Annotated in this window: 100 protein-coding genes (2 of these 100 running past the window's edge); 40 read left to right on the forward strand and 60 right to left on the reverse strand. The window is 70.3% G+C overall.

Translation table 11 applies throughout. The annotated features are described in order from the left end of the window. The 16 genes from ftsA to mraZ form a co-directional block, all read right to left on the reverse strand. Positions 1-157: the beginning of a cell division protein FtsA gene (gene ftsA, locus ACVTJA_RS39425; protein ID WP_163995185.1), read on the reverse strand. The gene continues 1,076 nt to the left of window position 1, outside the view; 157 of the gene's 1,233 nt are visible here — the first part of the coding sequence; the start codon lies at positions 155-157; its stop codon lies beyond the left edge, outside the window. Between the two features lie 44 nt (positions 158-201). Further along, positions 202-1,056, reverse strand: coding sequence for a cell division protein FtsQ/DivIB (locus ACVTJA_RS39430; protein ID WP_465828122.1), 855 nt, complete (start codon positions 1,054-1,056; stop codon positions 202-204). A gap of 170 nt (positions 1,057-1,226) precedes the next feature. Further along, the gene (locus tag ACVTJA_RS39435; protein WP_465828124.1) at positions 1,227-2,183 is read right to left on the reverse strand and encodes a D-alanine--D-alanine ligase; all 957 of its coding nucleotides are present in this window, start codon (positions 2,181-2,183) and stop codon (positions 1,227-1,229) included. Further along, positions 2,180-3,115, reverse strand: coding sequence for a UDP-N-acetylmuramate dehydrogenase (gene murB, locus ACVTJA_RS39440; protein WP_465828126.1), 936 nt, complete (start codon positions 3,113-3,115; stop codon positions 2,180-2,182). Before murB ends, ACVTJA_RS39435 begins: the two co-directional genes overlap by 4 nt. Before the next feature lie 7 nt (positions 3,116-3,122). Then, positions 3,123-4,541 (reverse strand): UDP-N-acetylmuramate--L-alanine ligase, encoded by a 1,419-nt coding sequence (gene murC, locus ACVTJA_RS39445; protein ID WP_465828128.1) that lies wholly within the window; start codon positions 4,539-4,541, stop codon positions 3,123-3,125. Next, complete coding sequence (gene murG / locus ACVTJA_RS39450; RefSeq protein ID WP_465828130.1) at positions 4,538-5,683, reverse strand: undecaprenyldiphospho-muramoylpentapeptide beta-N-acetylglucosaminyltransferase; 1,146 nt, start codon at positions 5,681-5,683, stop codon at positions 4,538-4,540. The genes murC and murG overlap by 4 nt, the downstream gene beginning before the upstream one ends. Further along, on the reverse strand, positions 5,680-6,840 hold the full coding sequence (gene ftsW / locus ACVTJA_RS39455) for a putative lipid II flippase FtsW (RefSeq protein ID WP_465828133.1): 1,161 nt from the start codon (positions 6,838-6,840) through the stop codon (positions 5,680-5,682). Before ftsW ends, murG begins: the two co-directional genes overlap by 4 nt. A gap of 5 nt (positions 6,841-6,845) precedes the next feature. Continuing rightward, positions 6,846-8,213 (reverse strand): UDP-N-acetylmuramoyl-L-alanine--D-glutamate ligase, encoded by a 1,368-nt coding sequence (murD, locus tag ACVTJA_RS39460; RefSeq protein WP_465828135.1) that lies wholly within the window; start codon positions 8,211-8,213, stop codon positions 6,846-6,848. Between the two features lie 24 nt (positions 8,214-8,237). Next, the gene (gene mraY, locus ACVTJA_RS39465; protein ID WP_465828138.1) at positions 8,238-9,419 is read right to left on the reverse strand and encodes a phospho-N-acetylmuramoyl-pentapeptide-transferase; all 1,182 of its coding nucleotides are present in this window, start codon (positions 9,417-9,419) and stop codon (positions 8,238-8,240) included. Next, a complete protein-coding gene (locus tag ACVTJA_RS39470; RefSeq protein ID WP_465828139.1) occupies positions 9,419-10,819 on the reverse strand; it encodes a UDP-N-acetylmuramoyl-tripeptide--D-alanyl-D-alanine ligase in 1,401 nt (466 codons plus the stop codon). Before ACVTJA_RS39470 ends, mraY begins: the two co-directional genes overlap by 1 nt. A gap of 54 nt (positions 10,820-10,873) precedes the next feature. Further along, positions 10,874-12,394, reverse strand: coding sequence for a UDP-N-acetylmuramoyl-L-alanyl-D-glutamate--2,6-diaminopimelate ligase (locus ACVTJA_RS39475; RefSeq protein ID WP_465828143.1), 1,521 nt, complete (start codon positions 12,392-12,394; stop codon positions 10,874-10,876). Between the two features lie 51 nt (positions 12,395-12,445). Further along, complete coding sequence (locus ACVTJA_RS39480) at positions 12,446-14,467, reverse strand: penicillin-binding protein (RefSeq protein WP_465828146.1); 2,022 nt, start codon at positions 14,465-14,467, stop codon at positions 12,446-12,448. Further along, a complete protein-coding gene (ftsL, locus tag ACVTJA_RS39485; RefSeq protein WP_465828149.1) occupies positions 14,464-14,886 on the reverse strand; it encodes a cell division protein FtsL in 423 nt (140 codons plus the stop codon). Before ftsL ends, ACVTJA_RS39480 begins: the two co-directional genes overlap by 4 nt. After that, entirely contained in the window at positions 14,883-15,797 is a 915-nt protein-coding gene (gene rsmH, locus ACVTJA_RS39490; protein ID WP_465828153.1) for a 16S rRNA (cytosine(1402)-N(4))-methyltransferase RsmH, read from the reverse strand. Before rsmH ends, ftsL begins: the two co-directional genes overlap by 4 nt. Before the next feature lie 6 nt (positions 15,798-15,803). Continuing rightward, positions 15,804-16,187: an STAS domain-containing protein gene (locus ACVTJA_RS39495; RefSeq protein WP_465828157.1), complete on the reverse strand. Its 384-nt coding sequence runs from the start codon at positions 16,185-16,187 to the stop codon at positions 15,804-15,806. 46 nt (positions 16,188-16,233) lie between these two features. After that, complete coding sequence (mraZ, locus tag ACVTJA_RS39500) at positions 16,234-16,686, reverse strand: division/cell wall cluster transcriptional repressor MraZ (protein WP_465828159.1); 453 nt, start codon at positions 16,684-16,686, stop codon at positions 16,234-16,236. A 430-nt stretch (positions 16,687-17,116) separates the two neighbouring features. Here mraZ and ACVTJA_RS39505 point away from each other — a divergent pair, with 430 nt between their 5' ends. Further along, positions 17,117-17,824 (forward strand): PilZ domain-containing protein, encoded by a 708-nt coding sequence (locus ACVTJA_RS39505; RefSeq protein ID WP_465828162.1) that lies wholly within the window; start codon positions 17,117-17,119, stop codon positions 17,822-17,824. Between the two features lie 18 nt (positions 17,825-17,842). Here the strand turns inward: ACVTJA_RS39505 and ACVTJA_RS39510 are convergent, their stop codons facing one another. The 3 genes from ACVTJA_RS39510 to ACVTJA_RS39520 form a co-directional block, all read right to left on the reverse strand. Continuing rightward, positions 17,843-19,648 carry an acyl-CoA dehydrogenase family protein gene (locus tag ACVTJA_RS39510; RefSeq protein WP_465828165.1) on the reverse strand — a complete coding sequence of 602 codons (1,806 nt, stop codon included), beginning with the start codon at positions 19,646-19,648 and terminating at the stop codon, positions 17,843-17,845. Between the two features lie 143 nt (positions 19,649-19,791). Beyond that, positions 19,792-20,772 carry a type VI immunity family protein gene (locus ACVTJA_RS39515; RefSeq protein ID WP_465828167.1) on the reverse strand — a complete coding sequence of 327 codons (981 nt, stop codon included), beginning with the start codon at positions 20,770-20,772 and terminating at the stop codon, positions 19,792-19,794. Then, positions 20,702-21,517, reverse strand: a complete 816-nt coding sequence (locus ACVTJA_RS39520; protein WP_465828169.1) for a hypothetical protein — start codon at positions 21,515-21,517, stop codon at positions 20,702-20,704. The genes ACVTJA_RS39515 and ACVTJA_RS39520 overlap by 71 nt, the downstream gene beginning before the upstream one ends. Positions 21,518-21,640: 123 nt before the next feature. Here ACVTJA_RS39520 and ACVTJA_RS39525 point away from each other — a divergent pair, with 123 nt between their 5' ends. Beyond that, positions 21,641-22,951 (forward strand): hypothetical protein, encoded by a 1,311-nt coding sequence (locus ACVTJA_RS39525; protein ID WP_465828171.1) that lies wholly within the window; start codon positions 21,641-21,643, stop codon positions 22,949-22,951. Positions 22,952-22,959: 8 nt separating this feature from the next. On the opposite strand, the gene ACVTJA_RS39530 is transcribed toward ACVTJA_RS39525, so the two are convergent. Both ACVTJA_RS39530 and ACVTJA_RS39535 read right to left on the reverse strand, forming a co-directional pair. Beyond that, positions 22,960-23,685: a hypothetical protein gene (locus tag ACVTJA_RS39530; protein WP_465828174.1), complete on the reverse strand. Its 726-nt coding sequence runs from the start codon at positions 23,683-23,685 to the stop codon at positions 22,960-22,962. A 155-nt stretch (positions 23,686-23,840) separates the two neighbouring features. After that, the gene (locus tag ACVTJA_RS39535) at positions 23,841-24,638 is read right to left on the reverse strand and encodes a phosphatidate phosphatase App1 family protein (protein ID WP_465828177.1); all 798 of its coding nucleotides are present in this window, start codon (positions 24,636-24,638) and stop codon (positions 23,841-23,843) included. Positions 24,639-24,970: 332 nt separating this feature from the next. Between ACVTJA_RS39535 and ACVTJA_RS39540 the strand changes: the two genes are divergently transcribed. The 6 genes from ACVTJA_RS39540 to ACVTJA_RS39565 all read left to right on the forward strand — a co-directional run bounded on the left by ACVTJA_RS39540 (position 24,971) and on the right by ACVTJA_RS39565 (position 32,161). Beyond that, positions 24,971-27,481 carry a serine/threonine-protein kinase gene (locus tag ACVTJA_RS39540; RefSeq protein ID WP_465828179.1) on the forward strand — a complete coding sequence of 837 codons (2,511 nt, stop codon included), beginning with the start codon at positions 24,971-24,973 and terminating at the stop codon, positions 27,479-27,481. 103 nt (positions 27,482-27,584) lie between these two features. Next, positions 27,585-27,797, forward strand: a complete 213-nt coding sequence (locus tag ACVTJA_RS39545; protein WP_465828180.1) for a hypothetical protein — start codon at positions 27,585-27,587, stop codon at positions 27,795-27,797. A gap of 73 nt (positions 27,798-27,870) precedes the next feature. After that, positions 27,871-28,830 (forward strand): CarD family transcriptional regulator, encoded by a 960-nt coding sequence (locus ACVTJA_RS39550; RefSeq protein ID WP_465828182.1) that lies wholly within the window; start codon positions 27,871-27,873, stop codon positions 28,828-28,830. Between the two features lie 37 nt (positions 28,831-28,867). After that, positions 28,868-29,380, forward strand: a complete 513-nt coding sequence (locus tag ACVTJA_RS39555; RefSeq protein ID WP_465828184.1) for a hypothetical protein — start codon at positions 28,868-28,870, stop codon at positions 29,378-29,380. Further along, positions 29,367-30,317, forward strand: a complete 951-nt coding sequence (locus ACVTJA_RS39560) for a hypothetical protein (RefSeq protein ID WP_465828185.1) — start codon at positions 29,367-29,369, stop codon at positions 30,315-30,317. Before ACVTJA_RS39555 ends, ACVTJA_RS39560 begins: the two co-directional genes overlap by 14 nt. After that, positions 30,314-32,161 carry an ArnT family glycosyltransferase gene (locus tag ACVTJA_RS39565; protein ID WP_465828186.1) on the forward strand — a complete coding sequence of 616 codons (1,848 nt, stop codon included), beginning with the start codon at positions 30,314-30,316 and terminating at the stop codon, positions 32,159-32,161. Before ACVTJA_RS39560 ends, ACVTJA_RS39565 begins: the two co-directional genes overlap by 4 nt. A gap of 3 nt (positions 32,162-32,164) precedes the next feature. Here ACVTJA_RS39565 and ACVTJA_RS39570 read toward each other — a convergent pair whose 3' ends face one another. Further along, a complete protein-coding gene (locus ACVTJA_RS39570; RefSeq protein WP_465828188.1) occupies positions 32,165-33,058 on the reverse strand; it encodes a lysostaphin resistance A-like protein in 894 nt (297 codons plus the stop codon). A 311-nt stretch (positions 33,059-33,369) separates the two neighbouring features. On the opposite strand from ACVTJA_RS39570, the gene ACVTJA_RS39575 reads away from it, so the two are divergent. After that, positions 33,370-34,482, forward strand: a complete 1,113-nt coding sequence (locus ACVTJA_RS39575) for a GFA family protein (RefSeq protein WP_465828190.1) — start codon at positions 33,370-33,372, stop codon at positions 34,480-34,482. A gap of 274 nt (positions 34,483-34,756) precedes the next feature. Here ACVTJA_RS39575 and ACVTJA_RS39580 read toward each other — a convergent pair whose 3' ends face one another. Next, on the reverse strand, positions 34,757-35,401 hold the full coding sequence (locus tag ACVTJA_RS39580) for a DUF2239 family protein (protein ID WP_465828192.1): 645 nt from the start codon (positions 35,399-35,401) through the stop codon (positions 34,757-34,759). A gap of 337 nt (positions 35,402-35,738) precedes the next feature. Here ACVTJA_RS39580 and ACVTJA_RS39585 point away from each other — a divergent pair, with 337 nt between their 5' ends. Further along, on the forward strand, positions 35,739-36,905 hold the full coding sequence (locus ACVTJA_RS39585) for a winged helix DNA-binding domain-containing protein (protein WP_465828193.1): 1,167 nt from the start codon (positions 35,739-35,741) through the stop codon (positions 36,903-36,905). Positions 36,906-36,919: 14 nt separating this feature from the next. Here ACVTJA_RS39585 and ACVTJA_RS39590 read toward each other — a convergent pair whose 3' ends face one another. Further along, positions 36,920-37,096: a hypothetical protein gene (locus ACVTJA_RS39590; protein ID WP_465828195.1), complete on the reverse strand. Its 177-nt coding sequence runs from the start codon at positions 37,094-37,096 to the stop codon at positions 36,920-36,922. Positions 37,097-37,215: 119 nt separating this feature from the next. Between ACVTJA_RS39590 and ACVTJA_RS39595 the strand changes: the two genes are divergently transcribed. The 3 genes from ACVTJA_RS39595 to ACVTJA_RS39605 all read left to right on the forward strand — a co-directional run bounded on the left by ACVTJA_RS39595 (position 37,216) and on the right by ACVTJA_RS39605 (position 39,935). Beyond that, complete coding sequence (locus ACVTJA_RS39595; protein WP_465828197.1) at positions 37,216-37,737, forward strand: ankyrin repeat domain-containing protein; 522 nt, start codon at positions 37,216-37,218, stop codon at positions 37,735-37,737. A gap of 87 nt (positions 37,738-37,824) precedes the next feature. Further along, entirely contained in the window at positions 37,825-38,703 is an 879-nt protein-coding gene (locus tag ACVTJA_RS39600; protein WP_465828198.1) for a hypothetical protein, read from the forward strand. Between the two features lie 629 nt (positions 38,704-39,332). Continuing rightward, complete coding sequence (locus tag ACVTJA_RS39605) at positions 39,333-39,935, forward strand: hypothetical protein (protein WP_465828200.1); 603 nt, start codon at positions 39,333-39,335, stop codon at positions 39,933-39,935. Between the two features lie 117 nt (positions 39,936-40,052). Here ACVTJA_RS39605 and ACVTJA_RS39610 read toward each other — a convergent pair whose 3' ends face one another. Both ACVTJA_RS39610 and ACVTJA_RS39615 read right to left on the reverse strand, forming a co-directional pair. Continuing rightward, positions 40,053-41,237 (reverse strand): iron-containing alcohol dehydrogenase, encoded by a 1,185-nt coding sequence (locus tag ACVTJA_RS39610; RefSeq protein ID WP_465840630.1) that lies wholly within the window; start codon positions 41,235-41,237, stop codon positions 40,053-40,055. A gap of 23 nt (positions 41,238-41,260) precedes the next feature. Beyond that, on the reverse strand, positions 41,261-42,721 hold the full coding sequence (locus ACVTJA_RS39615) for a glutamine synthetase family protein (protein WP_465828201.1): 1,461 nt from the start codon (positions 42,719-42,721) through the stop codon (positions 41,261-41,263). A 191-nt stretch (positions 42,722-42,912) separates the two neighbouring features. Here ACVTJA_RS39615 and ACVTJA_RS39620 point away from each other — a divergent pair, with 191 nt between their 5' ends. The 5 genes from ACVTJA_RS39620 (at position 42,913) to ACVTJA_RS39640 (ending at position 46,847) form a co-directional block, all read left to right on the forward strand. Next, on the forward strand, positions 42,913-43,668 hold the full coding sequence (locus ACVTJA_RS39620; RefSeq protein WP_465828203.1) for a glutamine amidotransferase: 756 nt from the start codon (positions 42,913-42,915) through the stop codon (positions 43,666-43,668). Between the two features lie 17 nt (positions 43,669-43,685). Continuing rightward, positions 43,686-44,189 (forward strand): hypothetical protein, encoded by a 504-nt coding sequence (locus tag ACVTJA_RS39625; protein WP_465828204.1) that lies wholly within the window; start codon positions 43,686-43,688, stop codon positions 44,187-44,189. Positions 44,190-44,292: 103 nt separating this feature from the next. Continuing rightward, positions 44,293-45,096: an esterase/lipase family protein gene (locus tag ACVTJA_RS39630; RefSeq protein WP_465828206.1), complete on the forward strand. Its 804-nt coding sequence runs from the start codon at positions 44,293-44,295 to the stop codon at positions 45,094-45,096. Positions 45,097-45,110: 14 nt separating this feature from the next. Then, the gene (locus ACVTJA_RS39635; RefSeq protein ID WP_465828208.1) at positions 45,111-45,569 is read left to right on the forward strand and encodes a hypothetical protein; all 459 of its coding nucleotides are present in this window, start codon (positions 45,111-45,113) and stop codon (positions 45,567-45,569) included. A gap of 48 nt (positions 45,570-45,617) precedes the next feature. Next, positions 45,618-46,847: an AI-2E family transporter gene (locus tag ACVTJA_RS39640; protein WP_465828210.1), complete on the forward strand. Its 1,230-nt coding sequence runs from the start codon at positions 45,618-45,620 to the stop codon at positions 46,845-46,847. A gap of 9 nt (positions 46,848-46,856) precedes the next feature. Here ACVTJA_RS39640 and ACVTJA_RS39645 read toward each other — a convergent pair whose 3' ends face one another. Together ACVTJA_RS39645 and rho are read right to left on the reverse strand one after the other, a co-directional pair. Continuing rightward, a complete protein-coding gene (locus tag ACVTJA_RS39645) occupies positions 46,857-47,183 on the reverse strand; it encodes a hypothetical protein (protein ID WP_465828212.1) in 327 nt (108 codons plus the stop codon). Between the two features lie 20 nt (positions 47,184-47,203). After that, positions 47,204-48,814: a transcription termination factor Rho gene (rho, locus tag ACVTJA_RS39650; RefSeq protein WP_465828214.1), complete on the reverse strand. Its 1,611-nt coding sequence runs from the start codon at positions 48,812-48,814 to the stop codon at positions 47,204-47,206. A 677-nt stretch (positions 48,815-49,491) separates the two neighbouring features. Here rho and ligA point away from each other — a divergent pair. The 6 genes from ligA (at position 49,492) to ACVTJA_RS39680 (ending at position 58,017) form a co-directional block, all read left to right on the forward strand. Further along, positions 49,492-51,510: an NAD-dependent DNA ligase LigA gene (ligA, locus tag ACVTJA_RS39655; RefSeq protein WP_465828215.1), complete on the forward strand. Its 2,019-nt coding sequence runs from the start codon at positions 49,492-49,494 to the stop codon at positions 51,508-51,510. An 18-nt stretch (positions 51,511-51,528) separates the two neighbouring features. Next, entirely contained in the window at positions 51,529-51,816 is a 288-nt protein-coding gene (locus ACVTJA_RS39660; RefSeq protein ID WP_465828216.1) for an acylphosphatase, read from the forward strand. Beyond that, positions 51,813-52,256: a DUF3052 family protein gene (locus ACVTJA_RS39665; protein WP_206725572.1), complete on the forward strand. Its 444-nt coding sequence runs from the start codon at positions 51,813-51,815 to the stop codon at positions 52,254-52,256. Before ACVTJA_RS39660 ends, ACVTJA_RS39665 begins: the two co-directional genes overlap by 4 nt. Positions 52,257-52,806: 550 nt before the next feature. After that, a complete protein-coding gene (locus ACVTJA_RS39670) occupies positions 52,807-55,509 on the forward strand; it encodes an Rne/Rng family ribonuclease (RefSeq protein WP_465828217.1) in 2,703 nt (900 codons plus the stop codon). Between the two features lie 649 nt (positions 55,510-56,158). Beyond that, a complete protein-coding gene (locus tag ACVTJA_RS39675; RefSeq protein WP_465828218.1) occupies positions 56,159-57,541 on the forward strand; it encodes a YhjD/YihY/BrkB family envelope integrity protein in 1,383 nt (460 codons plus the stop codon). 125 nt (positions 57,542-57,666) lie between these two features. Continuing rightward, positions 57,667-58,017: an HU family DNA-binding protein gene (locus ACVTJA_RS39680; protein ID WP_465828220.1), complete on the forward strand. Its 351-nt coding sequence runs from the start codon at positions 57,667-57,669 to the stop codon at positions 58,015-58,017. 15 nt (positions 58,018-58,032) lie between these two features. Here the strand turns inward: ACVTJA_RS39680 and ACVTJA_RS39685 are convergent, their stop codons facing one another. From ACVTJA_RS39685 to ACVTJA_RS39735, 11 genes are all read right to left on the reverse strand, one after another. Further along, entirely contained in the window at positions 58,033-60,099 is a 2,067-nt protein-coding gene (locus ACVTJA_RS39685; RefSeq protein WP_465828222.1) for a flagellar biosynthesis protein FlhA, read from the reverse strand. Then, positions 60,096-61,145, reverse strand: coding sequence for an EscU/YscU/HrcU family type III secretion system export apparatus switch protein (locus ACVTJA_RS39690; protein WP_465828224.1), 1,050 nt, complete (start codon positions 61,143-61,145; stop codon positions 60,096-60,098). The genes ACVTJA_RS39685 and ACVTJA_RS39690 overlap by 4 nt, the downstream gene beginning before the upstream one ends. Further along, positions 61,142-61,936, reverse strand: coding sequence for an EscT/YscT/HrcT family type III secretion system export apparatus protein (locus tag ACVTJA_RS39695; protein WP_465828225.1), 795 nt, complete (start codon positions 61,934-61,936; stop codon positions 61,142-61,144). Before ACVTJA_RS39695 ends, ACVTJA_RS39690 begins: the two co-directional genes overlap by 4 nt. Further along, positions 61,933-62,202: a flagellar biosynthetic protein FliQ gene (locus ACVTJA_RS39700; protein ID WP_465828227.1), complete on the reverse strand. Its 270-nt coding sequence runs from the start codon at positions 62,200-62,202 to the stop codon at positions 61,933-61,935. The genes ACVTJA_RS39695 and ACVTJA_RS39700 overlap by 4 nt, the downstream gene beginning before the upstream one ends. A 4-nt stretch (positions 62,203-62,206) precedes the next feature. After that, positions 62,207-62,938, reverse strand: coding sequence for a type III secretion system export apparatus subunit SctR (sctR, locus tag ACVTJA_RS39705; protein WP_465828230.1), 732 nt, complete (start codon positions 62,936-62,938; stop codon positions 62,207-62,209). Next, positions 62,935-63,261, reverse strand: coding sequence for a flagellar biosynthetic protein FliO (locus ACVTJA_RS39710; RefSeq protein ID WP_465828232.1), 327 nt, complete (start codon positions 63,259-63,261; stop codon positions 62,935-62,937). The genes sctR and ACVTJA_RS39710 overlap by 4 nt, the downstream gene beginning before the upstream one ends. A gap of 110 nt (positions 63,262-63,371) precedes the next feature. Beyond that, positions 63,372-64,517: a type III secretion system cytoplasmic ring protein SctQ gene (sctQ, locus tag ACVTJA_RS39715; RefSeq protein WP_465828233.1), complete on the reverse strand. Its 1,146-nt coding sequence runs from the start codon at positions 64,515-64,517 to the stop codon at positions 63,372-63,374. Positions 64,518-64,660: 143 nt separating this feature from the next. Continuing rightward, on the reverse strand, positions 64,661-65,146 hold the full coding sequence (locus ACVTJA_RS39720; RefSeq protein ID WP_465828235.1) for a hypothetical protein: 486 nt from the start codon (positions 65,144-65,146) through the stop codon (positions 64,661-64,663). Between the two features lie 22 nt (positions 65,147-65,168). Next, positions 65,169-65,969 carry a flagellar M-ring protein FliF gene (locus ACVTJA_RS39725; RefSeq protein WP_465828237.1) on the reverse strand — a complete coding sequence of 267 codons (801 nt, stop codon included), beginning with the start codon at positions 65,967-65,969 and terminating at the stop codon, positions 65,169-65,171. A 12-nt stretch (positions 65,970-65,981) separates the two neighbouring features. Further along, positions 65,982-66,470: an ATP-dependent helicase HrpB gene (locus ACVTJA_RS39730; protein ID WP_465828238.1), complete on the reverse strand. Its 489-nt coding sequence runs from the start codon at positions 66,468-66,470 to the stop codon at positions 65,982-65,984. Between the two features lie 15 nt (positions 66,471-66,485). Next, on the reverse strand, positions 66,486-66,962 hold the full coding sequence (locus tag ACVTJA_RS39735; protein ID WP_465828239.1) for a hypothetical protein: 477 nt from the start codon (positions 66,960-66,962) through the stop codon (positions 66,486-66,488). A 228-nt stretch (positions 66,963-67,190) separates the two neighbouring features. On the opposite strand from ACVTJA_RS39735, the gene ACVTJA_RS39740 reads away from it, so the two are divergent. Then, positions 67,191-67,514: a PilZ domain-containing protein gene (locus ACVTJA_RS39740; protein WP_465840632.1), complete on the forward strand. Its 324-nt coding sequence runs from the start codon at positions 67,191-67,193 to the stop codon at positions 67,512-67,514. Positions 67,515-67,529: 15 nt separating this feature from the next. Here ACVTJA_RS39740 and ACVTJA_RS39745 read toward each other — a convergent pair whose 3' ends face one another. Then, positions 67,530-67,937: a response regulator gene (locus ACVTJA_RS39745; protein ID WP_465828242.1), complete on the reverse strand. Its 408-nt coding sequence runs from the start codon at positions 67,935-67,937 to the stop codon at positions 67,530-67,532. Positions 67,938-68,245: 308 nt separating this feature from the next. Here ACVTJA_RS39745 and ACVTJA_RS39750 point away from each other — a divergent pair, with 308 nt between their 5' ends. Further along, complete coding sequence (locus tag ACVTJA_RS39750) at positions 68,246-69,268, forward strand: tetratricopeptide repeat protein (RefSeq protein ID WP_465828245.1); 1,023 nt, start codon at positions 68,246-68,248, stop codon at positions 69,266-69,268. Between the two features lie 19 nt (positions 69,269-69,287). Here ACVTJA_RS39750 and ACVTJA_RS39755 read toward each other — a convergent pair whose 3' ends face one another. The 9 genes from ACVTJA_RS39755 to ACVTJA_RS39795 form a co-directional block, all read right to left on the reverse strand. Next, a complete protein-coding gene (locus ACVTJA_RS39755; protein WP_465828246.1) occupies positions 69,288-69,659 on the reverse strand; it encodes an STAS domain-containing protein in 372 nt (123 codons plus the stop codon). Between the two features lie 109 nt (positions 69,660-69,768). Then, a complete protein-coding gene (locus ACVTJA_RS39760; RefSeq protein ID WP_465828249.1) occupies positions 69,769-70,479 on the reverse strand; it encodes an SH3 domain-containing protein in 711 nt (236 codons plus the stop codon). After that, positions 70,476-72,335, reverse strand: a complete 1,860-nt coding sequence (locus tag ACVTJA_RS39765) for a BatD family protein (RefSeq protein ID WP_465828252.1) — start codon at positions 72,333-72,335, stop codon at positions 70,476-70,478. Before ACVTJA_RS39765 ends, ACVTJA_RS39760 begins: the two co-directional genes overlap by 4 nt. Then, positions 72,319-73,320, reverse strand: a complete 1,002-nt coding sequence (locus ACVTJA_RS39770) for a tetratricopeptide repeat protein (protein ID WP_465840634.1) — start codon at positions 73,318-73,320, stop codon at positions 72,319-72,321. The genes ACVTJA_RS39765 and ACVTJA_RS39770 overlap by 17 nt, the downstream gene beginning before the upstream one ends. Before the next feature lie 8 nt (positions 73,321-73,328). Further along, positions 73,329-74,360, reverse strand: coding sequence for a VWA domain-containing protein (locus ACVTJA_RS39775; protein ID WP_465840635.1), 1,032 nt, complete (start codon positions 74,358-74,360; stop codon positions 73,329-73,331). Between the two features lie 29 nt (positions 74,361-74,389). After that, a complete protein-coding gene (locus ACVTJA_RS39780) occupies positions 74,390-75,400 on the reverse strand; it encodes a vWA domain-containing protein (protein ID WP_465828255.1) in 1,011 nt (336 codons plus the stop codon). Further along, positions 75,375-76,361 carry a hypothetical protein gene (locus ACVTJA_RS39785; RefSeq protein WP_465828259.1) on the reverse strand — a complete coding sequence of 329 codons (987 nt, stop codon included), beginning with the start codon at positions 76,359-76,361 and terminating at the stop codon, positions 75,375-75,377. Before ACVTJA_RS39785 ends, ACVTJA_RS39780 begins: the two co-directional genes overlap by 26 nt. Continuing rightward, on the reverse strand, positions 76,358-77,239 hold the full coding sequence (locus tag ACVTJA_RS39790; protein ID WP_465828261.1) for a DUF58 domain-containing protein: 882 nt from the start codon (positions 77,237-77,239) through the stop codon (positions 76,358-76,360). Before ACVTJA_RS39790 ends, ACVTJA_RS39785 begins: the two co-directional genes overlap by 4 nt. Before the next feature lie 30 nt (positions 77,240-77,269). Continuing rightward, positions 77,270-78,259 (reverse strand): AAA family ATPase, encoded by a 990-nt coding sequence (locus ACVTJA_RS39795; protein ID WP_241759126.1) that lies wholly within the window; start codon positions 78,257-78,259, stop codon positions 77,270-77,272. A gap of 206 nt (positions 78,260-78,465) precedes the next feature. Between ACVTJA_RS39795 and ACVTJA_RS39800 the strand changes: the two genes are divergently transcribed. Next, complete coding sequence (locus ACVTJA_RS39800; RefSeq protein WP_465828263.1) at positions 78,466-79,380, forward strand: alpha/beta fold hydrolase; 915 nt, start codon at positions 78,466-78,468, stop codon at positions 79,378-79,380. Here the strand turns inward: ACVTJA_RS39800 and ACVTJA_RS39805 are convergent. The 5 genes from ACVTJA_RS39805 to ACVTJA_RS39825 all read right to left on the reverse strand — a co-directional run bounded on the left by ACVTJA_RS39805 (position 79,377) and on the right by ACVTJA_RS39825 (position 87,083). Beyond that, positions 79,377-81,440, reverse strand: coding sequence for a LamG domain-containing protein (locus ACVTJA_RS39805; protein WP_465828264.1), 2,064 nt, complete (start codon positions 81,438-81,440; stop codon positions 79,377-79,379). The two genes, ACVTJA_RS39800 and ACVTJA_RS39805, sit on opposite strands and share 4 nt — an antisense overlap. A 305-nt stretch (positions 81,441-81,745) precedes the next feature. After that, entirely contained in the window at positions 81,746-82,849 is a 1,104-nt protein-coding gene (locus tag ACVTJA_RS39810) for an ankyrin repeat domain-containing protein (RefSeq protein ID WP_465828266.1), read from the reverse strand. 28 nt (positions 82,850-82,877) lie between these two features. Beyond that, positions 82,878-82,988: a DUF5953 family protein gene (locus tag ACVTJA_RS39815; RefSeq protein ID WP_465828268.1), complete on the reverse strand. Its 111-nt coding sequence runs from the start codon at positions 82,986-82,988 to the stop codon at positions 82,878-82,880. Next, positions 82,985-86,152: a DUF6310 domain-containing protein gene (locus tag ACVTJA_RS39820; protein WP_465828270.1), complete on the reverse strand. Its 3,168-nt coding sequence runs from the start codon at positions 86,150-86,152 to the stop codon at positions 82,985-82,987. The genes ACVTJA_RS39815 and ACVTJA_RS39820 overlap by 4 nt, the downstream gene beginning before the upstream one ends. A gap of 193 nt (positions 86,153-86,345) precedes the next feature. After that, positions 86,346-87,083: an SDR family oxidoreductase gene (locus ACVTJA_RS39825; protein WP_465828272.1), complete on the reverse strand. Its 738-nt coding sequence runs from the start codon at positions 87,081-87,083 to the stop codon at positions 86,346-86,348. A gap of 184 nt (positions 87,084-87,267) precedes the next feature. Between ACVTJA_RS39825 and ACVTJA_RS39830 the strand changes: the two genes are divergently transcribed. Then, the gene (locus ACVTJA_RS39830; RefSeq protein WP_465828275.1) at positions 87,268-88,194 is read left to right on the forward strand and encodes an AraC family transcriptional regulator; all 927 of its coding nucleotides are present in this window, start codon (positions 87,268-87,270) and stop codon (positions 88,192-88,194) included. A gap of 23 nt (positions 88,195-88,217) precedes the next feature. On the opposite strand, the gene ACVTJA_RS39835 is transcribed toward ACVTJA_RS39830, so the two are convergent. Beyond that, positions 88,218-88,418 (reverse strand): hypothetical protein, encoded by a 201-nt coding sequence (locus ACVTJA_RS39835; protein ID WP_465828277.1) that lies wholly within the window; start codon positions 88,416-88,418, stop codon positions 88,218-88,220. Positions 88,419-88,534: 116 nt separating this feature from the next. Here ACVTJA_RS39835 and ACVTJA_RS39840 point away from each other — a divergent pair, with 116 nt between their 5' ends. Continuing rightward, complete coding sequence (locus ACVTJA_RS39840) at positions 88,535-89,506, forward strand: LysR substrate-binding domain-containing protein (RefSeq protein ID WP_465828281.1); 972 nt, start codon at positions 88,535-88,537, stop codon at positions 89,504-89,506. 125 nt (positions 89,507-89,631) lie between these two features. Continuing rightward, positions 89,632-93,018: a peptidoglycan-binding protein gene (locus ACVTJA_RS39845; RefSeq protein ID WP_465828282.1), complete on the forward strand. Its 3,387-nt coding sequence runs from the start codon at positions 89,632-89,634 to the stop codon at positions 93,016-93,018. A gap of 50 nt (positions 93,019-93,068) precedes the next feature. Here ACVTJA_RS39845 and ACVTJA_RS39850 read toward each other — a convergent pair whose 3' ends face one another. Continuing rightward, positions 93,069-94,601, reverse strand: a complete 1,533-nt coding sequence (locus ACVTJA_RS39850; protein WP_465828284.1) for a ricin-type beta-trefoil lectin domain protein — start codon at positions 94,599-94,601, stop codon at positions 93,069-93,071. A gap of 329 nt (positions 94,602-94,930) precedes the next feature. Here ACVTJA_RS39850 and ACVTJA_RS39855 point away from each other — a divergent pair, with 329 nt between their 5' ends. The 3 genes from ACVTJA_RS39855 to ACVTJA_RS39865 all read left to right on the forward strand — a co-directional run bounded on the left by ACVTJA_RS39855 (position 94,931) and on the right by ACVTJA_RS39865 (position 100,018). Beyond that, on the forward strand, positions 94,931-96,163 hold the full coding sequence (locus ACVTJA_RS39855) for a hypothetical protein (protein ID WP_465828286.1): 1,233 nt from the start codon (positions 94,931-94,933) through the stop codon (positions 96,161-96,163). A 133-nt stretch (positions 96,164-96,296) separates the two neighbouring features. After that, entirely contained in the window at positions 96,297-97,157 is an 861-nt protein-coding gene (locus tag ACVTJA_RS39860; RefSeq protein ID WP_465828288.1) for a hypothetical protein, read from the forward strand. After that, entirely contained in the window at positions 97,154-100,018 is a 2,865-nt protein-coding gene (locus tag ACVTJA_RS39865) for a protein kinase domain-containing protein (protein ID WP_465828290.1), read from the forward strand. The genes ACVTJA_RS39860 and ACVTJA_RS39865 overlap by 4 nt, the downstream gene beginning before the upstream one ends. Positions 100,019-100,022: 4 nt before the next feature. Here ACVTJA_RS39865 and ACVTJA_RS39870 read toward each other — a convergent pair whose 3' ends face one another. Further along, positions 100,023-101,423 (reverse strand): M14 family metallopeptidase, encoded by a 1,401-nt coding sequence (locus ACVTJA_RS39870; protein WP_465828292.1) that lies wholly within the window; start codon positions 101,421-101,423, stop codon positions 100,023-100,025. A 63-nt stretch (positions 101,424-101,486) separates the two neighbouring features. Between ACVTJA_RS39870 and ACVTJA_RS39875 the strand changes: the two genes are divergently transcribed. Next, entirely contained in the window at positions 101,487-101,993 is a 507-nt protein-coding gene (locus tag ACVTJA_RS39875) for an ureidoglycolate lyase (protein WP_465828293.1), read from the forward strand. On the opposite strand, the gene ACVTJA_RS39880 is transcribed toward ACVTJA_RS39875, so the two are convergent. Continuing rightward, complete coding sequence (locus ACVTJA_RS39880) at positions 101,972-102,652, reverse strand: Type 1 glutamine amidotransferase-like domain-containing protein (protein WP_465828295.1); 681 nt, start codon at positions 102,650-102,652, stop codon at positions 101,972-101,974. The two genes, ACVTJA_RS39875 and ACVTJA_RS39880, sit on opposite strands and share 22 nt — an antisense overlap. 22 nt (positions 102,653-102,674) lie before the next feature. Beyond that, on the reverse strand, positions 102,675-103,361 hold the full coding sequence (locus ACVTJA_RS39885) for a fimbrial protein (RefSeq protein ID WP_465828297.1): 687 nt from the start codon (positions 103,359-103,361) through the stop codon (positions 102,675-102,677). 185 nt (positions 103,362-103,546) lie between these two features. Between ACVTJA_RS39885 and ACVTJA_RS39890 the strand changes: the two genes are divergently transcribed. The 5 genes from ACVTJA_RS39890 (at position 103,547) to ACVTJA_RS39910 (ending at position 107,321) form a co-directional block, all read left to right on the forward strand. Continuing rightward, on the forward strand, positions 103,547-104,557 hold the full coding sequence (locus ACVTJA_RS39890; protein WP_465828298.1) for a DUF2157 domain-containing protein: 1,011 nt from the start codon (positions 103,547-103,549) through the stop codon (positions 104,555-104,557). Position 104,558: 1 nt separating this feature from the next. Next, positions 104,559-105,656: a DUF4401 domain-containing protein gene (locus tag ACVTJA_RS39895; RefSeq protein WP_465828300.1), complete on the forward strand. Its 1,098-nt coding sequence runs from the start codon at positions 104,559-104,561 to the stop codon at positions 105,654-105,656. Then, complete coding sequence (locus tag ACVTJA_RS39900) at positions 105,653-106,150, forward strand: GDYXXLXY domain-containing protein (RefSeq protein WP_465828302.1); 498 nt, start codon at positions 105,653-105,655, stop codon at positions 106,148-106,150. Before ACVTJA_RS39895 ends, ACVTJA_RS39900 begins: the two co-directional genes overlap by 4 nt. 128 nt (positions 106,151-106,278) lie before the next feature. Next, complete coding sequence (locus tag ACVTJA_RS39905) at positions 106,279-106,518, forward strand: hypothetical protein (RefSeq protein ID WP_465828304.1); 240 nt, start codon at positions 106,279-106,281, stop codon at positions 106,516-106,518. Further along, a complete protein-coding gene (locus tag ACVTJA_RS39910; RefSeq protein WP_465828306.1) occupies positions 106,515-107,321 on the forward strand; it encodes a biliverdin-producing heme oxygenase in 807 nt (268 codons plus the stop codon). Before ACVTJA_RS39905 ends, ACVTJA_RS39910 begins: the two co-directional genes overlap by 4 nt. Before the next feature lie 45 nt (positions 107,322-107,366). On the opposite strand, the gene ACVTJA_RS39915 is transcribed toward ACVTJA_RS39910, so the two are convergent. Further along, positions 107,367-109,118, reverse strand: coding sequence for a sigma-54-dependent transcriptional regulator (locus ACVTJA_RS39915; protein ID WP_465828308.1), 1,752 nt, complete (start codon positions 109,116-109,118; stop codon positions 107,367-107,369). A gap of 360 nt (positions 109,119-109,478) precedes the next feature. On the opposite strand from ACVTJA_RS39915, the gene ACVTJA_RS39920 reads away from it, so the two are divergent. Further along, positions 109,479-112,064: the 5' portion of a serine/threonine-protein kinase gene (locus ACVTJA_RS39920; RefSeq protein ID WP_465840636.1), read on the forward strand. It continues 828 nt past the right edge of the window; the window shows 2,586 of its 3,414 coding nt (coding positions 1-2,586); the start codon lies at positions 109,479-109,481; its stop codon lies beyond the right edge, outside the window.

The following is a 112,064-nucleotide window of genomic DNA, read 5'->3' on the forward strand; positions in this document are numbered from 1 at the left end:
TGTTGACCACCACGCCCTTGCGCAGACCCTTCGACGGGTGCGTACCGATGCCGATGATGTCGATGCCGCTGTCGGTCAGCTCGCCGACGATGGCGCAGATCTTCGTCGTGCCGATGTCGAGGCCGACGATGATCTCCCCCGACTTCTGCTTCGCCATGACAACCCTCCCAGGCCCCCCACTCTCGTGAAAGGGGCATCCTCTTACCGCGTCGAGGTCCCGTTCCTCTCGGAGACAGGACTCGAAAGCTTCACCGCCACCCAACCGGGTCGGGCACGGTTATCCAGGTGAATGATCTCCGCTGCAAGTCCCCTCTGACCCAACTCCTTCCGGACGCGGGCGAGACGCTCCAGCTTGACCTCGGAATCCCCTTCTCCCAGGCGCACTTCCTGAGCGGACGCCGTCACCAGCGCCAGGCCCTGCGCCTCCAGGCGGACCTCGGACAGACGCTCGGACTTGTCGGGTGACAGCCGCGCATAGGCGCTCGCCACCTCCAGCGCCTTGCGCAGGCGCTCGCGCGCCGCCACCGGGTCCGACACGTAGCCCTCGCGGTCCAACCCCGTGACGAGCGGCAAATCCAGCCCGTCCCCCGGCGTCACCCGCTTGAAGGGCTCACCGTCCTCATCCAGGACGTACAATTCGCTCAGCACCGCCAGCGCCACCGGCACGTGCTCGGTCACCTCCACCGACACGCGGTTGGGGAAGCGCCGCGTCACCTCCACCGTGCGCACCCAGGGGTGCTGCAACATGGCGCGCTCCAGGGCGCCCGTGTCCAGCGTCCACAGGTTCTGCCCCTTGGTCAGCGCCGCCAGTCTCAACAATTCCACGCGCGAGGCGCGCTGCAGGCCGGAGAAGGACACCGCGGCCAAATCGAAGCGGGGCGACGTCAGCGCCCAGTTGCGCAGCGCCACCCCACCCCACACCAGCAGGCCCGTGGCGAGCGTCAGCGTCAGCGCCTTCAGGACGCCGGGGCCGTGCGTGCGCACGGCGCCCTTGACCGCCTCCTTCTGCTGGGCGGCATCCTGACGGCGGCGATTTCGCGTTCTGCCAAAGGCCATGGGTCTCGGGACGTTCGCACGCATGCTGCGCGCGGATGGATCTCCACGCCAGTTTTTGGCTACAGGCACGTCGCTGTAGCGCTGGCGACTGGTGAGGGGCGTAGACCGGGGGCGTCGGAAATTGTCGACAATGCCCGGCGCGAAGTTGCGTCGGGCGTGCCGAAAAAAGCTCAGGCCTTCAACGACGCGCCGAGGAGGAGACGCTCACACAAGGCCGGGAAGTCGATTCCGCGGCCGGCGGCAATCTTCGGCAGGAGGCTGGTGGCCGTCATGCCGGGCAGCGTGTTGATCTCCAGAAGGAACACATCCCCTCCCTCGGTGATGATGACGTCCGAGCGCGAGCCCCCGCTGCAGCCGAGGGACTTGTGCGCGGCCAGACTCACCTCGTTCACCCGGGCATACTGATCTGGCGGGAGGGGCGCGGGGAAGAGGTACTGCGTGCCGGAGCCCGCCTTGTACTTGGCGTCGTAGTCGTAGAACTCGCGCGCGGCGCGCACCTCGATGACGCCGAGGGCCTCATCGTCCAGGACGCCACCCTGCACTTCGCGTCCCTTGACGAACTGCTCCACCAGCAACGTGCCCGCGTACTTCGCCGCGTCGCGCACCGCGGCCTCGTAGTCCTCGCGCTGCTTGCAGATATGAACGCCCACGCTGCTGCCCTCGCGGCTGGGCTTCACCACCACCGGGAAGGGGAACGGCAGCGAGTCCGCCGCGGCCAGCGCGGACTCCGCGTCCCTGAACGCCCGGTACGCCGGCGTGGGGATGCCGTGCGCGACGAAGACCTGCTTGGCGTAGACCTTGTCCATGCCCAGCGCCGAGGCCAGCACGCCGCTGCCCGTATAAGGGATGAACATCGACTCCAGCAGGCCCTGCAGACACCCGTCCTCGCCGTAGCGGCCGTGCACGGCGAGCCACGCGACGTCCACCTTCTCCGCGGTGAGGCGCGCGGGCAAGTCACGGCCCACGTCCACCTCCACCACGTCGTAGCCCAGCGAGCGCAGCGCCCCGGCCACGGCGGCGCCGGTGCGCAGGGAGACCTCGCGCTCCGACGACAGGCCGCCATACAGCACGCCCACGCGCTTCGTCTTGAGCTCGTCCTTCGTGAAGGCGCCGCGATTCGGGGTCATGGCAGGAACTCTCCCACGCGCTTGACTTCGGGTTTCATGACGACACCGGTCTCCTCGCGCACCCGCTGCTGCATGAGGTTGACGAGGCCCAGGACGTCGCGGGCGGAGGCACCGCCCAGATTCACAATCCAGTTGGCGTGCAGGGTGGAGACCTGCGCGCTGCCCAGCGTATGCCCCTTGAGGCCGACGAGTTCAATCAGTCTGCCGGCGTGGTCGCCTGGCGGGTTGGTGAAGACGCTGCCGAAGTTGGGCTGGCTCAGCGGTTGCGTGCGCTTGCGGTAGCCGAGGTCCGCGTCCATGGCCGCCTTGGATGTCCGCACGTCCCCCTTGTGGAGGACGAAGCGCACCCGCGTCACCACGCCGCCCGGGGGCAGCTCCGAGTGGCGGTAGGCGTGCGGAATCTCCGCCTTCGTCAGCCACCCCACCCCGTCCGCGGTGGCGACCTCCACGGCTTCAATCGCGCGGAAGGCCTCGCCATTCTTGGTGCCGGCATTCATCGCCACCGCGCCGCCGAGCGTGCCGGGAATACCCGCGAGGAACTCCGCGCCCACCAACCCGTTGCCACGCATGAGGTTGATGAGCCGGACAATCGCCGCGCCCGCGCCCAGCGTGAGGCGGCCCTCCTCGGGGCCCACGTCCGCCACCTCGGGGAAGAGGTCCGACGGCAGCTTCACGGTGAAGCCAGGAACCCCGCCATCGCCCACCAGCGTGTTGGCGCCGCCACCGAGGATGGAGACCGGCACGCCCTCGTCACGCGCGAGCTTCAGGAGCGCCACCAGCGCCTCCGGAGTCCGCGGGCGCACCAGCGCCTCCGCCGCACCTCCAACACGCACGCTGGTGAGCGGAGCCAGGGGCTCGCCCGGCTTCACCTCGCAGCCGGACAGCCGCTCCACGCGCTCCGCCAGCGCCGTCCTCACGCCCGCTTCCACCATGGCCGCTTCAGCCCTTCGACAGCGGAGTGGTGCCCATCAGCGTGAGCAAATCAGGCCCCACCTGGGTGATGTCGCCCGCGCCCAGCGTGAGGACGATGTCGCCCTCGCGCAGCCGGGGCAGCAGCGCCGCCGGCAAATCCATGCGCCTCTCCACGAAGGTGACGTCGCGGTGGCCGTGCGCGCGGATGGCGTCCGCCAGCGCGTCGCCGGTGGCGCCCGGAATCTTGTCCTCACCCGCCGCGTAGACGCTGGTGACGAAGAGCACGTCCGCATCGTTGAAGGAGGTGGAGAACTCCTTCATCAAATCGTGCGTGCGCGTGTAGCGGTGCGGCTGAAAGGCCACCACCACGCGCCGGCCGAAGGCCTTGCGCGCACCGGCCAGCGTGGCCATGACCTCGGTGGGGTGGTGCCCGTAGTCGTCCACCACGGTGACGCCCTGCGCCTCGCCGCGCACGGTGAAGCGCCGCTGCACGCCGCCGAACTCGGCGAGCGCGCCGCGCACCGTCTCCAGCGGGATGTCCATCTCCTCCGCCACGGCGATGACGGCCAGGGCGTTGAAGGCGTTGTGCGCGCCCACCATGCGCACGCGGAACTCGCCCAGCGACTCGTCGCGGCGGAAGGCCTGGAAGGTGGTGGTGAAGCCGTCGAGCTGCACGTTCTCCAGCCGGTAGTCCGCCATGTGCGAGCTGCCGTACGTGACGAACCGCTTTTCAATCCGCGGCAGCAGCGCCTGCACGTTGGGGTTGTCCAGGCAGAGGACGTTGAGGCCGTAGAACGGAACCCGGTTGCAGAACTCCACGAAGGCGGACTGGAGCGCGTCCAGCGTGCCGTAGTGGTCCATGTGCTCCGGGTCGATGTTGGTGACGATGGAGATGGACGGGTGCAGCTTGAGGAAGCTGCCGTCGCTCTCGTCGGCCTCCACCACCATCAGCTCGCTCTTGCCCAGCTTGGCGTTGGAGTCGAGCACGTTCACCTTGCCGCCCACCACCGCCGTCGGGTCCAGCCCCGCCGCGCTCAGCACGGTGGCCACCATGGACGTCGTCGTCGTCTTGCCGTGGCTGCCCGCCACCGCGACGGAGTACTTCAGGCGCATCAGCTCCGCGAGCATCTCCGCGCGGGGGATGACGGGAATCTTCCGCTGCCGCGCCGTGACGACCTCGGGGTTGTCCTTGCGCACCGCGGAGGAGATGACCACCACGTCCGCCTGCACGAGGTTCTGCGCCTTGTGGCCCTCGAAGATGGTGGCGCCCATGCGCGCGAGGCGCCGGGTGATGTCACTCTCCTTCAAGTCGCTGCCGGAGACGCGGTAGCCCAGGTTGAGCAGCACCTCGGCGATGCCGCTCATTCCGATGCCGCCGATGCCCACGAAGTGCACCTGCGCGGCGTGCCGCGTCTTGAAGAGGCTGGGCGGCTTGTTCTTCGTCACGACTCACTCCTCGGCGTCTTCTTCGGCTCGGTGGGGGTGCGCTCGCGGCCGTTGGGGCCCCACGCCTGCACCATCAGGTCCACGCACACGTCGGCCAGCTCCTTCGCGGCCTCCGGGCGGCCCAGGAGGCCCGCCTTCTTCTCCATGCTCTTGAGCTTCGCGGGGTCGCTCTTCAGGGCGCGGATGGTGTCCGCCAGCTTCTGCCCGGTGAGCTCCGACTCGCGGAACATCAGCGCCGCGCCCGCGTCCACGAGCGCCTTCGCATTCACGGCTTGATGGTCATCGGTGGCGTGCGGGAAGGGAATCAGGATGCTGGCCTTCTTACACACCGTCAGCTCCGCCAACGTGGTCGCGCCGGCGCGACATACGACCAGGTCGGCCTTGGCATATGCGCCGGACATGTCGTCGATGAACTCCACCACGTCCGCCTGGAAGCCCTTCTCCGCGTAGCCCTTGCGCACCTGCTCCAGGTCGTTCTTCCCCGTCTGGTGGACGAAGTGCAACCCGTCTTTCAAATCCCCCAGGGAATCGAGCGCCTCAATCATCCGCTGGTTGATACCTCGCGCGCCGAGGCTGCCGCCGAACACCAGCAGTGAGAAGCGCTCATGCGCCACGTGGCTGCGCAGGTAGTTGTCCATCAGCTTGCGGCGGATGGGGTTGCCGATGAGCTGCACCTTCTTCTCCGGGAAGAAGCGGTGCGCGCCCTCGAAGGCGGTGAAGACGACGCGCACCACCTTGCCCAGGAGCTTGTTGGTGATGCCCGGCAGCGCGTTCTGCTCCTGGATGGCGGTGGGGATGCCCATCAGCCACGCGGCCAGCACCACCGGCCCGCTGGCGTAGCCGCCCACGCCCACCACCACGTCCGGCTTCTGCCGGGCGAGGATGCGGAAGGACTCGATGAAGGCCAGCGGCAGCGCGATGAGCGCCTTGAGGAAGGCGACGAGGTTCTTCCCCTTGAGGCCCTGCACCTTCACCAACTCCAGCGGGTAGCCCTCCTTCGGCACCACGCGCGCCTCGAGGCCGCGCTCCGTGCCCACGAAGACCACCTCGTTGCCGGGATGACGCGTCGTCACCTCCTCCGCCAGGGCGATGCCCGGGAAGAGGTGGCCACCGGTGCCGCCGCCCGCGATGAGGACCTTCACGCCGTCACCTCCCGCATGTCCGTGCCCGTCCGTGCGACGCGCGCGGGCTCGGCGCTCGCGCTCAGGGAGAGCAGCACGCCCGCCGCGCCCATCAGCACCACCAACGACGTACCGCCGTAGGAAACGAATGGCAGGGTGAGCCCCTTGGTGGGCAGCAGCCCCATGGCCACGCACATATTCACGGTGGCCTGGAAGGCGATGATGGAGGTGATGCCCAGCCCCAGGTACGTGCCGAACGTCTCCCCCGCCGCCAGGCTGGCGCGCACGCCGCGCCACAGCACCACCGCGTAGAGCGTCACCAGCAGCCCCACGCCGATGAGCCCCGTCTCCTCGCCGATGATGGAGAAGATGAAGTCGGTGTGCGCCTCCGGCAGGAAGAAGAGCTTCTGCCGCCCGTCCCCCAGCCCCAGCCCCAGCACACCGCCCGAGCCGATGGACATGAGCGACTCGGCCACCTGGTAGCCCACGTCGTGCCGGTGCGCCCACGGGTCCAGGAAGGCGAGGATGCGCTTCATGCGGTACGGGCTCGTGGCGATGGCCACGTACGCCATGGGCAGCGCCAGCAGCACCGAGCCCACGAGGTAGCTCAGCTTCGCCCCGGCCGCGAAGAGCAGCACGAAGAGCATGAACACCAGCAGCACGCTGCTGCCGAAGTCAGGCTGGAGCATGCACAAGAGGACGAGCACGCCGCACAGCGCGAGGTGCGGCAGGAAGCCCACGGAGAAGGTGGCCACCTTCTCGCGCTTCTTCGCCAGCGAGTAGGACAGGTAGACGACCCAGGCGAACTTCGCCACCTCCGCGGGCTGGAGGCCGAAGCCCGGCAGGCGAATCCACCGGCGCGCGCCGCCCGCCGTGGTGCCGATGCCCGGAATGGCCACCGCAATCAGCAGGACAACGGCGATGAGCAGCAGCGGGTAGGCCCAGCGCGCCAGCTTGCGCCAGCCCACCTTCATGGCGACGGCCATGGCCACCACGCCCATGCCGGCCGCGGTGAGCTGGCGCCTGAAGAAGTAGAGGCTGTCACCCAGCTTGTCCTGCGCCAGCACCGCGCTGGCCGAGTACACCATCACCAACCCGAAGGCGACGAGGGCGAGCACGGCGCACAGGAGAATCGGGTCGAACCGCACGGGGGCGGACGCGGGAGGAGTGGTCTTCATGGCCGTCACAGCGCCCCGACGAGGCGCTTGAACGTGTCGCCCCGGTCCTCGAAGTTCTTGAACTGGTCATACGACGCGCACGCGGGCGACAGGAGCACCGTGTCCCCCGCCTTCGCGACTTCGCGCGCCTTCTTCACCGCCGCGTCCAGCGTGCCGCACGCGTGCACCGGCGCCTGGCCCGCGTAGGCCTTCGCAAGCGTGTCCGCGTCCTGGCCGATGGTGAGCACGCCCTTCACCTTGCCGCGCCCCGCGTCCACCATGGGCGCGTACGGCGCGCCCTTGCCCTTGCCGCCGGCAATCAGCCACAGGTCGCCCTTGAAGGCGCGCAGCGCCACCAGCACCGAGTCCACGTTGGTGGCCTTGGAGTCGTTCACCCACTCCACGCCGTCCAGCACGCGCACGCTCTCCATGCGGTGCGGCAGCCCCGGGTAGCTGTCCAGCCCCGCCTGCACCGCGTCCGCCGCCACGCCGCCCAGCCGCGCCAGCAGCGCCGCCGCCATGGCGTTCTGCGCGTTGTGCGCGCCGCGCAGCGCGCGGTTGGTGAGCCGGTAGCGCTCGTCGAGGAAGTCCAGCCGGAAGCCACCCTCCTCCGCGATGGCCAGGCCCGCGAGCTTCGGCGCGTCCGCCACCGGGCGGCCCGTCATGCTGAAGCCGTACACCGGCACCTTCGCCGTGCGCGCGAGCCCCATCACGTCCGCGTCGTCGGCGTTGACCACGCCGAAGTCACCGGCCTGCTGGCTCTGAAAGATTCTGGCCTTCGCCGCGCCGTAGTCGGCGTGCGTGGCGTAGCGGTCCAGGTGGTCCGGAGTGAGGTTAAGGATGGCCGCGCCGCGCGGGCGCAGGGTGCGGATGCCTTCGAGCTGGAAGCTGGACAGCTCCACCACCAGCGCGTCCCAGTCCTTCGGGGCCATGGCGGCCTCGGAGAAGGGCCGGCCCAGGTTGCCACCCACGAAGGTGCGGCGGCCGCCGCGAATGAAGAGCTCACCGGTGAGCGCCGTGGTGGTGCTCTTGCCGTTGGTGCCGGTGATGCCGAAAAGCGGCACGTCGGTGAGGAGGCGCGAGGCCAGCTCCACCTCGCCCCAGATGGCGACGCCCGCCTTGCGGGCCGCCTCGAACTCCGGCAGCGACAGCGGCACGCCGGGGCTCACCACCACGAGGTCCTGCGACGCGAGCAGGCCCGGCGGCGTGGGTCCGGTGACGAGCGAAGCGCCGAGGGCCTTCACCTCGCGGCCCACCTCACCAAGCGCCTCCTCGGTGCGCGCGTCGAGCGCCGTCACCTGCGCGCCGTGGTGGCACAGCAGGCGCAGCGCCGCCACGCCACTCTTCGCGAGGCCGAATACGAGCACCTTCTGACCGGACAGCGACAACGTCATGGCAGTGCCCCCTATGCCGCGGCTTCAGCGCAGCTTGAGCGACAGGAGCGCCACGCCACCACAGAGGATGGAGACGATCCAGAAACGGACGATGATCTTCGGCTCGGCCAGCCCCTTCAGCTCGAAGTGGTGGTGCACCGGGGCCATCTTGAAGACGCGCTTGCCCGTCATCTTGAAGGAGGCCACCTGAATCATCACGCTCAGCGCCTCCGCGAAGAAGATGCCGTGGATGATGGCGGACACCACCTCGTTCTTGGACAGGACGGCCAGCCCGCCCAGCGCGCCACCCAGCGCCAGCGAGCCGATGTCTCCCATGAAGACCGAGGCCGGATACGTGTTGAACCAGAGGAAGGAGATGCCCGCGCCGACAATGGCCGCGCAGAACACGGCGAGTTCCGCGCCGCCCGGCACCTGGAGGATGCCCAGGTACTGGTACAACGGCGTGGCCACCAACTGCCTCTGCACTCCGCCCATCGTCTCGTAGTCCGCGATGCTCAGCGTGGTGCCCGCCACGTAGCAAAGCACCGCGAAGGTAATCGCGGAGACGATGGTGGGGACAATCGCCAGGCCGTCCAGGCCGTCCGTGAGATTCACGGCGTTGGACGTGCCGACGATGACAATCCACGCGAAGGGCACGTAGAACCAGCCCAGGTCCGGGTTGAACCAGCGCGTGGGGATGAACGGCAGCGTCAGCTTGGTGTTGATGAGCAGCGTGGGCCCGAAGGAACCATCCGGGTGCGTCCACGTGGTGAGCAGGCCGAACACCGCAACGAGGAAGAAGAGCGTCTGCAGCGCCATCTTCTTGCGGCCGGCCAGGCCCTTCGAGTTGCGCTTGGACAGCTTCAGCCAGTCATCCAGGAAGCCGATGAAGCCGTAGCCGAAGGTGAGCAGCAGCATCACCCACACGACGCGGCTGCCCAGGTCCGCGAACAGCAGCGTGCCGGCGCCGATGCAGATGAGGATGAGCGAGCCGCCCATGGTGGGCGTGCCCTTCTTCTTCTGGTGCGTGTCCGGCGTGTCCTCGCGCACGTTGCTCTGCCCGTGCTGCTTCAGGCGCAGGCGGGCGATGATGCGCGGACCAATGAGCATGCCGAGCAGCAGGGCGAAGACGCCCGCCGCGATGATGCGGAAGGTGGGGTAGCGCAGGAAGTTGAGGACGCGACCCGCTTCCGAGTTCTGGATGAGCTCGTAGAGGAGAAACAGCACTAGTGGTTTCCTCCGGGGGCTGGCGCGCCCGTCAGCGCCGCCACCACCCGCTCCAGCCGCATGCCGCGGCTGGCCTTCACCAACACCACGTCACCGGGCCGCAGCTGGGGCGACAGCCAGGCCACCAGCGGCTCCACCTCGGTGAAGTGGGCAGCGGAATTGCCCATGGATGCGGCCTCCCATCCCTTGACAGAGCGGGGACCGAAGAAGGCCGCCAGCTTCGCGTGCCCGGGAACGCGCCCGCCCAGGCGCGCGTGCTCCTCCAGCTCGCCCGGGCCCAGCTCCAGCATGTCCCCCAGCACCACCACCGGACGGCCGCCGGCCGGCACCAGCGTGCCCAGCGTCTCCAGCGCCGCGTCCATGGACGCGGGGTTGGCGTTGTAACAGTCGTCAATCACCGTCACGCCGCCCTTGCCGTCCACCACATTGAGGCGGCGCGCGTACGGCCGCGCCGTCTCCAGGCCACGCACGCACTCCTCCGGCGAGTAGCCCAGCGCCAGCGCCAGCGCGAAGGCCGCCGTGGCGTTCTGCGCGTTGTGCGGGCCGATGAAGTGCAGCCGCACCGGCCAGTCCCGGCCGGAGTAGCGCACCGTAGCCACCATGCCCTCGCGGCCGCGCGTCTCCACGCCGACGAGGCGCACGTCCGCGCCCTCGGCCCGGCCGAAGGTCAGCTTCTTCGCCTTGCTGCGCGCGGCCTGCTTCGGAATCAGCGGGTCGTCGATGTTCACCACGACGGTGGACGCGGGGCCCAGCTCGCGGAACATCTCCCCTTCCGCCTCGGCCACGCCCTCGATGCTGCCCAGGCCTTCGAGGTGCTCGGGCTGCACCACGGTGATGACACCGGCGTCGGGCTGCACCACGCGGGTGAGCCGCTCAATCTCACCGGGGCGGTTCATGCCCACCTCGATGACGGCGGCCACGTGCTGGGGCTCCAGGCGGAAGAGCGTCAGCGGAACGCCCACCTCGTTGTTGAGGTTGCCCTCCGTCTTCAGCGCGGGGCCGCGCGTGGCGAGGATGGCGCCCACCATCTCCTTGGTGGTCGTCTTCCCGTTGGAGCCGCCCACCGCGCAGAGGGGAATCTTGAAGCGCTGCCGGTGGTGACGGCCCAGGGCGCCCAGCGCCCTCAGCGTGTCGTCCACCTCGTAGAGGGGGAAGCCCTCCGGCAGCGCGGGCACCGTGCGGCCGCGAGCGACGACGGCCGCGGCCGCCCCACCCTTCGCCGCCTGGTCCACGAAGGCGTGCGCGTCGAAGCGCTCGCCGACGAGCGCCACGAAGAGACAGCCCGGGGTGAGCGCACGCGTGTCGGTACAGACGGCGGAGAACGCGGCCGGGGCCGGACCTCCGCGCCGGGAGGCCCCGGTCGCCTGCACCACCTCATCGTCGTTGAATCGGGCTGACATAGGGGTGTGGGGGGTGCGAGCGCGGCCGGGCCGGGCCGCGCTCACGGGTACTGACTACGGGGTGCGGTTGGCCAGCGCCTTCGCCGCCACCTGGCGGTCGTCGAAGTTGTGCTTCTCCGTGCCCACCTGCTGGTACGTCTCGTGGCCCTTGCCGGCGATGAGGACGACGTCGTCCCCGCTGGCGAGGCCGATGGCGAGCTCGATGGCGGCGCGGCGGTCCGCGTCCACGAGGTAGCCCTTCTCACCGGACTTCGCCTTGCCCGCGGAGATGCGGCGCAGGCCGCCCTTCTCCAGGCCCGGCGTCACCTCGCCGATGATGTCGTCCGGGTCCTCGGTGCGCGGGTTGTCGCTGGTGACGATGGCCAGGTCCGCGGCCTCGGCCGCCACCGCGCCCATCAGCGGACGCTTGCCCTTGTCGCGGTCCCCACCGCAGCCGAAGACGGTGATGACGCGGCCCTTGGCCAGCGCGCGAGCCGCCTCGAGCGCGCGCTTCAGCGCGTCGTCGGTGTGCGCGTAGTCCACCAGGACGGCCGGAGCGCCACCGGGGCCGTAGTTCTCCACGCGCTCCATGCGGCCGGCCACCGGCATCATGCGCTCGATGCCCTCCTGCACCTCGCGGCGCGAGTAGCCCGCCCCCAGGCCAATGCCCGCCGCCAGGAGGATGTTCTCCAGGTTGTGGGGCCCGAGCAGCTTGCTCTTGATGGGGATGTCACCAGCCGGCGTCTTCAGCGTGCCCTTGATGCCCTGGAGCGTGAAGGTGACGTCCGAGGCGGAAATCTCCCCGGCCCCCGCGCGGCTGAACTTCCACGCCATGCGCTTCTGGCCGCGCAGCTCGTTGTAGATGCGGCTGGCGTAGGTGTCGTCGCCATTCACCACGGCCACGCCGGTGGCGGACAGGCTCTCGGCGAAGAGCTTCCGCTTCGCCTGGAAGTAGTCCTCCATGTCCTTGTGGTAGTCGAGGTGGTCGCGGGTCAGGTTGGAGAACCCCGCCGCCTTGAAGGTGAGCCCGTGCACGCGCTCCTGCGCGAGCGCGTGGCTGGACACCTCCATCACCACCGTCTCCACGCCCGCGTCCACCATCTCCCGGAAGATGCGGTGCAGCTCCAACGCATCCGGGGTGGTGTTGCTGCTCTCCACCGTCTTGCCCGCGAACTTGTACCCCAGCGTGCCGATGACACCGGTGGACGAATAGGCCGCGGTGCTCATGGCCTCCAGCAGATACGTCGTCGTCGTCTTCCCGTTCGTCCCGGTGACACCCAGCAGCGTGAGCTGGTCCGCGGGACGGCCGTAGAAGTTGGCGGCGATGATGGCCAGGGCCTTGCGCGCGTTGCCCACCTTGAAGAAGGGCACTTGCGAGGAAGGCACCGGCTTCTCGGACACCACCGCCACTGCGCCACGGGACACGGCCTCGCCGATGAACTGGGCCCCATCCTCCTTCGTGCCAGGAATGGCGACGAAGAGGTCCCCCGCCTTCACGCGCCGCGAGTCCTGCGTCACACCGGTGACGTCAACCGCGGAACGGCCGCCCGAGGTCTGCTCGGCACCACATCCTGCGAGGACATCCGTCAGCTTCATCTCTTCCCCTTCACACGTCTTGCAAGCGCGGGGCCTGGAGCGAGCGCGGCCTCATTGCCGCGTCGCGAGCTCCAGCGTCACCCGGGCCCCCTTCTCCACCAGCGAGCCGGCGGCGGGGGTTTGAGACACCACACGTCCACTGCCCATTACCTGTGGCTCGAGGGCCGCGGCGAGCAGCTTCACCACGGCCTCACGTCCTACCTGTCCCTGGACGTCCGGCACACGCACCGTGCCGGGCTCCGGGGTCTCCGTCACCGCGTCCCCCATCTCCGGCCGCGCGGGCACGGAGGCCTTGACGGCCACCGGCTTCGCCTGCGCGGGCGCGGGGGACACGGCGGCCACGGCCACCTCGGGTGCCACCGTCTTGGACGGGGGCACGGCCAGGTGGGCCATGGCGGCGGTCGCAATCTCCTTGAAAGCAGGGGCAGCCACGAGCCCCCCGTATACGTCCGTCTTCGGTTCGTCCACTACGACGAGAATCACTGCACGCGGCGACTCGGCCGGCACCATGCCGGCGAAGGAAGCGATGCGCTTGTCGGAGTACCCCCGTGCCACCGGGTCCGCCTTCTGGGCGGTGCCCGTCTTGCCCGCCACGCGGTACTCCTCCATGGCGGCCCGGGGCGCGGTTCCTCCCTTGTCCACCACGCTTTCGAGCATGCCCACCACCTGACGAGCCACCTTGGAAGAAACCACCCGGCGCATTTCCGTGGGGCGGTTTTCCAGCAGGACTACCCCATCCGGGTCCACAACCTTTGAAACAAGGTAGGGCCGCATCAGCACGCCATCGTTCGCCAGCGCACCATAGGCGGACGCAATCTGCACCGCGGTGGCCGTCATGCCCTGGCCAAAGGACTGGGTGGCCAGGGCCACCTCCGCCTTGGGGAAGGGAATCACGCCGCGCCCCTCGCCCGGCAGCGCGAGGCCCGTGCGCTCGGCGAAGCCGAAGGCGTGGTAGCCGGAGACGAGCTTCTCGCGCCCCAGCGTCTGGGCAATCTTCGCCATGCAGATGTTGGAGGACACCTGGAGGATGCCGCGCGGGGCCAGCCACCCGTACGAGTGGGTGTCGTTGATGGTGTGGCGGCCGATGGGCCACGCGCCGTTCTCACAGAAGAAGACGCTGTCGGGGGTAATCGCCCCCTGGTCCAGCGCGGCGGCCACCACGAAGGGCTTCATCGTGGAGCCGGGCTCGAAGGTGTCCAGCGCGGCGCGGTTGCGCATCTCCCCGCGCGAGCCCGCGCCGGGGTTGTTGGGGTTGAAGCGCGGGTGGTTGGCGATGGCCAGCAGCTCACCGGTGCGCGGGTCCAGCACCACCGCCATGCCGGCCACGCCCTTGGCCTCCTCCACCGCCTTGGCCAGCGCCTTCTCCGTCACGTACTGGAGGTGCCGGTCGATGGTGAGGGTGACGGCGGCGCCCTGGCGCTCCAGCGGGTCCAACGCGCCCTGCACCAGCAGCTTGCGGCCCTTGGCGTCGCGGAAGCCGGACATGCGCGAGTTCTGCCCGGACAGCTCGTCCTCGAAGGCCAGCTCCAGGCCCTCCAGGCCGTGGCCGTCCATGCCCACCATGCCCACCACGTGCGCGCCCAGCTCGCGCTGCGGGTAGAAGCGCTTGGGCTCCTTGGTGAAGCCGAAGCCCGGCAGGCCGAGCGCCTTCACGGCCTCCACCTCCTGCGGCTTCGCCTGGCGCTTCACCCACGCGAAACGCTTCGCGCGGCCCAGGCGGGCGGCCATTTCGTCCGCGTCCACCTTGAGCGCCTTGGCCAGCGCGCGCGAGGCGGAGCGGATGTCCGGCAGCATGGAGGGGTCCACCCAGATGGAGTCCACCTCCACGCTCTGTGCGAGCGGGGTGCCGCGCCGGTCGAAGATGTCGCCGCGGCGCGCGGGAATCTCAATCTGGCGGACGTACTGGTCCTGGGCGAGCCCGCGCAGCTTCTCCTGCTCGAAGACCTGGAGGTACACCGCGCGACCGAAGGCGACGCCCAGCAGGCCGAGGAAGAGGCCGAACAGCAGCCGCACCCGCAGCTTCAGCCACTTCGCGTTGGGCTCCGGAGCCCGCGCCGCCTTGAAGTCCCTCACCGCGCGTCCCCCGTCGCGCCGCGCCCGGCCACCCGCACGTTGGACGGCTCGGTGCCACGCGCGTCCGCCCGGGCGTCGCCGCGCGCGGGCTTGTCCGCGGCCACCGACACCACCGCTCCGCCGGAGGGCATGGCCATGCCGAGCTGCTCGCGCGCCACGCGCTCCAGCCGCGCCGGGGCCTTGAGCGTGGCCAGCTCCAGCTTCAGCCGGTCATTCTCCCGGGTGAGCGTGCGGCTCTCCGCCTCCGCGCGAGACAGGCGGTAGCCCATGTCCACCACCAGCACGCGGCTGGTGACGTGGAGCATGCCCACGCCCGCGAAGAGGGCGAAGAGGAGGACGGCGGGCAGCAGGTGCATCAGCACGCCCGTCACGGAGACGGAGCCACGCGAAGAACCCAACCTGGAAGTCGCCTTGCTCATCGGAGTTTCTCCACCACGCGAAGGTGCGCGCTGCGAGCGCGGGGGTTGGCCTCCACCTCTTCCTCCGAGGCGGCCACGGCCTTCTTCGTCACCAGGGCGAACGCGCCCGACCAGCCACAGGCGCACACCGGCAGCCCCGGCGGACAGGTGCAACGGCCCACCATGTCCCTGAACGCCTCCTTCACCTTCCGGTCCTCCAGGGAGTGGAAGGAGATGACGGCCGCGCGGCCGCCCACCTTGAGGAGGTTGGGGATGGCGGCGAGCAGCGCGTCCAGCGCCTCCAGCTCACCGTTGACGGCCATGCGCAGGGCCTGGAAGGTGCGCGTGGCCACGTGGATGCGCTGCGGCCACGCCTTGCGCGGCACCGCGCGCTTCACCACTTCGGCGGCCTCCAGCGTGCGCGTGGGCAGCGCCTTCTTCAGCTCGCGGGCGATGGGCCGCGCGAAGGGCTCCTCGCCGTACTCCTTGAGGAGGTGGGCCAGGTCGCGCTCGTCCGTGGAGGCGATGAGCTCCGCGGCCGTGGGGCCCGTGTCGCCCATGCGCATGTCCAGCGGGCCGTCCTTCATGAAGGAGAAGCCGCGCTCGGCGACGTCGAGCTGGGGCGAGGAGACGCCCAGGTCCACCAGCACGCCGTCCACCGGGAGCATGTCCGCGGCCACGCGGGGCAGGTCCGCGAAGTTGCCCTGACGGGCCTGGAAGAGGGGGTTGCCGCCGAGGCGCGAGGTGGTGGCGGCGAGCGCCACCGGGTCGCGGTCCACGCCCACCACGGTGGCGCCCCGGGCGAGGAGCGCCTCCGTGTGGCCGCCGCCACCCAGTGTGCCGTCGATGATCACCTTCCCCACTCCCGGTTGGAGCAAGTCCACTGCTTCCCGCAGGAGGACGGTCTGGTGCTGGAAGTCCAGGGCCGCCACGGGCCGTCAGACGAAGGGCGCCCGCGCGAGCGCGAAGGCGGCCCGGGCGTCGTTCATGTGCGGGTAGATTTCGAAGGCGTCGTGCGCGCCCGCCGCGCGGAAGATGGCGGCGAGGTACGGCGACAGGCCGGACAGCTTCACGTCACCGCCGGCACGGCGGAAGGCGTCGGCGCGGGCCATGAGCGGCTTGACGCCCCGGTAGTTCAGGTGGCCCACGTCCGCGAAGTCCACCACCACCTGCCGCACGCCGCGCTGCAGCTTGCGGCCGAGGTCATCACAGAGCTCGAGCAGGTCCTGCTCGCTCAGCTCGCCCTCGAGCATGAGCGTCTCCACGCGCCCGGTGGCCACCGCCGCGCCCGTCCCCCTCCGCACCTCCAGAACCTGGTTCATACGCTTGCCACCCTCTCGGGACTTCTGAGTCCTGTCGACGTTCCCGCTACTGCTGGCGCAGCTCCGACAGCACCTTCATGACATCCGCGGAGGTCGCCTCCTGGCGGGCCTCCTCCTGCGCCTTCGCCCAGCCCTCGCGGCTCCACAGCTCGATGACCTTCACCATCCCCGCCCACACCACGTCCTTCTCCAGCCCGGCGTAGCCGCGGAGCGTGGGCGGAATCAGCAGGCGCCCCAGCTTGTCCAGCGGGCACTCCTGCGCGCTGGCCACGTACAGGCGCATCAGCGTCTTCACCCCCGGCTCCATCGGGTTGCGGCGGGCGAGTGAGGCCTCCAGCGCCTCCCACTCCCGCACCGGGTACGCGTGGAGGCACTTGTCCAGCGCCGTGGTGACGATGAGCCGCTCGTCGTAGGTGGCGACCAGCGTTTCCCGGAGCTTCGCCGGGAGGCTCGTCCGCCCCTTCGCGTCGATCTGGTGCTCATAGACGCCTCGGAACACGCGGGACGATCCACCTTTTCAACCCGCTACGGGATGAAGCTCCACTCCTTCCCACTCCTTGCCACTACCGGGCGGCATACATACGCGTCCCCCTGGGGGGGGTCAAGAAACCGCAACAGGTTGGAACAGAGGTTCGTTGGTGCGAGACACCTGGACCGGCGCGTCACGGTGCTCGCGCGTCCACCTGCTACAGGTCCGTAGCACCACGGGCGCAAGAATCCACAAACCGCCCCGCGGGACGGGCTGGAATCCGCGAGCCCCCCGCGCCTCCAGCGGCCGGAGTCCACGAGGGCGCGGCGGCACAAACGGACTGAAACCGGAAGTCCCTCCAGACCTGGAAGGTCCGGTAGTTAGCGCATCGCGGCGCCCTACCTGGTGAGAGGGGGCAAACTTGAGTTCCACCCGTGGACAGGCGCAGAGTGTCCTTTGCGTGAATACGAACGTACGACTGAAGGTGGCCTACAAGACCCCGCAGTCATTGGTGGGGGAGTACACGCGCAGCGTCGGGCAGGGTGGCGTCACGCTGGAGACGCGCCGCAGCCTTCCGCTGGGTACTCGCTTCACCTTCGAGCTGCACGCGGGGGGCGTGCCGAAGCCCGTCGAAGTCCTGGGTGAGGTGGTGCAGGTGGAGCCGCGCGAGGCGCAGCGCTACCTGCTCACCGTGCGCTACGGCGCGGGCCAGGACCGCACGGCGCTCGACGCCGTGTTGCAGCGCATCTACTCCGCCCAGGAACAGGACGGACTGCGCCGCTTCCCGCGGCTGCCCCTGCACCTGCGCGCCGTGGAGGCAACGCCTCTGTCCCCCACCTTCCTGGTGCGGGACATCTCCAAGGGCGGCGTGGGGCTGGAGGTGCAGGCCCCGACGATGCCGCGCAAGGTACACGTGGGCACGCCCTTCCTCCTGGAGATGGACCTCCAGGAGGGGCCGCTGATGCTGCACGGTGAAGTCGTGTGGACGTCCACCGTGCCGCGCAAGCACTCGGAGACGGTGACGCCGGGCTTCGGCGCCACCTTCGGGCGGCTGCGGCCGGAGATGCAGAAGCGGCTGGACGCGCTGCTCGCCCTCGCGTCCCTGCCCCCCGCGCCGTGGAAGGCGCGGGTGAGCTTCGGCATGGACGCGGTGACGCGGATGCCGTGAGGCACCACCCGACCGCGTCTACTCCTGGCTGAGTGGGTAGCCGCCCGCGGACTCGAGCGCCGTCACCACCGTCTCGCGCAGCTCGGCGGGGTTGTACGGCGTGAAGACGTCCAGCGTCGTGAGGCGCTTCAGCTCCTTGTCCAGGGCCTCGCCCTGGAGCGTGGCGCACAGCGCGCGGCGCGTCCGGTCGAAGGCGCGCGGCACGGCGTCCAGCGCGTAGAGCTGCGTCAGCGCCACGCGCACGGGGTCCAACGTCCCCTGGCTCGCGGCCTGGCGCGTGCGCGTCACCATGGAGTCCAGCGCGAAGGCGTCCATCACCACGTCCGACAGCGCGGCGAGCACCTCCTGGTGCTTCTCCAAATCCGTACCGAACGTCTCCGCGGCGATGCGCAGGCCATGGAGGGCGAGGCGCTTGGCGGACTCGGCGGCGACCTCCTGCGGGGCCAGCGCGTCCTGGCCACGCGCGCGGGGACGCTCGCCGCGGGACAGCTCGTCGGCCACGTTGCCGGCGACGGCGAACAGCGGCAGGTCGCCCTTCACCGCGCGCTTGAGGAGCATGCCGACGATGAGCATGCGGTTGATTTCGTTGGTGCCCTCGAAGATGCGGTTGATGCGCGCGTCGCGGTAGGCGCGCTCCACCGGGTACTCCTCGATGTAGCCGGCGCCGCCGTGGAGCTGCACGGCGTCATCCACGAGGCTGCCGAGCGACTCGGAGCCGTGCACCTTCATGATGGAGGATTCAATCGCGTACTCCTCCACGGAGGCGAGCAGGCGCGCCTCGTAGTCGGGCGCCGTCTTGTCGTGGCCGGCGAGGCGCGCGTCCACGAGGCCGGCGGTGCGGTACGTCATGCTCTCCACGGCGTGGATGAGCGCCGTCATGCGGGCGAGCTTCTCGCGCGACAGGGGGAACTGGACGATGGGGGTGCCGAACTGCTTGCGCTCCTGCGTGAAGCGCAGCGCGTTCTGGAGCTGGAGCTTCATGCCACCCAGCACGCCCGCGCCCAGCTTGAGGCGGCCGTAGTTGAGGATGTTGAAGGCAATCTTGTGGCCCTTGCCCACCTCGCCGAGCTGGTTCTCCACCGGCACGCGCGCGTCCTCGAAGTAGAGGGGACACGTGGACGAGCCGCGAATGCCCATCTTGTGCTCCTCCGGGCCCACGGTGAGGCCGGGAGTGTCCTTCTCGACGATGAAGCCGGTGAACTTGTCGCCGTCCACCTTGGCGAAGACGACGAACACGTCCGCGAAGGCGGCGTTGGTGATGTAGAGCTTGGAGCCGTTGAGAATCCAGTGCTTGCCGTCCGGCGAGCGCACCGCCTTCGTCTTCGCGCCGAGCGCGTCGCTGCCGCTGCCCTGCTCCGTGAGGGCGTACGCGGCGACCCACTCACCGGTGGCGAGCTTGGGGAGGTACTTCTGCTTCTGGGCCGCGTTGCCGAACCAGACGATGGGCAGCGTGCCGATGCCGGTGTGCGCGCCGAACGTCACGGACCACGAGCCGTTGAGGCTCATGGCCTCGGCGAGGAGGAGGGACGTCGTTTTGTCGAGCCCGGTGCCGCCATAGGCCTCCGGGATGTCCACGCTGAGGAGTCCGAGCTCACCGGCCTGGCGGAGGAGGTCGCGCAGGAGCGCGTTGTCCTTGGCTTCGATGCGCTCGGCCTGGGGGAGGACCTGCTCGCGGGAGAACTGGAGGGCCGTCTTGAAGAAGAGGCGCTGTTCTTCAGCGAGTGTCTCCGGGGTGACGATGCGGGTGGCGCCCACGTCCTGGAAGAGGAACGCGCCGCCGGCGGATGTTTCCTTGGAATGAGCGGGCTCGAGTACGGCGACCATCAACGACCTCCGGGGAAGCGGAAGGGGTGTCCCTCCGCCAGACGGGCAAGCGCCCGCCGCGAGCAATCTAGGGTGCGGCGGGACAGGGAGGTAGTAGCAGCCGCGCCCGGTGGTGGCACGCGGATGCGGAGGGCCGTGGAGGCTCAGTCGAGGAAGCGGCGCTCCCAGCGTCGCATGTCCTCCGGAGTCATCCGTCCGAGCGGGCGGGAGTTCCGGTAGAGATGGGGCTCGAGAAGCCGGGCGAGCGCACGGTGGAGCGGGAGCGTCTCGCCGGACTCCGTGTCACCGGGGTTTGGTGCGTCGCCCAGGGTGATGAGGACGCGGTCGTTGCTGAGCTCCTGGATGGAGATGCCGGGGAGGTTCAGTTGCTCGCGGAGACCGGTGACACCGCCGAGCTGACCGAGCACCGGCTGGCCGAGGAAGTTCATCCAGTGGACGCCGTCGACGTGGGTGGCGATGCGGATGTCGGGGCCGCCCCAGTCCAGATGGATACCTGGGTAGCGGTTACGCACGAGGGCGGATCCCTCTCCATCCAGCCCTCCACCGATCAGAGCAAGGTCTACGAATCCCGTGGCGAATGGGAGTTCTCGCGCCATGTCGAGGGCGAGCTGACGCACCCTGTTCGGACCTTGTTTCTCCAGAGACTCCGTAGGCACGCGCAGGTACAGAGCGCTTACGTCGCGTTCACGCCTCGGCCAGGGTAACGGGTAACAACGCAGTCCTCTGTAATCCACATAAGGCCCATCAACATTGGGGCTTCCTGACAATTGAATGAACGCTGACTCGTCAGCCCTCAACATCTCCTGGAGGACTCGTTCCCATTCTGCGTCGTCAAGGGGCTCGAATTGCTCTTCGCGAGCAATGCACCAAGCAACCCGAAACGGATGGACATACTCGTGAAACAAATCCAGGGCGTGCCTGACGGCCACTGAAATCTCGCGGTGAGCATGCTGAAAATAGAAACACATGACCACCGCATCGCTCGCGACCTGGAAGCCCTCGCTGTTTACATATCGCAGTCTTGGGTAGTGCATCGTTGATTCCTGCCGTGTACTACTGCCGCACTCCCTCTCGTGGGGAGACACGCTTGGGCTGCACGTGCAGAGCCGCGGAGTAGAGATCATCCTGCGTGTAGGTTTCCCATCGTCCCTTGGAGTAGTAGTGCCAACTGGCGGCATTGCTCTCCGGGCAGGGGAACTTCATGTCATAGACATGAATGATGACGCCGTGCTCATCCATGATGACGATGTCCGGCACGATGGTGCCTTCCAATCCCTTCCACCCCAGGCTCGACACAATCTGATTCACTGCCTTTGGAGTGAGGTACTCCCATTCCCCTGTCAGCTCGTTGAAGCGGAAGCGGGGCTCGAACAAGTAGCGACGGGGTAGCAGTTCCTTCAGTGCCTCGTGAATGCAGTCCCACGCCAGCTTGTGCTTGAACGCCCCCAGGTACATGCCCCAAGTCTGCCCCTCCATCTTGAGCTCGGCGCACTGCTCCCGACTCGGGCTCTCGCCATCGAAGTAATGGTCGTTGCCTTGCCGGTCCGCTCTACGCACGCACTTCAAGATGGCCGCTTCGACATCGGAACGCAGGTCCGTGGCCAGTTCCACGCCTCGACTCTCGGCGGAACCGATGATGGGCTGGAGCGCGAGTGCAGCGGCGGCCCCCACGGACGCGATTTTCATGGCCACGGAAATGCCCGCCTCGGTCGGACCTGATGTGCCGGTACATTTCTGCCAATCGCCGGGGTTCTGCTTCAGGCAGCACTCGGGCGTCAGGTCCCTCGGGCCGCACTTCAGTTCCCCTCCATCCAGTGAGGACTCCGCCAGGCACCCACCCTGGAACAGGGCCAGGAGCAGCAGCACCACGCCATGTCTCACGGTGGGAGTCATCGAATCGAGGGTAGCATCGGGGCCTGTCCCCCCGTGTCCTCGAATCCCGAGCCCTCCGTGAGCAACGACAGCGCGCCCCCAGAACCACGAGACGCAACCGTGCCCGAGCGGAAATGGTCCCGCCGTCGAGTGCTGCACTGGTCGCTCGGTCTCGGTTCCATCATCGCGGGCGGAGGTGTGGCCGCCTACAACTGGCGAGAGCAGGTGGAGAACGAAGCCCAGGCCGCGAAGTTCGCCCGAATGGCCGCACCCTTCGTTTTCGCCGGTGCTCCCGAGGCTCGCGAAGAGGCGGACTGGGTGCTCCGATTCGACAGGCGCTACCCACCAGGCCTGTTCCTGTTCGCCTGCATCGACCTGGAGCAGGGCCACTGGGACCAGGTCCGCAACACCCTCGGTGTCCAGGGCATGAAGGACACTGCAGAGGCGAAACTCCTGCTCGAGCTCATCACTCGCCGTCCAGGCGCACCCGATTGGAGACATGCCTTCTTCGATTCGTGGCGGGCGCTCGGCGAGCCTGACTTCTCGAAGAGCCCGCTGCTTCCGGACGCCATGACCATCGGCCACCTGCTCGACCTTCCCGAGCGGAACTGGGAACAGGCCAGCGAGGCCCAGCGCTTCGCATTGGTGGCGCTGGATGTCACGCTGGTGAAGCGCAAGGCAGACCCCATCTGGGTCCTGGAGCGGATCCGCGACACGTCCTCCGTGCCACTCCTGATGGCGCTCTACACCCAGCTCACCTCGGCCGACACGGACCCCAGCATCGCGGCGGTCCTCTTCGACGACGTGGAGAAGCGGCTCCTGCAACTCGCGGAGACCTCTCCGCCGACGCTTCAGCTCGCGCTGCTCTCACTGCTGAAAGGCAGCACTGCCACGATGCCCTTCCAGCGCTCGGAATTGGAGACGCTCGAGAAGATGGCTGCGATTCCGAAATGGAAGGAGCCCTCGAACGGGGACTTCTTCCTGGAGATGCGCGCCCTCTTCGACGGCCTGCTCCGGGTTCCGGGCCATCACGCCTGGAGGTGTGTCTTTCTCGCGCAGGGCCTGTCGCTCGGGCTCCTGCTCCACCAGCGCGCCGAGGCCACCAAGGCACAGCTCTCCGAGAACGACCAGCGGTGGATGGGACGGATGCTCTGGGACATCGGTGCGCGCCTGCGTGAGCAGCGCTCGCATCTGGAACTGGACCGGGGAATGCGTCTGCAGAATTTCAGCGCGGAGCTGATGCACCACGGCCCGGACATGGAGAAGGCCGTCAACCGCTGGGTCGAGCTGGGCATCTGGGAGAAGGCCGTGCAGAAGACGGCTTGCTACCGCTGGCCCATCCCCTCGCTGCAGGAAGAGGTCTACGCGGCGAGGGCCCGCGACGAGTCCACGTGGATGACGGCCTTCGCGGGCGTGGGCGAGCTGCCCTGACCCACGCCTCAGCCTCCGTCCTTCGCCCCGCGCGGCGTGGGGTAGATGAGGCACAGCGTCTCGAACAACGGCTCACCATTCGCCGTGTACACCGCGCCGAGCGCCCTCACCGCCTGCGCCAACTCGGTGCCGAACGACGGCACGAGGCAGATGTCCTCGGACGTCTTGAAGCGCCCCTTCAACAGCCCGAGTCCCCGGCGCAGCGTGACGAGGTCCTGCTTCCCTCCGCGCACCGGCACCGAAGGCCCGTTCGCATCCGGCCCGGGCAGCTTGCCGACACTCGTGGTCAGCTCGAAACCATCCGAGCGCTGGATGATGCGCAGCTTCCCCGGCGCCACCTCCGCGAGCCATGCGCGGAAGCCCTCTTCATCCCTCAGCACCACGGGATACGCCACGGCCCCGTCCGGGTGCTTCAGCCACACCCGCTTCGCCGAGTCCCGCAGCACCGTCAGCAGCTCGGACACCTGCACGAGGTACGTGTCCGCGTCCGACACCAGCAGCACCTCGCGGCCCTTCACCCGCTCCGCCAGACGCGCCGCGTCCGCGGGACGCATGGCCTCGAAGGTCTCCGCCCCCAGCCGCACCTGCTCTCCCGCCAGCTCGAGCCGCAGCGCCGCCTCGGGCACCTCCTCCCCGTAGACAGGCGCGGTCGGCACGGCCTCGTCCCGAGCCACGGCCCCCGCGTCCGCCGCCCCACTCCCCGAAGCGAGCGCCGGCAGCGGCTCGGGCTTCAAGGACTGAAGAGGCTCGGCGGGCTTCTCATCTCGGCAGCCTGTACCCACCGACAGGAGCAACGTCGTGAACAGGACACACCCCAGCCCCGCCCACCGACGTGGAGCTCCACCGGGTCGCCCGGACAGCAACGCCCTCCGTGCCCATGCCCGACTCATCACGGCGGAGTCTGCTTCACGGTGGCGCCCGCGGGGGCGACGACGGGCACGGCCTTCGGGAACGCCGAGGCGACACACGCCGCATCCGCCAGCCCGGCGCTCACCGCGTGCGCCGCCGCGTCATCGGACTCCTTGAACAGCACCATGTCCTTGAACCGCTTCGCGTCCTCGGTCTTCCCCGCGTCGCGGATGTAGATGGCCTTCACCCGCCCGGGGAACTCGTCGCGAATCTGCGCGTACACCTCCGGGTCCTTCTCTCCCGAGTCCCCCACCAGCACCACCGGCTGGGGGAACTGCTGGAGCAGCCGCCGAATCGCGGGCTGCTTGTAGCCGGACAGCGTCTTCGGGCCGATGTCCCGCAGGTACACCCCGAAGCCCGCCGGAAACCCATGGCGCGACAGGAAGCTCCGGATGCGCGGCAGGTACTGCACCGGCGAGCCGCTCACCAACGCGAAGGCCGGCGCCGACGTGCCCTTCAAGCACCCGTAGAACGCCGCCATCCCCGGCACCACCTCCTGCGTGTCCGAGTCCTTCAGCAGCGCCGACTCCACCAGCTTCACCGGGCTCGTCACCTGCGTCACCGCCACGGTGTCGTCGAAGTCCGACACCACCAGCAGCGGCGCCGCATCCGCGATGACCTCCACCGGCGCCTTCGTCTGCGCCCCCTGCACCTTCGCCTCGGCCTCCGCCGTCCCCACCGGGAAGCGCTGGCCTTCTGGCGGCCGCAGGTTCACCTCGAAGGCCCCGTCATGGCCGCTCGTCACCGCCGCCACCACGCCCTGGAAGGACACCTCCACCCGGGCGCCTTCCCAGTTGGTTGCTGTCAGCCTTCTCACATTCCGAGACAACGCGGTGCTGCCTCTGGCAGGAGCCTCTTTCAACACCCGGCCCTGTAGGAGTACCCCGTCCGACCTTCCAATCGCGGGAGCCAGGAGAATCGCGGGTTCCCCCCATGCGGAGGTCGCTGTGGTGACAAGTAGGACCAAAAATAAAGGGCAATTAAGCGGTTTCAACGGAATTTTCCTGCATTAGTGTTGTGCATACCCCATGATAGCCTGCCGCAACCCTGCGGCGGCGGCGTGGAGGGCAGGTGCTACGCCCCGGTACACCCGAAGGAGCCGGAACGAACGTGCAGCAGCCTTCCGAAGGGCTCCATTTCGGCAAGTACAAGCTGCTCGAGCGCATCGCGACGGGCGGAATGGCGGAGATCTACCGCGCCAGGATGACGGCGGCGGCGGGGGTCACCAAGCCTGTCGTCATCAAGAAAATCCTTCCCGGCTACGCGGGCAACACGGCCTTCGTGTCGATGTTCGTCAACGAGGCGCGCATCGCCGCGGGGCTGAGCCACGGCAACATCGCGCAGGTCTTCGACTTCGGCGAGGTGGACGGCCAGTACTTCATCGCCATGGAGTTCGTGGACGGCCACCCGCTGTCGCGCGTGCTGCGGCGCGCTCGGGAGAAGGGGCTGTACACGCTGCCGCAGCCGCTGGCGCTGCTCATCGCGGTGGAGGTGCTGGAGGGGCTGGCCTACGCGCACACCCGCCTGGACGAGCGCGGGCGTCCGCTCCACATCGTCCACCGCGACGTCAGCCCGCAGAACGTGCTCCTCGCCTACGAGGGCCAGGTGAAGCTGGTGGACTTCGGCATCGCCAAGGCGCGGCTCGCGGGCCGCAACGAGGCCGCCGACGAGGGCGAGGTCATGGGCAAGTACGCCTACTTCGCCCCGGAGCAGGCCCGCGGCCGTGAGCTCGACGCGCGCACGGACGTGTTCGCCGCCGGCGTCATCCTCTACGAGATGCTGTGCGGGCGGCTCCCCTTCGAGGGAAAGGTGACGGACGTGCTGCGCAAGGTTGCCCTCGGCGACTTCCCGCGCCCGAGGGACCTCAACCCGGACCTCCCTCCCGCGCTGGAGCGCATCCTCCTCACCGCGCTGGCCGTGGAGCGGGAGCAGCGCTACCCCACGGCGGAGGCCTTCGCCGAGGCCCTCAGGCGATACCTCCACACGGCCGCGCCGGACGTCTCTCCGCGCGCCCGCGCCCACTTCATGAGCTACCTCTTCGAGGCGGAGCTGGTGGAGGACGGCCGCCCCGTGCTGCTGCCGCGCGAGTTCCTCGCGCAGATGGCCCGCTGGCCCCAGGGCAGCGGAGAGCGCCGCACCTTGCGCGAGCCCACCCAGCCGCGCGACACGGCGTCCTCCCTGGATGCACCGGCGCGCAAGGGGAGCCGCAACACCGAGCGCATTTCCCTGGCGCTGCCCGCCGTGCAGGACGCGGGCGAGCCCGGCTCCACCACGCAGCCCATCCCACCCGACTCGCTCGCCGCCGAGTCCACCGGCCCCACGACGCAGCCCATTCCACCCGACTCGCTGGCCGCGGAGTCCTCCAGCACCGCGAGGCTGCCCGTTGCCCCACCGCCGCTCGCCGCCGAGCAGCCGAGCGCCGTGACGCAGCCCATTCCCGTCGCGCCGATGCCCGACGAAGCGCCCGCGCCGGATGCCGCGCGGACGGCGTCCGTGGCGCGAGGGCTCCGCCTGCCGCGCGGGGTGGTGCTGGGCACGCCGGTGGCGGTGGCCCTCGTCGCCACGGTGGCGATGCTGTCGGTGGGCAACACGGGCACCTTCTCCGTGGAGTTGAGCTCCACGCCGCCGGGCGCCACCATCCGCGTGGATGGCCGGCCCCTGCCCTCGCGCACGCCCGCGCTCATCACCCACCTGCCCGCGGACGGCGAGCACCTGCTGGAAGTCCACGTGACGGGCATGGTGCCGTGGAGCCAGACGGTGCGTGCCGAGCGCGGCACCACGCTCGCCGTGCACGCGCGCCTCCGCCCGAGGATGGCGCCCGGCGCCTCGCAGCAGGCAGGCTCCACGAAGCCCGTGCGCGCGCCGCCTCCGCAGGAGGCCACCATGCCCATCGGCCGCGTCACGCTGTCCGCCGTCGGACATGCCTTCCGCGTCCCCTTCGAGTCCGCGGCGGAGGTGAAGTTGGACCCGACGCGCACGTACGCGGTGCGCCTGGAGGGCCGCCTGTCCACGGGAGGCTCCGCGACGGTGGAGCAGGCCGGCTACTTCCTGGAAGGCACCGAGATGCTCCCCGCGCACGAGTCCTTCGGCCTCGTCGGCCCGGAGGAGCGGCTGGTGCGCAACGCCACCATGCTCTACGTCTTCCTCCTGGACGCGAAGAAGGAGGACAACCACGGCGCCCTCCAGGTGCGCGTGCGCGAGCGGGACAGCGGCACCGTCACCACCGTGCGCCTGGATGCGCGCGCGCACGCGCTGAAGCTGTCGCGCGCGGACCGCTTCGTGCTGCACCAATTGGACCCGTACACCACCTATGAGGTGGTGCTGCGCGACAGCCCCGAGCCCGCGCGCACGCGGGGCTACGAGGGTGGCCCCGTGGGCCGGGCGCTCGGCCTCTATGGCGCGGGTGAGGGCCCCGACACCGAGTCCGGCGTCCTCGAATTGCTGGAGGTGGGTCAGCCGGTGCGCCTCAGAGGGGCCTCCTGGCTGATGCTCGCCTTCCCGGACGACCACCTGGCCGACAACACGGGCACCCTGCTGCTCGAGGTGTCTCCCGTGGTGCCGCCCGCCCGCCCGCCTCCCGTGCGGGCGCCGGGGCGCATGTTCGACACGCCCACGCGCTAGCCGCTGGTGGCGCTACAGCCGTGCAGCGCCGTGCAGCGACCTGTTGCCGAAAAATTGATCATCCGGGCGCGCCCCCTACCCTGGGCGGCCTGGAGGCATCACCATGAAGAAACTGGTGGCAGTGCTCGTGTTCGGGGTGGCGCTGATGGGAACGCTCGGAGTGTCCGCGCGCGTGGATGCGCAGCCGGGAGGCGTGGAGGGGGAGCCGACGGAGGCCCAGGTGGAGGCGGCGCTGGACGCACGGCAGAAGGAGCTCCTGGGCTCCCTCCTGCGGGCCCAGGCGGCGGACGCACGGACGGCGGCACTTCCCCGGTAAACTCGTAGCGTCCGGCGCGGCTCGGTGCTAAGCCCGGGCCTCCTCTGACGTTTACCTCGCCCGTGAGGGGGACATGCCTGAAGGGTCCGCGTCACTCCAGCTCGCGGTCGGCGACCGGGTCGTCTATCCGAACCAGGGGGTCTGCCGCGTCACCGCCATCGACATGAAGGAGGTGGCTGGCCAGAAGCTCACCTTCGTCACGATGAAGCGTGAAGAAGACGGCGCCGTCGTCATGGTGCCATCCAACAAGGTCACCGCCATTGGCGTGCGAAAGGTGGCCTCCGCCGAGGATGTCGAGAGCATCTTCGAGTTCCTGCGCTCGGACAGCGACAAGGCCGACCTGGACTGGAAGCAGCGCGCTCGCACCAACCTGGACCGGATGACCCAGGGCGGCATCCTGGGACTGGCCGAGGTGGTGAAGGGCCTCCAGGTCCTCAGTGAGCTGCGCCCGCTCCCGACCAAGGAGCGTGAGCTTTACGACAATGCCCGGCACCTGCTGGTGTCGGAGGTCGCCGCCGCGCTCGGCACCACCGAGGTCAACGCCGAGGACGCCATCGACATCGTCCTCTTCCCGCCCGGCCGCGAGCGCCCCAAGCGCACCGCCGCCGAGTTCGCCCGCGACGAGGACGACCTCGGCCTGGACGGCGACCTGCTCGGGCTGGACAGCGACCTCGACCTGCCGTCGGACGAGGAGGCTCCGGCCGAGTCGTCCGAGGAGGAGGGGGCCGAGGAGGGTGGCGAGGAGGCCGAGGCCGAGGGCTCCGAGGAGGCAGCGCCCAAGAAGCGCGGCCGTCCGCCCAAGGCGAAGCCCGAGGCCGCTGCCGGTGGCGAGCCGCCCGCGCCCAAGAAGCGCGGCCGTCCGCCCAAGCCCAAGCCGGAAGTCACGGCCGCCGAGGCCGGTGGCGAGCCACCCGCGCCCAAGAAGCGTGGCCGCCCGCCCAAGGCCAAGCCGCCCGAGGCGGAGGGCGCCGAACCCGCGGCCCCGAAGAAGCGTGGCCGCCCGCCCAAGGCCAAGCCGCCCGAGGGCGCGTGACAGCAGCATTGGATAGAGAAGGGCGAGGTGACGCACCGTGATTCGCGTCTGGACGCTGGACTCCTTCGACGACAAGCAGCTCGCGAAGTTCAACCGCACGCTCTACACGGCGTTCGGCGTGGGCAGCGAGCACTCCGGCAGCGCCGAGATTCCCGCCGGCTTCTCCGAGCCGCTGGATGCGGAGAAGCTGCTGCACGACGTGAAGGGCATCCGTTCCTACAAGGATGACAAGATTCTGCTACTCACCACGCGCAAGCTGAAGGAGCGCGAGCTGCCCAGCGGCATGGCGCCCACGTCCGGCTTCGCGTGGCACGGCAAGGACCGCGCCATCCTCAGCATCAACCCCCACAAGGACCTGGAGAGCGGCTACAAGGCCGTGGCCCGCCACGCGCTCCACCAGCTGGGACACCTCTGGGAGCTGCACCACTGCCTGGACCCGCGGTGCTCGATGTACCCGCCCTGGACGCCGTCGTTCGCCCAGGGCGAGCCCATCTTCTGCACCTTCTGCCGGGAAAAGAGCGAGCAGAAGATCCGCCTTGCGAAGTCCTAGTTTCCTGCGTGCGTTGCCCCTCGTGGAGCTGGGGGGCCTGTTGCTCGTCGCACTCCTGTGCCTCGTCTTCCACCTGCGCCTGCCGGGCCGCCTTCCATCCGAAGGTGACTACCGCGCGGTGGCGGAGCGCCTGAAGGCCGAGGCCCGTCCCGGCGACGCGGTGCTCCTCTTCCCCTGGTGGACGGAGCGCGCCCGCCTCTTCCTCCCGCCCGGAGTGCCGGTGTACGGCTACCTGGGCTCGGACAAGGACGACCTCTCCGCGCACCCGCGCGTCTGGGTGCTGGGGCAGCCGGAGCTGCCGCGCTCGGATGAGGACGACTTCCTCGCCTCCTTCATGCCCGAGCGTCGCGCGGTGGGCCCCCCGGTGCACGAGGGGCCGCTGTCGCTGGCGCTCTACGAGAATGGCCGCTACCGGCCGCGCCGCTTCACGGCCACGGACGCGATTGCCAAGGCCCGCGTGTATCTGGAAGCGCCGGACGGCACGCGCCGCGACTGTGCCTTCGACGGACAGGCGCACCGCTGCCCCGGCCCCAACTCCCTCTACGTCGCGCCGGAGTGGCACGAAATCTTCTACGAGCCGCGCCGCTGCCTGTGGATGCACGCGCCGGGGGGCCCGCAGCGGCTCGTCGCGGAGTTCGACGGCATTCCGGGCGGCGTGGGCCTGCGCCTGGAGGGCGGCATCATCTGGGAGCACGCGCACCTCAAGGACGCGCGGCTGACGCCTGCGAACCTCGGCGTGGACGACGCGAAGAGCGGCGCGCGGCTCCTGGAGGTGGTGGTGCCGCCGGGCGTGGAGGGCGTGCAGAAGGCCGAGGTGCGGCTGCCCGAGGGTGAGCCGCGCGCGGTGAAGGTCTGGGTGCAGTCGGACAACGCGGACCGGCGGCAGGTGTGCCTGGACGTGCTCGCGGTGGAGCCCGCGGTGGGGGTGCGAGGATGATGGGCCGGGCTCCCACTCGGGACGAGAAGCGCCTGGCCTGGGCGCTGTGGGTGCTGGCCTTCGTGGCGCTGCTGCTCACCGAGTCCGCGGTGGGCTTCACGCGCGACGAGAGCGTCTACTTCGCGGCGGCGGAGGGCTACGCGAGCTGGTTCCGGCTGCTCTTCCACTCACCGGCGAAGGCCTTCACGGACGCGGCCATCGTCCGCGCGTGGGACTACAACCACGAGCACCCGGCGCTGATGAAGACGCTGTTCGGGCTGAGCCACCTGCTCTTCCACGACGGGCTGGGCTGGGTGCGCTCGGCCACGGCCTTCCGCCTGCCGGCCTTCGCCATCGCCGCGCTGATTCCAGCGCTGAGCTTCCTCCTCGGCAGCGCGCTGTACGGGCGCACCGCGGGGCTGTTCGCCGCGCTCGCCTTCATGCTGGTGCCCCGGCAGTACTTCAACTCGGAGCTGTCATGCTTCGACGTGCCGGTGGCGGCCATGTGGCTGCTCGTCGTGTACTGTTTCTGGCGCGCGCTGGAGGACATCAAGTGGGGCGTGTGGTGCGGCGTGGCCTTCGGGCTCGCCATCGCCACCAAGCACAACGCCCTCTTCATGCCCTTCGTGCTGACACCCTTCGCGCTGTGGCGCGCATGGACGGCAAGCGAGGGCCGGCCCGAGGCGCGCGCGTGGCTCTACCGCTTCGTGGGCGTCTTCGTGGGCGTGGCCGCGCTCTACGGGTGGCTGCTGGTGTCGCTGGGCGGAGGCGAGGACTTCCAGAGGAAATTCCTGCTGCTCAGCCCGCACACGCTGCTCTTCGTCGGGCTGGCCGCGGGCGGCGCGTGGGTGCTCAAGGGCGTGAAGGCGGTGGACGGCCCGGTGACGCGCGCGCTGGTGCCGGTGCTGGCCATGGCGGTGCTGGGGCCGGTCATCTTCTACCTCCACTGGCCGTACCTCTGGCACGAGCCGGTGGAGCGCACGGCGTGGTACCTGGCCTTCCACGCGAAGCACAACCACTACGCCTGGTTCTACCTGGGGACGCTGCTGCGCGAGCCGCCCTTCCCGCTCAGCTACGTGGTGGTGAAGACGGCGCTGACGGTGCCCACCAGCCTCTTCGTGCCCATGGTGACGGGACTGTTCGCCGTGGTGGCGCGCGCGGTGCTGGGCTTCTTCGAGCGCACGCGCGCGTGGGTGGCGCGGCCGGTGACGCTGCCCGAGCTGCTCGTGGCTGTGAATGCGGTGACGTCCATCGTCATCATCAGCCACCCGCAGGTGCCGCACTTCGGCGGGGTGAAGCACTGGTTCCCGTCCATGGTGTTCCTGGGCATCCTCGCGGGCGCGGCGGTGTCACGAGGCTGCTCGGCGCTGTGGGACGTGCTGAAGGCGAAGCGTCCCGCCCTGCCCTTCGCGGTGGTGGCGGCGCCCGTCTTCGTGCTGCTGCTGGCGCCGGCGCTGGTGTACCTGGTGCGCGTCTTCCCGTATGGGACGGCGGCGTACTCGGAGCTGGCGGGCGGGCTTCCCGGCGCGGCGACGCTGGGCATGCAGCGTCAGTTCTGGTCCAGCCACGTGACGGGCGTACTGCCGTGGATCAACGAGCACGCGAAGCCTGGGGCGCGGCTGTACCTGCACGAGGTGCACAGCGGCTCGTTCCGCGACTACCAGCGCAACGGCATGCTGCGGAATGACCTGCGCCCGGTGGGCAGCCCCTTCGAGGCGGACATCGTCGCGTACCAGTACCACCAGGAGTTCCGCGAGCACGAGTTCCTCACGTGGCAGGCCTTCGGCACGCAGACGCCGGTGACGGGGCTGTACCTCGACGAGACGCCGCAGGTCGTCGTCTACGTCCGGCCCGAGGGGCGTTAGCCGCTACGCCACCGCCGCGGAGGACGCGTCCGGAGGCACGTGCGTGGCCGCCTCCGGCTGCGCCCGCGTGCCCTTCCAGAACACCAGGCCCACCACGACGAGGCCGAGCACGCCGACGCTGACGGCGGATGCCTCCAGGCCATAGTCGCCGCCCGTCAGCCAGAGGGCCTTGCCGTGGAACACCGGCGTCCACAGGCCCTTCGAGGCATTCCCGCTCACGCCGAAGCCGAGGCCACCCAGCACCCAGTTCCATCCGAAGTGCACGCCGACGGGAAGGGCCAGGCTGCCCGTGCGCAGGTAGCAGAAGCCGAGCATCCAGCCCGCCAGGAAGATGTTGAGCAGCGCGATGAGCTTGATGCTTCCCGCCATGTCCTCGCTGAAGGGGTGCGCGAGGGCGAAGAACACGGAGAACAGGAGCAGGGCCCAGCGAGGCCCCACGCCCCGGATGGTGCGCTGGAAGGCATAGCCGTGGAAGAACGTCTCCTCGAAGAGCGCGACGGCCAGCATCGTCCAGGCGCTCTTCACGACGTTCGACGCGGCCCCTTCCGGCGCCCGCACGAAGTGGAACCCGTCGAACAGCCAGACGACGAAGGCCACCAGCCCCACCAGGAGGGCTCCACCGAGTGTGCCGAGCCCGAAGTCGCGCCCCACACGCCGATGGAGCGCGAACCCCTGAGCTGCGAGGGACGTGCGCTCCAGCCGCGCGCAGACCCACGAGGGGATGAGCGCACCGAGGAACGCGAGGAACGGCTCCGGCACGAAGGGGCGCACGGCGGCGGGCAGGGCCCTGCGAGCGATGACGAGGCCGAACACGCACAGCGACGTCATGACGAGATAGCCCAGCACCTTCCACCCGTTGCGGACCTGCTTCTCAGCATTGATGAAGAGGGACTTCATGGTGACTCCATTGCGTGGCGTGTTCGTCCCTACGAAGGAGGCGCGTCCGTCATTACGTCCCCAGCGACAAAATATAAGCACTTACACATTCCGACAAGGGACTCCGTAAGCGCTTATACATATTGACGAGACTTCCGGGCCGCGGCCTCCGCGAAGGTGATGAGTCGCGTCCAAAGCGATGAAGGGATGAGGGCACCGTCCGCAGGATGGATGGAGCAGAAGGCTTGGGCCCGGTCGACCCGCGAGGGGTGCCCATCATACCTGGGCCGTCTGGAGCCAGCGGGGGCGCCCTCCCATAATGCTCCACCCGTATGGGTCCACTCATCCTCACCGGCGCCTGTGTCCTGCTGGCCCTGGGCTTCTGGGTGCTACGCCGCTGGCGGGTGCGCCGGTGGCTCCGGTGGACGTGCGGGCTCGCGTTGGTGATTCCGGGCGTCGCCGGTTGCATCGGAGGCGGGTACTGGACCTGGTTCACACACCGGGGCCCTCCGGAGCCCGTGCACGAGGTGTGGTTCGAGGGCGTGGAGTACACACGCGAGGTGCGCGTGTCGCCGCGAGCCATGGTGGCCCATGTCGTCCGCGTGGACCTGGCGGCACCGGGCATCGACTTCGTCGTGACGCCGGCCGAGCCCTCGAAATCAGGAGACGTGCGAGCCGACACGGTGAGCGGCTTCGCCGCGCGGCACGGTGTGCAGGTCGCCATCAACGCCAACTTCTTCTTCCCGTTCCGCGCCAACCATCCGCTCGACTACGCGCCCCGCACGGGTGAGCCGGTGCACATCGTGGGGCTCGCGGCGTCACGAGGCACCACCTACGGCGAGCCTTCCCGGGAGACCGTCACCCTCTACCTGTCACGGGAGCGGCGTGCCCACTTCGGCGCTCCGCCCTCGGAGGTCTGGCACGCCATCTCCGGGCTGGGCTACGTGGTCCGCGAAGGGAAGCGCACGTCGCTCCAGGGCACGCCCGTGGGGGATGCGCCCTACCCGCGCACGGCCATCGGCCTCGACTCCACCGGGCGCTATCTGTTGCGTCTGTGCGGCGCGGTGAAGCTGGAGCTGAGCGGCGCGGCGGTGGCGCACTTCTACTGCCACTGCGACGACTGCCAGGTGGTGCACGGCGCCGCCTATCTCCCCGCCGCGATGTACCGCATTCCGCAGACGCGCCTGGTGGCCGGGCAGCCCGCGCTCTGGGCCCTGAAGACCACGACGCGAGCCACCTGCCGGGACTGCGGCACGCGCCTCTTCGCCGAGCCCAAGGGCCTGGGCGTACGCAGCATCAGCGCCCTGCTGCTGCCGAAGGGCACGTTCCAGCCCACGTTCCACGTGCAGTGCCAGCACGCCCTGCTCCCCATCCGGGACGACCTGCCGCACTACAAGGATTATCCAGCGATGTTCGGCGGCACGGACGAGCGAATGCCCTGGTGACGGCGCAGCTTACGGAGCCCGTGCCCTGCCCCCCGTCCGCGCACCGCCATGGCGGGTCGCTCGCGGCACGGACGGAGCACGGCGCTTCTTCGATGCCGGCCTCGGACGGCGGGAGTCCTTCTTCGCTCCGGCCGCGTCCTTCACGACGGTGAGGCGTTTGGGTTTGGCGGAGCAGCTCGCCCATGCCAGCGGCATGGGCAGGAAATACAACAGGAAGAATTCCACGACAGATTCCTCGAAGGGCGTGCGGTCCTTACGCGGAGGCGCAACACCGTCAGGAGGTGACACGCGTCACTTCGGCCTCGTCGCGAATGGCGACGGCGACCAACCGGCGGACGTGCTCACGGATGTCTTTGGGCCATGGCTGGACGAGCTGGTCGAAGCGCTCGTAGCGCTTCGCGTAGAAGGCGCGGGAGGCCTCCTCGAAGGCGGGAAGGTCTCCGGCCACCGCGTGCATGAAGCGGCCCGCGGCCTCGTGTGACTTCCGTGCCCGCTCGCGCCCCTCCCCGCTCCGCATCGCGGCCTCGACGAGCCTGCGCAATTCCGCGGACGCACCGCTCGGCTGCGCGTTGAGCCAATCCCAGTGGCGCGGAAGGAGCGACACCTCACGCGACACCACGCCCAGCTTCGGCCGCCCGGGCCCACTCCGCTTCGGCTCCTCCGGGTCCTTCGTGTCGGCAGCGGCCCGCGCGCGCCGCGCTTCGAGCCTGCGAAGCACGTCCTCTCGAGTCCCACGCAGGTCCGGATGCACGGGGAAGCCCGTCGCGCCCTCGTAGATGACGGCCGGCAGCGTCTCTCCACCATCGCCCCACGCCTTCACCTTCAGGGCGACTTCCGCCAACCCTCCCGAGGCGATGCAGCGCGGCCCCGCGAAGGCCATGTACCCCGCCCCATCCCTCGACGACTTCTCCTGACGCACGTGCCCTCCTCGCTCCGGCGCGGAGGTTATTACCCGGGTAATATTCGCTCGTCAATATCACCCGGGTAAAATCCAGAACGGAGGGCCATCCCACATACCTGACACAAGGCTGTCATCGCCGAGGCCCAAGGTAGCGCTGTCACCTTCGATGACGCTGCCGCGTCTTCTCGGTGCACCCACCCACGCCCGGATCGAGACCGACATGCTCTCCTTCTTCTTTCCGCTCCTGCCCCTTGGCCTTCCCGCCGGCATCGCCGCCAGGGGTTCCAACGCCGCGCTCGCCGTGGCATCGGAGGGAGGAACGTCGGCACCACCGAAGGCGCCGAAGCGGACGAGGATGACCCTGCCCACCCGAAAGCCCACGACCGTGTCCACGCGCCGCAAGGCGAGCCGCCCGGCCCAGGTGCTCAGCCAGCGCGCCCTCAACCGCGCCCTGCTGGAGCGGCAGTTGCTGCTCCGCCGCTCGAAGATGCCGTCGCTGGAGGCGGTGGAGCACCTCGTGGGCCTCCAGGCCCAGTCGCCGAACGCGCCGTATTACGGCCTGTGGACGCGGCTCCAGGGCTTCCGCCAGGAGGAACTGTCCACACTGCTCATCGACAAGCAGGTGGTGCGCCTCGTCCTGATGCGCGGGACGCTCCACCTCGTCACCGGCCACGACGCGCGGATGCTGCGCATCCTGGTGCAGCCCATGCTGGAGCGCGCCCTCAAGACGGGCTCCGCCTACAGCAAGAAGCTCGTGGGCATGGACCTGGAGGCGCTCGTGGCGGCGGGACGGAAGCACGTCGAGGCGGAGCCGCTCACGTACACGGAGCTCGGTGAGAAGCTCGCGGAGCGCTGGCCGGACCGCGAGCCCACCGCGCTTGCGCAGGCCATCCGCCTCCTCGCACCATTGGTGCAGGTGCCACCGCGTGGCGTCTGGGGCGTCGGCGGCCTGGCCCGCTGCACCACCGTGGAGGCCTGGCTGGGAAAGCCCCTCGACACCGCGGCGTCCGTGGATGAGCTGGTCCTGCGCTACCTCGCCGCGTTCGGCCCCGCCTCCGTCATGGACGTGCAGGCCTGGTCGGGGCTCACCCGACTGGGCGAAGTCGTCGAGCGGCTCCGCCCGAGCCTGCGCACCTTCCGCGACGAGCAGGGCCGCGAGCTGTTCGACCTGCCCAACGCACCGAGGCCCGACGCGGACACGCCCGCTCCGGTGCGCTTCCTGCCCGAGTTCGACAACCTGCTCCTCTCGCACGCGGACCGCACGCGCGTCATCTCCGACGAGGACCGCAAGCGCACCATCACCCCGAATGGACTGGTGCCCGGGAGCCTGCTCGTGGACGGCATCTTCCGAGGCACCTGGAAGCTCCAGCAGGGAAAGGGCTCCACCACCCTGCTCATCGAGCCCTTCAAGCGGCTGTCGGCCGCCGAGCGCGCGGAGGTGACGGAAGAAGGTGAGCGGCTGCTCACCTTCGCCGCCGCGGATGCGAGCGGGCGCGACATCCAGTTCCTCCGCGCGAAGTAGCGCCAACGCGGGCGTCAGTCCTCGACGTCCGGGAAGCACGCCACCGGCAGGGCCCAGGGCTCGCGGCCGCGTACGCCGTCGTCCGCCGTGAAGAAGACCTGGTCCCCCACACGTGTGTAGCCAAACGGGTAGGAGGTCCCGGGCCCCTCGTTCTCCAGTCCGCTCAGCGCATCCGGAGCACCAGGCTGCATCGGGCACCACCTGGGTGCCGTGCTCCACCGAGGGTCATCCAGACCACTTCGCGCGGGGGCACCGCGCGTGCCTCGCGCGACGGGCGTGTACATTCCGCCTGCTCACGCAGGAGTCCCCCATGTCCCCGCCTCCTCCTTCCGATGAAATCGACCCCCGAGCGCTCGCGGCCGCACGCGAGGCGTTCAACCTCGCGCGGCAGGGTAACGCCGACCGCCTCCGCGAGATGCTCGACGCGGGGCTGCCGGTGAACCTCACCAACGAGGACGGCAACACGCTGCTGATGCTCGCCGCGTACGCGGGGCAGTCCGAGGTGGCGAAGCTGCTGCTCTCGCGCGGCGCGGACGCCACGCGCGCCAACGACAAGGGACAGACGCCCCTGGCCGGCGCCGCCTTCAAGGGCGACGTGCGCATGGCGGAATTGCTGCTCGACGGAGGCGCACCGGTGGACGGCGCCGGACCGGACGGGCGCACCGCGCTCATGTACGCGGCGATGTTCGACCGACTCGAGGTCCTCGAGCTGCTGCTCGCGCGCGGCGCGGACATCAACCGCCAGGATGCCAGCGGAAACACCGCGCTCATCGCCGCGGTGATGATGGGCGCCCCGCGCACCGTGGCCCGGCTCGACCAGCTCTCGAAATAGCGCCGCGTTGACTGCGCGACGCACCGACTCATGGGAGCTGGGTGACCCGGATTGACACCCGGGCTCTTCCTCACATCCCATGAGAACATGCGAAACTATATTTCCTTGCTTTTCGCGTTTGCTCTCGGCGCCGCCGCCTGCGGGGGGCCGGGACCGGTCGACGAGAGCGCGGCGTCGGGAGAGGGCCTCTCCACGCGGGAGCAGGCCGCGTACTCGGGCGTGAATGGCACCTACTGCATCGCGAGCCCGTACAACTGCAAGCTGCAGGAGTCGGGTGGCAACCGCGTGCCCACCAACGACCCCGCCGATGACAACTGGGGCATCGTGACGGGCATCCCCATCCGTGACGGCAACGGCACCGTGATGGGCACCAACACCCGCACGAGCGCCGCCTTCAATTACGGCCAGACGCGCACCTTCGCGGGTGAAGCGCACGCCTTCGCCGTATCCACCTCCAACTCCAGCGCGGGGTGGCTGCCCATCTCTGCCATCCTGGGGCGGACGTCCTTCGAGCAGAAGGTGGGCCATGTCTCCGCGCTGGGCGCGGGCCTGGCGAAGCTGGGCTGCTACGCCGTGCGCAACTGGCACGACACCACGCTCGCGGAGAAGAAGGTGGTCTACGACTCCACGTCGTCCAACGAGCGCGCGGGCGACTACCTGCCGCTGGTTCGCGCCAACGGCCTGCGCTCCATCAACCTCGCCTTCAACGTGCCGGGCTTCGGACTCGGTGGCCCCGCGGTGGACCACTTCCCCGCGGGCACGAAGTTCCAGCGCCTCGACGTGCCGACGGACGCGGGCCCGCCGTCCATCGACATCCCGCTCTGGGTGGCGAACAGCGCCGGCCGCTACATCGTGCAGTCGGGGACGATGAAGTTCATCTACGGCTACGTCATCGCCGCCACCGGCACCAAGCGCAACGGGTGGATGGCCTACGACGCGCTCGAGGTCAGCTCCGGCTGCCCGTGAGCCCCTGAAGCACCGCCCCGCCCGGTGTCACATTCACGGGCGGGGCACCCGGTGCGTGAAAGCACCCCGGACATCACGAGCCACCTGGGAGACGATGCACGCCATGCGCCCTTCCCTGCTGCTGTGCTCCCTCCTGCTGTGCCTCGGCTGCGCGCGCTCGGTGGAACCGATGACGCGACAGGACGACGCAGCGCCCCAATCCACCGACAGTGGCAGCTCCACCGTCTTGGAGTCCGGGTCCACGCAGGTCACGGCCTCGAGCGACGCGGGTGCGACGGGACAATCCTCCGCCGCGTTGGCTGCCGAGTGCCGCGACGACGCGGACTGCGAAATCACGCTGGTTCCCGAGGGGGAATGCTGCGCTCGGATGTGCTCCGGCCGAGCGGTGCCGGTAGCGGAGGCCCGGGCCCTCGAAGCGCGCGTGCGCGAGTGCCGGGAGCGCGGAGACCGTTGCGCCATCCCTCCGTGTGCGCCGCCCAGGACACGCCCGGTGGCGGTGTGCACTGGCGGGCGTTGTGGCGTCCGGGAAGTGCCCCGGGAGATGCCATGACCTCCCCCAAGTCCAATGCCGCGAAGTACGCTGGCCTCGCAGACGTTGGTTCTTCCACGCCCCTGGGAGGGAGGGACGCATGAAGCGCTGGAGTGTGGTGCTGGCAATGGCCGCGGTGGCCGCGGCGAGTGGGAGCTGTGACGGGAAGAAGGTGGACCGGCCGGCTCGCGCGCAGTTGCGGAAGACAGGGCCGGCGACGGTGGAGGTCATCCCCGCGGAAGGACAGCTCCCCTATTGCATGCTGTACACGGTGTCCGAGAAGGGCGTCATCCGCCAGCTGACGCTGACGCGGGAGAACCGCTCCATCCGGTGCGACCCGAACAAGCCCATCGCGAACACGAGCTTCCGCATCCCCGTGCAGGAGGGGAAGGTGCTCATGTACATCTTCTTCTCGGATGACCGCATCCCCGCGGGCCCGGTGGCGCAGCAGCTCTATGACTTGCGCGGCCAGGAGCGCATCAACGCCATGGACCTGCGCCTGCCCGGCCGCGTGTTCGTGGAGATGCTGGAGTTCAGCCCCGAGGACACCGCGCCGCCGGTGACGGGCGCGGTGGTGGGCTCGGACGGCGGCACCAATGGCGGCGCGAACGGCAACGGCGCGGGCGGTAATGGCACGGGCGCGCCGGTGCTCCCGGACGGCGGCACCGTGAACGTGCCGGGCTCGTCCTCGAACACCCCCTGAAGTCACACGAGGGAGGCCCCTGGGCCTCCCTCCCGGTTCGAGGCATCACCCGCCATCACGCCACGCGGGCACGGCGGCCGCGAACGGCCGCCTCGGGTCGTCAGGCTCGCGGCCCGCTCAGAAGGCCTCGCGAGCCATGGCCAGCAGGTCGGCCTCGGTCACCTTGCGTGGGTTGCTCAGGTGAGAGGCGTCCTGGAAGGCCTTGTCAGCGATGCGCGGCAGGTCCTTCTCCTGCACGCCCGCGTCGCGCAGCCGCGCGGGAATGCCGATGGCCGCGTTGAGCTTGCGCACGCGGTCGATGGCGTTTCCCGCCAGCACTTCCTCGCGCGAGTTGGACGTGTCCCCCATGGCCTGCGCCACGCGGGCCAGCCGCGCCGTGCACACCGCGCGGTTGAACTCCATCACCACGGGCAGGACGATGGCGTTCGACAGGCCGTGGTGCACGCCGGAGATGGGCGTGAGCGCGTGCGCCAGCGCGTGGCAGGCGCCCAGTCCCTTCTGGAACGCCATGGCGCCCTCCATGGCCGCAACCATCATGTCCGTGCGCGCGGACAGATTGCTGCCCTCCTTCACCGCAGTCACCAGCGAGCGCCCCACGCGGTGGATGCCGTCGATGGCCACCGCGTCCGCCAGCGGGTGGAAGCCATTGGCCAGGTACGCCTCCAGGCAGTGCGTGAAGGCATCCATGCCCGTGGCTGCGGTGACGCCGGGAGGCAACCCCAGCGTCAGCTCCGGGTCGCAGATGGCCGCCTTCGGCAGCAGGTACGGGCTGAAGATGACCGTCTTGCGGCCCGTGTCCTCCAGCGTCACCACGCCCGAGCGCCCGACTTCAGAGCCCGTGCCCGCGGTGGTGGGAATGGCGATGAGCGGCGGTAGGTCATCCCGCACGTACTGGTCGCCGCCCTTCGCGTCGTCGTAGCGGCTGAGCGGCGGCTCGTGCGTGGTGAGGAGCTGCACCAGCTTGCCCGCGTCCAGCGCGCTGCCGCCACCGAGAGCGACGATGCCGTCACAGCCCCCCTTGCGGTACGCCTCCAGGCCGGCGAACACGTCGCGCTCGGTGGGGTTGGGCTCCACGCGGTCGAAGACGGCGCAGTCCAGCCCCGCGCCCTTCAGGACCTCGAGCACGCGCGAGGCGAGCCCCGCCTTCACCACGCCCGCGTCCGTCACCAGCAGCGGACGCTTCATCTTCAATCGCTGGGCCTGGGCGGGGAGCCGCTGCAGCGCGCCAGCGCCGAAGACGATGCGGGTGGGCCACGCCATCTCCGTGACACGGGGCTCGGTGGGGATGTCGAACGGCTTCATCACTGCTTCCTCCGTCGTGCTCATCAGATGAGCTCCAGGTATCGCTCCAGCTCCCAGTTGGTGACGGCGCGCTCGTACTGGCGCACCTCCCACTCGCGCGTGCGCACGTAGTGGTCCACGAAGCCCTCGCCCAGCAACTCCCTCGCGCGCTCGCTGTGCTTCAGGAGCGCCACCGCATCCTTCAGGTTGCGGGGCAGCGGCCGCGCGTCGGTCTCCGCGTACGCGTTGGCGTTGCAGGCCGCGGGCGGCTCCACCTTGTTGCGGATGCCCCACAGGCCCGCGGCCAGGCTCACCGCCATGCCGATGTACGCGTTCATGTCCGCGGCGAGTTGGCGGTACTCGATTCGCATCGCCTTCGCGTTCTCACCGATGACGCGGATGGCGGTGGTGCGGTTCTCCAGGCCCCACGTCGCGGTGGTGGGCGCCCACGTGTTCTCCACGCTGCGCTTGTAGCTGTTGATGGTGGGCCAGTAGAGCGCCGTCAGCTCGGGCATCAGCTCGAGCTGTCCGCCGATGTAGTGCCGCATCAGCCGGCTCATGCCGTGCGGGGCGCCCTCCTCGTGGAAGAGGTTGCGCTCGCCCTTCAAGTCCCACAGCGACTGGTGCACGTGCCCCGAGCAGCCCGGCAGCTTCGCGTTCACCTTCGCCATGAAGCACGCGGTGAGGCCGTGGCGCGCGCAGATTTCCTTCACCACCGTCTTGAAGAGCGCGGCCTTGTCCGCGGCCTTCTCGATGTCGTCGTAGCGGATGGCGCCCTCGAAGACGCCCGGGCCCGTCTCCGTGTGGAAGCCCTCCAGTTCCAGCCCGAAGCCACTGCACCCGTCGATGAGCGCGTGCACCAGCGACGCGTTCTGCGAGGTGCGCAGCCACGAGTAGCCGAACATGCCCGGCGTCAGCGGCGTCAGCGACTGGAAGCCCTTCTCCTTCAGGGTCTGCGGCTGCTCCTTGAAGATGAAGAACTCGTACTCGGCGCCGAAGCGCGGCAGGTAGCCCAGCTCCCGCGCCTGCGCGGCAATCTTCTGGAGCAACTGCCGGGGGCTGGCCTCGAAGGGCGAGCCGTCCTCGTTGACGAAGTCCAGGAGGAAGGCCGCGGTGTCCGGCTCCCAGGGAATGATGCGGCCCGTGGTGGTGTCCACCTTCGCGTGCGCGTCCGGGTAGCCGGTGTGCCAGCCCGTCACCTGCGTGTTGTCGAGCAGCTCGTCGCCCATGTCCCAGCCGAAGACGACGTCGCAGAAGCCCAGCCCGCCCTTGGCGGCGCTGAGGAACTTGTCCACGGAGATGTACTTGCCACGCCAGATGCCGTCGATGTCGGCCGCGGCCACCTTCACCTTCTTCACGCCCCGCTCGTCGAGCCAGCGGCGCAGCGAGTCCGACCCGTTGTCCTCGCGGTGGACGCTGCCGCGTGCGGGCTCGCGCTCCTTGGCTCGGGCCCGGCGGGCCATGGCTGGATGCGTGAGGACCTTCGCCTTGGAACGCGTCGGCATGGATTCATTCCTTCCAGCCACCGTGCCCGGTGGCCTCGTCGTGCGGACTGTCGATGTGCACCTTGGGAGCGATGAGCCGAGGAGTGAGCGAGCAAGCGTCCATCATCGGGATGCCCCAATCACACGGGCGACCCTCTCCCACTGCTCAGGAGCGGACACGCGTGGCACGTGACGTTAGGAACGAGGCACGGATGCGGCAACCTGCCGCGGTGAAGAACGTCCTCTTGCTGAAAGCCGGCGACGCGGCCGAGTCCGTGCGCCTCTCGGTGGGCGACTACGAGCGCTGGTTTCTGCAAACCATCGGACTGTCCCGCTACCGCTTCGACATCCTCCACGTGCACCGCGACGCCCCGCTGCCCGCGAGCGCGGACGGATACGACGTGGTGATGATGACGGGCTCACCCGCGTCGGTGACGCAGCTCGCGCCGTGGATGGAGCGCGCTGCGGACTTCATGGTGGAGGCGGGCGAGCGCGGCATGCCGGTGCTCGGCGTGTGCTTCGGCCAGCAACTCCTCGCGCATGCGTACGGCGGCCGCGTGTCCCGCAATCCGAACGGACGGGAGACGGGCACCGTGGAGGTGACGCTCACCGAGGAGGGCCGCGAGGACGCCCTCTTCGACGGGCTGCCCGAGCGCTTCGCCGTGCAGGCCACCCACGAGGACATCGTCTCCCAGCTTCCCGAGGGCACGCGCGTGCTCGCGGGCAACGCCAACACCTCCGCGCAGGCGCTGGCCTTCCGGAAGAACGTGCGCGGCGTGCAGTTCCACCCCGAGGCCCCCACGGACGCCATCCGCGCGGTCATCCTCGCGCGGCAGGAAGGGCTCGACAGGGACGCCGTCGCACGGGGCGCCGCACCGGGCGAGGGGGTGCCTCGATTGCTCGCGGGCATTTCACCCACTCCCGCCGGACCACGAATCCTGCTGAACTTCCTCGAGCGCTTCACCTGAACCGCCCGAGGCATCCCTTGCCGCGTCTCACAGCTCCGCTCGTCCTCCTTCTCCTCTTCACCTCTGCCTGCTCGGATGGCGACCTGTGCGCGCAGGCTCCGCGCTGCGATGACTCGGAGGCCATCAACTGTGAGACCGCCTGCGCCGTGGGCCCCTGCTCCACCGGGCCCACCGTGCAGGACTGCGGCGCCGGCACCACCTGCACCGTCGTCCCCGGCAATCGGAACGACGCGCGCTTCTACCGCTCGCGCGCGGTGTGCACGTTCGACCTGAAGGTCTGCAGTCCGGCGGACGCGGGCGCGCCGGTGTGCGAGGGAGACCGGCAGGTGCGCGGCTGCAGCGCCTACCTGCGCGACATCCGCGTCCCCTGCTCGCAGGCGGGCCTGTACTTCGCGCAGGTGCCGGCGTGCTGCCAGAGCAGCGGAGACGCGGGCACCGCGGACGGGGGAAGCCCGGACGCCGGTACGGGAGACGGTGGGATTCCCGACGGTGGTGCCCTCGGGGGCGACGCGGGACGTTGAGCACTCCGCGTTCGGAAGCGCCCACGTAGGGGGGCGGGCCGGCGCGCGCGGGGCACGCTCCCTATCCTGTTCGCAGGCGGCGCGGGGAGCGCCGGGGTGCGACATGAATCCTTTCGTCCTGCGGTATCGCCGTTGGAAGCGCCAGCTTCGGGACCTCGCGGGCTACGTGCACCTGGACCCGAACGCCAACCGCATCGTCCGGCGCACGGACTTCACGGACTGCCCCAAGCCGGTGCTGCTGCTGTACGGCTTCTTCAGCACCCGGCGCGTCTTCGAGGTGCTGGAGCACCGGCTGCGGCGGGACGGCTACTGCGTCTGGTCCATCCACCTGGGTGGGGCGATGGACCGCTTCAATACCTACGGCATCGACGTACTGGCCAGGAAGGTCCGCGAGAAGGTGGAGCGCATGTACTCGCGCTTCCCGGGCATGGGGCCGCTCACCATCATGGGCCACTCGAAGGGCGGCCTCATCGGCAGCTACTACGTGAAGCGGCTGGGTGGGGACCAGCGCGTGCGCAGCCTGATGACGCTGGGCACGCCACACCTGGGCTCGCGGCTGGCGTACCTGGGTTGCGCGACGCTGGGCTGGTTCAGCCGCAGCATGTGGCAGCTCACGCCGGTGTCGCCCTTCCTCAAGCAGCTCCGCATGGGCGCCTTCCCGCGCGACGTGCGCCTGGTGTCCCTCTACTCGCGCATGGACGGGGTGACGCGCTGGCCCTCGGCCATGGTGGACGTGGAGGGGCAGCCCAACGTCTTCAACATCGAGGTGCCCGGGGTGAGCCACGGCGAGCTGCTCACCAAACGGTCGGTGTACGAGGTCATCCGCCGCGAGCTGGCCCTGGGCTACGGAGAGCCCGCCCCGCCCCCGTTGCTGCGCGCGCTGTCGCTGCCGGCTTCAGCGTCCTGAGGTAGAGAGGAAGCATGCCGTCGCGCTGGGACCACCTCTTCGACCTCAAGCCCGTCACCCTTCTGGAACAACTCCTGGAGGAGGTGGCGCGGATATTGGCCAAGGACCTCCAGCAGTGGCCTCCGCCGGTGCAGGAGCTGGATTTGGACACGGGAGGCAGCTTCGCGCCCCTCTTCACCGAGCCCCGTCCGCGCCCCTCGCCCGCCGTCTACACCGAGGCGCTGCGGCTGACGCGCTGGGAGCTGTCGCACGAGGCGGAGGCGTATGACGAGTACATGCGCAACAAGCGCTACCTGGAGCACGGCCTGGGGCCGGACGACCGCCTGCCCCTGCTCTTCCTCAGCCGCTGGCTCACCGAGCAGATGACGGGCCTGGGCGAAGCCACCGAGGGGCGCATCAAGCGCAAGCACATGCGCGAGTGCCTGGACAAGTTGGAGTCGAAACTTCGGCTCGAGCTGGAGCCACGCGCCTGACGGGCTCCCACCTTGCCAGGGAAGGGGTACTGCCATAAGCCCGTGCCCATGTCGCAGCCCCAGGACGTTTCCTCCATCTCCCGCACCCCATCGGACGAACGGCGCAAGCGACTGCTCATCCTCGGGGCGCTGTGGTTCTCCATCGCGGTGGCGCTGGTTGCCTTCCGCTCGGTGGTGATGCCCTTCGCCGGCGCGGCGCTCATCGCCTATCTCGTGCAGCCGCTCGTCGCGCGCATCACCCGGTGGAAGGTGGCGGGCCGGCCCGTGCCGCGCTGGGTGGCGATTCTGCTCATCTACGCGGGCTTCTTCGTGGCCGTGTACCTCTTCTTCGTCGCGCTGGTGCCGCAGCTCTACCGCGAGCTGGCCCGCGTCAGCCGCGATGCCATGACCTTCGCCAACTCGCTCACGCCGGAGCACGTGCAGGAACTGGCGCAGAAGGGCGAGGCGTGGCTCACCGAGCGTGGCATCCCCGTGGCCCTCTCCAACCGCGCGCTGGAGGGCGCGGACGACGCGGCCCACGCGGGCCAGTTCAGCCTCGCGCTGGATTTGGAGCAGCTGCTCGGGGACACGGTGAAGCGTGCCTCATCGCTGGCGCGGGAGAACCTGGGCGACATCGTCAACGTGTCGCGCAGCATCGTCGCCGGCGTGGCGGCGAGCGTGTTCATGCTGTTCTTCGTGCTGATGGTGGGCGCGTTCTTCTCCATCGACGCGCAGGCCATCCGCCGCTACTTCGGCACGCTGATTCCGCCGGAGTCCATCCACGACGCGCGCCAGCTCGTCCAGCGCATCGACCGCTCCCTTTCGGGCGTGGTGCGCGGCCAGGTCACCATCTGCATCGTCAACGGCGCGCTCACCTTCGTGGGGCTCTTGCTGTTCGGCGTGAAGTTCGCGTTCCTGCTCGCCACCATCGCCACGCTGCTCAGCCTCATCCCCATCTTCGGCACCATCCTCAGCTCGGTGCCCATCGTCCTCATCGCGCTCGCGGACGGCTTCCAGAAGGCCCTGGCGATTCTGGCGTGGATTGTCGGCATCCACGCGCTGGAGGCGTACTTCCTCAATCCCAAAATCATGGGACAGGCGGCGCACCTCCACCCCGTCATCGTCGCCTTCTCGCTGATTGCAGGAGAGCGGCTCTTCGGCCTGATGGGCGCGCTCTTCGCCGTGCCCGTCGCCTCCATCCTCGTGGCGTGCTTCGACTACGCACGCATGAAGGCCCAGCCGGCGCCCGTGGTGGTGGCACCGGTGGAGGCGGAAGCGGCGCGGCCTCCGGCGGCGTAGCGCAGGCGCTCACGGATTCGCGGTGCAGGCGGAGTCGCAGCGGGAGCCGCGGCAGATGGGGATGCAGCGGCCGCAGTCGATGGAGCCCGCCGGACAGCCCCCCGTGCATCTGACACCGCTGCACGACGGGCCTTCTGTCACGTGGGTGACAGCGGTGCCGAGCCCACAGCAGGCATCGGCCACGCAGTCGTCATCGCTGTAGCAGGTCTTGTCGGACAGCACCGGCGGAGGGTCATCCGTCGGCGGGTCCAGGGTGCCCAAATCGCATCCCGCCATCCCTCCGAGTGTCACTCCCACGACAAGGGAGAACAGGCGGATGAGCACGGGGCGGCGCATGGGCCCTCCTATCCGGTGGTTTACCGGTTCATCGAGCCGAGGAAGTCGGCGTTCGACGCCGTCGGACGCATGTGCTTGAGCACAAATTCCATCGCGTCAATCGGCGTGAACGGATGGAGCACCTGGCGCAGGGCGGTAATGCGCACGAGGTCGCCCGGCGGCAAGAGCAACTCCTCCTTACGCGTGCCGGACTTGTTGATGTCCAGCGTCGGGAAGATGCGCTTCTCCATCAGCTTCCGGTCCAGGACGATTTCAGAGTTACCGGTGCCCTTGAACTCCTCGAAGATGACCTCGTCCATGCGGCTGCCGGTGTCGATGAGCGCGGTGCCGATGATGGTCAGCGAGCCGCCCTCCTCGATGTTGCGCGCGGCGCCGAAGAAGCGCTTCGGCTTGTGGAGCGCGTTGGCGTCCACGCCGCCGGACAGAATCTTGCCGGACGCGGGCACCACCGTGTTGTAGGCGCGCGCCAGACGCGTAATCGAGTCCAGCAGGATGCAGACGTCGTACTTCTGCTCGACGAGGCGCTTGGCCTTGTCGATGACCATCTCCGCCACCTGCACGTGGCGCGTGGCGGGCTCGTCGAACGTCGAGGACACCACCTCGCCGCGCACGCTGCGCTCCATGTCCGTCACTTCCTCGGGGCGCTCGTCCACGAGCAGCACGATGAGGTAGACGTCCGGGTGGTTGCGGCTGATGGCGTGCGCGATGTTCTGCAGGAGCACCGTCTTACCGGCCTTCGGTGGCGCCACGATGAGGCAGCGCTGGCCCAGGCCGATGGGGCAGAACATGTCGATGATGCGCGTGGTCATCTCCGACGACTCGTGCTCCAGCTTGAGCTTGCGCGTCGGATAGAGCGGCGTGAGGTTGTCGAACAGGATGCGCTCGCGCGCCGCGTCCGACATCGGGTCCGCGAAGTTGACCGTGTCCACCTTCTGCAGCGCGAAGAAGCGCTCGCCCTCGCGCGGCTGACGGATGGGGCCCGTCACCGTGTCGCCGGGCCGCAGGTTGAAGCGGCGCACCTGCGACGGGGACACGTAGATGTCGTCCGGGCTGGGCTGGTAGTCGCTGTCCGCGCTGCGCAGGAAGCCGAAGCCGTCGCTGAGCAGTTCCAGCACGCCTTCCGCGTGGACCTCGAAGCGCTTGTCCGCGATGCCGCCGAGCAGCGCGAAGATGAGGTCCTGCTTCTTCAGGCCCTGGTAGCCCTCGATGCCCGTGTCGTGGGCCATCTTCGCCAGGTCCGTGATCTTCATCCGCTTCAGGTCGTTCAGCTTGATGACCTGCATCGGCGCGCCGTCGCGCGTGACTTCCGTAATCGCGGGGGCCTCGGGGGCCTCCGGAGCAGGAGCCAGGGCGGCGGCCGGCTGCTCCTCCTCACCACCGGAGATGCGCGCCTCCTGCAGGTCGTCGTCGCGCACGGGGCGGGAAATGGGGGTGAGCACCGGGCGGGGCGGCTCGGCGGCGACCTCGGGCTCGGCGGCGGCTTCGTCGTCGCGGCGAGCGCGGCGGGTGCGTGAGGGCTTCTCGGTTTCGTCCCGGTCGGCCGTCTTCGCCGCGCGCTTGCGGCGGGGCTTTTCGTCGGCCTCCACCTCGGTGGCGACAACCTTCTCTCTCGAAGTACGGGCTTTGCGCATGTCTGTAACGCTTGGGGAGGAACGGGGCGACCGAGGCGTCGGACGGGGGGAAATGCGGGGAGATGTCCGCGCGGCCCTCGGAAGCACCTTCCAGGAGGACGGCCCCGCCGGAATCCCTGAACGGGACTGCGCGGGCGTGAGGCCTGGTGGTTGGGAAGAGACGGCGCCGTCGAAACACCTGCGCCATGAACCGCGCGGGGACGTTATTGACCCCCTCCTGAGCTGTCAAGGCATCCTTGCTTGGCCCGGGGTCCATCTCTTCCTGATGACCAACAGGAGATGGAAGGCCCACATTTCCGCGAGCCCCCCGGCCCGCATGTCACGCTTCGTTTCGGAAGCAAGGACTCCGCGGGTTGCCGCGCGAAGGGGCCCGCGCCGGGAGGCAACACGCACGCCCGTCCTCCCCTTCCCCACCCGCTCCGCGAGGGCGTGCCACCATCACCTCCCGGCCGCATCCACGGGGTCTTCCACCGCGCCGTGCGCCCCGTCGGCGACCGCGAAGGCCCACGGGTCCGGAACTCGCGTCCTACCCCGTGGGTGGTCGCCGCGGCCAGTGGCGTGTCCATCCTGGAGGGACGTGCCGTCATGTCGGCCCTCCGCTCTAGATTGCGCGGACGCTGGAGGCCCGCGTGAGGCGCGCTCTCCGGCGGTGGGTTTTGAGGTAAGGACCGCACATCGTGGACGACTTCCAGAAAGCCGAAGCCCGAGCCCGCGAGCTCCGCCGTGAGCTGGCGCACCACAACTACCGCTACTACGTGCTCGACTCGCCGGAGATCAGCGACGCGCAGTACGACAAGCTGATGCGTGAGCTGCAGGCGCTGGAGGACAAGCACCCCTCCCTGCAGACGCCGGACTCGCCCACCCAGCGCGTGGGCGGCGCGGCGGTGGAGGAGTTCGGGGAGGTGGTCCACCGCGTCCCCATGCTCTCGCTCGCCAACATCTTCGATGATGAAGGCCTCCAGGAGTTCGACGAGCGCATCCGCAAGCTGGTGGGGCTGCCCTCGGTCACCTACGTGTGCGAGCCGAAGCTCGACGGCCTGGCCATCTCCCTGCGCTACGAGAAGGGCGTCTTCGTGCAGGGCGCCACGCGCGGCGACGGCAACAAGGGCGAGGACGTCACGGCCAACCTGCGGACCGTGCGCAGCCTGCCCATGGAGCTGCTGCCACAGGACGGCGTGAAGGTGCCCGCGCTGCTCGAGGTGCGCGGCGAGGTCTTCATCCGCAAGGTGGACTTCCAGAAGCTCAACGAGAAGCGCGAGGAGGAGGGAGAGCCGCTCTTCGCCAACCCGCGCAACGCCGCGGCCGGCAGCCTGCGCCAGTTGGACCCGAAGATGACGGCCGCGCGCCCGCTGTCCATCTACCTCTACGAGTGCGTCCCCGGCGACGGCGTGCCGGACTTCACCTCGCACATCGAGAAGCTGGAGTACCTGAAGACGCTCGGCCTGCCCATCAACCGCTACGTCCGCGCCGAGGGCATCGACGGGGTCCGCCAGGGGCACGACGCCTCCCTCAAGGGCCGCCACGAGCTGCCCTTCGAGGTGGACGGCATGGTGGTGAAGGTGGACAGCGAGGACCTGCGCAAGCGCCTGGGCCAGGTCTCCAAGAGCCCGCGCTGGGCCGTGGCGTACAAGTTCCCTCCCGAGGAGGAGTCCACGCTGGTGGAGGACATCGGCATCCAGGTGGGCCGCACGGGCGCGCTGACGCCGGTGGCGCACCTGAAGCCGGTGAAGGTGGGCGGCGTCATGGTGGCGCGCGCCACGCTGCACAACGAGGACGAGCTGCGCCGCAAGGACGTGCGCCGGGGCGACACCGTCTTCGTGCGCCGCGCGGGTGACGTGATTCCGGAAATCGTCTCCGTGGTGCCCTCCAAGCGCCCCCAGGACTCCAAGCCCTTCGAGTTCCCCAAGCACTGCCCGGTGTGCGGCGCGGCGGCGGTGAAGGACGAGGACGGGGCCATCATCCGCTGCACCGGCGCCTCGTGCCCCGCGCAGCTCGTGGAGAAAATCCGCCACTTCGCCAGCCGCATCGCGATGGACATCGAAGGCCTGGGCGACAAGCTGGCCGCGCAGCTCGTGTCCACCGGCACGGTGAAGACCTTCGCGGACCTCTATGCGCTCACGAAGGAGAAGCTGCTGACGCTGGAGCGCATGGGGGACAAGAGCGCGGACAACCTGCTGGAGTCGGTGGAGCACTCCAAGCAGACCACCCAGCGCCGCTTCCTCTACGCGCTGGGCATCCGCCACGTGGGCGACGCCACGGCCAAGGCCCTGGCGGAAGCCTTCCCGGATGTGCGCCAGCTCTTCACGGCGAGCCTGGAGGACATCACCCGCGTGAAGGACGTGGGCCCCGTCATGGCCCAGGTCATCCATTCCTTCTTCCAGGAGCCGCAGAACCGCGAGGCGGTGGAGGCGCTGCTGCGCGCGGGCGTCTCCCCGGCCCCGCCCCAGGTGGCCTCGGGCGGCCCGTTCGTGGGAAAGACGGTGGTGCTCACCGGGGCCATGACGGGTATGACGCGCGAGCAGGCGAAGGAGGAGGTCGAGCGGCGTGGCGGCAAGGTGGCGGGAAGTGTCTCGCGCAAGACCGATTTTCTCGTTGCCGGCGATGATGCCGGTAGCAAGCTGAAGAAGGCGCAGGAACTCGGGGTAAGAATCCTGGACGAGCAGGCGTTCCTGCAGCTTCTGCAGTCCAACGCCTAGAGGTGAGGCTTGGGGTCCATGAGTGGCGCGCGGCGGGTGACGCTGCGAATCGAGGGCAAGGTGCAGGGCGTCTTCTTCCGTGAGAGCGCCCGCGTCGAGGCCTCACGCCTGGGCCTCTCCGGCTGGGTGCGCAACCGCTCCGACGGCGCCGTGGAGGCCGTGGCGGAGGGCGCACCCACCGCTCTGGAAGAATTCATCCGCTGGTGTCATCGCGGTCCGCAGCAGGCGCGCGTCACGGGAGTGGAGCGCACGGACGGCGAGGCCACCGGCGAGTTCGGTCATTTCATCGTGGAGCGCACGTCATGACGCCCTACGCGCTGGCTTCCCTGCCGGCCATGCTGGGCATCCGGGCCGGGTCCAAGGTCTCCGTCATCAACCCGCCGCGGGGCTTCGTGCAGAAGCTCAACCCGCTGCCGGATGGGGTGGAGTTCCTCATCACCGCGCAGACAGGCCTGGATGTCATCCTCTTCTTCACCTCGGACGCGCAGGAGCTGGTGCAGCGGCTGCCGGCGCTGGCGCGCGCCATGGCCCTCACCGGCGGCATCTGGGTGTGCTGGCCCGGCGGCGAGGGCGTGAAAACGAGCCTCTCCGAGGACTTCGTGCGTCACGCGGCGCTCGACATCGGCCTCGTGGACAACAAAATCTGCCTCATCGACGCCACGTGGACGGGCCTGAGGCTGGTGCGCCGGCCTCGTGGGCGGCTGGACAAACCCGAGGGCCGCAAGCAGGCCCCGGCCCAGGCCTGAAGCCCGGCCGGGCAGGCACCCATCATCTGCCCGACAGTGGATGGAAGCCGTTTCTCGGCTTTACACCGTGGGCAGGCGGTGGAAAACTCCTCGTGTTTCTGGACGGTTGTGTGACGCTCCGCGTTGTCGGAGGTCGGGTCCGGTAGGGATTTTGACGGGTTGCGCTTCCAGTCTTTCCGGGCGCGCCAGCTGCACCGAGGCTCCAGTCGCCCCCCCAAGGTGGCCCAGAGAGGGCACCGACCGGGTGCGGATAGAAGAGCGGGCGGCACGCGCGTGGTGGAGGGATTCGAGCGCGGTGAAGAAGACAAGGCCTCGCCCGGCACGGTGCCGGTCGCAATGCGGGGCGACATGAACTCGGAGGAGCAGGCGGTGGTCCCCTCGGCCCTCGACAGCGCGAGACGCATCTCACCCGGACGTACCGGGCGGGTCGGCTTCGCCGGAGGTCCACCGGAGGCCGCCTCTCCCATCGCAGCGTGCTCGGAGGCGCGGCGTCTTGCCGCCTCCCGTCCGGTGAGGTCCGCCCTACCGCGCGCGCGTGCAGGATTCGTCCATGAGCAGCATCCTGGTCATCAACGCCGCGGGTCGCGAGACGCGCGTGGCGCTCGTCGAGGGCGGCCACATCGCGGAGTTCTACCTCGAGCGTAAGAAGGACAAGGGCGTTGTAGGAAACATCTACAAGGGCCGCGTCGTCCGGGTGCTCCCCGGCATGCAGGCCGCCTTCGTCGACATCGGCCTGGAGAAGGCCGCCTTCCTCTACGTCAGTGACGTCGTCTACGACCCCGACTTCGCGCGCGCCCAGTTCGAGCTGACCGAGGGCGAGCACGAGGACGCGCCGGACGTCCCCACCGAGTCCGAGGCCGACGCCGCCGAGGCCGCCGCCCACACCCATGGCCCCGTGGTGGAGGCCGAGGTGGAGGAGCTGACGGGCGAGGCCGCCTTGCACCTCGCCGAGTCGCTGCCGCGCGACACCGTGATGGAGCTGGCCGCCAATGCGCCGGCCGTGAGCATTCCGGAGCGCGCGCCCGCGCCGGTGGAGACGGCGGAGCCCACGGCCACCGCCGAGGCCCCCGCCGTCAGCGAGGCGCCCGAGTCCTCCGCCGTGGCCACGGCCCCGGTGCCCGAGGTGACGGAGGCGACGCCGGTGCCCGCTCCGGAGGCCGCCGAGGCCGCCGAGGCCGCCGAGGCCGCCGAGGTGCCGTCCACGGAGTCCACGACGGACGCGAGCGTCACCGCCGCCGCGGTGGCCGCGGCGATGCTCCAGGCCGAGCCGCCTCCGCCGGCGGCCACGGCGCTGGGCGAAATCGTTCCCCCGCCCGCCGCCGGCGAATCCGCTCCGGCGCCGGCCGCGCGGCCCGCTGAAGTCTCCGGTGAGCGCCGCACGCCGCGCGAGGCGCGGGAGGCCCGCGAGCCGCGCTCCCGCGAGGGCCGGGAGAAGGACCGCGAGAAGGACAAGGGCCGGCGCCAGCAGGAGGAGAAGCGCCGCGACAAGCGCGACGAGGAGAAGGAGAAGCCCAAGCAGCGCCGCACGGACAAGATTGAGGACCTGCTGAAGGTGGGGCAGGAGGTGGTGGTCCAGATTTCGAAGGACCCCATCGGCACGAAGGGCGCGCGGCTCACCTCGCACATCTCCATCCCCGGCCGTCACCTGGTCTTCATGCCCACGGTGGACCACGTGGGCATCAGCCGCCGCATCTCCAACGAGAAGGAGCGCCGCCGGCTGCGCGAAATCGTGGACAAGATGCGCCCGCCCGGGACGGGCTTCATCGTCCGCACGGTGGCGGAGAACGTTCCCCAGGAGAAGCTGGAGAGCGACATCCGGTTCCTCATCGAGGTGTGGAACCAGGTGGTGCGCCGCAACGAGAAGCGCGGCGGCCCGGGCCTCCTTCACCCGGACCTGGACCTCATCCTGCGTGCCACGCGCGACCTCTTCGCGCACGACGTGGAGAAGCTCGTCGTCGATGACCGCGAGGAGTACGAGCGGATTCTCGGCTTCGTCACCGCGCAGGACCCGGCGCTGAGAGACCGTGTCGCGCTGCACGAGGGCGACGACACCGTCTTCGACGCGTACGGCATCGAGCAGGAGCTGCAGCGCGCCACCCAGCGCAAGGTGTGGCTGAAGAGCGGCGGCTACCTCATCATCGACCAGGCCGAGGCGCTCACCGCCATCGACGTCAACTCGGGCCGCTACGTCGGCAAGAAGAGCCTCGAGGAGACGATTACGAAGATCAACGTCGAGGCGGCCAAGGAGATTGTCTACCAGCTCCGGCTGCGCAACATCGGCGGCATCATCATCTGCGACTTCATCGACATGGAGAAGGCGCAGAACCGGGACAAGGTCTTCAAGGCGCTGCAGGAGGCGCTGGGCCGCGACAAGGCGAAGACGAACGTGCTGCGCATCTCCGAGCTGGGCCTCGTGGAGATGACGCGCAAGCGCGTGCGCGAGTCCATCGGCCGCATGCTGCACGAGGACTGCCCGTACTGCGACGGCAACGGCTTCGTGAAGACGGCCACCACGGTGGCGTACGAAATCTTCCGCGAGATTCGCCGCGAGGCGCCGGGCTACAAGGACTCCACGCTGGTCATCAACTGCAACGCGGAGGTGGCGCGCCTGCTCCAGGGCGAGGAGCGCAACGAGCTGCGGCACCTGATGGACCGGTACAACAAGTCCATCCAGGTCAAGGCGCAGCAGAACTACCACCGCGAGCAGTACGACATCTACGGCCGCTCGGCCACGGGCCCCGAGCACAAGGTGGCCTCGTCGCCGGGCTCCGGTGACGGCGAGCTGGCCATGCAGCAGCGCAAGCCGGACAGCAACGGCGGCGGCGGCTACGGGCGCCAGGACCAGGGCCGCCGCGGCGGCAGGGACCGCGACCGTGGTGAGCGTGGAGACCGCGGCGGTGGCGAGCGCGGAGACCGCGGCGGCGACCGGCGAGATGACCGCCGAGAGGGCCGTCGTCCCGACCGGGGCGGCGACCGTCCTCGGGGTGACCGGGGTGGTGAGCAGCGAGGTGGTGAGCAGCGCGGCGGCGAGCGTGGTGAGCGCGGAGACCGGGGCGGTGAGCGCGGCGAGCGTGGAGACCGGGGCGAGCGCGGTGAGCGCCGGGGTGGCGAACGCGGCGAGCGCGGGGACCGTGGCGGTGAGCGCGGCGGCCAGGGCTCTTCTGGTGGTGAGGGCGGTGGAGGCTCGACGCCTCCGGCTCCGCCTTCGTCGTCGGGTGGCGGCTCCGAGCCGTCGGGCGGCGGCGCGGCCTGAGTGTCCGCGGTGTGAATCCGACGCTTCGTCCCGCGGCTCAATGACGGCCGCGGGGCGAGGGCGCGGAGTTCCGCTGCGCGTTCGACTTCAACTTCCAGCCCTGAAGCCTCGTGACGGCCGCAGGGCGAGGGCGCCGGGCTCCTGTTCAGCGAGTGAGCCCACCTCGTCATGAGGCTGCGTGAAGCCCGTTGGGCGAGAGCACCTGCGCGCTGACTCGCGTGTGAATCCGTCCCTTCCCCCTGAGGCCGCGTGACGGCCACGGCGCCGGGGGCTGCTGCGCGTTTGACTCCAGTGCGCCCCTGACACCGCGTGACGGCCGCAGGCAGGGCGAGGGAGCAGGCCTCCTGAATCACCGCGCCGTGAGTCCATCCGGCGCGGCCCCGGCCGTGACTCACCTCCGCGTCGGACGGCTGTGTCGGCTGGGAGGCGCTGTCCCTCCAGGCGTCCTGGGGCGGACTGGCCCCGGGGGCCTCGATTTGGCTACCCTTGGGGCCCCCTGCCGCGGGGCGTCGTCAGCTCCGGGGCCCGGCCAGCTCCCTCGGATGATTTCTTCCTTTCCCCCACGCGGGCCGACCCTTACGAGGCGCCGTATCGCCTGTTGCGAGCGGGCGCATGCCCACCCGCCTCGCAATGTCTGGGGGAGACTGTAATGGCCAACCCGCTGACGTGGATGCGGGCCACCCGGGACAGAACGCTGGCCTGGGCCCTCCGAATCTGGGCGCCCGCCCAGCGCACCCAGGTGGGGCGCTTCGCGACGGACACCTTCATGGCCGCGCGCACCGTGGCCCAGGGCTTCCGCGGGGAGAACCTGCGGCTGCGCGCCGCCGCGCTGACCTACATCAGCATGTTCTCCCTGGTGCCCCTGCTGACGGTGGCCCTGGTGCTGCTCAGCGCCTTCCACCAGGAGGGCTTCAAGGCCGAGCTGCGGCGTGTCGTGGGCGAGCTGCTGGACCCGGGCGTGGTGGGCAAGACGTCCGAATTCCTCGACCGGTACCTCCAGCCCAGCAACCGCATTGCCATCGGCAGCGTGGGCTTCCTCGCGGTGATGATGTCCGCGGGCTCGCTGCTCCGTCAGCTCGATGGCGCGGTGAATGAGCTCTGGGGCATCCGCCGCCAGCGCCCCTGGGGCATCCGCCTGCTCATCTACGGAGGCCTGCTGCTACTCGGCCCCTTCTTCCTCTCGGTCTCCTTCTCCGGGACGGGCAAGGTCCGCGACTTCCTGCAGACACACGCCCCCCACGCCCCCGCCTTCATCTTCGTGGGCACCACCCTCGTCGCCATCGCCAGCCTCACCCTGCTCTACTTCTGGACGCCCTACTCCCACGTGCGCGTGCGCTCGGCCCTCGCGGGAGGGCTGGTGGCGGGCCTGGGGTGGATGGTGGCCAAGCAGGTCTACGCCGAGTTCGCGCTCCGCAGCTTCCGCCACAACCCCATCTACGCATCCCTCAGCGCGCTGCCCCTGTTCCTCGCCTGGGTGTACGTGAGCTGGCTGCTGCTCCTCTTCGGAGCCCGCCTCTCCTACGCCGTGGAGCACGCCGCGTTCCGGGACTCGCTCTTCGCCTTCGGCAGCCACCCGCGCGCGCACGAGCTGGTGGCCTCCCGCATCGCCCAGGAGGCCACGCTCGCCTGGGTGGATGGGACGCAGGCCCCCACGCCCCGCGAGCTGGCGACCCGTCTCCGGGTCCCCGAGTCGCTCGTCCACGAAGTCGTGGACCGTATGGTGGAGGCGGAACTGCTGGAGCGCCTGCGCCGCGGAGGCCTCCGCCCCGCGAGGGACCCGGCCACCCTCACCCTGGCGGACACCACCCTGGCCGTGCACGGGGTGATGATCAGCGGCGACTCGAAGTCGTGGAACGGCCCCCGCGCGCCCGGCTTCGAGCAGATGGAGCCCCTCTTCCAGGAAGCCGACTGCGCCGGCATCGAGATGCTGCGCCGCACCCGCTGGCTGGACCTGGTGGTGCCCCTGCGCCCGGGACTGGCCGAGCCCGTGGCTTCCGAGCCACCCAGGGTGGCGGCCAGCGGAAATCCGTAAAGGTTCTGGGTGGTTGGCAGTCCACCTCGCTTGCATGGGGGAGGCGTTCTGTTATGTTTTCAGGATTCGACCGAGGGCCAGAGTGCCCTGTTTCCAAGGGGTCACCGGGTTTGCGGGAGCGTCCGATGCTCAAGTCCGATCTGATCAACATCCTCGTCGCCAAGCGGGGCGTGACGCAGAAGCAGGCTGAGGCCACCATCGAGACGATTTTCGAGTCGATGAAGGACGCCCTCTGCCGCGGGGAGAACATCGAGATTCGTGGCCTGGGTGCCTTCCACGTGAAGAACTACCAGGGCTACCAGGGCCGCAACCCGAAGACGGGCCAGGTCATCCCGGTGAAGCCCAAGCGCGGCCTGCTCTTCCGCACGGGCAAGGAGCTGCGAGACCGCGTCAACCGTCCGCCGCCCCAGCAGGCCCAGACGGACCTGCCCTCCGTCTCGGAGACGAAGGGCCCCAGCACCGGCACGGGGCTCTGAGCCCTTTCCGTCGTCTCAGCGTCCCACCGGCACGGGCGACAGCCGGCCGATGGGACGAATCTGCAGGGCACCGTCCAGCTCGCCGTAGGTGAGTACCGCGACGTCGGGGAACGCGCCCTCGCAGAGCCTGCGCAGAGGCCGGCGTACATCCGGCGCGGTGAGCAGCACCGCCCGCCCTCCCGTGGCCACCTGCCGCACTCCCTCCAGGATTTCCGCCACCCGCTCCGGGTCGGGCGCGGGCCCCCGAGGTCCCGTCGCCCGCAGCACCTCCTCCACCTCCGGGTCCACGAGGTAGGCGTACAGCGGCCCCGTGGGCGCGAACTTGTGGCTGAGGTACCGGCGCAGCGCCTGACGGCAGCGCTCCGCAAGCGCGACAGCGTCGCCCTCGGTGGTGGGCGAGACGAGCGCCTCCAGGATGGCGCGCAAGTCCCGGATGCTGACGCCCTCATGGAGGAGCTTGCGCAGCACGTCCGTCAGCAGCGGCAGCGGCACCTTCTGCAGGGCCTCCTTCACCAGGGCGGGAGCCTGGGCCTCCAGTCCCTCCAGCAGCCCCTGCACGTCCTGGAGCCCCAGCAGGTCCGCGGCACGGGCCCTCAGCACGCTCTTCACGTGGTCCGCCAGCAGCCCTCCCGGGCGCCGCAGCGGGACTTGCGCCGCTTCCAGCAGGGCCCGTCCGGGCTCCGTGATTCGGCTGATGGGCGCGCCGGTGGCGGGCTCCACCGCGGGCTCGGCCTTCACCTGGAGAAAGGCGAGCTCGTCCGGGGGCGCCAGCGCATAGAGCGCGCCGGGAGCCACCTGCCCTCCTCCCGCGGGGACCTCGTCCACCAGGATGCGGTACTCCCCGGGCGACAGGTACGCGGCCTGCGTCCGCACTCGGATGCCGGGGACGCGCACGCCCAGCTCGAAGAACAGCTCGTCCCGCACCGCGTTCAGCGTCTTGTGGACGAAGGCTCCACCCTCCTCCGCCAACACGGTCAGGTCCGGCGCCAGGTCCAGGGTGAGCGGCGACACTCCCACGGGCACCGCGGCACTCTCCGGGGGCGCCCCCGGGGCGGGGCTTGAAGGGGCCGCGCCAGGACTGTTGCCCTCCTTCTCGCCGTCTCCCATGGGCCCCTGCTGGTTCAGCACATGGCCGAGCCCGCCCAGCCCCGCCGCCAGCATCAGGAAGGTCAGGTGCGGCATGCCCGGCATGAGGGCCAGCGCCGCACAGAGCCCCGCCACCACCCAGAGCGTCCGGGACTCGCCGAAGAACTGCGCGCCAATCTCCAGGCCGAGCGAGTCCTCCTCATTCTCCGAGGCCACTCGCGTGACGACGAGGCCCGCGGCCACCGCGATGCACAGCGAGGGGACCTGCGACACCAGCCCATCTCCGATGGCGATGAGCGCGAAGGTCGACGCGGCCTCCGCGAGGGACATTCCGCCCTGGAGCACGCCGATGACAGTGCCTCCCAGCATGTTCACCGCGACGATGACGAGGCCCGCGATGACGTCTCCCTTCACGAACTTCATCGCGCCATCCATGGCGCCGAACATCTGCGACTCGCGCTCCAGGTCCCTCCGGCGCCGTCGGGCCTGTGCCTGGTCGATGGCCCCCGCGCGCAGGTCCGCGTCGATGGACATCTGCTTGCCCGGCATCGCGTCCAGCGTGAAGCGGGCGGACACCTCCGCGACACGCTCGGCGCCCTTCGTCACCACCAGGAGCTGCACCAACGTGAGGATGGCGAACACCACGGCGCCCACCACGTAGTCGCCGCGCACCACGAACTCACCGAACGCCTGGATGACCTCGCCCGCGTGCCCTTCCGCGAGCGCCAGCCGCGTGGACGACACGTTGAGGGCCAGCCGGAACAGCGTGGTGAACAGCAGCAGCGTGGGAAACGCCGTCACCTTCAGCGCGTCCCGCGCCCGGAGCGCCGCCACCAGCAACGCCACCGCCGCCGCCAGATTCACCGCGAGCCCCGCGTCCAGCGCCCAGGCCGGCAGGGGAATGATGAGGGCACCCAGTACGGCGGCCATCGCCACCGCGAGCACCACGTCCGAGGACTTCCGGGCCTTCAACAAGATTTTCGAGAGCGGGTTCATGGCGTCTGTCTCCGTGGATGGTCGTCCACGCTTCGCGCCTCCATCGCGGTGCGCAGCACGATTGCGGCCGCCTGGTACAGCTCCTCGGGGATGGGCTCCCCGATGTCGTAGTGGATGAGGCTGCGTGCGAGCGGAACGTCCCGGACCACGGGAATTCCGAGCCGCCGCGCCTCCTCCCGAAGGTCGAGGGCTTCGTCCTCGCGCGCCTTCGCCACGAGGTAGGGCGCCTCACACTCCTGGGCGTCGTAGCGGAGGGCGACTGCGATGTGCGTGGGGTTGACGACCACGGCCGTGGCCTTCTGCACTCCACGTGCCGGCCCGCCCAGCGCGAGCTGTCGCTGCAGGGCCCGCCGCTGTCCCTTCTGACGCGGATCGCCCTCGCTCTCCTTGTGCTCGCGCTTCACCTCCTCGCGGCTCATCATCAGGTCCTTCAGGTGGCGTCGACGTGCGAGGGCGTAGTCCCCCAGGCCCAGCACCAGCACCACCCAGGCGAGCCGGACGGCGAGCCCGCCCAGGCGCCCCACCAGCACGCTCAGCCCCTGCGCTCCGCCCAGCCATGCGGCGCGCAGTGCGTCCGGACCGACCTCCTCCACCTCGCTCCAGACAAGAGCCCCCACCAGCGACACCACCGCCAATGCCTTCGCCACCTCCACCAGGGGCCGCATGCTGAAGATCCGCTTCAACCCCGCCGCGGGATTGATGCGCTCCAGCTTCGGCGCCACATGGCTCGTCTCCAGCTCGAAGCCCACCGTGGCGACGGACACCCCGAGCGACGCAGCGAGCGCGCCTCCCAGCGCCGGAGCGCAGAGCCTCGCGGCAATCCACAGTCCCTCCCGCCACGCGCCCACGCCGCCCTGCTCGAGGAACAGCCGCGCGGTCCAGTCCTGGAGACGTATGAAGCCCTCGGGTGCGAATGCCGTGAAGCCGAGCAGTCCTCCCAGCGTCACCGCGCTGGATGTCAGCAACCGGCTGCGCGGAATCTGTCCCTTGCGCCACGCCTCTCGCAGGCGCTTCGCCGTGGGTTGCTCCGTCTTCTCGCCGCTCATCGCGCGGCCTCGCCCAGCAGCGCCAACGCGCCGTCCATGGAGAGCACACCCGCCAGCAGTCGCTCGCAGAGCACGCCCACGCCCAGCCACAGCAGCGCGCCGCCTCCGAGAATCCTCAGCGGCGCTCCCACTTCCTGCAGGTTCACCTGTGGCGCGGCCCGTGAGGCCATTCCCAGGAAGCAGTCCACCGTCAGCGCCGCCGCCGCCACCGGGGCTCCCACCGCCAGTCCCGTGGCCAGCGCGCCTCCCGCCAGCACGACGACGTGCATCGTGGCGGCTTCCGTCGGAACGAAGGCTCCCAGCCGCACCACGCCGAAGCCACGCAGCAACCCTGCGAGCACCTGCGGGAACAGCCCTCCGGACACCACGAGTGCCACGAGCAGGTGATAGAGCCCGTCCCCTGTCGCCGACTCGCGACTGCCCGCCGCGGGCAGGCTCGCCTCCGCCGACGTGCCCCGGAACAGGTCGATGAAGCGACCGCCCATCCGCGCCGCGTCGAAAGGCAGCGCCGCCACCAGCCCCACCGACATCCCATAACCCAGTTCGCGCACCACCAGCGCCGCCAGCTCCAATGAAGTCTCCACCGGCGCCATGAGCTCCACGCGCGCCTCGACACGCAGGAAGAGCGACAGCGCGAGCACCAGTGCCAGGCGGACGGTCGTGGGTGTGGCCTGCCCGCCCAGCAGCGGGCACAGGAAGGCGATAGGCACCAGCCGCGCGGCGCACAGCGCCACCACGACGATGTCCGGCCTCAATGCCTCAATCCAAAGACGCAGCGGCTCCAGATTCATACCGCCACCTCGGCGATGAGCATGAGGAGCTGGTGCGTGAAGCGCGTGAGCTGCCCGGCAATCCACGGCCCGGCGAGGACGAGCGCGAGCACCGCCGCGCACAGCTTGGGCACCACCGCGAGCGTGCTCTCCTGGAGCTGCGTGGTGGCCTGGAAGAGGCTCGACAGGAAGCCCACCAGCAGGCTCGCGCCGATGGGCGGCAACGAGGCGAGCACCATCAACAACAGCGCCTCGCGCCCCAGGGTGAGCAGGGCATCCGGAGTCATGGCGTCACCGGTAGCCGAGGATGAGGCCACGCGCGAGCAGCGCCCAGCCATCCACGGCGACGAAGAGGAGAATCTTGAAGGGCAGGCTCACCTGGCTCGGTGACAACGTCTGCATCCCCAGCGCGAGCAGCACGTTGGCGATGACCATGTCCAGCACCAGGAATGGGAGGAAGATGAGGAAGCCAATCTGGAAGGCCTCCTTCAGCTCGGTGATGACGAAGGCGGGTATCACCACGAAGAGGTCCGTCTCGTGCACCGCTTCCGCCTCTTCCGGCGGCCGCAGCTCGCGCGCCAGGTCCACGAAGCGCGCCCGCTCATCCGGGCTGCCGTGCTTCACCAGGAAGGCCCGCAGCGGCTCCGACACCCGCGCCGCGGCCGAGAGAATCTGCGCCCCCGAGCCCGACTCCACCTCCGCGTACGCCACCTGCCCGGCGTCGTACATGCGATCCATGACCGGTGCCATGATGTGGCCCGTGAGCACCGCCGCCAGCCCCGTCAGCACCAGCGTCGGCGGCGCCTGCTGCGTTCCCATCGCCGAGCGTGCCAACGACAGCACCACCGCGATTTTCGAGAAGCTCGTCAGCATCAGCACCGCGAACGGCAACAGCGACATCACCGCGAGCATCCCCATCATCGACAGCGGGCTGCCCGCGTAGGACATCTTCGAGAGCGAGGTCTCCGCCGCGGAGACCAGGGCCGGCGCCAGCAGGCCCACTGCCAGGAACACGCGACTCATCGCCCCACTCCCTTGCTCCGCCCCGGCGCGCGGCGCTTCGGCATCGGACGGCGGGCCTGCGCCAGTGCCCGTGCGAACACGTCGTCCTCCGGCTCCTGCGTCTCGCGAATCTCCGCGAACGAGTCCCCGAAGGCCACCAGGTAGCCACGCCCGTCCACCTCCACCAACGCCAGCCCACAGCGCTGCGAGAGCCCCGTCCGCGAGATGACCTGCATCCTCGCCAACTGGGGCACGTCCGGCCGCGAGGCCCCGCGCCGGCGCAGCCACCAGCCCAGGCCCCCCAACGACAACGCGACCAGCAGCCCTCGCGCGACGGAGGTCATGGATAGTCCCCCCAGCGGCCCGAGCGCCGTCAGCCCGAGCACGAGGCCCCCCGCGGCCAACAGACGCGCACGGGGTGACAGGGATGAGAGCTTCCTCCGCACGCTCGGACTCATGGCAGCAGCGCCAGGACGCGGGCACCGACCTCGCCCTCGATTTCCACGAGCTCCGCACGGGCCACCGCACGGTCGCCCACGCGCAACAGCACCGGCTCGTTGGCGTTGATGTGCAGCGGCAGCAGCGCACCCGGCTTCAGCGCCGCCAGCTCCGAGAGCGGCACCATCACCCGCGTCAGCTCGATTTCCACGTCCACCGGCAGCGGGGGCATGCCCTCGCGCAGCTCCTTCAGGTCCACCATGTCCGACTCCTGGGAATGCGCGCTTTCGTGCGCGCGCGTCAGCGAAAAGCCCTCGGGGAGGAAGTTCCCCACCAGCGCGAAGCCACGGGTGACGAGCCGCCCCTGGCCCAGGAGGCGCTCGCCCTCGCGGCGCACCCCCTCGAAGAGGACGACGTCCCCCACCGCGAGCGACTCCAGCGCCATGGCCGGCAGCGGCGTCTGGCCGATGAGGCACCGCGCCTCCAGCGCCGCCGCGAGCACCTCCGGCGCGATGTCCGAACCGCGCTCCACGGGCAGTTCCTGGAACACCGTCTGGAGCACCGGAGCCGGAAGCAGCAGCCGTCCTCCCGCGCTCACCGTCCCCACCGTCAGCGACAGCTCGATGGCCACCAGCAACTGCCTGGCGTCCAGCCGCGCCACCACGTCCGCCCGCCGCATCGTCACACCCGACAGCCGCGGCCCCAGCTTCGGGTTCAGCACGCCCTGGGAGCGCACCGCGGAGAGCGCCAGCAGGAGCAGGTAGGCCAGCGTCGCCTCCTCCAGCCGCGCCAGCTCCGTCACCACGCCCGGCCGCTGCCCCGCTCCGGCAATGCGCTCCAGCATGGCGAAGGCCAGTGCAGGCTCCAGCTCCAGCACGCCCGTTCCGCCCACTGCCGACAGCTCCAGCAACGCGAAGACCGCCGGCTGCGCCAGCCCCGTCGCCGGAGACACGGTGGCCTCCAGCAACCGCGCCTCCGCCCTCACCGGGCAATCCAATTCTCGGGACAAGACGTCCGCCACCACGGCCAACGCCTCCCGGCCGAGCCCGGCGACCCGGGGCCGCTCCGAGAGCGCGACGTGCGCCCGCGTCAATCGGCGCGAGCCCAGCCCTCGCAGAGGGCGGACCTTCCGGGTGACGGACTGCTCGACATCGGTGTTCATCGAATGCTCCCTGGCGGTGTTGGGACACACCCCGTGCACGGCACCCGCCAGGTGTCGCGCTCGTGATGTCGCGGGGTTGAAGAGACGTGGCATCCGGATGCGGGATGCCGGGTGCGCGGGCCGGGATGGCTCCGCTCGAAAACTCAGCGCGTGGCTTCTCGAATGAGCCGCTCGGCCAGGGCACCCAAGGCGGACGGCGGCCCGGACTCCGCGGCCTCCACCTGACGCCCGGAGAACAGGGTGCGGTGGTAGAGGGGAAGGCGCCGGAAGATTTCCCGCCGCAGCGGCTCCGACGCTTCTTCCATCAGCGCCTTCAGCCTCGCGGCGGCGTCCGCCCGCTCCCCGAACTCCACCGCGACCTTCGCCTGCCGCTGCGCCGACGGCAGCCCCGCGATGCGCAGCAGGTGCTCCTTCGCGCGCTCCGCCTCACGCGTCCCCAGCCCGCTCAGCAGCTCCGCCGCCCGCTCCCTTCCGAGCACCCACGCCACCAGCGCATAGCGCTCCAGCGGCAGGCCCAAAGGAGGTAGGGGCTTCGCTTGAAGCGGCGGCTCGTCCGGCGCGGGAATCGCGACGGGCGGCTTCGCCTTCCTGTTCGGCCGGGTGGCCCGGCCCACACGTGTCGCTTCCATGGTGACGCCCTCTCCCGGCCGCTCACGCCACCTTGCGCGCCGCGCTCGGAGTCAGCACCGGCCGCGCGGGCGTGGGAGACGAGGACGGCGCCGAATCCCGGTCCCGGTAATGACGCATGCGCAGCGTCACCAGCACCAGCGCCACCGCCAGCCCCGTCACCACCACGCCAAGCACCGCGAGCAGGGCGCGAAGCCTCGTCAGGAGCGACACGCCCCCGCCCGCCGGGACCTCCACCCGCGTGGAGACCTCGTCCACCAGCAGCGACACCGCGTCCGGCGACAACCCCTCCACACCTCCCGCGATGAGCGCCCGCAGCGTCTCCGAGGACTGCCGCACCCGCGCCGCGTTGCCCGGCGCCACGCGCAGCATGGCCGAGGCCTTCGAGGGCACAGGCGTCTGACCGGGCCTCGCCGGCGCGGGCACCACCAGGTGGACGCGCGCCATCAGCACGCCCTCCACCGTCTGCAGCGTCTTCTCCAGGCCCCGCTCCAGTACGCGCACCCGGCAGACGCTCTCCTCCACGGGCGTGCGCACCAGCCCGCCGCCGAAGAGGTCGCACCCCACCTCCTCCGCGGGCCTCGGCAGCCCCAGCTCCGCGAGGATTCGCACCGCGTCCGAAGCGTGCTCGTCCGTCACTTCGATGGACCAGGTGGGCTTCTTGCCCGCCTCCGGCACCTTGCGCGCGTCGAGCCCGCGCTCGATGAGCACCGCCTGAAGCTCGTTGGCCTGCCGCTCGTCGAGGCCGTGCTGGATGCGCTCCCGGCACGCGGTGAGGCCGAGGAGCAGGAGGAAGATGAGACAGCGTCGGGGAGGGAATCGCATGATGGGTACTCCTCAAACCTGGGTCTGGAGGACCTGCTTGACGCCGCCGGTCGCCTTCTCGACGACCTTGCCGGCGAGGTCGAGCTCCTGGCTCGCCCGGTAGACGTGGGCCTGCATCGCGAGCAACTCCGCGGTGCTGAAGTTTCGGCCGGACTCAGCGAGCTTGAGGATGTGGTCCAGCCGTTTCTGCGCCTGCCCCACCCTGTCCAGCACCTGCGCCGCCTGCTGCTCGCGCGCCGACTGCACCGAGTCCACCCGCGACGCGCCCGGCTTCACCTCCGCGCAGCCCGGCGAGGCGCGGCTCACGGACTCCACCCGGCCGGGCCCTCGCGGAGCTTCCACTCGCGCGCCCGGCGGCGGCCCTTCCGTGGCCACCGGCAACCCGGCTCCGCGCGCGGGCCCCTTCACCTCTTCCAGCACCTTGCCGAACTTCTCCCGCGCGGGCTCCACCGCGGGCGACGCGCCCGCTCCGCCCACCGGGCCCAGCTTGTCCATGGCCATGGCTCGCCCGGCTCCTCAGCGGATGTTGTTGATGGCCGCCTTCGCGGAGTCGTGGCGGACCTTCATGATGTTGGAGATGGCGTTGTGCTCGCGGCTCTCCTTCTGCATCTCGTTCTGGAGCGCGAGGTAGGCCATGTTGAACTTCTGGCCGTCCGCGCTGAGCGCCCGCTGCGCCTCCAGCAAATCCCACGCGTCGCCGCTGCCCGTCGCCGCGCCCGTGCTGCCCGCCGCGCTCCCGGCACTGCCTGCCGCCATGGGCACCGTGGTGCTGGAGCTACCGGTGGTGGCCGCCATCGACATCGCCGTCTTGGTGCTGGAGACCGCCGCGCTGAGGATGGGGCCCGCCGGAATCATGCCTCCCACGAGGCCCGAGCCCGAGCGCACCACCTCCTGCGCCGCGCGCGCCAGCACCGCCCCGAATTCGTTCTTCGGCGTCTGCCGGGGCACCGTCTGCGTAATGGTCAGCGAGGGAATCCGGTTGTTCTGGTCCATGGGCACGCTCCTGCGGTGGGTTGCGGGAGGGCCTTCTTCAGCCGGCATGCCAGCGCACGACCCCAGCAATCCCGAGCACATGGACGCGTGGCGGGCGGGCCCGGGCCTCCGCGAATCGGGAGGCGGGTCCGTCCAGCGGGACGGACGGTGGCGGACGGAAACTTGCCCTTCCGGCTCCGTGCCTCAGAGTTGTCGCACCCTGTCGCACGGAGAGGAGCTGCACCGGTGATGACTCCCACTGGCAATCCCAAGGCGGTCGAGCGTTTCCACCCGCGCGTCGAGGCCCCCCTCCCCGTGAAGGTGTTCCTCGGGGGCCGGACGGTGACGGTGCAGGCGCGAGACCTGTCCATGGCGGGCCTCTTCCTCCAGGCCCACGCAGCGGACTCGCTCCAGCAGCTCGCCATCGGCATTCCCCTGCCCGGGGACCGCGAAATCCTCACCACCTGCACCATCCGCCGCCGCGAGGTGGACGGCGTGGCGCTGGAGTTCGGCGAGCTGGACTGGGACGACTTCCTCGCGCTGGCGCGCTTCCTCCACCCGCGCCTGCCCTGAAGCGCAGCGACTGGCTCAGGCGGGCTCGGTCTTCAGCGGACCCGCGCGCAGCCGCTCCACCAGCGCCATCAATTCAGCGCCCCGGAAGGGCTTGTGGATGTAGCCATCCGCACCGGCCAGCGTGGCGCTCTCCATGTCGGACTTCTTCGCCTTCGCGGTGAGCATGTAGAGCGGCACCGCCGCCGTCGCCGGGTCGCTCTTCAGGATGCGGCACACGGAGATGCCGTCGAGCTGCGGCAGCACCACGTCCATGAGGATGAGGTGGAACGTCTGGCTGCGCGCCAGCTTCAACCCCTCCAGCCCGTTGGCCGCGCACACCACGTCCACCGTGCCATCGCTCAGCATCGAGCGCACCAGCTCCCGGATGACCGGTTCATCCTCGACGAGGAGGATGTGGAAGGGTGCCTGGAAATTGCCAGCCATGGTTCTCCGGACGCGACTCGAGACCACTGCGGGACGGCGCGGAAGGCCCCTGCATCACCCCCGATGCCGGTGTCACCCGCGGCGCGCGGTATAGCCCCGCGAGCCCCCCGCGCAACAGAGCGGTGACGCCGATTGTCGGGTGCAGCCCGCACCGAGCATACGTAAGCCCCACCCCCACCGATTGCCCCCTCCCCACATCCCATCTTCGCCTGTCTGCTGATTAGACGGGCTGACAGACATGTGAAGTCGGCATGCGGCACCCCGGCGCCCCGGCGCCCGACTTCCCCGGGCGCTATGATGAGCCGGAAATGGCTGCAAAACTCGAATGTCCCGCGTGCGATGGCCCGGTAGGCAGGGCCGACTTCCAGTGCGCGCACTGTGGGCTGCTGCTGGACCCGGAGCAGGCCAGCGGCGAGTACGTCATCACCGAGCCCACCATCGTCCGGGCGATGCTGTCGCCGCCCCAGCGCACGCGGACGCTGGAGGTGCCGCTGCCGCCGCCGTTGCAGCCCACGCCGCATGACCTGGCCACGGCGCGCTTCACCGTGCCCATGGACGCGCACACCGTGCCGCACCTGCGCGCCGGGCTGGACATCGCGCTGCAACCGCTCCACCCCTTCGAGGCACACATCGCGTCCTTCATCGACGGCGTGCAGCCGGTGCCCGAATTGGCGCGCGCGGCGCGGCTGCCGGAAATCGAGGTGAAGGTCGTCCTCAAGGCCCTGCTGGAGCGCGGCGTGGTGGAGCTGCACCGGGTGCCCGGTGCCCCGGACCTGCGCACGCTCACCGACGAGCTGCCGGTGCTGGACGGCAACGACTTCCTGGTGCCGGAGCCCATGGCGCTCGGCGACGAGGAGCCCGCCCCGCCTCCCAGGGCCCGGAGGCCGGCCCCGCCGCCGCCCGCGCCCGTCCGTCCTCCGCCGCCCGCCCCGCCTCCGCGTGCCGCCGCGCCGGCACCTCCGCCGCCCCGGCCCGTCCCGGCCCGCGTCCAGCACCAGGCCCCGGCCACGGCGGAGGATTTCCTCCAGCGAGCCGTGCGGCTGGAGCGCGAGGGCCAGGTAGAGCGCGCGATTGAAGTGCTCACACACGCCATCGACCGCGTGCCCGAGGCCGCCGCGCTCTACAGCAAGCTGGCCCTCATCCTGGTCCACCAGCGCAAGGACTACGCGAGCGCCGCCTCCCTGCTGGAGCGCGCCGTGGAGCTGGAGCCGGGCAACCCCGTCTTCCAGCAGAACCTGCTCAAGGTGACGGGCCTCGTGGCCGCCGCCGCGAGCGAGCGCAAGCAGGAGAAGCGCGGCCTCTTCTCGCGCCTCACCGGCCGGCGGAGCTGAAGCCCGGCACGGGCCCGCCTCAGGGCATCCAGCCGCCGTCCAGCAACCGCTCGGCCTCCTCCAGTGAGAAGGCCAGGTGCGCCTCGTGGCCGATGGCCCGGCTGACGCGCTCGAACTGGAGCGCGGCCTCCGCCGAGCGCCCCACCACCCGCACGCCCCGGCGGAAGCCCCTGGCCCGCGCCGCCTCGATGATGCGCCGGAGCTGGCTCAGCGCCTCCGGGGGTACCACGCCCAGGCCGCTCAGGTCGGACACCATGTCGAACCCCGGCCGCAGCCGCTCCATGGCACCCACGGCGGCGTCGCCAATCTGGCGAGCCTCCACGTCGTCGAGGTTTCCCCAGAGGCGCACCACCAGCCGGTTCTTGCCGACGAGCGCCTGGACTTCGAACACGGAGCCACGCCCTCCCGGAAGTCGTCCGCCCGCACGAGTCTAGCCGCGGGACAGCGCCCCCTTCCATGCATCGTCACGCCCACCCGAGAGGCAGGCGTCCGCCCGGGCTTCAGATTTCCGCCACGCCTTCGCGCTCGGCCCAGCCCTCCAGGCCATTGGGGAGGCGGATGCGGACGAAGCGGCCCGTCTCCTCCAGCAGCCGCACCTTGAGGCCGGCATGCACCTCGAAGATGGAGCGGGCGCCGGCCTGGGGCAGCTCGCGCGCCACCAGCGTGGGGGACAGCACCACGGCCTCGTGTACGGTCTCTTCCACCCAGACGTGCGCGGCCAGCAACACGCCGGAGGGGATGGCCACCGCGAAGAGCAGCGCGGCGATGATGCCCACCGCCGTGCGCCGGCCCGGGCGCAGCGCGCGCCACAGCAGCACCAGGGCGAAGGCCGCCACCCAGGTGCCCAGGAAGGTCCACGCCACCACGTTGCCGTCCGTGGCCGCCGTCACGCGCGGGAGGAACTCCTCGTCCGCCGTGGCGCCCACCACCTTGTCCACCTGCCGCGCGCGGGCCACGGACAGGTTGGCCTCCAGGTCCGGCGCGCGGCCGCCCTCCTTCTTCGCCTGTTCCAGCGCCAGCACCGCCCGGCCAATGTCTCCACGCGCCAGGTGCGCGGTGCCCAGGTTGTAGAGCACGTCCGGACCGCCGTGGCCGTGGGACAGGAGCTTCTCGTAGCCCTGCTGCGCCGCCGCGTAGTCCTCGCGCGCGTACGCCTCGTTGGCCTTGAGGAAGACGTCCTGCGCCTCTTCCGGCGTGTAGTAGCCGCTCACGCCCAGCCCTCCATGGCCGCCGCCGCGGCATCCATCACCTTCTGTCGCTCGGCCGGGTTGCCACCGCCGCCGTAGCGGCCCAAATCACACGCCTCCAGCACGAAGAGCACCCGCGAGCGCCGCTCCGCGTCCGCGCCCGCCGCCGTCAGCTTCTCCGCGAGCACGTCGCGCGTGAGGCCGCCCACCGGCACGCCCAGCCGCGCCTCCAGGAAGCCGTGCAGCGCCTTCTCCACCTCCGCGTAGAAGGCCCCCACGTTGGCGCCGCCCTGCAGCTTCTCCGCCTCCGCCAGTCGCTTGCGCGCGGCCTTCGCCTGCTGCCGGCCGCGGTCCGCCTCCGTGCGGGTGGCGAGCTTCCCGCGCACCCCGCCGAGGAGCGCCACGCCAATGAGCAGCCCCAGCGGCGCCAGCACCGCCGGCAGGAAGAAGCCGCGCTTCCATGGCGGCTCGGACGGAGCCACGAACTTCGCCTGGTAGCGCACCGGCCGCAGCCCACCCGCCGTCAGCACGTTCTTCTGCTCGTTGGCCGCGTCCGTCACGTGCGTCGGCGACGAGGGCAGCGCCGACACGCCGCCCGCGCCCGCCTCCACCGTAATCGTCACCGGCTCGGTGCGGGCCACCTCGTAGCTCTCCTGCTTCGGGTCGAAGTAGGGGAACTCCAGCGCGGGCAGCGTGAAGGTGCCCGTGCGCTGCGGCATCACCAGGTACTCCACCACGCGGCGGCCCTGCACGCGGTTGCGCTGCGGCGCCACCTTGTCCGTCGTGGTGGGGTCATAAATCTTGAGCGCGGACGGGGCGGTGAGCTTCGGCGGGCTGACGTTCTTCACGTTGCCCACGCCCTCCAGGATGACCTTCACCGTCACCGGCTGGCCCAGCTCCACGCGCGTCTGCGACACGTCCATGGACAGCCGCCAGGAGCCCACCTGCGCGTTGGCCATGCCCGGCGGCGCGCCCGGGGGCAGCGGCCTCACCTTCACCTTCAGCCCGTTGGACACGCGGTGCACGCGGTGGCCGGCGAAGAGGAAGCCGGTGGTGATGTCCGCCTCCGCGGGCGTAATCGACAGCGTGCCCGGCTTCACCGGGAAGAGCGCGCGACGGCGCAGCAGGTAGGCGCGGTAGGGAATGCCATCCACAATCTTCTGCTCGCCGGACAGCTGCGTGGGGCTCTCCACCTCCTCCGTCCAGAAGCCCTCCAGCTTGGGCATGGTGACGGAGTCCACGCTGGACAGGTCCACCCGCGAGTAGATGTAGAGCGACAGCGTCACCTGCTCGCCGACGTAGACGTCGTCCCGGTCCAGGCTCGCGCGCAGGAACAGGTCCGAGTCGCCGCGCGGAATGGTGGGCTCGTCCTCCATGTCGTCGCCGAACGGGTCCGGCATCTGCCGCGGAAGGTTGGCGAACGGGTCCGGCAGCGAGGAGCCGGCTTGGCCCTGCGGCTGCGGCCCCAGCCGGCCCGTCCTCACGTTCATCTCCACCGGCTGCGTGCGGTACGTCTTCCCGCGCACGGTGATTTGCGAGGGCGGAATCTTCAGCCGCCCGGCGCGATTGGCCCGCATCACCAGCACGTACCGCGTGACGTCCTGGATGACGGCCGGTCCGCCGCCGGACAGCGAGATGGAGCGCTGGCTGCTGCGCGAGCTGGAGAGGACCTCGAAGTCCTCCGACTCGGGCAGCTGCACCTGCGCGTTGGGCGGCGCGTCCACCACCACCACGGTGAGACGGAAGGTGTCCTGGCTGCCCACCTCTTCGCGGTCCACCGTCTGGTAGAAATCCAGGTCGTCGTTCGCCCAGGCCGGCGCGGTGGCCAGCAGGGCGAGCACGGCCAGCAGAGCGCCGCGAGCGCTACCAGTCCTTCTCATTGGGCTTCCTCTGCTTCTTCTTCTGCTGGAAACGCCAGAGCTGGAGATTCTTCTCGTTCTGCTTCATCGCATCCAGCAGGCGCTCCGCCTCCTGCCGGTCGAGGTCCGCCGGGCTCGCCCCACCATCGCGGGACTCCTCGGCGTCCTGTTCTCCCGCGCTGCCGCCGTCACTGCCACCGTCCTGCGGGTTCCCCTCACCGTCGTCCTGGCCGCCATCCGCGCCACCGTCCGCGCCGCCGTCCGCGCCACCGTCGCCCTGCTCAGGTCCCTGCTGCCCGCCGTCCGCGCCACCATCCGCGCCGCCGTCGCTGCCGCCGTCACCCTGACCACCATCCGCGCCGCCGTCCGAGCCACCATCCCCGCTGCCGCCATCCGCGCCGCCGTCGGCCCCACCGTCCATGCCGCCGTCCTGCGGCGTGCCGCCGTCACCCTTCGTGCCGCCATCCTGGCCCGCATCCGGACGCCCACCGTCGCTGCCGCCGTCCATGCCGCCATCGGCGCCACCGTCGGGCTGGTTCTGCTGCGGAGGCGGCAGGTTGCGCAGCACCACCTCGTAGTTGTGCCGGGCCTGCACGTCCTGCGGGTCCAACGTCAGCGCGCGCCGGTAGGCCTTCAGCGCCTCCTGCCGGTCTCCCGTCGTCGCGTGCAGGTTGCCCAGGTTGTACCAGGCCTTCTGCCGCAGGTCGGGCCGGTTGGACTCCGTCACGCCCTGGAAGACCTGCTCGGCCTCGGGGATGCGGCCCAGCTTGGCCAGCGCGTCCGCGCGGTTGAAGTCGATGACCGGGTCGTTGGGCTTCTCCTTCTTCGCCGCCTCGAAGGCCGCCAACGCGTCCTCATAGCGGCCCGCGGCGTAGGCCTCGCGGCCCTGCTGCACCAGCGGGTGGTCCTTCTCCAGCGGGCCCGCGGCCCACACCGGTGAAGGCACCGCCAGCGACACCACCAGCATGCAGGCCAGCAGGCGCGCGGCGCGACTCCGGGGCTCCATGCGCGCGCTCACGTCGACGACCTCCGGCGCGAGGACGGCAGGAGCAACATGCCCAATGCGAGCAGCGCCAGCCCCGGAATGGCGAAGGCCTGGAAGCGCTCGTCGTAGCGGACCGTCACCCGGCTCTCCAGCTCGCTCTTCTGCATCTGCTCGATGCGCTCCACCACCTGCGACATGGCCACGCCGCGCGGTTGGTAGAAGAAGGTGCCACCGGAGCCCTCGGCGATGGCCGTCAGGCCCGCGCGGTCCAGGCGCGTAATCACCGTCTCCCCGTTCGCGTCCTTCTTGTAGTCCACGAACTCGCCGCGCCTGTCGTAGACGGGAATCGGCTCGCCGGACTCCGAGCCCACGCCCACCGTCAGCACCTGGACGTTGGCCTCCTTCAGCGCCTCGGTGGCCTCGGAGACTTCGCCGAAGAGGTCCTCGCCGTCCGACAGCAGCACCACCACGCGCTCCTTCGAGCCGCGGTCCGCGTTGTCCAGGACCTGCTTGGCCAGCTTCAGCGCCGCGCCCACGTTGGTGCCACCCTGGGGCATCACCTCCGGGTCCACCGCGCGCAGGAACAGCTTCACCGCCGAGTAGTCCGACGTCAGCGGCGACTGGATGAACGCATCACCCGCGAACACCACCAGCCCCACGCGGTCGCCCTTCAGCTCGTCCAGCAGCGTGGTGAGCTCCAGCTTCGCGCGCTCCAGGCGGCTGGGCTGGATGTCGCGCGCGAGCATGGACTTGGACGCGTCCAGCGCCACCACCACGTCGATGCCGCGGCGCTTCGTCAATTCGCTCTTGGTGCCACACTGCGGCTGCGCGAGCGCGAAGCCGAAGAGCGCCAGCCCCAGCCCGTACATGCCGCCCTGCACCGCCGGCCGCCACGCCGAGACGCCCGGCGTGAAGCGCTCCGCGTGGCGCTCGTTCAACAGCGCGCGCACGCGCGAGCGGCGGCGCAGCGCACCGACCAGCGCGAGCGTGCCCAGCAGCACGCCCACCATTACCAGCAACAGGTAGAACGGCTGGGCGAGCCCCACCTGGTAGCCGAGCAAGGTGAAGCGCCAGGGTTCCACGGGCGGCGTCACGGGAAGACCCTCAGGAAGGACGCGCGCAGGAGCAGTTCCAGCGCGGCGAGGCCGAAGGCGGCCAGCAGGAACGGGTGGAACTCCTCGCGGTAGGTGGCGGAGGCGCCGCCCTCCATCAGCTTCGAGCGCTCCAGCGAATCGAGCACCTTCTGCAGGCCCGCGCGCAGGCCCTCCGGGTCGGTGGCGCGGTAGTACTCGCCGCCGGTGCGGTCCGCGATGTCCTGCATCAGCTCCGGGTTGATGGGAATCTCCGTCTCGCGCCACACGGTGTTGCCGAACAAGTCAGTGCCCTGCGGGAAGGGCACCTTGCCGCCCTTGCCCACCAGAATCGTGTAGATGGGCACCTTCAGCGCCTGGGCCATGTTGGCCGAGTCCATGGGCGAAATCTTCCCGGCGTTGTTGTCGCCGTCCGTAATCAGCACCACCACGCGGCTCTTCGCCTCCGAGTCGCGCAGGCGGTTGAGCGACGTGGCCAGCGCGTCACCAATCGCCGTGCCGTCCTCCAGCACCCGCGTGCGCAGCTGCTTGATGACCTCCTTCAGCACGCCGTAGTCCAGCGTCAGCGGCGCCTGCGTGTAGGCCGCGCCCGCGAACACCACCAGGCCGATGCGGTCATTCACGCGGTTGGCGATGAACTCGCTGAGCACTTCCTTGGCCACGTGCAGGCGGTTCTGCGGGCGGAAGTCGCCGGCCTCCATGGAGGTGGACAAGTCCAGCGCCACCACGATGTCGATGCCCTCCACCGACAAGTCTCGCACGCGCGAGTCGCGCGCCTGGGGCCGGGCGATGGCGAGCACGGCCGCGGCCACCGCCACCGCGCGCAGCAGCGGGAGCAGGGGCAGCAGATAGCTGCGCAGGCCCTTGCCATTGCGGGCGAAGACGTGCGCGGCGGAGAAGCGCAGCGTGGCGCGGGCGCGCCGCTCCCGCCACGCCTGCACCAGCAGCAGCGGCACGAGCAGCAGCCCCCAGAGCGCCTCCGGGTTATTGAACGTGGGGAGCGGCGGCATTGGCGGAGGCCTGGGGCGGCGGGGGCGGGACGTACGTCTTCTCGATGAGCGTGTACCCGAAGGCGAGCGCGTCGCGACACGACTCCGGCGACGACTCCGCTCGCGCGTACTTCACCATGTCCGACTCGGACACGAAGCGCATCAGCGCGTCTTCGGGAAGCCCGGGCGTGGGCATGCGGCGCAGCGACGCCATCAGCTCGGAGCTGGTGCACTCCAGCGCCTCGAAGCCATAGCGCTCACCGAGGTAGCCACGGATGATTTCGGACAGCCGGAAGTAGAAGTCCTTCACGTGGCCGCGCGCGGGCAGGTTCTCCGCCTTGAGCGTGTCCAGCGCCTTGCGCGTGCGCACGTCCAGGGGCAGCACCGGAACCACCACCTCGCGCTTGGGCCGGTTCTTCCACCAGCGCCACAGCGCCCACGCCAGCGCGGCCGCGGCCAGTGTGCCCAGCAACGCGAACACCAGCCGCCACGAGCGGATGGGTACCTCCTGCGGCGGCTGGTAGTCGAAGAGGTCCGCGCCCTTCCCGTCCGCGTCCGGAGGCAGCGTGGACGTCACCTCCACGTCGCGCCCCGGCAGGGAGAACTTCTTCGGGCCGTCCGGCGTGGCCACGTCGAACGTCAGCGCCGGCAGCGGCACCGTGCCCAGCGCGAAGGCGGACATGCGCACGCCGAATGTCGTGGTGGCCGAGTCCGCCCCATCCTGGCGCTGGCGCGTCTGGTCCAGCACCTCGACGTCACCCGTCTCCTTGGGCAGCACCAGCTCGTAGCGGTGGTCCTTCGGGTGGGTGATGACCACCTCGTAGACGAAGGGGTCGCCGATTCGCACCTGCCTCGGCTCCACACGCGCGGAGACGTTCTGCGGCTGCACCGCTTCTTGCGCGGGAGCGCCGGGAGGCTGCTGCTGCGCCAGCGCGGGGACGCCCACCAGCAGGAGGGCCAGCACGGGAAGAAGCCGCGTCACGCCGCCATCCTCCGGGCCCGCGCGCGGAAGAACTGCGCGAGCGCCTTGCCGTGGTCATCGCCGGCCCGCAGCTCCACGTGGTCCAGCTCCAGCTTCTTGAACAGCTTGCGGCGCTCGTCGCGCGCGGCCTGCATGGCGCGGGCGAAGCGGCCCCGCACGCGCGGGTCGCTGGTGTCGACGATGAAGCGCTCGCCTGTCTCCGGGTCCTCCATGTCCACCAGCCCCAGGCGCGGAAAGGCCTCCTCCAGCGGGTCCTCCACCACCACCGGCACCAGGTCGTGCTTGCGCCCCACCAACCGCAGCGGCTTCTCGTAGTCGCGCGCCTGGAAGTCGGAGATGAGGAACGTCACCGCCTTCCGCTTCGCCACCTGCGTCAGGTACGTGAGCCCCGCGGCCAGGTCCGTCCCCTTCCCCTGCGGCTTGAAGGTGAGGATGTCGCTCACGAGGCGCAGCACGTGCGTGCGGCCCTTGCGAGGCGGCACCACCTTCTCCACCCGGTCCGAGAAGAGGATGAGCCCCACGCGGTCGTTGTTGGCAATGGCGCTGAAGGCAATCTGCGCCGCCACTTCGGCGGCAATCTCCGCCTTGGTGCGCTCCTTGGAGCCGAACTCCTTCGACGCGGAGACGTCCACCAGGAGCATCACCGTCAGCTCGCGCTCCTCGGTGAAGACCTTGACGTAGGCCTCGTTCATGCGCGCGGTGACGTTCCAGTCGATGATGCGGATTTCGTCACCGGGCTGGTACTGGCGCACCTCGGAGAAGGCCATGCCTCGGCCCTTGAAGACCGAGTGGTACTGACCCGCGAGCATGTCGGAGACCACCTTGCGGGTGCGAATCTCCAGCTTGCGGATGCGGCGGATGAGGTCCTTGGGGAGCACGGGAGTGCCTGCGCCTCGGGGAAGGATGCGTCAGGGGACTTCGACGCGGTCGAACACGCGCTGGATGATCTTCTCCGTGGTGAGCTCCTCGGCCTCCGCCTCGTACGTCATGGCGATGCGGTGGCGGAGCACGTCGAAGGCAATGGCCTTCACGTCCTCGGGCGTGACGAAGCCGCGGTGGCGCAGGAAGGCGTGCGCGCGCGCGGCCTGCGCGAGCGAGATGGTGGCGCGCGGCGAGGCGCCGAACTGGATGTAGTCCGCGAGGTCCTTGAGGCCGTACTTGTTCGGCTCGCGCGTGGCGAACACCACGTTGAGGATGTACTCCTTCACCTTCTCGTCCATGTAGATGTGGTGGACGAGCTCGCGCGCGCGGACCAGGTGCTCCAGGCCGATGACCTTCTGGGCCTTCGGCGCGGCGCCGCCGGACATCCGGTCCATGATGACCTTCTCTTCATCGCGCGTGGGGTAGCCCACCTTCACCTTGAGCATGAAGCGGTCCACCTGCGCCTCGGGCAGCGGATACGTACCTTCCTGCTCGATGGGGTTCTGGGTGGCCAGCACGAGGAACGGAGAGGGCAGCCCGAAGGACTGGTCGCCGATGGTGACCTGGCGCTCGGCCATGGCCTCGAGCAGCGCGGACTGCACCTTCGCGGGAGCGCGGTTGATTTCGTCCGCGAGGACGATGTTCGCGAAGATGGGGCCCTTGCGGACGGTGAAGTTGGCGGCCTGCTGGTTGTAGATCATCGTGCCCACCACGTCGGCGGGCAGCAGGTCCGGGGTGAACTGGATGCGCATGAAGGTGGCGCTGAGCGCATCCGCCACGGTGCGCACGGTGAGCGTCTTGGCGAGACCGGGGACGCCTTCCAGCAGCACGTGCCCGTTGCAGAGCAGGCCAATGAGGATGCGCTCCAGCATGTACCGCTGGCCGACGATGACCTTGCCGGTCTCCTGGTTGAGGATCTCGACGAAGCTGCTTTCCTGCTGCACGCGTTCGGTGAGCGCGCGGATGTCGGTGTTCATGTCGCCTCGTGTCGGACTGGCGGCGGCAGCCTAGGGGTTACCGGGTATCGGGCTCAACACCGCAGAAGCCCGGGCATTCCAGTAAGTTGGGTGCCCGTCCGCCCCTCCTGGAGCGCCCCTTCCATGTCCCATTCTGCCCCGTCCCAGTCCCGGACGTTCCACTCCTGGTGGAAGCCGGCCCGCCCCGTCCGTCCAGGGGGCCGGCCATGAAGGCCCCGGCGAAGGCTCCGGCGGTGGGGGGCGTGGAGGCGGGGCTGTTGGGGCAACTGGCCCCGGCGGTGACGGCGACGGTGCGCTGGCTGCCGGGCGGCGGGGCCCTTCGAGTCCTGGAGGGGGGTCAGGGGCCCACGGTGGTGCTGCTGCATGGCCGGGGCGGCGCGGCGTCCACGTGGTTCGCCTACCTGACGGCGCTGGCCCGGGGGCACCGGGTGCTGGCGGTGGACCTGCCCGGCTTCGGGATGTCGTCCGCGCCGGAAGCCGCGACGGCCTCGGCGGAGGACGGGGTGCGCTTCTTCACCGAGCCGGTGGAGGAATTGCTGCTCCAACTGGAGGCCGGGCCGGTGGCGGTGGTGGGCCACTCGCTGGGCGGGCTGGTGGGTTTGGAGTTGGCGCTGCGCGGCCGGGTGCCGGTGGAGCGGCTGGCGCTGGTGGATGCGATGGGGCTGGGGCCGGAGATGGAGCGCAAGTCGCGCCTGTTCTTCCGCGCCGGGCCGGAGCGGCTGGCGCGCTCGCTGGGGCCGTGGGCGTGGTCTCGGCTGATGCCGCCGCCTCCCACGCCGCTGGGCGAGCGGCTGGGAGCGCTGGGGTACGAATTGCTCGCGGTGCCGGAGGGGCGGGACGCGGGAGCGCGGGCCTTCAACACGCTGGTGCCGGTGGTGGGGCCCGTGTTCCACCGCCGCGAGCGGCTGGGCGAGGTGCAGGTGCCCGTGCTGCTCGTCTGGGGCGAGCGGGAGGACGTGCTGCCCATGTCGCTCGCGGAGGAGGCGGCGCGGCGGTTTCCCCACGCGCGGCTGCTGCGCGTGGACGCCGGGCACAGCCCCCACCAGGACCACCCCGAGCGCGTGCTGCCGGAGCTGAAGTCGTTCCTGGATGGGGAACGTGCGTCAGGGCCTGTCCGCTAGCAGCAGTTGTCCGGCTTCTGCAGGAGGACCGCAATCAGGACGGCCAGATTGAGGGCGAGCTGCACCAGCACGATGGCCAGATAGGCGCCACCGGTGACGAAGAGGCCGACGACATTGGCAATCAATACGCCGGCGTTGAGGGCGATGGTCCACCAGTGGCCCGTCAGGATGGAGCCGGCCACCTTGCCGAGCGTGCCTCCCGTGTAGAGGACCTTGACCACCGTGATGACCATCGTGGCGTCCTGCGCGCCTTCGGCCAGTGCGACCTTGAGCGTATTGAGCAGCGTGGTGCTCGCCCGGATGCTGGTGCTCAGCGCGTTCACGGTCGCCGCGGCCGAGAAGCCGAGCCCGAACGCGGACAGCAGGAGACAGAGCGAGGTCGCGGCGACCGATATCACCCAGCCCACGCACTCGGCGTCGACGGAGAGCTCCATCCGGCCACACTCCACGGGGCCCTTCTCCGTGTAGTGGTAGAAGACGTAGGCGCCGTCGACCACCTTGCCGGCGATGGCGCCGACAGGCATCCCGCCGGGCCCGGACGTCCGCGACAGCCCCAGGTAGACGTTGTTGCGATAGAGCGAGCGCAGCCGGCCCCGCATCTCCTCCGGCACGTCCTTCAGGTATGGCTCGTAGGCGGCAATCATCGCCTCGACCTGCTCGCGCGAAATCGGGCTCTGCTCCGGGTACGCCACCTCCTCGGAGGACCACCGGGCGGCGGGCTGGATTCGCCAGGCCGCCGACATGTTGCTCTTCGCTTCGGCGGCCGGCACGGGCGGCGGCGTCGAATCCGAGGGCGGAGTGATGACCATGTCGGGCACCACCGTGTTCATCATCGTCGGCGGGTTTCCCGTCACCTGGTTGGCGAGGATGATGCCGTTCCAGGCATAGAACGCGGCGCAGCCCTCGACCTGGGTGGGGTCGGTCGTCATGTAGGTCTGCACCTCGGTGTCCGAGAGCGCGCGGGACCAGAGGCCCACCGCCTGGAGGTGACCCTGGAAATCGAAGGCGCCCCCACTGGCGACACCCGGCTCGTAGCTGGTGCCGAACAACCAGATGGGGTTCGACATCGACCAGGTGCCGATGTTGGCAATCGAGTTGGCGTACACGCCGTCCAGGTAGAACCGGAGGGTCGCACCGTCATAGGTGACCGCGAGGTGATGCCAACTCCCAGCGGGAATGGGGAGGTTGTTGTTCTCCATGCTGTATCCGTTCGACCCGACGGTCGCCTTGCCCTGGATGTCGAACGTCTGGCCGTTCCAGCGCAACCCACACGAGAAGGCGTTGGAGCTGTCGCGGTCCCTGCACGAGAACAACGTCTTGTCGCGGGACTGGAACTCGGACGGCGCATTCGCGTTGAACCAGGCCTGGAAGCTGAACGGCGCCCCGTCCGCGACCACCCGGAGGCCATCCAGCGCCGAGGGGGCAACAGCCGCATTCGTGAGTCGCAGCGACGGCGCCACCATGACCACCCGCGCCCCGCCCAGGAAGTTGGCGGCGCCCCGGTCGTGCCCGGAGACATCGGTGCTGGAGCCATCGGCGAAGCTGTAGCAGGCGGCGAGGGTGCTGCTCGGCGCGGGCACGTCCCACACCGGCTGCCGCGACTCGGACGGCAGCGCCTCGGAGTAGAACGCGACGTTGCAGAACTGCGCGTCGGTGGTGGTGCCGAGCGTGAAGAGCCCGTTGGTGGCGAGCACCCGCGAGATGGAGCCCTCGAGGAGCAGCGTCCCATCGACGGAGAGCGAGTAGCTCCCCTGGGTGGTGCCGGTCGACTGGAAGACGAGCAGCACGTACTGCCACCGGTCTTTCAGCAGCTCGATGCTCGAGGTCCGCGGCGTGTTCATGCCGGGGATGCACAGCGTGAGCGCCATGCCGTGCAGGCCGATGTAATAGGACGCGCCGGAGGAGAGCAGCATGCCGTCGTACGAGGGGGCACGCGGGCGCAGCCAGAAGCCGATGGAATAGGACGAGCTACCGCTCAGGTCGATGGGGCTCGAGGTGCCAAGCTGGATGCGCTGGCCATAGCCGACGTCGGCTGCGCCGTACTGGTACATGGGTCTCATGTGAGGGTCTCCGGAGCGTGCTGAAGCGGTGGCGGCCGGCACGGGGGCTGAGCGCGGCCGGGCCGGAGCATGAGCAAGCGACGGGCCACCAGGCCTGACCGTGCGCCGTCAACCCGTTGGCTCGGAGTTGGAAGGAACGGCGGTCCTCAGCGAGCCGGAGCTGCGTCCGCCGCCGACGCGGGAAAGTCCCGGCGGGACGCAATCGTGTTGCACATGAGTACATCGAGACACCACGCCGTGCAGCGAGCGGAACCCATCGACTTCCCGCCGCGTTATTCGGGCCGGCATGGCTCGAGCCTTCGTTGCTACTTGTCGATGCGCTCCTTCACCTCGAAGCGGCCCGCCTTCACCTGGTGCTTCTCCACCTTCAGGGTGTCGGCCTTCAGCACGCCACGCACCTCCAGGGCGTAGTCGTTGTAGTAGGCGTCGACGACACGGGCGCGCAGGTCACCTCCGATGACCACGGGCCCTTCCGTGTAGAGGGTGTCGCACTCGAAATCGCCCCCGACGAACAACTGGCGTCCCTGCGGGTTCGACGCCTTCCCCTTCACTGTCAGGTTCCCCGTCACCATCAGCGAGCGCACGCCCTGGTCTCCGTCGACGACCAGGTCGCCGTGATGCGCGTGGACCGCCTTGGAGACCTTCTTCAGCGTCTTGCTCGCGGGCGCCTTCGTGGAGACCTGCCGGATGAGGTCGATGCAGGCGAAGACCAGGTGAGGCCGCATGGCGCCCTGCTCCTGGATGTCCTCGTAGAGCCGGTCGATGGTGACCGAGTACTCCTCGACGAAGACACTGTCCATGAAGGCCTTGAGCGACTCCCAATCACGGGCCTCGACGTTGGCAGGCACGGGGCCTGCCAGGTAGCGCAGGATGTTCTCCTCGGAGAGCTCCTTCAGCTTCTTCGGCGGCGGGGGCCGCTGCGACTTCGTCGGCTTCAACAGCTCGACCAGCAGAGGGACGACATTCTTGCTGTGCCTCGAGCTTCGCGCGGCGGACAGGACTGTCCTTCCACCCGGAGTCTTGCTGCGTGGGTCCAGCCCCTTCTCGATGAGGAACCGCACCACCCGGTCCGCTCCGAACTCCGCCGCGCGATGCAGCGGCGTGTCGTAGTCGCTCGTCTCGCGGATGTCCGCGCCATGGTCCATCAGGAGCTGGACCACCTCGACGTTGTTGTGCGTCACCGCGACGGCCAGGGGCGTGTGGTTGTTGATGGTCTTGAAGTCGAGGCTCACGCCCTCATCGAGAATCCGGCGGATGTCGGCGATGAGCTCGGCGTTCTTCTCCTGGGCCTTGCGCAGCACCTGGAGGTACGCGGCCTCCTCCATCTCCACCCGGTTGTAGGTCTCGATGTAGTGCAGGTCGTTGATCTTCTGGATGAGGTTGATGAGCTCGTGCTGGCGTTCCGTCATGGCCGGGCAGGCTAGCGGCGGTTTCGGGTCACACGCGAGCGCCAACTCCGTCGAAGCGCTCATAGGCCCGCACCAGCGCCCCGACATGCTCGGGGCGCTCCACGTCCAGCGGCGCGTCGGGGAGCTTCACCTTCGTCACGGCTTGATGGGCTGCAGGCAGATGTCGGGCCGCACCGCCAGGATGTCATAGCCGGTGGGGCTGATCATCGCGGCGAAGGTGGGGTCGCCCGCGCCGAAGGCCATCAGGTAGCCGCAGCTGTTGGCCAGCTCCTTGTCCGTCTGGAGCTGTGCATTCGTCTGGGCGACCAGGCGGGGCATGAGCACCGTCAGACAGTAGGGGTTGGTGCAGTTGGCGAAGTTGTACGTCTTGACCTCCCACAGCACTCCGTTGTCCGTCACCGCATCGAAGTTGCGCCCGCCGACGTTGGCGTCCATGCCCGGGTGGTCGTTGGGGCCAATCAGGTCCGCGCACAGGTTGTGCACCGGGTTTCCGCCCAGGTGGGGCACGGGCTTCACGGTGCAGCACGGGGTGCGCTGCGCCGCGTAGGCATTGCCGGCGAAGAGCAGCGCGCCCGCGGCGACAGCCCGCAGTGCGGCGAGAGCCTGCGGCAGGAGCGTGCCCCCCGACTGGACGATGACGTAGATGGCGGCCGCCAGGACGGCGAGGATCAGCAGCGACAGGAACAGGTCCGCCAGCCACGTGGGCACTCGCACCGGCTCCGGCTCCTCCTGACAGTTGCCCTGCTTCCCGCCGTTGAGCCCGCCTTCGATGAGGTACGCGGCGGCGCCCGTGCGCGGGTCCTGGATGATGTAGCCGGTGACACCGCGCGGCTCCCGCTGCGGAATGGTGATGACCTTGCCCGCGGCCACCCCGTTGACGATGTCCTGACGGACGTCGTCGGAGATGCTCAACAGCGGCAGCACGGTGCCCACGTTGCCGGCGTCGATGCGGTAGATGGGAATCTCTTCCGCCGCGGCGTCCACCAACACCTGCGCCGTCGACTGGCCCGTCCCCTCGAAGCGGCGGAAGAGCTGCTCGAACACCGAGCCCTCCAGGTACGAGCCCTGGAGCCCGGCCTGGGACATGAAGTCCAGTTGCTGCTTCGCGGAGTCCGCGGTGACGGCAACCGTCACCCGCTGCACGTCCATGACGTACGACGCGAAGGTGCCGCTGCGCGGCAGCCCGAACCAGTAGCGGACGTCCATGGGCGTGGCGAACAGGCCGGCCGACGGCAGCCGCTGCGTGTGCACCCGGTGCGTCGCGGCGGCGATTCCGTCGAACAGGTCATGCTGGTACCAGTACGTGAGGGCCACCTCGTGCAGGTTCTCCGCCACGGAGTCGGATGGATGGGACGCGAAGCGGTCCTCCAGCACCTTCCGGGTGACGCCGTTGCCATTGACGCCGAACACCACCTCGCTGCCGGCGACGACCTCGTACGCGTCGGGCGGTGCGGCCCGGCCCGGCTCCTGGAGCGACAGCTCCCAGATCTGCTGCTGGCCCATCGTCACCGGACTGCCCTGCGCCACCACCACTCCGTCCACCTGCACCTCGGGGACGACGCGGATGAGGTACACGGGCAGCGAGGAGGCCCCCTGGTCGACGTAGCTCCGGATGAGCTGGGCATCTCCAGGCGTGGCGGGCCGGTAGTGGACACCGAGCCGCTGGCTGTTCAGCACCGGCAGGCTGACGGTGTACGTCAGCTCCGGCGACTCATACGCGCGGTCGAGCTGCGACGCGTAGAGCGTGAGGCTGACGGAGTGCCGTAGGCCGGGCGGCAGTGCGCTCGGCGAGGCACCGCGCGCGACGACCTGGTACGGCAGGGTGCCGGCGAGGAGCATCGAATCATCCGCCACGACCTTCGCGGAACCGAGCACGTCCTCGGGAGTGAGCGTCTGCATCCGGTCCCCGAGCTTCTCCACCGTCTTCGCCAGCGCGTCCTCCAGTTCCTTGCGCAGGTAGCCCGGGTACAGCCCCGTGACACCACCCTCCGGCGACGTCTCGGCGACCTGCGCCATGCCGCGCGCCACCGCGCCGTAGTCGATGGACGTCTCAGCCGCCAGGTCCATGGGAGCGGTGAACGTGTGCTGCTTGAACGACGCATCCAAAGGCACCCACGTGTCGCCCTGCTTGTGGATGGCGCCGCGCGAGGGCGTGAAGTCCACCCACGCCTCCACCCAGACGTGCTCCACCTGGAGGTGGCTGATGCGATTGCCCTGGATGATGGCGACATTGGGGATTCCGCCCTGCCCCATGAGGTCCTGCGCGGCCTGCGGCGAGGACACGCCACCCACCCAGTTCATCGCCTGCGCCGCCGGCACCCGCACGGTGCCGTACACGTAGCGCGCGGGGATGTTGGACGCGCGCAGGAGCGCGATGAGCAGGCTCGCCGTGTCGAACGCGTTGCCCTGCCGCGACGCCAGCGTCATCGCGGAGCCCTGCACCGAGCCGTACGTCGGCAGGAAGCGGATGTTGTTGCGGACCCAGTTGTAGATACGGACCGGATGGTGGTCCAGCGAGTCCGCCAGGTCCCGGATGGCCTGCGTGAGCTGCACGTCGTCCGTGCCGGACAGGTCCGCGGACGTGGGCGCGGCCAGGCCCTCCGCCGCGGCACCGGCCTCACCGGCGGAGCGCAGGGACGCATCAGGTGCCGTCTTCGCGAACAGTCGGGCCCGGAGGTCCTTCGGGGAGGACAGGGGCTCCCGCGTCTTTCCCTCGGGGGCGTGGAACGGCAGGCGGCGCGGGTCCAGCGGAAGGTTCCCGGGCCGCTCCTTCGTCTTCGCGAGCAGCTTCCGCGCCTCGTCGCGCGCGAGCCCGCGCTTCGACTCGTCCCCGCCACGCGCCACGACGTCGAGCTTGGACTGGAGGTCCGCCATGCGCGCGCGGTACTGCGCCACGGTGCCCTGGTGCCGCTTGAGGAACTCGGGGCCCAGCCCCAGCGCCTTCACGCTCTGCTCGGCGCGGGCGAAGTCGGCCATCGCCTCGCGGTCCAGCGTCACCAGCTTCTCGCGCAGGGTCGCCAGCTCCGTCCCGTCCGCCCTCGCCTTCGCGGGTGCATGGGCCAGCGTGGCGTCGAGCGCCGCCAGCGTCAGCGCCAGCGTCTCCTCGCTGTGCAGCGGCTTCGGCGGCGCCGGGCGGCTGACCGGCATGCGCAACGGCTGCTGTGTCTGGGCCGCCGCCGCGAGGGGCCTCAGCGACATGCAGAGCATGGCTCCCGTGAGCAGCACCGAGAGGACCTGCATCGAACGCCCGGTCAGGCGGATGGGCCCCTCGAATACTTCGTGTCTCCACTCACGCGTGAACATGTCCAGTCCCCCTCATCTGGTGTCCAGAATGCGACAGGGGCGCATAAGACAGGGGTTCATCGAGCGCCGTCAACCTCCGGCGGGCGCCGTCCTCTCTCTCGGAACGTGAGAGGAGCGTATCGGTGGTGCCGGCGCGCGGCGGGGCCATGCTCGCGGTGTCCGGGAGCTTCTGAGGCCCGCGCCGCGTCCCCGCTCAGTAGGGGCTGGCCGTCGGACGGACGATGATTTCGCTGACGTCCACGTCGTCGGGTTGCTCGACGGCGTAGGCGATGGCCCGGGCGATGGCGTCGGCGGGAATCGAAATCCGCCGGAACTCCTTCATCCCCTGCGCCGCGAGCGGGTCGGTGATGCTCTCCGCGAGCTCCGACTCGGTGACACCCGGCGAAATCACCGTCACCCGGATATCACCGCCCACCTCCTGGCGAAGCCCCTCGGAGATGGCCATGACGGCGAACTTGGTGGCGCAGTACACGGCCGCCGTCGGCGACACCGCGTGGCCGCCGATGGACGAGAGGTTGATGAACTGCCCGCTCCCCTGCTGCTTCATCACCGGCAGGCCCGCGGCGATGCCGTGCAGGACGCCTCGGATGTTCACGTCAATCATCCGGTTCCACTCGTCGACCTTGCGCGCCTCCAGCTTCGACAGCGGCATGACACCCGCGTTGTTGATGAGGACATCCACGCGGCCCAATTCCGCCCGCGTGTAGCCGATGAACGCCTCCATATCCTCCAGGCTCGTCACGTCGAGCTTCCGGAAGCGGGCCGAGCCGCCTTCCGCGTTGATGGCCCGCGCGAGCGTCTCCATCCGGTCCGTGCGCCTCGCGCCCAGCACCACGCGCGCCCCACGCCGGGCCAGCAGCCGAGCCGCTGCCTCCCCGATTCCGCTGCTCGCCCCGGTGATGGCGATGACCTTTCCTTCGATGCCAGACATGTGTGCTCCCGTCTCGAGTGCATCGGGGCATGAGCGCCCCGTGACGGGTGCAGATGTAGAGATTGGGGTGCCTCCCCCGGTAGACCATTCCTGGAGAGCTCTAGCCTATTCCTGCAAGGACGCGCGGAACCCGGGCCGCGTCCAGGGAGAATGAGTAGTCTGATACTCCATGGGAACGAGCGTGATGGCAAAGCAGCCAATGGAAGTCCCCGAGCGGCTGGGCGAGCTGGCGTCGGCGATGACGCGGCTCACCCCGCGCGACGGCATCCATGAGACGGCGATTCCCCGCGTGGTGCTCATCCGGGCCTCGCGCCCTGGCGAGCCGCTGATTGCCCTGCACCAGCCCGCGCTGTGCGTCGTCGCGCAGGGGGCCAAGAAGGTGATTCTGGGCGACGAGGTCTACTCGTACGCGCCGCCGCAGCACCTCGTGGTGTCCGTGGACCTGCCCGTCACGGGACAGGTGACGCGCGCCACGCCCGCGGCGCCCTACCTCTGCTTCCGCCTGGACCTGGACCCCGGCGAAATCGCCGACCTGATGCTGCACGCGAAGCTGCCCGAGGAGCCCCGGCGCAACCCCTCCCGGGCCCTGTTCGTCGGGGACACGTCCACGTCGCTGCTGGACGCGGTGCTCCGCCTCGTGCACCTGCTGGACACACCCGAGGACGTCCCCGCGCTGGCCCCGCTGGCCACGCGCGAAATCGTCTATCGCCTGCTCAAGAGCGAGCACGGCTGGCGGCTGAAGCAGATTGCCTCGGCCAACAGCCAGTCGCAGCGCGTTGCCCGCGCCATCGGCTGGCTCAAGACCCACTTCGCGGAGCCCCTGCGAATCGAGGACGTCGCGCGCGAGGTGCACATGAGCACCTCCTCGCTGCACCACCACTTCAAGGCCGTCACCGCCATGAGCCCATTGCAGTACCAGAAGCGGCTGAGGCTCCAGGAGGCCCGCAGGTTGTTGCTCAGCGGGGACGTGGACGTGGCCACGGCGGGCTTCCGCGTGGGCTACGAGAGCCCGTCACAGTTCGGCCGGGAGTACAGCCGACTCTTCGGCGCGCCTCCCGGTAGGGACCTGCGGCGGCTGCGGGAGCTTGGCGAGTCCCTCGCCGCCACCTGACGGCACCCCGTTGAAACAACCTCTCAGCAGCCCCCCCCCGCCGCGCAGCCCGGCTCCTTGCTGACGGGCTCCGGCCCCGGCACGGCGCGCAGCGTCGCCACCCGCCTGTCCCCCACCGGGCGGGACTCCGCCGCCCCGGCGTCATGGCCGCACGATGTGTCCTCGACGCGCTCGACGTGAGTCAGGTATCCCTCCAACATCAACAGCCCCTTGTAGATGCTCATGTCGCGTCTCCCCGCCTGCCTTGTTGAACACGACTCAAGGTAGGGACATGCTCGCCGGGGAAAAAGCGATGATTTTGCAACCCTGCTTTGAATCCTCTTCAAGGGTGTGACTGAAGATGCCCCGCCCCTCCCTGTACGCCCTGCAGGGCTTCGTGACGGCCGCGCGCCACGGCAACCTGTCGCGCGCGGCAAAGGCACTGCACCTGACGGTCAGCGCGCTGAGCCACCAGATTCGCGGCCTGGAGGAACAGCTCGACCAGCGCCTCTTCGTGCGCAACGCGCGCGGCGTCGAGCTCACGGCCGACGGCCGGCGCCTCTTCGAGCGCGTCGCCGAGCACCTCGACGCCATCGAGCGGGCGATGCAGCCGTACTGCGCGCGGCGCGATGACGTGCTGACGCTCACGCTGCTGCCCTCGCTCGCGACGAGCTGGCTCGTGCCACGCCTGCCGCGCTTCGTTGCCCTCCAGCCACGGCTCGAAATCAACCTGCAATCGAGCGTGACGGTGGTGGACTTCGAGAAGGAGATGGACATCGACGCGGGGCTGCGCTTCGGCCAGGGGCCGTGGCCGGGACTGCGCTCCGTGCACCTGTTCGACGACTGGGTCACCCCGACGGCGAGCCCGGCGCTCATCGAGCGGTTGGGGCGGCCCACGCTGAAGACGCTGGAGCGCTTCCCACTGCTGGGCTCCTTCTCCTGGGGTGCCTGGTTCGAGCGCTACGGCGGCACCCCACCCCGGCGCTTCGTGGCCAACTTCGACGACACGGAGACGCTCCACCGCGCCGCGGTGGAGGGGCTCGGCATCGCCCTGGGACGGATGACGCTGATTCGCCCGCTGGTGCAGGCAGGCCTGCTGGTGCCGCTCTTCGACGAATGTCTCAAGACGGACCGCGCGCACTACCTCGTATATCCGCCGCGCTCGGATGACCACGCGGGGCTCGCCGCGTTCCGCGAGTGGCTGCTCGACGAGGCGCGCAGCTACACCGTCCAGGGCTTCAAGCCACCGCCCACGCAGGACGCGAAGACGCCCCAGCCCCTGGAGGCCCGTAAAAAGCGTCTCAAGAATCAGCGTCGCAATCGTCTCGTATGAGTTGCGTAGCCGCGAAGTCGTTTCCGGACTGATTTCACGGTGGGTGTGACGGGACAACTTCCCGTCATGACAGCGGATAATCCCGGCAGAAACATCTCGGATGTATCAGAGGGGGGCATCACGTCATGCGAGTCGACGGTCCGTCATATTCAACGCAGACCATTTCATCCGGAGACACGGGCAAGGCCGAAGCCCGCGAGGTCTCCGAGGCCAACATCGTCCGGGAAGAGGGGGCCCCCGGAGCGGAGGGCGGGGAGTCCACCTCCCGCTTCGAGGACGCGCCCGCGGCGCACCGGGAGCGCCTGCTGCCCCCACCGCCGCCTCCTCCTCCCGAGCCGCCGCCCGAGGAGCCCTGGCCCGTCCCCGAGAAGAACCTGAAGCGCGGTGACACCGGCGAGGACGTGAAGCAGCTCCAGGACTCGCTGGTGGAGCTGGGCTACCTGACGCCGGAGCAGGTCGCCACCGGGCCGGGCCTGTTCGGCCCGCAGACGGAGGCGGCGCTGCAGAAGTTCCAGAAGGACCGCGGCGTCACCGCCAACGGCCACTACGAGGCCGGCACCCGCGAGGCGCTTTCGAAGGCGCTCGCGCAGTCCGCGCGGCCGGGCGGGAAGACGCAAGGCCCGGCCATGTCCGCCGAGGCCGCGTTCATCACCCAGTTCACCACGAAGTACAACCCATACGGCCCGCGCGGCAGCACCAACTGCGGCCCGGCCAGCCTCGCCATGTCCCTGGCGTACACGGGCCACATGCCGCCGGGGCTCACGAAGGAGCAGCAGGTGGACCATGCGCGCGCGCTGATGAGCCCGCGCCGCGAGTCCGAGTTCACCTACGTGAAGGCGTCGGACGGCACGCGCGTGCCGCTGCTCGACCGCGACCACGACCTCACCGGCGGCACCATGGTGTCCGACGGCATCAAGAACGCGGGCCTCACCGCGCGCTACGGCCAGGGCTGGGAGGCGTTGGACCAGCAGCTCGCGGCGGGCAACCCCGTCATCGCCAACGGCGCCACCAACGCGGCTTGGCGCGCCCAGTTCCCCGAGCGCATGGGCAACGGGGACATCGGCCACCTCAACGCCATCCTCGGCAAGACGCAGGACGGGAAGTACCTCGTCGCCGACCCGCTGCACACCGGCGGCCCCGTGGCGATGACGCGCCAGCAGCTCAGCGTCTTCTTCTCTCCCACCGGTGGCACGCCGTCCTTCAACGCCCTGCAGGGGGCCTCGCGCGGCGCCGGTGCCGCGGCGGCGGCGGGCGCCAGCGCCGGTGCCAGCGCGAGCACGAACGTCTCCCGGCTGCTGGACCAGGCCGCCGCGAACCTGCCCCCGGTGCTGCCGGAGCCCTTCTCGCTCCCGACGGGCGTGGGCCTTGCCAGCGTCTCCACGGCGGGCGCGGCCGGCACGGACGTCAAGGCGCGCGCGCAGCAGGACGCGAAGGCCCTGGCGAGCACGCTCCAGAACAGCCTGGAGAAGGGAGCCCAGCAGTTCGAGCAGTTCATCGCCAGCAACCCGGACCCCGCCTACCAGGAGGCCTTCGTCCGCGCCGCCGAGCCCTCCCTCGCGAAGATGGGCCAGATGTTCGTCGGCGTGTCGCCAGAGGCGGAGCGCGTCCTCCACCCGGGCAAGGGGCAGCGCCCGCCCGACCTCGAGCACGACAAGCCCGTGCTCGAGAAGCTGGCGAAGGAGGAGAGCGCCCGCGAGCAGAAGACGTACCTCATCCTGGCGCGCGCCACCGAGCGGCTGGGGGAGCCGACCGCCGGCCTCGTGGGCAAGTTCTTCACGAAGGACGCACCGCCGGGCTTCGACAGCATCTCGCTGCGCAACGCCGTCCGGACCGCCGTCACCACCGGCATCGGCTCGCGGCTCGCGTTCGACATGGAGCGCTCGTTGACGAGGGACGAGGCCCAGCCTCCGGGCTATGTCGGCCCCTCCCACAGCCTCGATGCGAAGGCCATTCACGACACGCTGTGGAGCAGCATCGACGGGATTCGCAGTCAGTTCTCCGGGTACGCGGACAAGGCGGAGCGGCACCAGCGGCAGCTCACGGAGCTGCTCAGCGGCCCGGCGAAGGTCCTCACCCCGGAGCAGCGGCAGGCCTTCACCGCCACCTACCTCAACGACCCCGAGCGCAAGAAGGACCTCGCGGAGTTCGAGCGGCTCAGCAAGCTGCTCGCCAGCGCCGCTCCAGATGGTGCTCCCTCGGGTGAGCTCGGCGCGGAGGTCACCGCGCTGGCCCGCGAGCTGCCGCGGATGGCGGAGTCGCAGTCCGGCGCCGCGTACCTCGCGTCCCAGCTGGCCGCCCAGGGGACGAACCAGCCGACGTTCCTCGGCACCGTCGGCAAGCTGAAGGACCTCAAGGACTTCGACGAGAAGCTCGCCCTGGCGCTCGTGAAGAGCGCGGGCTCCGGCGCCATCATCGCCGCGGGCCTCAAGCACAAGGACACGGCCGAGGCCATCTTCAACGGGCTCGCGCAGAACGCCGAGCTGTTCGGAATGGTCCCGAAGGACATGAAGGAGTACGTCAAGCTCCTGCGCGGCATCGGGCCGAACACCTCGAAGGAGCAGGTCCAGGACATCACGAAGTCCCTCCGGGGCCTCCTGAAGGAACAGGAGACGGGCCTGCCGGGCGACCCGGAATCTCCCCGGAGCCAGGCGCTGCGCGGGCTGGGCCTCCTCGTCACCACGACGGCGGCCGTCGGGGACGCGGCGGGGTGGAGCCAGGCGGACTTCGCCGCGAAGCTCAAGATTGTCGGCGACGGGCTCAGCGTCGGCGGAGACGGGGCGACGTTCATCCTCGATGCGCTCAAGAAGGCGGCGCCCGTCCTCCGCGGCGCGCTCGGCAAGGCGTCCGCGGTGGGCGGCCTGCTGGGCGCGGTGGGTGACGGCATCCAGAGCTTCCAGGCGGTGCAGGAGGGCAAGTACTGGAAGGCAGCCGCGTCCGGGGCCCAGTCGCTGGGCGCCATCCTCATGGGCGCCGGCGCGCTGACGGAGTGGATTCCGGGGGCGCAGCTCGTCGGCGCGGCGCTGTTCCTGGGCGGGCTCACGGTGAAGTACCTGGACCCGGACAAGTACGCCACGCGTGGCGCGCAGGTGCGCCTGCTCACCGAGAGCGGCATGGATGGGAAGCTGGCGCAGGACCTCATCGACCTGGGGCCGGACCTCCTCGACAAGCGGCTGCGGCAGGAGGCGCGCATGTCGCCGGAGCAGGTGCAGCAGCTCGTCGCCGACCACCCGGAGCTCGCGCGCTCGCCCCTGCACTTCGACAGCCTGAGCCAGGGCGCCAACGCGATGGGCATGAAGGGCGCGGACTACCAGCAGTTCATCGAGCGGCTGGCGAAGGCCCACGGCGTGGACGTCGGCACGCTCGCGCAGGAGGTCCACACGCGCTTCTTCGGCCATCCTCCCTCGGGAGGCGTGAGCCAGGGGCAGCTGTCCCAGGCCGAGGAGTTCCGCCGCTGGGTGGAGGCGCGCACGCCAGATGTCGCGGCGTGGGCGAAGCAGCACCGGCAGCCCTGAGCCACGTCCCCGCTTCGAGGACGTGGCTCACGACGAGCGCTCGGCTCAGCTCAGCGGTAGTCCCACTTCTGGTTCGCGGTGCCGGCGCAGTCCCAGATATGCAGCCGCGCGCCGCTGGCCGAGTTCCAGTCCTTGATGTCCACGCACTTGTTGGCGAGCACGCTGACGAGGTCACCCGCGCCGCTCAGCACGAACTGCTGGGCGGCGTTGCCGTTGCAGTTGGCGAGCTGGATGGCCGCGCCATTCGCCGTCGAAGCCCAGGCCACGTCCATGCACTTGCCGCCCGCCTGGAGCGTGCCGTTGACCCACGTCCACTTCTGCGCGTTGGTGCCATTGCAGTCCCACATCTGGAGCTGCACACCGTCGGAGAAGTTGGAGTTGGGCACGTCGATGCACTTGCCATTCCAGCGCGAGACGAACGACGCGCCGCTGCTGCCGCCGCCCGTGGTGCGCAGCGTGAGGCCGTAGGTGCTGAGGATGGGGTTGATGGGCTGGAAGAAGGTCTGCGGAGGGTTGCCATTGGCGCACGTCCCCGCCACGCCGGACGTCACGCCCTGCGCCTGATTGCCGGAGATGAACGAGCCGCCCGAGTCACCGCCGTCCGCGCACGCGTTGCTGCGGCTCAGGCCGTACACGGGGCCGACGGAGTAGTTCACCGTGATGTTCTTCGCGTCGAGCGTGCCGCACCGCCAGCCAGTGGTGTAGCCGGAGCGGCAGATGGACGCACCCAGCGGGGCCTCCTGAGAGCCCGCCACAATCACGTTGCCGCCGTTGTAGTTGTAGACCCACGGCTGCGGCGTCCACGAGCCATTCGTCGCCACCCAGCCGAAGTCGTTGCCCGGGAAGACGGACGCCCGGATGGTGCCCAGCGCCACGCCGTTGTACCCGGTGGTGGCCGTACCCGCGCCGCCACAGTGGCCCGCGGTGACGAAGCCGCCGTTCACCGAGAAGCCAATCGAGCACCGGTAGTTGCTGAAGTAGTACGGGTCTCCACCGCGCACGTCATAGGCAAGCTGCGGCGCCTGGGTGGAGGACACCACGCGGATGGAGCCGTCCTTCGCGCCGCTGCTGCTGGCGATGAAGGTGTCCGCGCGGCGCAGCGACGGGGTGGCCGCGTCCGCGTACACGACGACGGTGTTGGTGGGCAGGTCGACGTACCAGGAGTGGATGGCCGGCGAGAGCGCCTTCACGTTGGCGTCCAGCTCCGCCTTCACGCGCTCCAGCTGCGCCTGGCTGCGGGCCACGCGCTGGGGCACCGCGCCGGCCAGACGCACCTTCGCGGCGCCGGCCTCGTCGGTGACGCCGACGATGAGCTGGCCACCATCCTTGTCGAGCCACGCGCCGCCGAACTTCGCGCCGAGTTGTTGGCGGATGCTCTTCTCGAGCTGGGGAGCTTTCGCCTCGAAGGCGAGACGGCGGTGAACCTGCGCTTCCGTGAGGCCCAAGTCGCGCTGCATCGCGGAGACGATTTCCGGCGACACGTCCTGCTGCGCGGCCTCGGCGGACGTCGGGATGCCAGCCACGGCGGCCAGTCCGGCGAACATCGCCGTGACGGAGGAGAGCCAATCGAACTTTCGGGTCATGAGTGTGGAGGGATGCGCCCAGGGCAGAGGCAGACGCCAGGGTGAGGGGGCCCCTGCTCGTGGGCATCGAGGGTGTGCCCTGGCGTTTCGCGAATTCCCTGAGCAGGGGACATGCCAGCCCTCGCGCGAGCCGCGCGGAGAGGCGCTCTCAGAGGAAAGCGGGGCTTGCGTCCCAGGGATTCACGCTGTCGCGGGTGGTAACTGGAGTGACCAGGTGGACACCCGAGTGACCACCCGACGTGGCCTCTGGAGTGACCACCCCACGAAAATTTCCGATGCGACGGATTCCACCCGGGTGTGTCCGTGAGCAACACCGGAGGAAATCCTTCATGAGGAAGCACATCGGCACGGCGTGTCTGGCGGCGGTTCTCTCATTCACGGCCACGCCCGCGAGCGCGGCGGGCATCGAGCAGGACCTGAACGCGCTGGAGCAGGACCTGGACGCGGGCCGGCTGACCACCTGGTCCAATCCCCACTTCATGCTGCGCGAGGCGCTCTTCGGCCCGGAGGCGCCGAAGGAAGGGGCGCCGGGGCTGAAGGAGGCCCGCGCGCGGCTGCTCGCCATCGAGAAGAAGCTGATGGAGCGGGCGGGCTCGCGCGCGAAGCAGGCCTTCGGGGATGGGACGCGCGTGACACAGGTGGACCGCGAGGCGCTGGAGCTGGTGGACGACGCGATCTCCTCGTGCCGGAACGCGGGCGGGCCCGGCGTGGCGCCGAAGGAGCTGGAGGCGGAGGTCCACCAGCAGCTCGACCGGGCGGCGCGCGTGGACGCGACGGTGCTGCGCTACTCGGGCCCGGTGGACATCGGCGTCCTGGACGTCCCCGTGTCCCTCGCGCTGTGCGAGCTGGCACTGGAGGAGCAGCGGCTCGCCGAGGAGGACACGTACCCGTACGCGAAGCTGGAGACGCAGCGCTTCTCCGGCTGCGGCTATGTGGACTACGGCTTCCACTCCATCGAGGAGCACCCGGGCACCGGCCGCTACGGGCCCTGGCAGTCCATCGGCACGCCGGTAGCGGCCCACCAGCTCGACTGCAAGAAGTTCCCCAAGCCGGGCGCCATCCCCGCGGACATCAAGAGCTCCTTCAAGCGCGAGTTCCCCGGGCTCAACCGCAAGGACGTGGTGGTGATGTCCGCGCCCGTGGGGCTGGAGACGCGCGGCCTCATCCGCGTGAAGACGGCCACGGTGCGCATCTACGCCCAGGACACGAGCCTCTCCACGACGCCGTGCGGCTCCACCGACAAGAAGCTGGTGTGCGAGGCCTCCGGCTCGCGCGCGGCCGCCCTGTACAACCAGCTCCAGCACTTCGTGCGGCGCGGCGAGGTGCACCGCGACGCGGGCCGCGTGGAGCGGTGCAAGGCAGTGAACCAGTACGCCGTGCAGCTCCATGAGGAGTTCGAGCGCGTCCACAAGGACGCCACCGCCAGCGGCGACTGGGAGCCGGGGCTGACGTACAAGACGCTGGACGGGACGATGGACGAGCAGAAGCTGCTCACCGGCCTGCGCGAGCGCGGCCGCCAGGCGGAGGAGCGCGCGTTCGGCAAGTGGTGCGCGAAGGGCTGAGCGCGACTCTCATGGACGGGCTCGGGGAAATGCCTCGAGCCCGAGCGCCCGGATGCCATTCACATGGCTGGTGGGGGTTCATCCCACCGCGAATCCCGGGCACAATGCGGGTCCTGTCTTCACGGGCCCGCAGATGTCATCCGACGCAGAGTCCGAGTTCCCCGACCCCGACGAAGTCTCCCCGGCGCCTGCGCAGGACTGGGAGGCGTGGCTTCGCGCGCAGCTCGAGGCCGCCGCCCCCGCGTGCGAGGCCTGGGGCGTCGAGCCCTCCCGGCTGAGCGAGGCCTTGCGGAAGAGCTTCCGCGACGGTGTTACATCTGCAACCGTGTATGTACGAGATAGGGTGCTGGCCATGGCGTGCGTGGCCGGCAACGCCCGCGCGCAGGAGGAGCTGGACCGCCGCGTGCGCGAGCGCGTGGCCCAGGCGGCGCGCCGCGTGGACGCGTCCGCCGCCTTCATCGAGGAGGTACGGCAGGACGTGCGCGAGAAGCTGCTCCTTGGTACCGGCGGAAGCGCGCCCCGCCTCCTGGAGTACTCCGGCCGGGGCCCGCTGGAGGCGTGGGTGGGCGTCGTCGCCACGCGCGTGGCGCTCAACCTGCGCCGGGGCGTGCAGCCGGTGAGCCTGGACGAGCGGCTCGTCACGGGGCTGTCCATGCCCTCGCCGGACCCGGAGCTGGCGCTCATCAAGGGCGAGTACCGCGAGGCCTTCCAGCAGGCCTTCCGCTCGGCGCTCGCGGACCTGGAGGACACCGAGGTCAACGTCCTGCGGCTGCACTTCGCCAAGGGGCTGAACATCGACGACCTCGGCCGCACGTACGGCGTGCACCGGGCCACGGCCGCGCGGTGGATTGCGCGGGCGCGCGAGCGGCTGCTCGCCGGCATCCGCGCGCGGCTCATGGAGGCGCTGCGCCTGGGGCCCGAGGACTTCGAGTCCCTCATGGCGCTGGTGCGCAGCCAGGTCCACCTGTCACTCTCGAAGGGCTTCGGGCCATGAGCCCGTCCGTGACGCCCTGCCCCGACGACGAGAAGCTCGTCGCCTTCGCGGACGGCTCGCTGCCCTCCGGCGAGCGCGAGGCGGTGGAGCACCACCTGCGCGACTGCGCGGAGTGCCTGGAGGCGGTGGCCCTGCTGGCGGACCAGGGAGGCGCCACGCGGACGGTGTCTCCCGCCGGGACGGAGCCTTCCCCGGCGGCGGACGCGCCGCTGCTGGCGCGAGGCACGGCGCTCGGGCGGTACGTGCTGCTGGAGCCGCTGGGCGCGGGCGGCATGGGCGTGGTGTACGCGGCCTATGACCCGGAGCTGCACCGGCGCGTGGCGCTCAAGCTGCTGCACCCGGCGCGGCGGGGCCCCTCCACAGAGGCGCGCGCGAGGCTGCTGCGCGAGGCCCAGGCGCTGGCGCGGCTGTCACATCCCAACGTCGTCCCCGTCTTCGACGTGGGCACCTGGAAGGAGCAGGTCTTCGTCGCCATGGAGTGGGTGGACGGCGGCACGCTGAGCGCATGGCTGGCGGAGCGGCCCCGCACGTGGCGCGAGGTGGTGCGCGTGGTGTCCGACGCGGGACACGGCCTGGCCGCCGCGCACGCGGCCGGGCTGGTCCACCGCGACGTGAAGCCGGACAACATCATGGTGGGCCGCGACGGGCGCGCCCGCATCACCGACTTCGGGCTGGCGCGCTTGCAGGAAGGCGAGGCTCCGGAGCGCCCTGGCGAGAGCGATGGGGCCGCGCCGCTGGACGTGTCCCTCACCCGCTCCGGCGCGCTGATGGGAACGCCGGTGTACATGGCGCCCGAGCAACTGGAGGGCCGCGGCACCCACGCGCGCAGCGACCAGTTCAGCCTGTGCGTGGCGGCGTACGAGGCGCTGTACGGAGAGCGCCCCTTCGCCGGTGCGGACGTGGTGCGGATACGCGAGGCCATGTGGGAAGGCCGGGTGCGGCCGCCACCTCCGGGAAGGACGGTGCCAGCGTCCGTGCGCCGCGCGCTGCTGCGCGGGCTGAGCCCCTCGCCGGACGAGCGCTTCCCCTCGGTGGAGGCGCTGGTGGCGGAGCTGGAGAGAGACCCGGCCCGCCAGCGGCGCCGCTGGCTCGCGGTGGGCGCGGCGCTGCTCGGCGTGGCGGCGGCACCGGTGGGCGCGCGGGCCCTGCTGCGGGCGCGGGCCGAGGCGTGCGTGGGCGTGGCGCGGCTGGACGGCGCGTGGGACGGCGCGCGGAGGGAGGCGGTGCGCGCCGCCTTCGCGCGCAGCGGCGTGCCCCAGGCGGACATCGTCTCGCGGGCCGTGACGGGCGCGCTGGACGCGTACGCGGCGCAGTGGACGGAGGCGCGGCGCGAGGCGTGCGTGGCCACGCACGTGGAGCGCTCGCAACCGGAGCGAATGCTCGCGCTGCGCCTGGCGTGCCTGGACCGGGCACGGGGAGACCTGCGCGCGCTGGCGGAGGTGCTCACCACGGTGGACGCGCAGGTGGTGCAGAAGGCGCCGCGGGCGAGCCGCTCGCTGCCGGACCTGACGGCGTGCTCGGACTGGAGCGCGCTGGCCTCGGGCGCTCCGCCGGTGCCGCCGGAGAAGCAGCCCGTGCAGGCGCAGCTCCAGGCACGGTTGTCCGAGGCGCGCGCGCTGATGGCCGCGGGCCGCTACGCCGCGGGGGTGGAGCGCGCGCGGGCGGTGGTGAAGGAGGCCCACGAGGCGGGCCTGCCGCAAGCCGAGGCGGAGGCGTGGCTCCAGCAGGGAACGCTGGAGGAGCGGCTGGGAGAGTTCCCGAAGGCGGAAGCCTCGCTGCACGAAGCATCGCTTGCGGCCGAGAGCGCGGGAGACCTTCAGACGCTGGCCCGCGCGCGCATCGGCCTGGTGGGCGTGGTGGGCAGCCGGCTGGACAGGTACGAGGACGGAGAACGGCTGGCGCGCTACGCGAAGGTGGCGGTGGAGCGCGCGGGCATCAGCCACGCGTTGAGGGGCCAGTACAACAACACCCTGGCGATGATGGAGTACCGGTCCGGCTTCTACCCCAAGGCGCGCGAGCACTTCGCCCGGGCGGCGGAGGCGCTCGAGGCGGAGGGCCCCTCGGCGGAGCAGGAGCTGGGGCTGGTGCTGAGCAACCTGGGCGCGGCGCAGTCGTACTCCGGGGACTACGCGGGGGCCATGGCCACGCTCCAGCGGGCGCTGGCCCTCCAGCAGCGCGCGGAGGTGCCGAACGACACGCTGGAGGCCTCCACGTGGACGAACCTCGCTGTCGTCTATGACCGGATGGGGCGTGAGGCGGACTCGTGCGCCGCCACGGAGCAGGCTTTCGTGCGGGTCCAGCGCGCGCTGCCGCCGGACCACCCCGAGGTCGCGAACGGGCTGCAGAACACGGCGGGCTGCTTCCTGTCCCGGGGCGACTGGGCGGAGGCCGAGTCGCGCTTCGCGCGGGCCATCGCCATCATCGAGCGCACGAAGGGGCCGGACAGTCAGGAGATAGGCATCTTCGAGCAGAGCTGGGGAGAGAGCCTGCTGGACGCGGAACGAGACGCGGAGGCCGTGCCGCACCTGCGCCGCGCGTATGGGGTGCTGCACAAGTCCGTGGGCGACACCCACCCCCTCACCGCGCTGGTGCTCATCGACCTGGGACGCCTGGCCCTGCGGCGCGGCGAGTACTCGGAGGCGGCGCGCTCCCTGGAGACGGCCGTGCGAGGGCTGGAGGACGCCGAGCCCCAGGACGCGGGCCACGCGCGCTTCTTCCTGGCCCAGGCGATGTGGGGGCTGGGGCAGCACACCAACGCGCAGCGTCTCGCCCTGGAAGCACGCAGCCTCTTCGAGAAGGCCGGCAACTCGGAGGAGGTCGCGAAGGTCGACGCGTGGACGGCGAAGCCGTCCGTGCGCTGAGCGCTCACCCGTCGAAGCGGAGGATGCGCTCCACGCGGAAGGTGGACGCGGGCCCCAGCGGCTTCAGGAGCATCAGCTCACCGGACTGCCCGAGCTCCACCACGTCCCTGCCGGGCTTCTCCAGCCGGAGGGTGTCACCCTCCTTCGCGGACTGCCCCGCCGACGGCACGGCGAACAGTCCCCTACCCTCCACCGTCTCAATCGCGCCCAGGACGCGCAGGTCTCCCAGCTCCTCCACCTTGCCCACATGGACGAGCGCGAGCTGGCCACCCTTCCGGTGCACCTCGCGCGTGACGGCGATGCCCACGTCCGCGGTGAAGGGTTTCCCATCCGCGCCGAACAGCCCCACGTCCTTCAGCAGCACCTGCACGAGCCCCGAGCTGAAGTTCTCCGGAATGGAGTCGTAGCGAGTGATGTCCGCCTCGGCGGCCCTGCCGGTGGCCAGTGCCTCCAATGCCGTGGCCAGCGCGACGAAGTTGAGCCGCACCAGCGGCTCGTCTGGCGGCATCGACGTCCACGCGCCCGTCTCGATGAGCACCGTGGGCGTCCCCCAGCGCGTCATGTTGTCGCCGAAGGCGCGCGTCTCGAAGGAGTCGTCGTAGCGCCCCACCTGTCCCGGCGCGAGCGTCTCCACCGCGTCGCGAATCACCGCGCACACCTTCTTCGCGAGCAGCCGCCCCGGGTTGTCGCTCCGCTTCTCGTCGAATGCCGCCGCGAGCACCGAGATGGACGCGGGGCGCCCCGTCCGGCCCACCGCATGCCGCCAGCTCTGGTTGTGGAGGTTGAAGCCGATGAAGGGCTTCAGCCTGTCCCGCAGTCCCTTGAGGGCCCGCGCCTCCGGCGTCTGGAGCGCCAGCGCATCGCGGTTGATGTCGATGCCCTGCGCGTTGCGGCGCTGGAAGCGCTCGGCGCCGTCGGGATTGAGCAGGGGCACCGCGTGGAGCGTGAGCTCGCCGAGCATCCGGGCGACCCACGGCTCCTGCCGGTGCGTGCGGACGTACTCGAAGAAGTCGAGCAGCGCCGTGGTGGCGGTGGGCTCGTCGCCGTGCATCTGCGACCAGAGCAGGACGTGCCGCGCGCCGGTGCCGAGGGACACGTGGTACAGCGCGCGCCCCTCCACCGAGTGCCCCACCTCCTCCAGGCCGAAGAGGTCCGGAGCGCGCTCGCGCAGGTCCTTCAGGTGCTTCTCCACGTCGCCATGCCGCACCAGCGGCGCCACGGGGAGGTCCTTCGAGTGGACATCCGACCACCGCTCGGCGAGCGCCTTCGGAGGAGGAAGCGCCTGGGACGGGACAGGAGGAGTCGAGCTCATGGGTTTCTGGGGAGGTGAGGCGCCCAGCAAGAGGAGGGAGGACAGCACGAGCAGCGAGCAGCGCAGCCGGAGGTTCTGTCTGACGGAGCCCATCACCCTGTCCTCATGCCCCGGATGCTAACAGCCACCTCCCCCGGTTGAGGCAAGATGCGAGGCATGCGAACGCCACTTCGAGCACAACCCCTCACCCGTGAGGCCTTCGCTCCCTTCGGAGACGTCATCGGCCTGGGGCTCTCCGGAGGCTCCAGCGCCAACCAGGGCACCGCCACCCGGTATGACCGGGTGGCCCGACTCGGAGGCAGCCGGCCCGAGGCGCAGCCCAACCTCGCGGTGTTCCGCTCGGTGGCGAAGACGCTGCCCTTCGAGGTGAAGCTGCTGGAGCGCCACCCGTGCTCGTCGCAGATGTTCGTGGCGCTGTCGTGCCAGCGCTTCCTCGTCGTCGTGTGTCCGGACGACGCGCGCGGCGAGCCGGACCTGTCCCAGCTTCGCGCCTTCGTGTGTGGCCCGGGCCAGGGGGTGAACTACCGCCCCGGGCTCTGGCACCACCCCATCATCGCGCTCGACGGGCCGGCGGACCTGTTGATGCTCGCGTGGGAGGACGGCACGGCGCTCGACTGTGAGGAGCGTCCCCTCCCCAAGCCCTACCTCGTCACGAGCGACTGACGAAGCACGTCCCCTTCCCACTGGAACAGCGCCACCGGATGGCGTACGGGCTCCAGCGTCCCATCCGGATGGACGAGCGCACCACCGCCCAGCGGAATGCCGATTCCACGCGCCCCCGGCTCCGCGGCGTGCATGGCGCGCTTCAGTTCCTTCCAGTCCGGAGCCCCATGCACGCCGACGAGGAAGGGCGCGAGGCCGAGGACCGGGAACAGCGGCAACGCTCCGGGAGGCGGATGCTCCGGCCACGCCCGCGTGCCGAGCTGCATCGCGCCCGCGGAGATGCCCATCAGGACGGCACCCTCGCGGTAGCGCTGTCGGAGCAGCGACTCCACGCCGTTCCTCTGGAAGGTCTCCCAGCCGAGGAGCGGGTCACCTCCCGCCAGCAGGATGACGTGCGCGCTCGCGAGCCACGCGCGGTCCTCGTCCGAAGGCCGTGAGGGAATCATCCGGCAGCGCGAGATGCCCACGCCCTCCATGGCCCCGGTGAAGAGCTCGTAGAAGTCGGGCACGTCGCCGTTGGACGCGCCGAGATACGCGGCTCGCGGTTGCACGTCCCCGAGCAACGCGTGGAGACAGGCCAGGAACGGCCTGTCTCCGTCACGCCAGAACAGGAGCGAGCTGTCCGCGAGCAGGAGGAGCGGCTTGGGCGTGGCTTTCATGCGCGAGCGGAGCAACCCGGCGTCAGTTCATGATGTCGTTCACGATGTTCGCGGGGATGCCGGCCCGCACGGGTTGCCCTTCTTCGTCCTGCAGGTCGAGGTCCTGGGTGGAGATGATCCACACGTCCAGCGTGTCGTCGTTGTCCACGTTGCCCGCGCACGCCAGGGTGATGTTGCAGTCGGGGCACTGGCCCGAGATACCCAGCCGGTCCGCCACCCCCGGAGGCAGGTCCGATGCGGAGACGGAGCGCATGTTGGGAAACTTGAAGGTGTCCACGTCCACTCCCACCGCGTCCGGCAGCGGCTCCACCGCCGCCTCCGCGCGGGACGTCATGGGGCCATTACCCGCGAAGTACGCGTAGCGGTTTCCGCGCTCGGGCATGAAGCCCCGCGCCGAAGGGTTCAGGTCATAGGCGCGCTTCTCGAGGTGGTACGCCTTCTGCCACGTGAACCAGGCCTTCAGGTTCGCCTTGCACTCGGCCTGCTTCGAGCGCGCCTGGAACTTGAGGAAGTTGGGGATGGCGATGGCGGACAACATGCCCACGCACGGGCAGGCCAGCAGCACCGCGACCACGCCGAGGATGATGTAGAGCGTCTTCCGGCTGGAGCCGGCGGTGACGGTGGTCACGTTGCCGCACGCGCAGGTGAGCCCGGAGCCCGGAGCGAGCCCCGTCACGTCGAGAGCACGGCCGCACTTCGGACACTTCATGGTCGCCATCTGGAGAGCGCTCCCTCTTTCGCGGCGCGCCTTCCGCGCCGGGCGTGGTGACGATACCCGGGCACTCGGGGATGCCGCCAAGATTGTGGCCAACGGCATGCGGGCGAGCCCGGTGTGGGTGGCCCCAACCCCGGGGCCTGGACCGTCCGACCCGGGCAACGGCTACACTGCCCGGCGTGCCGAAAGATTTGCTCGACCTGGATGCCACACCCGAACGCCTGAGAGCGCTCGCGGACGCCGGAGTCCTTCCGCCCGCCGCGCTGCAGCGCGCGCTCCACCTGTCCGTGGCCACCCCGCCCCGCTCCGAGTGGCGGAGCTTCCTGTCCACCACGCTGATGGGCCTGGGCACACTGCTGGTGCTCTCCGGCGTCATCTACTTCTTCGCTTACAACTGGGCGGCCCTGCACCGCTTCGGGAAGCTGGGCCTCATCGCCGCGGCGATTGCAGGCACCGCGGTGGCCGCGTGGCGGCTGGGCGAGGGGCTCGCCAGCCAGCTCTCCCTGCTGGCCTCAGCGGTGCTCGTGGGGGCGCTGCTCGCGGTGTATGGGCAGGCGTACCAGACGGGCGCGGACCCGTATGAGCTGTTCGTCGGCTGGGCGGTGCTCATCCTCCCGTGGGTGGCGATGGCCCGCTTCGCGCCGCTGTGGCTGTTCCTCCTCGTGCTCGTGAACACCGGCGTCATCCTCTTCTGGGGACAGGTGCTCGGCGGCGACGAAGACACGGCCGCGTGGCTCGCGGTGGGGCTGGGCCTGCTCAACGGCTTCGCGTGGGCCACGTACGAGCACTTCGCGAACGCGGGCGTGTCCTGGCTGCGGGCACGGTGGGTGCCTCGCACGATGGCGGTGACGACGGTGGCCCCGCTGCTGGCGGCGGCGGTGGCGTTCATCGTCGCGCCGTCCGAGGTGGGCCCCGGAGCCGGGGTGGCGCTGCTGCTCGTGCTGGCTTCGCTGGCGGCGGACTACGCGCTGCACCGCCATCTGCACGGCGAGCTGTTCCTGCTCACCGTGGGCGTGCTGTCCGCGATGACGCTCGCCACCACGTGGGTGGGCCGCCTGCTCATCGTGGACGCCAACGTGGACGAGTTCAGCCTCTTCATCATGCCCTTCATCATCATCGGCGAGGTGGGGCTCGCGGTCTGGTGGCTGCGCAACGAGGCCCGTGCGACGGGCGCGGCGGAGGAGGCCTGAGATGGCGCGCCCCTCGATTCAAGACGTGCTGAAGGGCCTCCAGGCGGAAGGGCATCTGGCTCCCGACACCGAGGCCCGGGCCCGTACCGCGCTGGAGGTGTACCAGCGCACCGACGTGGCCACGCCGTGGTTCGTCAAGGCGCTCGCCGGCTTCGGCGCGTGGGTGGCCGCGTCGTTCCTGCTCAGCTTCTTCGGCTGCGTCGGCCTCTGGAAGGAAGAGGCGCTGATGGGCTTCCTCGGGCTCATCATCGGCGCCGGCGCCACGCTGCTGCGGCGGGCCACGCGGGGCGCCTTCATGGAGCAGCTCGCGCTGGCGCTGTGCCTCGCCGGCCTGGCCATGGTGGAGACGGGCTTCGCAATCGTCACGGAGAGCGACATCACGCCAGCCGTCCTCCAGCTCGTGCTCGGCGCGGTGCTGCTCGCCCTCTTCCCGGATGCCATCCTCCGCTTCCTCATGGCCCTGGGCATGGCGGGAGCGGCGGTCTTCCTGCTGTGGAAGGCGCTGGGCGAACTGGGGATGCAGCTCGGGCTGCTCGGCTGCGCGGTGCTCGTGCACTGGCTCCTCCTGGAGCAGGCCCGGCTGCGGCGCGGACGCTGGGGCGAGCTGGTGGGCCCCTCCGCCTTCGCGCTGGCCTGCGGCCTCATGGGCGCGCTGCTCACGCTCAACTTCGCCGGCGCGGTCATGAGTGAGCTGCGCATGCACGGCGTGTCCGTACCGGATGCGCTGCTCACGCTGGGGCTGACGGCGCTGACGCTGTACACCGCGTGGCGGGTGATGAAGGAACTGGAGCTGGAGGCGTCCGGCGTGGCGGGCGTGGCGGTGTTCGTCGCGCTGGGCGTGCTGGCGCTGATGACGCTGCACACGCCGACCATCATCACCGCGGCGGGGATGATGGTGCTCGGCTTCCACCGGCGCTCGACGGTGCTGCTGGGGCTGGCGGCGGCGTTCCTGCTCGCGGCGGGCGGCTGGTACTACTACGACCTGGGGCTCACCCTGCTGGCCAAGGCGCTCGCGCTGACGGGCAGCGGGCTGGTGTTCCTGGGCCTGCGGACGTTCCTCGCGCGGCGCTTCCCCGCCGCGACGGCGGAGGTGCGGTGATGCGCGCTGCGGTCATCTTCGGCGGGCTGGTGCTCGCCCTCGGCGCGCCCGCGGGGCTCGTCGTCCAGAAGGAATATGTGCTGGCCCGGGGACAGCCGGTGCTGCTGGAGCTGGCGCCCAGAGACCCGCGCTCGCTGATGCAGGGCGACTACATGGTGCTGGACTACGCCATCAGCCGCGAACGCCAGGGAGAGCTGGAGGCGCGCCCCCACGACGGCAACCTGGTGCTGCGCCTGGACGAGCAGGGCGTGGGGCGCTTCGTGCGCTTCGACTCGCCGGACACGCCGCTGGCGCCGGGAGAGCTCAAGCTGCGCTACCGCGTCCGGGACGACCGCGTGCGCCTGGGCGCGGAGGCCTTCTTCTTCCAGGAGGGCCACGCGGACCGCTACGCCGGGGCGCGCTACGGCGAGCTGAGCGTGGCGGACAGCGGCGCCAGCGTGCTCGTGGGGCTGCGCGACGGGCAGCGCGAGCCCATGGGACGCGACACTCCGTAGGCCCACCGAGTAGGCCCGCTTCTCGGGCCCACTCCCCGACCTGCAACACGATGGCGCTTGCTCTCCGCGGCGACTTCGTGCATCATTTTATTGATTTCGATAATCAAAATCAAAATCAGGGAGACGCGATGCTCGAACAGGGATGCGGCAAGACGGTGCTGGCGCGGGGCCCGTGCGCGGAGGTGACGCGGTGTTCCTGTGGGCACATCCACCTGGCGATGGGCCCGGTGACGATTCGCGTGGAGGAGGAGGTGCTCCGCGCCATCGGCATGACGCTGGCCGAGGCGCTCCAGCAGCTCGGTGAGCGGGAAGAGTCTCCCCTCGTGACGGCGGAGCCGGCGCTCACCTCGGGTGGGTGGAAGCAGTGAGCGCCACCGGCTCCCTGCGCCTGCCGCGGACGGAGCAGTCCGCGCGCGTGCGGCGCCAGTCCGGCGCGGAGGCCTCCGCGCTTCCTCGCGAGTCCGCGGCCGCCCCGCTCTCCGTGTTGCTGGAGGAAGGCACGGCGAAGGCGCGTCAGCAGGCGGAGCGCTCCCTCTTCCTGGAGACGCTGTTCGCGGACAACTGGGACGGAGGCGTGTACGGCCAGTTCGTCCGGGCCCAGCACTACGTCAGCTACCTGCGCCAGCTCCACTACCTGTACACCGCCTTCGAGGGCGTGCTGCCGCGCGTGGTGGACTCGCCGCTGACGCCGGTGTTGCTGCTGCCGGAGCTGCGCCGCGCCAGCGCGCTGGAGGCGGACCTCGTCTACTTCTGCGGCGAGACGCGCACGGAGTCCTTCGCGTGCCTGGAGGCCCGCGTGCACGCGCAGCGGCTTCGCGAGGTGGCGGAGGAAGCGCCGCACCTGCTGGTGGCGCATGCGTATGCGCGGTGCATGTTGGATTTGTTCACCGGGCCGGCCCGGGCGCCGCGCATCGCGGAGGCCTTCGAGCTGGATGACGGCCGGGGCACCTGCTTCTACGACGCGCTCACCGCGTCCGAGCTGGCGGCCTTCCGCGTCCGCCTCCACTCGCGCCTCGACGGGCTGGAGCTGGACGCGGACGAGGTGCAGGAGGTCATCCAGGAGGCGCGCATGGCCTTCCGGCTCCATTCGCTCGTCTGTGACGAGCTGGCCCGGGGCGCATCGGGCATCACCGCGCGGGGCACCGTCGCGGCGCCCTGCCCTCCGCGCTGAAGCCCGTCGCGCGGGGGGTGCCCGGAAGGAGCGGGCACCCCCGCATCAGGCGGCCTCGTCCTCCGACAGCAGGTCGGCGAAGGGCGACGCGTCCTCGCCGAGGGCCTTGTAGAGCGCCTCCACCTTCTCCAGCTCGCGCTTGAGCGCCTTGTGGTGGTTGCGGTTCTTCACCAGGCTCTCGCGCCCCAGCAGGCGGAAGCCCTCGTCGCGGCCCACCTGGCGGATGGCCATGCCCAGCACCAACCCGCGGAACGCATCCGCGAGGTCCAGGTCGAGCGGGGCATTGCGCTTGCGCGCCTCGGCGACGAAGGCCTGCGCGGCCGCGCGGAGCGCCTCTGGCAGCGGCTTGCCACCCGGCACCTGCTCGTAGTCGAGCGCCCGCGCCACGTGCTTGTCCTGCAGCACCAGCTCCCCCGTGGGACTGGTCTGCTCCACCATGGCCAGCGTGTAGGCGCGGCGGACGATGTTGTCGAGCTGCCGCAGGTTGCCCGGCCAGCTCCCGCCCACCAGCAGCCGCTCCGCCTCGGGCGTCAGCCGGGCGCTGCCCTCGGGCGAGCGCTCGCGGTGCCGGCGGTTCACCATGTACCGCGCCCACATGGGGATTTCGTCCGTGCGCTCCTGCAGCGCGGGCATGCGCACCGGCAGCACGTTGACGCGGTAGTAGAGGTCCTCGCGGAAGCGGCCCGCGCGCACCTCCGCGTGCAGGTCCGCGTTGGTGCCGATGATGAAGCGCACGTCCGCCTGACGCTCACCGGTGCCCTCGCCCAGCGGGCGGTAGCTGCGCGACTCCAGCAGGTGCAGCAGGCCCGCCTGCGCCTTCAACGACAGCTTGTCGATTTCGTCGATGAACAGCGTGCCGCCGTCCGCACGCGCCACGCTGCCCGGCGCGTCGCGCACCGCGCCCGTGAAGGCGCCCTTCTTCCAGCCGAAGAGCTCCGCCATCTGGAGGTCCTCGGGCACCGTCACCAGGTCCAACGTCTCGAAGGGCTTGCCCCGGCGGTTGGAGCGCTCGTGGCACCAGCGCGCCAGCCGCGACTTGCCCGCGCCGGTGGCGCCGCTGATGAGGATGGTCTCATCCTGCAGAGCGAAGACGCGGAGGATGGGCAGCAACTCCGCCATGGAGCGGCCCACCACCGGGAGGAACTCGTCCACCTCCGGCGTGGCCACCGGGCGCTGCGGCAGTCCGGCCAGGTACGGCGCGGCCACGTCCGCGAGCAGCTGCAGCTTGTCCCCCACCGACAGCCAGACGAACTCCTGGCCCATGGCGGCGAGGCAGTCCGCCTCGAGAGAAATCATCCCCTCGATGCTGCCGCCCGGCGTGCGCAGCGGCAGCACGCACACGTGCGTGGCGTGGCGCCCGAGGAAGCGCTGGCGGCTCTCGTTGCTGTGGAAGCCCGCCAGCCCCGGGTCACCCGTCACCGGCGCGTTGGGCGCGTGCGGCTGCACCGTGCCCACGTTGACGTCGATGGACACCGCGCACCGGTGCTCCACCACCGCGCGCCACGCCGTGGCCGAGGTGAAGAAGGGCGTACCCACACTGGCATCCGTAATCTCAGAGGACCCCACATCCAGCGCGGCCAGCCGGCGGTAGGCCTCGCCGGGGCGGAGGTGGACGATTCCGCGGAGGACGCGGGCCCGGGCTGCGTACCGACTGGACGCAACCGCTTCCTGGGCCATGGCCAACATCCGGCGCAGGGTGGCCGCCGCGGCGGTCTCGAAATCCTTTGCCGCCCGCAGTGCGGTCAGCAACTGCGCCATCTCGTCGTGCATCCACTCGCCTCCGTCCGGAACCATCATCCGAGCCAACCCCTCGGGGCCGCTGCGGAAGAGGGACGAAGTGTAGCGGAGATGGAGATGAAGAACGCGGAAGGAGCGGCCCCTCCCTCCGCGTTCTCGGACCTCCATGACGGCGGGACGCCCGGTTTCCCGTGGCGCCACGCGAAAACACCATGCGGGCTTCGTGCCAGACACCCCGTTTCACGTGTTTTCAAGGGGATGGCCCGAGAGGGGGGTGGAGGTGCCCTCCTGGCGCGTCCTGCTGGGACGCACGCGCGTCCAACCAGGACGCAGGCCCGTTGTCGCGGACGGAGAGGGGGGCGATCGCTATGCTACTCGCCCTCTATGACATCTCCCGCGTGGCTCCACCCCTTGCCTGGGGTGGGAGCGACCATCGGTCCCTACCAGCTCCAGGAAGTCCTGGGCCAGGGGGGCATGGGAGTCGTGTACCGGGGTGAGCACCCGGAGACGGGCGAGGCGGTGGCCGTGAAGACGGTCCGCGCCGCCTCCGAAGTCCCCCTGGCCAGCATCCGGCGGGAGATTCACGCGCTGCGTCGGCTCCGGCACCCGGGCGTGGTGCGAATCGTGGCCGAGGGCGTGTCGGACGGGCTGCCCTGGTACGCCATGGAGCTGCTGCGCGGGCAGACGCTGCGCGGCGCCAGCGCGGGGCAGGAGGCGGGCCCGGTGACGCCGGAGCGCCTGCGCTCCGTGCTCAACCTGGTGCGGAGGCTGTGCGCGCCGCTGGCCTTCCTGCACGCCAACGGCCTCGTCCACCGGGACCTCAAGCCGGAGAACGTCTTCCTGCGCCCGGACGGCACGCCGGTGCTGGTGGACTTCGGCATCGCCGCGCGCTTCGGCGGCTCGCGGGGCCGCGAGACGCTGGACGTGGGCGGCACGGTGGTGGGCAGCGACGCGTACATGGCGCCGGAGCAGCTCCGCGGCGGCTTCGTGGACGCGCGCGCGGACCTCTACGCGCTGGGCTGCATCTTCTACGAGCTGCTCACCGGCCGGCCTCCCTTCCTCCCCGGCCGCGAGGGGCCCGTGCCGCACCAGCACTTCCACGTGGCGCCGGTGCCCCCGTCGCGGCGCGTGGAGGGCCTGCCGGAAGGCGTGGACGCGCTGGCGCTGCGGCTGTTGGCGAAGAAGCCCCAGGAGCGCCCCGGCTATGCGGAGGACGTGGCGGCGGCGCTGGACGCGCTCGGCGCGGAGGGCGGCGGAGACGGCGCCACGCCCCGGACGCCGGCCTATCTCTACCGGCCGGACCTGGCGGGACGCGGCGGCGAGCTGGGCCGCCTCATGGACGCGCTGGACGCGGCGTCTCGCGGCCGGGGCGGGCGCGTGTTCCTCGGCGGAGAGAGCGGCGCGGGCAAGACGCGGCTGGCGCTGGAGCTGGCGTCGGAGGCGACGTGGCGGCGCATGGCGGTGGTGACGGGCGAGTGCGTGCCGCTGGACTCCGGAGGCGCGGACGTCCACGCGGCGCCGCTGCAGCCGCTGCGCCCGCTGCTGCTCGCGGTGGCGGACCGCTGCAACGAGCGCGGCACGCGGGAAGCGGACCGGCTGCTGGGGCCGCGCGGACGCGTGCTCGCCGCGTACGAGCCGTCCCTGGCGCAGCTCCCCGGCCAGCACGCCTGGCCCGAGCCCCCTGCCCTGCCGGCGCCCGAGGCGCGCGCCCGGGTGCTGGCGGCGCTGCGCGACACGCTGCGGGCCTTCGCGGAGGTGCAGCCGCTGCTGCTGGTGCTGGATGACTTGCAGTGGGCGGATGACCTGACGCTGAGCTTCTTGCAGGAGCTGGGCGCGGGGCAGCTCTCGACGCACCCGGTGCTGCTGGTGGGCACGTACCGCATGGACGAGATGGGCGCGGCGCTGCGCACGCTCGTGGGCGCGCCGGACGTGGTGCGGGTGGAGGTGGGGCGGCTGGACGCGGCGAGCGCGGGGGAGATGGTGCGCGGCATGCTGGCGCTGCGCGAGGTGCCCGCCCCCTTCGTGGACGTGCTGGTGCGCGAGACGAGCGGCAACCCCTTCTTCATCGCCGAGTACCTGCGCGCCGCCATCGACGCGGGCCTGCTCTTCCGCGCCCCGTCCGGCGAGTGGCTCTTCGAGGCGGGCGGCAGCACCGCGCACCGGCCCCTCCCGCTGCCGGGCAGCATCGTCGAGCTCATCGAGCGGCGGCTGGCGGACCTGGGCGCGGAGGGACGCGCGCTGGCGGAGGCGGCCTCGGTGCTGGGCCGCGAGCAGGACGCGGAGATGCTGCTGACCATCGCCGCGCTGTCGGAGCCCGCGGGGCTGGAGGCGGTGGCGGAGCTGCGCCGCCGGCAGGTGCTGGAGGAGTCCGGCGGCGGGCGCCTGCGCTTCGTGCACGACAAGCTCCGCGAGGTGGCCTACGCGCGCGTCCCCACCGACGCGCGCCAGACGCTGCACCGGCGCTCGGCGGAGTGGCTGGAGCGCCGCTACACCGGAACGCTGGAGCAGGACGACCACGCCGCCGCGCTGGGCCACCACTGGTCCCGCGCGGCGAGAGCGGGCCGCGCGTTCGGTTGGTACGCACGCGCGGGGGACAGGGCCCGGGCCGCGTACGCCAACGGCGACGCCATCGCCTTCTACGAGGCCGCGCTGCGCGAGGCGGCGGCGTCCGAGCGGGACGCGGACGCGTCCACGACGAACGCGGCGGGCGTGGAGGCCGTGGCGCTGGAGCACGTCTGGGAGGCGCTGGGTGAGGTGCTGGCCCTCACCGGCAGGCAGGCCGAGGCGCGCACGGCCTTCATGGAGGCCCTGGCACGCATTCCGCAAAGCGAGCGCGTCCGTCGCGCCAACGTCCTGCGGAAGGTGGGCAAGGCCTTGCAGACGCACCATCAGAACGAGGAAGCGCTGCGCGTCTACGCGCGCGCGGAGGCCGAGCTGGGCCCCGCGCCGGACGCGTACTCCTCGTCACCGTCCGAGGCCGAGGCCTGGTGGCACGAGTGGGTGCAG

This window comes from Pyxidicoccus sp. M6 (assembly GCF_055568925.1).

What these genes read in the sequence shown, in the direction of transcription:
- ACVTJA_RS39430 (WP_465828122.1), bottom strand. Translation starts at nt 1,056, where the DNA reads ATGGCCTTTGGCAGAACGCGAAATCGCCGCCGTCAGGATGCCGCCCAG.
- ACVTJA_RS39435 (WP_465828124.1), bottom strand. Translation starts at nt 2,183, where the DNA reads ATGACCCCGAATCGCGGCGCCTTCACGAAGGACGAGCTCAAGACGAAG.
- murB (WP_465828126.1), bottom strand. Translation starts at nt 3,115, where the DNA reads ATGGTGGAAGCGGGCGTGAGGACGGCGCTGGCGGAGCGCGTGGAGCGG.
- ftsW (WP_465828133.1), bottom strand. Translation starts at nt 6,840, where the DNA reads ATGAAGACCACTCCTCCCGCGTCCGCCCCCGTGCGGTTCGACCCGATT.
- murD (WP_465828135.1), bottom strand. Translation starts at nt 8,213, where the DNA reads ATGACGTTGTCGCTGTCCGGTCAGAAGGTGCTCGTATTCGGCCTCGCG.
- ACVTJA_RS39470 (WP_465828139.1), bottom strand. Translation starts at nt 10,819, where the DNA reads ATGTCAGCCCGATTCAACGACGATGAGGTGGTGCAGGCGACCGGGGCC.
- ACVTJA_RS39475 (WP_465828143.1), bottom strand. Translation starts at nt 12,394, where the DNA reads ATGAAGCTGACGGATGTCCTCGCAGGATGTGGTGCCGAGCAGACCTCG.
- ftsL (WP_465828149.1), bottom strand. Translation starts at nt 14,886, where the DNA reads ATGAGCAAGGCGACTTCCAGGTTGGGTTCTTCGCGTGGCTCCGTCTCC.
- ACVTJA_RS39495 (WP_465828157.1), bottom strand. Translation starts at nt 16,187, where the DNA reads ATGAACCAGGTTCTGGAGGTGCGGAGGGGGACGGGCGCGGCGGTGGCC.
- ACVTJA_RS39510 (WP_465828165.1), bottom strand. Translation starts at nt 19,648, where the DNA reads ATGGTCGCCGTACTCGAGCCCGCTCATTCCAAGGAAACATCCGCCGGC.
- ACVTJA_RS39515 (WP_465828167.1), bottom strand. Translation starts at nt 20,772, where the DNA reads ATGATCTCTACTCCGCGGCTCTGCACGTGCAGCCCAAGCGTGTCTCCC.
- ACVTJA_RS39545 (WP_465828180.1), top strand. Translation starts at nt 27,585, where the DNA reads ATGAAGAAACTGGTGGCAGTGCTCGTGTTCGGGGTGGCGCTGATGGGA.
- ACVTJA_RS39550 (WP_465828182.1), top strand. Translation starts at nt 27,871, where the DNA reads ATGCCTGAAGGGTCCGCGTCACTCCAGCTCGCGGTCGGCGACCGGGTC.
- ACVTJA_RS39565 (WP_465828186.1), top strand. Translation starts at nt 30,314, where the DNA reads ATGATGGGCCGGGCTCCCACTCGGGACGAGAAGCGCCTGGCCTGGGCG.
- ACVTJA_RS39570 (WP_465828188.1), bottom strand. Translation starts at nt 33,058, where the DNA reads ATGAAGTCCCTCTTCATCAATGCTGAGAAGCAGGTCCGCAACGGGTGG.
- ACVTJA_RS39575 (WP_465828190.1), top strand. Translation starts at nt 33,370, where the DNA reads ATGGGTCCACTCATCCTCACCGGCGCCTGTGTCCTGCTGGCCCTGGGC.
- ACVTJA_RS39585 (WP_465828193.1), top strand. Translation starts at nt 35,739, where the DNA reads ATGACCCTGCCCACCCGAAAGCCCACGACCGTGTCCACGCGCCGCAAG.
- ACVTJA_RS39590 (WP_465828195.1), bottom strand. Translation starts at nt 37,096, where the DNA reads ATGCAGCCTGGTGCTCCGGATGCGCTGAGCGGACTGGAGAACGAGGGG.
- ACVTJA_RS39595 (WP_465828197.1), top strand. Translation starts at nt 37,216, where the DNA reads ATGTCCCCGCCTCCTCCTTCCGATGAAATCGACCCCCGAGCGCTCGCG.
- ACVTJA_RS39600 (WP_465828198.1), top strand. Translation starts at nt 37,825, where the DNA reads ATGCGAAACTATATTTCCTTGCTTTTCGCGTTTGCTCTCGGCGCCGCC.
- ACVTJA_RS39605 (WP_465828200.1), top strand. Translation starts at nt 39,333, where the DNA reads ATGAAGCGCTGGAGTGTGGTGCTGGCAATGGCCGCGGTGGCCGCGGCG.
- ACVTJA_RS39610 (WP_465840630.1), bottom strand. Translation starts at nt 41,237, where the DNA reads ATGAAGCCGTTCGACATCCCCACCGAGCCCCGTGTCACGGAGATGGCG.
- ACVTJA_RS39615 (WP_465828201.1), bottom strand. Translation starts at nt 42,721, where the DNA reads ATGCCGACGCGTTCCAAGGCGAAGGTCCTCACGCATCCAGCCATGGCC.
- ACVTJA_RS39620 (WP_465828203.1), top strand. Translation starts at nt 42,913, where the DNA reads ATGCGGCAACCTGCCGCGGTGAAGAACGTCCTCTTGCTGAAAGCCGGC.
- ACVTJA_RS39630 (WP_465828206.1), top strand. Translation starts at nt 44,293, where the DNA reads ATGAATCCTTTCGTCCTGCGGTATCGCCGTTGGAAGCGCCAGCTTCGG.
- ACVTJA_RS39635 (WP_465828208.1), top strand. Translation starts at nt 45,111, where the DNA reads ATGCCGTCGCGCTGGGACCACCTCTTCGACCTCAAGCCCGTCACCCTT.
- ACVTJA_RS39640 (WP_465828210.1), top strand. Translation starts at nt 45,618, where the DNA reads ATGTCGCAGCCCCAGGACGTTTCCTCCATCTCCCGCACCCCATCGGAC.
- ACVTJA_RS39645 (WP_465828212.1), bottom strand. Translation starts at nt 47,183, where the DNA reads ATGCGCCGCCCCGTGCTCATCCGCCTGTTCTCCCTTGTCGTGGGAGTG.
- rho (WP_465828214.1), bottom strand. Translation starts at nt 48,814, where the DNA reads ATGCGCAAAGCCCGTACTTCGAGAGAGAAGGTTGTCGCCACCGAGGTG.
- ACVTJA_RS39660 (WP_465828216.1), top strand. Translation starts at nt 51,529, where the DNA reads ATGAGTGGCGCGCGGCGGGTGACGCTGCGAATCGAGGGCAAGGTGCAG.
- ACVTJA_RS39665 (WP_206725572.1), top strand. Translation starts at nt 51,813, where the DNA reads ATGACGCCCTACGCGCTGGCTTCCCTGCCGGCCATGCTGGGCATCCGG.
- ACVTJA_RS39670 (WP_465828217.1), top strand. Translation starts at nt 52,807, where the DNA reads ATGAGCAGCATCCTGGTCATCAACGCCGCGGGTCGCGAGACGCGCGTG.
- ACVTJA_RS39675 (WP_465828218.1), top strand. Translation starts at nt 56,159, where the DNA reads ATGGCCAACCCGCTGACGTGGATGCGGGCCACCCGGGACAGAACGCTG.
- ACVTJA_RS39680 (WP_465828220.1), top strand. Translation starts at nt 57,667, where the DNA reads ATGCTCAAGTCCGATCTGATCAACATCCTCGTCGCCAAGCGGGGCGTG.
- ACVTJA_RS39685 (WP_465828222.1), bottom strand. Translation starts at nt 60,099, where the DNA reads ATGAACCCGCTCTCGAAAATCTTGTTGAAGGCCCGGAAGTCCTCGGAC.
- ACVTJA_RS39690 (WP_465828224.1), bottom strand. Translation starts at nt 61,145, where the DNA reads ATGAGCGGCGAGAAGACGGAGCAACCCACGGCGAAGCGCCTGCGAGAG.
- ACVTJA_RS39695 (WP_465828225.1), bottom strand. Translation starts at nt 61,936, where the DNA reads ATGAATCTGGAGCCGCTGCGTCTTTGGATTGAGGCATTGAGGCCGGAC.
- ACVTJA_RS39700 (WP_465828227.1), bottom strand. Translation starts at nt 62,202, where the DNA reads ATGACTCCGGATGCCCTGCTCACCCTGGGGCGCGAGGCGCTGTTGTTG.
- sctR (WP_465828230.1), bottom strand. Translation starts at nt 62,938, where the DNA reads ATGAGTCGCGTGTTCCTGGCAGTGGGCCTGCTGGCGCCGGCCCTGGTC.
- ACVTJA_RS39710 (WP_465828232.1), bottom strand. Translation starts at nt 63,261, where the DNA reads ATGACCTCCGTCGCGCGAGGGCTGCTGGTCGCGTTGTCGTTGGGGGGC.
- sctQ (WP_465828233.1), bottom strand. Translation starts at nt 64,517, where the DNA reads ATGAACACCGATGTCGAGCAGTCCGTCACCCGGAAGGTCCGCCCTCTG.
- ACVTJA_RS39720 (WP_465828235.1), bottom strand. Translation starts at nt 65,146, where the DNA reads ATGGAAGCGACACGTGTGGGCCGGGCCACCCGGCCGAACAGGAAGGCG.
- ACVTJA_RS39725 (WP_465828237.1), bottom strand. Translation starts at nt 65,969, where the DNA reads ATGCGATTCCCTCCCCGACGCTGTCTCATCTTCCTCCTGCTCCTCGGC.
- ACVTJA_RS39730 (WP_465828238.1), bottom strand. Translation starts at nt 66,470, where the DNA reads ATGGCCATGGACAAGCTGGGCCCGGTGGGCGGAGCGGGCGCGTCGCCC.
- ACVTJA_RS39735 (WP_465828239.1), bottom strand. Translation starts at nt 66,962, where the DNA reads ATGGACCAGAACAACCGGATTCCCTCGCTGACCATTACGCAGACGGTG.
- ACVTJA_RS39740 (WP_465840632.1), top strand. Translation starts at nt 67,191, where the DNA reads ATGACTCCCACTGGCAATCCCAAGGCGGTCGAGCGTTTCCACCCGCGC.
- ACVTJA_RS39745 (WP_465828242.1), bottom strand. Translation starts at nt 67,937, where the DNA reads ATGGCTGGCAATTTCCAGGCACCCTTCCACATCCTCCTCGTCGAGGAT.
- ACVTJA_RS39750 (WP_465828245.1), top strand. Translation starts at nt 68,246, where the DNA reads ATGGCTGCAAAACTCGAATGTCCCGCGTGCGATGGCCCGGTAGGCAGG.
- ACVTJA_RS39765 (WP_465828252.1), bottom strand. Translation starts at nt 72,335, where the DNA reads ATGAGAAGGACTGGTAGCGCTCGCGGCGCTCTGCTGGCCGTGCTCGCC.
- ACVTJA_RS39770 (WP_465840634.1), bottom strand. Translation starts at nt 73,320, where the DNA reads ATGGAGCCCCGGAGTCGCGCCGCGCGCCTGCTGGCCTGCATGCTGGTG.
- ACVTJA_RS39780 (WP_465828255.1), bottom strand. Translation starts at nt 75,400, where the DNA reads ATGCCGCCGCTCCCCACGTTCAATAACCCGGAGGCGCTCTGGGGGCTG.
- ACVTJA_RS39795 (WP_241759126.1), bottom strand. Translation starts at nt 78,259, where the DNA reads ATGAACACCGACATCCGCGCGCTCACCGAACGCGTGCAGCAGGAAAGC.
- ACVTJA_RS39800 (WP_465828263.1), top strand. Translation starts at nt 78,466, where the DNA reads ATGAAGGCCCCGGCGAAGGCTCCGGCGGTGGGGGGCGTGGAGGCGGGG.
- ACVTJA_RS39805 (WP_465828264.1), bottom strand. Translation starts at nt 81,440, where the DNA reads ATGAGACCCATGTACCAGTACGGCGCAGCCGACGTCGGCTATGGCCAG.
- ACVTJA_RS39810 (WP_465828266.1), bottom strand. Translation starts at nt 82,849, where the DNA reads ATGACGGAACGCCAGCACGAGCTCATCAACCTCATCCAGAAGATCAAC.
- ACVTJA_RS39820 (WP_465828270.1), bottom strand. Translation starts at nt 86,152, where the DNA reads ATGTTCACGCGTGAGTGGAGACACGAAGTATTCGAGGGGCCCATCCGC.
- ACVTJA_RS39825 (WP_465828272.1), bottom strand. Translation starts at nt 87,083, where the DNA reads ATGTCTGGCATCGAAGGAAAGGTCATCGCCATCACCGGGGCGAGCAGC.
- ACVTJA_RS39830 (WP_465828275.1), top strand. Translation starts at nt 87,268, where the DNA reads ATGGCAAAGCAGCCAATGGAAGTCCCCGAGCGGCTGGGCGAGCTGGCG.
- ACVTJA_RS39835 (WP_465828277.1), bottom strand. Translation starts at nt 88,418, where the DNA reads ATGAGCATCTACAAGGGGCTGTTGATGTTGGAGGGATACCTGACTCAC.
- ACVTJA_RS39840 (WP_465828281.1), top strand. Translation starts at nt 88,535, where the DNA reads ATGCCCCGCCCCTCCCTGTACGCCCTGCAGGGCTTCGTGACGGCCGCG.
- ACVTJA_RS39845 (WP_465828282.1), top strand. Translation starts at nt 89,632, where the DNA reads ATGCGAGTCGACGGTCCGTCATATTCAACGCAGACCATTTCATCCGGA.
- ACVTJA_RS39850 (WP_465828284.1), bottom strand. Translation starts at nt 94,601, where the DNA reads ATGACCCGAAAGTTCGATTGGCTCTCCTCCGTCACGGCGATGTTCGCC.
- ACVTJA_RS39855 (WP_465828286.1), top strand. Translation starts at nt 94,931, where the DNA reads ATGAGGAAGCACATCGGCACGGCGTGTCTGGCGGCGGTTCTCTCATTC.
- ACVTJA_RS39860 (WP_465828288.1), top strand. Translation starts at nt 96,297, where the DNA reads ATGTCATCCGACGCAGAGTCCGAGTTCCCCGACCCCGACGAAGTCTCC.
- ACVTJA_RS39865 (WP_465828290.1), top strand. Translation starts at nt 97,154, where the DNA reads ATGAGCCCGTCCGTGACGCCCTGCCCCGACGACGAGAAGCTCGTCGCC.
- ACVTJA_RS39870 (WP_465828292.1), bottom strand. Translation starts at nt 101,423, where the DNA reads ATGGGCTCCGTCAGACAGAACCTCCGGCTGCGCTGCTCGCTGCTCGTG.
- ACVTJA_RS39875 (WP_465828293.1), top strand. Translation starts at nt 101,487, where the DNA reads ATGCGAACGCCACTTCGAGCACAACCCCTCACCCGTGAGGCCTTCGCT.
- ACVTJA_RS39880 (WP_465828295.1), bottom strand. Translation starts at nt 102,652, where the DNA reads ATGAAAGCCACGCCCAAGCCGCTCCTCCTGCTCGCGGACAGCTCGCTC.
- ACVTJA_RS39885 (WP_465828297.1), bottom strand. Translation starts at nt 103,361, where the DNA reads ATGAAGTGTCCGAAGTGCGGCCGTGCTCTCGACGTGACGGGGCTCGCT.
- ACVTJA_RS39895 (WP_465828300.1), top strand. Translation starts at nt 104,559, where the DNA reads ATGGCGCGCCCCTCGATTCAAGACGTGCTGAAGGGCCTCCAGGCGGAA.
- ACVTJA_RS39905 (WP_465828304.1), top strand. Translation starts at nt 106,279, where the DNA reads ATGCTCGAACAGGGATGCGGCAAGACGGTGCTGGCGCGGGGCCCGTGC.
- ACVTJA_RS39915 (WP_465828308.1), bottom strand. Translation starts at nt 109,118, where the DNA reads ATGATGGTTCCGGACGGAGGCGAGTGGATGCACGACGAGATGGCGCAG.